Raw genomic sequence first — 113,591 nt, forward strand, 5'->3', positions numbered from 1 at the left:
GTCCTGCTGTCGGCGCCCGGGGTGAAGCCGCCCCCGCCGCCGCCCCCGCCACCCGAGCCGCCCCGGCCCTTCCTGGCCGCCCTCCTCGCCCTGCTGGGCACCTGGGCCAGCACCGTCGGCGCCCGGCTGCGCCGCTCCCGCCTCCCCGGTCTGCTGCGCGCGGTCGGCCCCACCCGCCTCACCGCCCTGCTCGCCGTCGCCGCGATCGGTCTCGGCTCCTACGGCATCGTCGCCCTGACCTCCGACAGCGACCCCTGCGCCCCGCCCCTGGAACTGCGCGTCCTGACCGACCCCGATCTCGCGCCGACGGTCACCGCGGCGGCCGACGCGTATCTGACATCGGACGCCAACACCACCGGCGACGGCTGCCGGCGCAGCGGGATCACCGTCTACAGCGCGGGATCCGCCGACACGGTCGCCGCGCTCGGCCAGGACTCGGTGGCCTGGCAGGAGCCGCGTGACGAGGAGTCCAACCCGCAGCGGGACGTCGGCCCGCAGCCGGACGTGTGGATCCCGGCCTCCCCCGCCGACGCCGCCCGGGTCGCCGCCCTCCAGGACACCGACGCCGTGGCCGAACTGAAGCCGGACGACGAGCCCTTCGCGTACTCACCGGTCGTGCTCGCGGTGCCGGACCGGATCGCCGCGAAGTCCCTGGGGGACCAGGTCGGGCTCCCCCTGTCCCGGATGATCGACCATCTGCGGGTGCGCGACGAGAAGGCCGCGGTACGCCGTCCCGACCCGGAGTTCGCCGACGCGGCGCTGCTCGCCACGATCGGCCTGTACGACACCGCGGACACCGACGCGGCCGGTGCCGAGCAGAAGGTCGCCCAGCCGGGGCCGCCCGCCCCGACCGGCGCCGACCTGCTGTGCGCGCTGCCCGAGGACGACGATGTGGACGACCACACGGCGGCCCTCGTACCGGAGTTCCTGCTGCGCAGCGGCGTCGCCTGCGAACGGACGACGCGCACCCCGCGCACGGCCCAGTACCCGAACGACGTGCCCGGCGTGCAGCCCACCTTCGTCCGGGTGCGCTGGGAGGGCGCCGACCGCGACGAGTCCGCGCGCGACCGGGCCGCCGGGGACTTCCGGGCGTGGCTGACCGGAGAGGAGGGGAGGGACGTGTTCGCGACGGACGGCTTCCGCTCCACGGACGGGGAACTGGGATCGCCGCGCGCCCCCGGGGTGCTGCCCGATCCGGAACCGCTCGACGAGTCCGCGGGCGCGGGGGAGATGACGGAGGTCCTCGAGCGGTACCGCGCCGCGCACGGTCCCGGCCGGGTCCTGTACCTCCTCGACAGCTCCGGTTCGATGGCCGGCCTCTGGAAGGGCCCGAGCGGTGGTCCCGGCCTGCTGAAGCAGTCCCTGGGCGGGCTCGGCGGGAAGGACGAGTACGCCGTATGGGGTGTCTCGGGAACCTCCGGCGACCGCCGCTACGAGACCGTGCTCCCCTTCGGCCCGCACACCCGCAAGGAGGCCGAGCGCGCCGTCGACACCCGCGCGGAGGTCCGCGACGCCCAGGCCGACCCGCACGCCGCGCTGCTCGCCGCGCTCGACGAGATGGCGGAACTCGGCACCGCCGACGACCGTCCCCAGCTCATCGTCCACATCACCGACGGCGAGGACGACAACGCGCTGACCGCCGGGAACCTCGACGACGTCCTGACCCGCGCCCGCTCGGCGAAGATCCCGGTGGCCACGGTCTCCCTGGACTCCGCCGGCTGCGATCCCACCGCACCGGCGGCGCGTATCGCCATCGCGAGCGGCGGCCGCTGCCTGGACGCCGGCGACGACCTCGGCGCGGCCCTGACGGACGAGGTGGCCCGCACCGGAATGGGAGAGGACTGATGGGCCGAGGACGCCGACTGCTCGCCGCTGCCCTGTTGCTGACCGTCACCGCCTGCACCTCGGGAACCGCGACCCCCGCCGCCTCCCCTCCCGACGTGGCGGGGGACATCGTGGTCGCCGGAGGGCGCGATGTGACCGGGCAGAACGGGATCCGGCAGCAACTCATCGACGACTGGAACGAGCGGGAGAAGAAGGCGAACTCCGGGTACCGTGCCCGCCTCGTCGAGCTGCCGGGCAGCGCCGACGAACAGCGCAGCCAGCTGCTCGGCGCCCTGCAGTCCGGCAGCGCGGCCTACGACGTCGTCAACCTCGATGTGACATGGGTACCGGAGTTCGCCGCGGCCGGGCTGATCCGCCCGCTGCCCCAGGGCGTGCTCGAAGGCGATCACATCGAGTCCGTGGCGGAAACGGCCCGTTGGGGCGAGAAGGTGTACGCGGTGCCGTTCAACAGTGACGTCGGGCTGCTCTACTACCGCCGCGATCTGCTCAAGGCGGCCGGTGTCCAGCGGACCGACCTGAGCGCGGGGCTCGACTGGGGGCAGCTGGAGGACCTGATCGAGGAGATCGACGAGCATCCCGCCGTGGGCGCCTACCAGAAGGGCTGGACCACACAGCTCGCCCCCTACGAGGGCCGTACGGTCAACGGGGTCGAGGCGTTCGCGTCGGCGACGAAGGACTTCCACTTCACCGACGCCGACGGCCACTACGACGCCGACGTCGACCAATTGACCGACGGGGTCGCCGAACTGCGCCGCCGTACCGAGTCCCCGTACACCCTTCAGGACGCCGTCCACTCCGACGAGGCCGACTCCCTGAGCGACTTCGCCGACGGCCGCACCGCGTTCCTGCGCCACTGGCCGTACGCCTACCGCACCCTCCACCAGTCCTTCACCGAGCAGCAGTTGGGCGTCGCCCCGCTGCCCGGCCGGGCGGTGCTCGGCGGCCAGAACCTCGCGGTGACCGAGGGCTCGCAGCGGGCGCTGAAGGCGATCGAGCTGATCAGGTACCTCACCGGCCCTCAGAGCGAACGCTGTCTGCTGGACGCGGGGTTCGCGGCGACCCGCACCTCGGCCTACACCGAGGACGTCCACTGCCCCCTGGACCCCGCGGCCCCCTCCCCCTCCGCCTCGCCCACCGGTGAGCGGGCCGACCGCATGCCCCGCGACGGCGAGGGCCGCCCCCGCTACGCCCGCACCATCCTGCTCCCCGCCCTCCAGGACGCGGTCCAGCGCCCGCGCACCCCGCTCTACGGAGCCTTCACCCAGACCTTCACGGCACAGCTGGGCCCGCTCCTGGGCGATCGCCCGCCGGGTGACGCGGAGCTGGCGGCGGCGCTGGACGCGGCACTGAAGAAGGCGTTGCCGGACTAGAGCGCCCTACCGGACCAGATGGCTGAGCGCGCCCGCCACCAGCGTCCGCACCCCCGGCCCCACCACCGACAGGTCGGGCGCGAAGTGCGGGCTGTGGTTGCTCGGCAGCGCGTCCAGGCGGGCCGGCAGGTCGTCGCCGCCCGGCGCCGCGTCCCAGACCTCGGCCGGGGTGGTGGTCACGAACCAGTAGGAGTAGGGCTGTCCGTCCGCCGCCAGCAGGGAGAAGTCCTCGCTGCCCATCGCCGGGCCGGGATCGAACACCGTGCCCTCGCCGAACACCTCGCGGTGCACGTCCGCGACCCGGCGGTCGGTCTCCGCGTCGTTCACGGTCAGCGGATAGGACCCGCCCAGGATCACCTCCGGCTCGCGCGGGCACCCCGCGGCCCGGCACTCCCCCTCGGCGATCCGGCGGATCGCGGCGAGCATCCGGTCGCGTACCGCCTCCGACTGGGTGCGCAGGTTGAGGGAGATCCGGGCGGTGGACGGGATGATGTTGGCCGCCGTGCCCGCCTCGATCCGTCCGACCGTCAGCACCGCGGACTCACGGGGCGGCACCTCCCGGCTCACCACCGTCTGGAGGCGGGTGACGATGTACGCCGCCGTCACCACCGGATCCACGGTCGTCTCCGGCCGCGAGCCGTGCCCGCCCCGCCCGTGCACCACGATGTCGACGTCGGTGGTGGCCGACATGATCAGCCCGGGAACGTGCGGATACAGCCCCGCGGGCCCCGGCACCGCATGCTGCCCGAGCAGTACGACGGGGCGCGGCACGCGCGCGTACAGCCCGTCCGCGACCATCGCCGCCGCCCCGCCGCCGCTCTCCTCGGCGGGCTGTCCGATCACCACCAGGGTCCCGGACCAGGTGTCCCGTCCCGCCGCCAACACCTGGGCCGCGCCGGTCAGCCAGGTCATGTGCAGGTCGTGCCCGCAGGCGTGCATCACCCCGGGGGCCTCGGAGGCGTACGGCAGTCCGGTCTCCTCCTGGACCGGCAGCGCGTCCATGTCGGCGCGCAGCAGGACCACGGGTCCGTCCCCGCCCCGCAGCACCCCGGCGACTCCGGTGCCGCCGATGCCCTCGGCGGTGTCGTACCCCGCCTTCCTCAGCCGCTCGGCGAACCGCGCGGCGGTGCGGTGCTCCCGGCCGGAGAGCTCGGGGTGGCGGTGCAGGTCCCGGTAGAGGTCCTCCAGTTCCGGGACCGGGAGGTCGGCGGTGAGGTCCAGCGCGGTACGGGCGGCTGTGGAGGTCATGGGGGGCAATCTATGCCGGGGTCCCGCCGTGGAACCTTTTCCGGGGCGGGGCCGTTTCCGGGGTGAGATCGATCAGACGAGTACCGAGGTGACGGCAATGGCACTGTTCGACCGGCTCAAGGACCAGGCCAAGAGCTTGCAGCAGCAGGCGCAGGGCGGGCGCGGCACGACCGGGGGACACGGCTCGCAGACCGGATCGCGCGCGGGCTCGCACGGTGGATCGGGCGGTGGCTCCCGCGCCCAGCTGGTGGGCCTGCTGAAGAACCAGCTCGGCTCGATCAAGACCGAGCTGAAGAGCGGTGCGTACCGGGACGCGAGCATGGCGATGTGCGCGCTGGTCGCGGCGGCCGACGGTCATGTGGACGCGTCCGAGATGCAGCAGATGGAGCAGATGATCCTCAGCAACGAGGTGCTGCAGAACTTCCCGCCGGAGCAGCTGCGCACGCGCTTCCACAAGCACGTGGAGCAGCTCACCCGCAACTTCCCGCAGGGGAAGGCCGAGGCGATGCAGGACATCGCCAAGGCCGCCAAGAAGCCGACCGAGGCGCGGGCCGTGATCCAGACCGGCATCGTCATCGCCGGTGCCGACGGGCACTTCTCCCAGGCGGAGCAGATGGTCCTCCGGGAGGCCTGCGCGGCACTGGGGCTGAACCCCGCGGAGTTCCAGCTCTGAACTAGGCCTTGTCGGGCCTAGCCCCGCCGGGCGTGCCCGGCCTGCTCCACCTGCTCCACATGGTCGGCCCGGTGGTCCTCCGCGGCCTTCGCGGGTCCCGCGTTGGCCGCCAGGACCAGGGCCGCCACCGCGACCACGGCGGCGATGACGCTCCTCACGAAACGCTCGGTGGTGCTGGTGCGTTCGAGCACGACGACCTCGCAGCGACGACAGATGCAACAGCAACAACAGCAGCAACGTATTAAGCAGGCTTAATACGCCGTTTAACCTAGAGCCCGGCGTTGCCCAACGGCAAGAGGCGCAGGGGGAGTTGGGTCATGGTTGAACGTGACGATCCGGAGACCATCGGGCGAAGAGTCCAGCAGCTGCGCGTCGAACGGGGCCTCACCCAGCGGCAGGTCGCCGAGCCCGCCTACAGCGCCGCCTATGTCTCCACCCTGGAGGCGGGCCGCGTCAGGCCCTCCGACCAGGCCCTGCGGCATCTCGCCGAACGGCTCGGCGTCGAGGTCGACGAGCTCGCCACCGGCCGGCCCGCCCGTCTCGTCACCGATCTGCGGCTGCGGATCGTCGAGGCCCAGCGCACCCTCGCCACCGGCGAGGCCGAGGAGGCGGCCCGGCAGTACGCCGCACTGCTGGCGGAGGCGGACGCCCTGCGGCTCGTCGAGGTGCGGGCCGCCGCCCTGCTCGGGCTCGGGGAGTGCGCCGTCGAGACCGGTGAGCTCGTCGAAGGACGGCAGTACTTCGAACGGGCCGAGCAGACGCTGGCCGACGCCCCCCTGCCCGCCCGCGTCCCCGCCCTCCGAGGCCGCGCCCTGGCCCACTACCTCGCCGGTGAACTCCGCTACGCCGTCTACCTCCTGGAGTCCACCCTCGACGAACTCAACCGCGGCGGACTGCACGATCCCGACGCGCTGCTCCTCCTCTACGCCAGCATCATCGGGCCCTACATGGACATGGGCGCCCACGCCCGAGCCGCCCAGGCCGCCGAGTTCGCGCTCGCCCTCGCCCCGCAGGCCGGCGACCCCGCCCTCGTGGCCCGGATGCACCGGTCCGTCGCCCGCACCCTCATCGCCGAGGGCCGGGTCGCCGAGGCCGACGCCTCGCTCGCGAAGGCGGCCGAGCTGTACCGCCGGCTCCAGCTGCGCACCGAGCTGGCCAACTGCCACTGGATGCGCGGGTACGTGTACGCGCAGAACAACGAACTGGAGCGCGCCGAGGGCGAGTTGAGGCAGGCCCTCACCATGCTCTCCGCCTCCCGGGCCGCCCTCTACAGCAGCCAGGCCGCCGTCGAGCTGGCCGACGTACTGCACCGGCGCGGCAAGTCCGACGAGGCCGCCGCCCTGCTCCAGGACGTGCTCGGAGACCTGTCCTCGGAGCGCGGCGCCGTCCACTCCGCCGCCGCGCACCGGCTGCTCGGCATCATCGCCGAGGACGCCCGCGACCCGGAGGCGGCCGAGGAGCACTACGTGCGGGCGCTGAGCCTGCTGGAACGGGCGGGGGCCGCCGGCGACCTGGCCGACCTGTGCCGGCTGCTGGGGGACCTGCTGCGCCGGGAGGGGCGGGTGGAGGCGGCCCTGGACGCCTACCGGACGGGCCTCGGGCACCGTACGGCCCCCGGCACCACCACCCTCGGGCCGGCGCCCGCACAGCCTCCTCTATGACCCTTGCGATCCTGCGCACAGGGCTCACCGGTTAGCCTGCGCGGGGACGAGAGGGCCGGTGTGGAGAACCAGCGGAGTGTGGTCGACGGGCTGCGGTTCGTCGTGCGCGCGTTCGTCTACGCCGTCCTCGGCGGGGCCGCGCTGCTCGCCATCGCGACCGTCGCCTCCGTGCTCGGGCCCACCCTCGCCCTCGACCTCTACACCCCGCCCGTCGCCGCCTGGTGGACCGTCTTCACGGCGATCACCGTCCAGGGGGTGCCGTTCCTGCTGCTGGGGACGGTCGTCTCGGCGGCCATCGGCGCGTTCGTGCCGGAGCGGGTCTTCACCCGACTGCTGCCCCGCAACCAGGCCCTCGCCGTGCCGCTCGCCGGGGCCGCCGGGGTCGTCCTGCCCGGTTGCGAGTGCGCCTCCGTGCCCGTGGCCGGGAGCCTGATGCGGCGCGGGGTCGCGCCCGCCGCCGCCCTCGCCTTCCTGCTCTCCGCGCCCGCGATCAACCCCGTCGTGCTCGTCGCCACGTCGATCGCCTTCCCGGCCCGGCCGGAGATGGTGCTGGGGCGGCTCGTCGCCTCGCTGGCGACGGCCGTGGTGATGGGGTGGCTGTGGGCGCGGTTCGGGAAGGAGGAGTGGCTGCGGCTTCCCCAGAGGCACGCTCCCGAGGCCCGGGGGATCAAGGCCTTCGGCGTTGGGCTCCAGCACGACTTCCTGCACGCGGGCGGGTTCCTCGTGCTCGGCGCGGCGGCCGCCGCCACCTTCAACATCGTCGTACCCCGCTCCGTGCTGGACGTCTTCACCGGTTCCGCCTGGCTGTCGGTGCTGCTGCTGGCCGTCCTCGCGGTCGTGCTGTGCGTGTGCAGCGAGGCCGACGCGTTCGTCGCGGCCTCGCTGAGCGGGTTCTCGCCCACCGCGCGGCTCGCGTTCATGGTGGTGGGGCCGATGGTCGACCTGAAGCTGATCGCCCTCCAGGCGGGCACCTTCGGGCGGGCCTTCGCGGTGCGGTTCTCCGCCGTGACGTGGGTGGTGGCCGTGATGAGCAGTGTGCTCGTGGGGTGGTGGCTGCTGTGAGGCGGTACGGGCCGGCCCTGCTGCTGGTGCTCGTCGGGGCGGCGATCCTGCGGATCTCGGCGTTCAGCGCGCTCTACCTGCGGTATGTGCAGGCCGGGCTGAGGCCGTATCTGATCGTCTCGGGCGCGGCGCTCGTGCTGCTGGGGATCGCCATGGCGGTCGTACGGCACGCGGCGGACGACGCCCATGACGACGACGGCGATCCCCACGAGCACGGCCACGCCCACCACGGCCCCCGGGTCGCCTGGCTCCTCACCCTCCCCGCCCTCGCCCTGCTGCTCTTCCCGCCCCCCGCCCTCGGCTCCTACAGCGCCGAGCGCGAGGCGGCCCAGCGGGCGGCGCAGGGCGTCGGGGTCTTTCCGGCGCTGCCCGCCGGGGACCCGGTGGAGCTCGGCGTCGGCGAGTTCTCCTCCCGGGCGATCTACGACAGCGGGCGGTCGCTGAAGGGCCGTACCGTGCGGATGACCGGGTTCGTGACCCACGGCGACGACGGGACCTGGTACGTCACCCGGCTCCTCGTCTCCTGCTGTGCCGCCGACGCCAGCACCAGCAAGGCCGAGATCCGCGGCGCCGACGCGCTGCCCGCCGACACCTGGGTCACCGTCACCGGCACCTGGCACCCCGAGGGAAAGCTCGGCACGGACGCGGCGTGGCCGCCGGTGCTGGACGCGACGTCGGTCGAGCGGGTCGCGCAGCCGGCGGATCCGTACGAGAAGAGGTGAGGGTGAGGGAACGGCCACCGTCCTGGTGGCCGCTCCCTCCGCGAGGACGCACGGCTCCCCTGCGTGGTCCTCGCCGGTGATCCCCGTTCCCGCGCGGAGCGGCGGGAGACGCTCCGCATCGGCGTCGCGGGCACGGGGACGCGGACCGGGGCCTCATGGTCCGGACGGCGTCCGCCGGCAGGCGGCACGCGTGGTCGCGGTCACGGGGGGGCCAGGGACATGAGCGGCTCCAGCACGGACGCACCACGTGGGCGGCCGCTTCCTGACTCGCCACCACCGAAGGTAGCGACTCGCCCGCGGATTGTGAAGACCGCTCCTCAGCCCTCGTATCGCAGGGAATCCGCCATGCTCCGCCGCGGTGGGGTACCCGCGTCGAGAACGTACGCCGGCGACGGGTGAGCGACGGGCCGGCCGACGCGTTTCGTCCGACGGGCCAGGGGTAACCGGGGGGCGCGTGGAACGGGCGGACCACCGGTCACGGCTGCTGCTCCGGGTGAATCCGCGCCGCGCCCATGGACGACGACAGGCCACGCCGAGCGAAGGAGGCGGGGGCCGTGGGCCCCAGCAACGACCGCAGCGGAGCATCCGGCGACGGCCGCGGTCCGTACGGGGCGTCGGGCAGGGACCCCGGAACACCCGCACGGGACGCGGACCGCGACCAGGTGCGTGCCGTCGATGTGATCGCCGACCGGGTCCGGGGGGCGGGACCCGGCGAGATGCCCGACCGGCTGTGCGCGGTGGCGGTCGAGCTGCTGCCGGTGACCGGCGCGAGCGTGTCGCTGTCCGCCAACGGGATGCCCGTCCGGCTGAGCGCGAGCAACGAGCAGGCGGCCCGTGTCGGGGAGATCCAGGCCACCCTGGGCGACGGCCCCTGCCGGCACGCGGCCCGGCTCGGCGCCCCCGTGCTCGCCGCCGACCTCACCGACGGCCGGGACCCCGACCGCTGGCCGGTCTTCGCCCAGCAGGCGACGGCCGCCGGGGTGCAGGCGGTGTACTCGATCCCGCTGGGCAACGACGCCGTGTGCGTGGGCACCCTCGACCTCTACCGCGACACCCCCCGCGAGCTCAGCACCCGCGAGCTGCGCACCGCGCAACTGGTGGCCGGCGTGATCACCGTCGCGCTGATGGCACTGCCCCACGCGGAGGACGGGGGCTCCGGAGGAGAGGAACAGTGGCTGGGCGGTCTGGCCACCGACCATGACAAGGTCTACCAGGCCATCGGCATGATCATGGCGCAGCTCGGGGTCGACGAGGACGAGGCGCTGGCCCGGCTGCGGGCCCACGCCTTCGCACACAGCCGCACCGCCCTGGAGGTCGCGCACGCTGTGGTGTCGCACAGGCAGAGGTTCGACCGCGACTGAGCGCTCCGCTGGAAGTGCCGCGATGAGGCCGTCGGCCGGCTGCGGCACCGTCGTGGCGGGTCGCGCGGTTCCCCGCGCCTCTTCGCGGCGGACTTCGTCCGCCCCGCTCAGACCTCCACGCGGGCCTGCTTGCGTACGTCCGTCAGGCGCTTGGCGCCCAGTTCCGCGACCCCCTGGGTGATCTCGGCGTACACGTCGCCCAGGCCGCCGTTGGTGAGGACGATCGTGTCGTCGCCGATGCGGACGGCGGCGACGTCCAGGGTGAGCGTGGTCTCCTCGCCGTCCGCGCCCTCGCCGTTCAGCGTGAGCCGCAGGGACTGCCGGGAGTCCCCGATCTCCGGCAGCGGCGCCTCGGTGACCTCGGCCTTCTGGACGGCTCCGGTGGCGGTGGCGGCCGTGAACCGCCCGCACTTCTTGGGCATGGTCTTCAGCCAGGCCAGCGTCCGGTCCACGTCCGCGGGGCGGTCGGCGACGACCTGGTGGTGCAGCTGGGCGTCGTTCCAGGTGTCGTCCAGGCCCGTCCTCGCCCGTACCTGGGCGTCCGCGCCGAAGAACTCCTCGGTGTAGAGGGTGTCCAGCAGCCGCTGGCAGTCGGGTGCGTTCGCGGTGGCCTTGAGGAGCCCGTCCCGCCAGGTCGCGGCGCCCTCGGTCATGGTCCAGGGCTCGCCGAGGTCGGCGTCGGTGATCAGGGCGGCCTGGGCCTGGGCCGGGGTGAGGGCGGGGACCGTGGCGGGGGACGGGGGCGCGGTGGTGGGGGCGGCCGAGGCCGTGGTGGGGGAGGCGGAGCGCTGCTTGGCGGGGAGCGCCTTGTCCGTGGCGATGGCGGAGCAGGCGGTCGTGGCGAGGAGGGCGGCCAGCGGGAGGGCGAGGAGAGGGCGGCTCATAGGTCCACGGGAGCACCGCGAGGCAGGAGGCACCACCGCTCCGGGCTGTATGGGTTACGGGCGTTGGTGCCGAGGGGGTTGTTTCCGGAACCTCGCGCTGTGCGGGGGCGATGACGGTTCGTCACGGGAGGCGGTGCGCCTGTGCCGATCCGGCCGGATCACTGGCCGGTAATCACCCTTTCGGTTCGTGATCATGCGGTGACAGAATACTTGTTCGATAAACGTCCCGTGTCATGGGACTGGATCACAGGGGGTGGGAGAGTGGCTGGACGCCGTCCAGGACTCGTAGGCAGAACCGGCTTGGCGTTCGCGTTGGCCGTATCGCTCGGTGTCGCCGGGGGTGGCGCGCAGGCCGGCGCGAGCCCGATACCGATATGTCCGACCGCGGACGAGCTGTCGGTGTACGAATTGCCGGCCGGTCTGAACGTGCGCACCTGCGATGTGGAAGGTGTCGTCGTCACCTATGACGGCACCGGAATAGAGATGCCGGAGACCGACACCGCGGTGAGTATCGACGCGCTGTCCGAAGACGGTACGGAGCACGGATTCACGCTGATCGTCGCTGCGGACGGCAAGGTCTCCTACGACCTGTCCACGGCCAACACGGAGTCGCCCACCGCGGGCGCGGACCGTGCCGATGTCGTGAGCCCGCGGCTGACGCCGGGGGATCTGACAGCGGAATCGGACTCACCGGTGTCCGAGCCGCCCGCGCCCGACGGCCTCGAAGTGGCCGAGGTGGACGCGGCGAGCTCCCCCGGCGAGTGCCAGGACGGCGCCTACTCGACGCTGGACCGGAAGGAGTACGGCATCTACAACTGGTACCTCGGGGACGGGGCCTATCCCGCGGGCATGACCCACCTCCAGGCGCTGGAGTACTTCGAAAGCTCCATCGGACGGATCACGGCCAGCACCAACAACTGTGGCCTGACCGACCAAGTACCCGCCAAGTATCACTACGCGGGCACGACCACGTACGAAGCGGACATAAGCAACCACGGGACGTGTACCGCCCGGGATGGCAAGAGCACGTGGGACGCCGGTGACCTGGCCGCCGGGACCGTCGCCTCGACCTGCGCGCACACATGGCCCAACCCGGCCGGCAAGAACGACCTCCGGGAAGCGGACGTGAGGTTCAACATCGCGGACTTCGACTTCACGAAGAATCCGACGAACACCTGCTACGGCCTGTACCACGATGTTCTCAACACGGGCACGCACGAGGCCGGTCATGTCTTCGGTCTGGGCCACGTGGGTTCCGGGCATTCCAATCTCACGATGTACACCAAGGCGGACCGCTGCGAAGTGAAGAAGAGGACACTCGGTAAGGGCGACGTCATGGGGCTTCGCAGCCTCTACTAGGGAGACTCCATGAGCTGGGTCGGACGGCATGCGATTGCGGCGGGACTGGCAGCCGTGGCGTTCACCGCGGTCGGGTGCGGATCAGAAGGTTCAGAAGGTGCCGCCGCGAAGGGCGAGAGTCTGTGCGCGAGCGACGTCCTCTACGAAGGCCGCACGTACATAAAGCTCCCGGATGTCGAGGTCAAGGTCGGACAGAAGGTCGGCACCGCCACGAGTCCGCCGTGCCGTGACACCAATGACCAGGCCGCCGAAGTGCCGGAGTCCTCGGAGAACGCCTATGCGGTGAGCGGCGTTTCTCCGGACGTGGTCATCGCGATCGGGTCCTCTCCTGAACAGGCGGAGGCCTTCAGGGTCCTCCGCTCCGACAAGAAGATTCCGCCCGAGGTGCGGAAGTTGATCGACGGATCGTGAGCCGGGGCGTGGAAAAGGGCTTCGCCCGGCCCGCGCCTCCCTGCTACGGTCCCGCCATGAAGCGCGCCAACCCGTCTGCCACGACGACGCCGGACCACGTCCCGGCGCGCTGACCCATGAGCTGACGCGAACCCCGGGGCGAGTGCCCCGGGGTTCTGTGCTGTCCGGTGGCCTCGCCCTCTCACCGAGAGGAAACCGCCATGTCCGACCACCGCCGCCTGGGCCGAGAGCTCGACCTGTTCGACACCGACCCCCTGATGGGCGCGGGGCTGCCGTACTGGCTCCCGGACGGGGCCGTCGTACGGCACACCCTGGAGGAGTACGTCCGTGAGGCCGAGCGGGCCGGCGGCTACCGGCACGTGTACTCGCCCGTGCTGGGCAAACGGGAGCTGTACGAGATCTCCGGGCACTGGGACCACTACAGCGAGGACATGTTCCCGCCCATGGACCTGGGCAGCGAGCAGGTCGTGCTGCGCCCCAGCCTCTGTCCCCACCACGCCCTCATCTACCGCTCCCGCTCGCACAGTTACCGCGAACTCCCCCTCCGAATGGCGGAGTTGGGAGGTATGTACCGCTCCGAGCTGTCCGGCGTGCTCGGCGGACTGACCCGGGTCCGGGCCATCCAGCTCAACGACGCCCATATCTTCTGCACCCTGGAGCAGGCCGTCGACGAGGCCCGCGCCGCCCTCGGCCTGATCCGCCGCGCCTACGCCGACCTCGGCATCCGGGCCGCCCGGTACCGGCTGTCGCTGCCCGGGGAGGGCAACAAGTACGTGGCGGACCCGGACCTGTGGAAGCGGGCCACCGCCCTGCTGGAGCAGGTCCTCGACGGGGTCGAGTACGAGGCGGTGGAGGGCGAGGCGGCCTTCTACGGGCCGAAGATCGACGTGCAGATCACCGACCGGGCCGGCCGCGAGTCCACCCTGTCCACCGTGCAGATCGACTTCCACCAGCCCGAACGCTTCGACCTGCACTACATCGGCGCCGACGGGGCCAAGCACCGGCCGGTCATGGTGCACCGCAGCGTCATCGGCAGCGTGGAGCGGGCGGTCGCGCATCTCATCGAGGAGCACGGCGGGGCGTTCCCGGCCTGGCTGGCACCGGTGCAGCTGGTCGTGCTGCCCGTGTCGGAGGAGCAGCACGACCAGGCGGACCAGGTCGTCCGCCGGGCCCTCGGCCGCGGACTGCGGGCCGAACTCGCCGGTCCCGACCACGGCACCCTCGGCGCCCGCATCCGCGCGGCTCGGCTCGCGCCGTACGTCGCGGTGATCGGTGCGCGGGAGGCCGACGGCGACCTGGCCGCCGTACGGCTGCGTGACGGGCGCCGGCCGGGGGCCGTGCCGGTGGCGGAACTGCTGCGGCGCGTGGGGGCGGTGGTCGAAGGCCGCGGGGCTGAACTGTGGGCGGCTGCGTAAGGTCGGTCCCGACGGAAGGAGTCCATCGTGACCGCCCACCCCATTCCCGTGATCATCGACTGCGACACCGGTGTCGACGACGCCCTGGCCCTGCTGTTCGCCGTACGTCACCCGGGCCTCGACGTGCGGGCGATCACCTGCGTGGCCGGGAACACCGATGTCGACGGTGTCGTACGCAACACCCTGACCGTCCTGGAGCAGGCCGGGGCCGGTGACATCCCCGTCGCGCGGGGTGCCGAACGGCCGTTGGTCGAGCCCGCCCGGTCGGCGAAGCATGTGCACGGGCAGGACGGGATGGGCGACCTCGGGCTGCCCGCGCCGACCCGGCGGCCAGTCGACGTGGACGCGGTGACGCTGCTGCGCCGCGAGATCCTGGCGTCGCCGCGGCCGGTGACGCTCATTCCGACGGCGCCGCTGACGAACATCGCGCTGCTGCTGCGGACCCATCCCGAGGTGGTGCGGAACATCGAGCGCATCGTGTTCATGGGTGGGGCGGTGGCGACGGGGAACGCGACGCCGGTCGCCGAGTTCAACGTGTGGCACGACCCCGAGGCGGCGGCGGTGCTGCTGACCGCGGGGGTGCCGATCACCATGTACGGGCTCGATGTGTTCAAGCGCGTGCTGGTGCCCGTGGCGGATGTGCAGCGGCTGCGGGCGAGTGCGGAGCCGCGGCTGCGGATGGCGGGCGAGTTGCTGGCCCACCGCGATCCGGCGACGTCCGGCGATCCCACGCCCACGGGAGGTCTGGGGGACGCTGGGGCGGTGTGCGCGGTGGTGGACCCGGGCGGGCTCGGTACGGAGCTGCTTCCCGTCGAGGTGAGCCTGGCGCCGGGGGCGACCCGGGGGCAGACCGTCGTCGACCGCCGGCCACGGCCCGGGGAGGCCGAGATCCACGAGGGCGAGCGCGAACTGACCCTGGTGGATGTGGGGTTGGACGTGGATGTGGAGCGGTACGTGAAGCTGTGGCTGTCGGTGGTGGAGGGCGAGTAGGTGGTGACGTGGCTGCCGGCCCGTGCGGGCCTGTCGCGCGGTGCCCCGCGCCCCTGAAGGGCGCGGGGCACCGCGTTTCGTCACTACGCGCGCGTCGCCTTGCGACGGCGGGTCGCCAGGACGATGCCCGCGCCGCCGGCCAGCAGGACGGCCGCGCCGATGGCGATCGGGCCGGTCGCGCTGGAGCCGCCGGTCTCGGCGAGGTCGTCACCGCCGCCGCCGTTCGGGGTGGCTGCGGGGGCCGTGGTGGACGCCGAGGGGGACGGGCTGTCCGTCGAGGGGGTCTCGGAGGCCGGAGGCGTGGACTCGGAGGCCGGGGGAGTCGACTCGGAGGCCGGCGGGGTCGACTCGGACGCCGGGGGAGTCGTCTCGGCGGGCGGGGTCGCCGGAGGCGTGGTCTGCGTCGTCGAGCAGTCCTTCGTGCCGCCGTTCCAGGCCGCGATCAGCTTGTCCTTGATGACCGGGCGGTCCGGGCCCTTGGGCAGCTCACCGTGGGTGAAGCCGTCCTTGGCGTCGAGGTTGCCGTCGAACTTCGTGGCGCCCCGGTAGAGGTCGATCTGCGCGTAGCAGCCGGCGTCGGGCACCGCGATGTCGAGGGAGTCGCTCTGGCCCTGCTTGACGGTCACCGTGTCGAAGTCGACGAAGATCTGCTCGCCGGAGGTCGCGAAGGTCGGACCGTGGGCGATGTAGGACGCCAGCGAGGCCGTGCAGGTGGCCGCGTCCTGGGCCGCGCGGACCTTGATGTGGACCTTGCCGTCCTCGGTCGGCTTGAGGTTCTGGTCGTCCACCTTGACCGAGTCGAAGAAGTTGACCCCGTCCAGGGAGAACTGGCAGCGGTCGGTCCCGGTCTCCGTACCCGCGCCCGTCCCGGGCTTGTAGGTACCGCCGTGGTTCCAGCCGTCGCCGCCGGGCCCGGTGGCCCAGGCGGCGGATGCGCCCGAGGCGCAGAGGGCGAGCGTCGCGGCGCCCGTCCCCAGCAGGCGGCGCACAGTGACACGTCTCGCTATGGACATGCGTATCCCATCAGGATGGAGTGATCCGAAAACGCCGAGGGCACAGAAAAGCACCCGGCAACACTGGGCTCATTGGTCACATGCGCCACAGCTGCGGACATCGTGGATCTCGCTGCCAAGGGGTGTCAACCTGCGGGAATGCAAGGTCTGTTCATCGGCCATCACAATTTCACCACACAAGGAACAGACCGCTCCGCACGGAGGGGAGGTTCGTCACTCCACAGGTGTGGACAGATTCCCCTTTGTTCGTCTTTGCCGTACGCACAGAGCACTCAGGAGATCGTGTGACCCCCGACCTCTCGTCCAGGGACCCGAACTGGTGGCGGCAGGCTGTCGTCTACCAGGTCTACCCCCGAAGCTTCGGCGACGCCGACGGCGACGGGCTCGGTGACATCAGAGGCGTCACCGAGCGGCTCACACATCTGAGCGGCCTCGGCGTCGACGCCCTGTGGCTGAGCCCGTTCTATCCGTCCGAGCTGGCAGACGGCGGCTACGACGTCGCCGACTACCGGGACGTCGACCCCCGCCTGGGCACCCTCGACGACTTCGACGCCATGGTCGCCGAGGCCCACCGTCTCGGCCTGAAGGTCATCGTCGACCTCGTCCCCAACCACAGCTCCCACCAGCACGTATGGTTCCAGGAGGCGCTCGCCGCCGGGCCCGGCTCGGCCGCCCGCGAGCGGTACGTCTTCCGGGACGGACGCGGTGCGCACGGGGAACTTCCGCCCACCGACTGGCAGTCCGTGTTCGGCGGCAGCGCCTGGAAGCGGGTACCGGACGGACAGTGGTATCTGCACCTGTTCACGCCCGAGCAGCCCGACTTCAACTGGGGCCACGAAGAGGTCCGCGCCGACTTCCGCACCACCCTGCGCTTCTGGTCCGACCGGGGTGTCGACGGCTTCCGCGTCGACGTGGCCCACGCCCTGGCCAAGGACCTCGCCGAGCCGCTGCGCGACCTCGGGGCGCCCGAACTGAGCGGCGAGCAGGCGCTGACCGAGTTCCCGCCCGGCACCCACCCCTTCTTCGACCGCGACGAGGTCCACGAGATCTACCGCGACTGGCGGGGGGTCTTCGACTCCTACCGCCCGCCCCGCATGGCGGTCGCCGAGGCCTGGGTCCCGGGCGCGGACCGGCGCGCGCAGTACGCCCGCCCCGAGGAGCTCGGCCAGGCCTTCAACTTCGCCTACCTGCTCGCGGGCTGGAACGCGGCGGAACTCCGCCAGGTCATCGTCGACTCCCTCGCCGGCGCCCGCGCGGCCGGGGCCTCGGCCACCTGGGTGCTCTCCAACCACGACGTCGTACGCCACACCTCCCGCCTGATGCTCCCGCCGGGCACGGACGAGAACGCCTGGCTGCTCTCCGGCGGCCACGCACCGCACGTCGACACCGCCGAGGGGCTGCGCCGCGCTCGCGCCGCCACGCTCCTCATGCTGGCGCTGCCCGGATCCTCGTACGTCTACCAGGGCGAGGAACTCGGTCTGCCCGAGGTCGCCGACCTGCCCGTCGAGGTGCTCCAGGACCCGATCTGGGAGCAGACGGGACGCGTCCGCAAGGGCCGCGACGGCTGCCGGGTGCCGCTGCCGTGGACCCGGACCGGGCCGTCGTACGGCTTCGGCGCGGGCGGGGCCTGGCTGCCGCAGCCGGAGAGCTTCGCGCAGTACGCCGTCGAGGCGCAGGACGGCACCGAGGGCTCCACCCTGGAGCTGTACCGCGCCGCCCTGAAGCTGCGCCGCAAACTGCTGCAGGGCGAGGCGCTGACCTGGTCGGACGGGGCCGCCGACGGGGTGCTGGACTTCGTACGGCACGACGGATGGCGCTGTGTGGCCAATCTGTCCCCGGCGGCGGTGGAGCTGCCGCCGGGCGAAGTGCTGCTGGCCAGCGGCCCGTTGGAGGACGGGCTGCTGGCACCGGACACGACGGTCTGGCTGGCTTAGTCAGCCGATGGTGGGACTCGGGCTGGCGCCCGAGCTCGGGGTGCCGCCCGACTGTTCGCCCGGGATCGCGATCGGCGTGGACGTCGGGTTCGCCGGCGGGCTGAGCACGACCATCGGTTCGCCGGGCTGCGGCGCCGGCGGGGTCAGATCGGTGGTGGGCAGCTTGGGCGGGGTGGTCTGCTGGAAGAGGGCCTGGTCGAAGTTGACGAAGCCGGTCTTCTCCATGACCGTGATGTGGTCCAGGACCGTGTTGTTGGCCATGTCGGCCAACGAGCGCACCAGCGAGTTCTTCGTGGTGGAGCGGATCTTGGCGATCGTGTTGAAGATCGAACCGTGGGTCGTGCGCAGGATGTTCGCGAAGGTCGAATCGAACTCCCGGCCGTTGGCGGTCTGGATCTGGTTCACGAAGGACACCTGCTGCGGGCTCGCCACGTTGGGCAGGGTCACGTTGAGCATCGGGGCGATCTTGCGGCAGGCGGCGTCCAGGGCCGCGTGGCCGTCCAGGAGGTGCCGTCCCGCTTCCTTGACCTCCGGGGTCGTCCCCTTCTGCAGGGCGATGTTCCCCAGCGGGTACTCCCACAGGCCCGCCGCCCGCACCTTGACCACGAAGTCCCGGTCCTGCTCGGTGAGCGGACCCCACTGGGTCTGGGCGATGACCCGGTCCTGGGCGGTGGAGACCTTGTCGAAGCCGAGCATCGCGGGATAGGCGAGCGCGACCAGGGTCAGGCTGAGCGCACCGCCCACGAAGAGCGTGCCCGTGGCATTCCGCGAAAAGCGCACCGTGGCTCCTGTCCGATCGGGGTTGTCCGGACCTTCAGTACGGACGCGGAGCCACAGGTGTTCATGATGCGTGCGTCACTTCGCAGGTCGGCAACCCGTACGGACGCACAGCGCGAGCCCTGACCCCCGACGCCCCGTCAGAATCGGGGAATGAGCCGGAAGACAGCCGCCCTGGGTATCACCGCACTCACCCTCATCGCCTCGGCCTGGACGCCCGCCTCCGCGCACGGCGGCCGTGACCTCTGGGCCACCGTCACCATCGTGCCCGGACGTGAGGGCATCGTGGAGGCCGCCGGATACACCGGTCCCGCCCTCGGCGCCGGGTCACGGCTGACGTTCACCGCCCCCGCGGGCACCGAGGTCACCGGCACCCCCCTCGACGCCCACGGCTACCGCGGCGCGGTCGACACCGACGGCGACAGCGCCACGTACACCTACACGGGCACCACCAATGCCGGCGCCTGGCAGGAGCACACCTTCCCCTTCGTCCTCGCCGTTCCGGCCGACGCGGTGCCCGGCACCCGGCTGACCGGCTGCGCGATGCGGCTCACGGACGCGCGCGGCACCCGCAAGGACCACGGAACCTGCGCGGTGACCGTCGGCCTGCCCGAACCGACGCTGACCCGGCCCGAGTCCGGGGTGCCGCTCGGCGCGCGGCCGGAGATGGCCGGGACCGCGTATCCGGGGGCGCAGGTGACCGTGCGGCACGAGGACGCGCAGGACGAGGGGGTGACGGGCCAGGGGCCGGAGCCGGGGGCCGAGGTGTGCACCACGACGGCCGGCGCCGGCGGCCAGTGGTCCTGCCGGCCCGCCCTGCCGCTTCCCGCCGGTCCGGGACGGCTCCAGGTGACCGCCTCCCTCAACGGGGTCAGCGCGGTGAGCGAGCAGAAGAACGTCACGGTGGCGCCCGCCGCGCGGTGACGGGTCACGACGGGTTCGCGTGGGACACCCTGCGCAGCACCGTCGGATAGGGCAGGGCCGTGGCGAGCTCGCGCACCCGGGCCGCACACCGCCCGGCCTCGTCCGCGCGGCCCAGTACCGCCAGCGCCGTCGCCTGCGCGGTACGGGCCTCGCACTCGGTGACCGCCTCGCCCGCTCCGGCGGCCCGTACGGCCTCCTCCCCGGCGAGCCGGGCGGCGCGCGCGGCATCGCCGGCCGTGAGGTGGGCCCAGGCGGCGATGACGGGGACGCCGGTGCCGGACACGGTGGCCAGCAGGGCGAGGGCGCGGTCGGGGCGGACGTCGCGGAGCGCCAACTCGGCCTGGGCGGTGCGTACTTCGTATTCGGCCTGGTGGTCGGGGCGGCGGGCCACACAGTGGGCCGCGCGGGTCAGCAGTTCCCGGGGGTCGGGGAGCGCGAGGCGGGGGCCGCCGCGCAGCTGGACGCGGGCGAGGGCGGTGAGGGCGTACGGCAGGCACCAGCCGGAGTGGGCCTGGGCCTCGGCGACGGCGTCGGCGGCAAGTTCCGCGGCCTCGTCGCACTCGCCGAGCAGGAGGTGTATTTCGGCGAGGTTGGCACGTTCGAAGGCGGCGGCCTCCGGGTCTCCGCAGCGGTCGGCCAGGTCGAGGGCGCGGGTTCCGATGGCCAGTGCCTCGTGGAGCCGACCGGAACGGCGGGCGTGTTCCCGCAGGATCGAGAGCACCGTCATGACGAGTCGGGGGTCGCCGTGTGCCTCGGCGTGCGGGAGAGCTGCGTCGGCTGCGGTGCGGGCCTGCGGCAGGCGGTTGGTGAGGGCGAGGGCGGTGGATTGTTGGGCGAGGGCGCGGGCGAGGAGCGCGTGCGGGGTGGCCTCGCCGTTGTCGGGTGCGGGTGCATGGTGGCTGGTCGCGCAGTTCCCCGCGCCCCTAGGGGCGTCAGATTCACCGGCGCTTTGCTGTGCCGCACGTGCTGCCCTCAACGAACCCTCGTAGTCGCCTGTCACGAAGCACAGGACACCTCGCGCCATCCAGTGCGCCGCCACGGTCTCCGCAGATGTGCCATCGCCAGGTAGGTACGTGTCCAGCAGGGCGAACCCCTCCTCCGCCTCCCCCGTCCTGGCCAGCGTCTCCGCCAACTGGGCGGCGACCCGGACCTGTTCCTCCGCGCTGCCGTGTCTCCGCAGATCCGTCAGTGCCTCCCGCAGGACCCGTGCCGCGTCCTCGTGGCGGGCCATGCGGCGCAGGACGGCGGCGTGGTCGAGGCGGATGCGGGCGGCCTCGACGGCGACCGCGTCGAGGCGGGCGGTCAGTTCGCCGTAGTAGTGGTCGGCGGTGTCGTCGGCGCCCACGGCCGCGGCCCGGCGTGCCGCGAGGTGCAGATGGCCGGCGGCGCGCGGATCGTCGGCGCCCGTGAGGTGCGCGGCCACGGCGTCCACCGCGCCGGGACGGCGGCGCAGCAGCAGCTCGGCGTACGCGGTGTGCAGTCGGCGGCGCCGGGCGACCGAGAGGCGCTCCCGGCACACCAGCCGGATGAGCGGATGCCGGAAGCCCAGGCCGGGCACGGTCCGCCCGTCCGTCGGTACGGGCCGTTCCTCCAGTACGGCGGCGGCGAGCGCGGCGTCGATGCCGTCGGCCACCTCCGCCGTGGCGCCCGCGACCTCCTGCACCTCCGTCAGCGCCGCGACCCCGCCGCACGCCATGGCCACCGTCTCGATGACCTGGCAGGCGGCGGGGCTGAGGCGGGACAGGCGGTCGGCGACGAGGAGGCGGACGCCCTCCGGCGGGGTCAGGTCCTCGTACCCGGAGGTCCCGGGTGTCGCCTTGGCCAGTTCCACGGCGAACAGGGGGTGGCCGAGGGAGAGCTCCCAGACGCGTTCCAGGGTCGTGGAGTCGCCGTCGCCGCCCCTCGCGTCCGCCGCCAGCGTCAGGCAGTCGGTGCGGTCCAGGCGGGGCAGGTGGAGGCGGCGGGCCGTTCCCTGGCGGACGAGGGTGTCGAGGAGGGCGCGGCGCGGGTCCGGCTCGGGGAGGTCCTCGGGGCGGTACGTTGCCAGGAAGCGCACCTTCGCGGACCCCTGGGGGCGGCGGGCGAGGCGGCTCAGCAGGTGCAGCGACGCGGTGTCGGCCGTATGGACGTCGTCCAGCACCACCAGCACACCGCCCGGTGCCGCCGCCGAGGCCAGCAGGCCGCAGACGGCGGCGAAGATCCGTTCGCGTTCGTACTCGGGGCCGCCGCCGCGCCCGGGCGCCGGGCCGATCTGGCCCAGCGACGGCAGCAGCGCCGCCAGCTCGGGGTACTCCGCGCCCGCCCGGGCCCGTTCGGCCGCCGGACGGCCGGTCAGCCAGCCCTCCAAGGCCTCCACGAACAGGCCGTACGGCGCCTGTTCCGCCGTGTCGTGGCTCGCGCCCCACAGCACGGCCGCCCCGTCCGCCGCGGCCCGCCGTGCCGCCTCCGCGGCCAGCCGGGTCTTGCCGATGCCCGCCTCGCCGCCGACCACGGTCAGGGCGGGGCGGGTGGGGTCCAGGAGTCGTTCCAGTTCGGCGCGGCGGCCGACGAAGGGCGAGGCCGTGAGGGTGTCGAGGACGGCGGGCGGCGGTTTCGGAGCGGCGGGAGCGGGACGTCGTACGTCCGTCGTGGGGGTGCCCAGCGCCGCGCGGTGCAGCGCCTCGGTCTCGGGTCCCGGCCGGATGCCCCACTCGGTGTCCAGCGCGCGCCGGCACTGGTGGTACTGGGCGAGGGCGCGGCGCCGCATGCCCTGGTGGAGGTAGGCGCCGATCAGGACCCGGTGGGCGCGTTCCTCGGCGGCGCTGTCGGCGAGGATCCGGCGGGCGGTGGCCGCGGCCCGTTCCGTCTCGCCGTCCGCCAGGTACGCCTCGGCGAGGGTGAGCCGTACGGAGTCGCGCAGCGCGTCGAGCCGTTCACGCCGTGCCTCCACCCACGGGGTGTAGCGGTGCTCGGGGAGCAGCTCGCCGGTGAAGGCTTCGAGGGCGGCGGCCAGGTGGGCGGTGGTTCCGGTGCGCAGGGCCCGCTCGGCGAGGGTCTCGGCCTCGTCGGCGTCGATCCACACCGTGTCGGGCGCCAGCCGGAGCAGGGCGCCCTCGCCGATCAGGTACGAGGAGGGGGTGCGGGCGGTCAGCTCCGGCTCCAGGGCGCGGCGGGCGGCGTGCAGGGCGACGCGGAGGCTGCCGAGGGCGGCGGGGGTGCCGGCCGTGTCGGGCCAGCACATCTCGATGATCTCCTCGCGGTGTCTGACCCGGCCGGGGGAGACGGCCAGCAGTTCGACGAGGCGACGGGAGCTGGGGCGCGGCCAGCGATCGGCGACGGGAGCCCCGTCCGTGCGTTCGGTGCGGAAGCCGCCGAGCAGATACAGCCGCAGGACGGGCGGCGCCGGTCGGCGCACGGCACCGTCCGCCGTTTCCGCGTTTCTGCTGCTCATGTGGGGCGCACTCTAGCCCGGTTTCCTGTTTTGACCGGAATATGACCGGACAAACAAAATGTCCGGACATGTGAAATGCCCGGACGGATCACCGGAGGCCCCGCGGTGGGTGACCTCATCGGTCTCGCGGGGCTCCCGGCGTGTATCCCTACCCCCCACAGGAGGGATACGGCGGCTCCCGTCCCGAGGGGCATGACTCGGCCCTGCTCGTGGCCAATGTGTCGGAACAGGGCCGATGCGAGGGACTTTAGGCAGCGGGCGTTACTGGCGGATTACTGACCCATGGGGTTCGGAATGCGGACAATTACGTGCGTGATATCCCGTATTCCGTGGGCTCGTTGACGAAGCGTTGACCACTTCGCGGGAGATTCCAGACCCCTTTGCGGGAGAGTCGAAAGAAGGCCCGGCCCTAGATTCGGCGCATGCCCCCACACCCCCCTGCCACCCTTCCCGTGCTCCCCTACCGCAAGCCCACCAAGGGGCGCGACTACTGGGTCCTGGACGACGTCCTGCCCGACGCGGACGCCGTGCGGGAACGGTGTCTGGCCAAGGACGACTGGGTCGAGGGCTACCCGCACAAGCCGGAGGCATGGCCGGGGCTGCGGGCCATGCCGGGCCTCGAACCGGACGAACTGGCCCGCGTCGAGCGGCTGGTGCGGCAGGCCACCGGCGCCAAGGAGCTGTGGGTCCAGCGCACACCCGGCGGCGGCACCCTCAACCACAACTGCGTCCAGGTGGTCGGCGAGGGCGAGAGCACACCCCGCCCGCACACCGACTCGCGCAACCTGTGCCGGTACGCGGCGGTCCTCTACCTCAACCCCGGCGTCCCCAAGGACTGCGGGACCAGCTTCTACCGCCAGTCCCTGCCCGGCGGCCGACTCGGCGGCAACGTCGTACAGGCCCCGCACAACAACCTCGTCGACGCGCTCGGCACCCGGTTCGTGGCGCCCGACGCCTTCGAGGAGGACGTACGCGTGCCGCACCGGTACAACCGGCTGCTGCTCTACAGCGCCAACCTGGTGCACAGCGCGACCGGTTACTGCGGCGCCACCCTGGAGGAGAAGCGGATGACGGCGGTCTTCTTCTGGATGGCGTGAGCCATGGCGTGAGCCTTCGACGCGGGAGCCGGCGGCGGCCTCAGTAGCGGACCGCCCTGTCCACCTCCGCCTTCACCGCACCGGACAGATCGCGGTGGCTGCGGGCCGTCGCCTTCCCGGACCCGCCCGCCGGCACGTCGGAGACGGTCACCGCGACCGCGTCCAGGAGGGTGCCGTCGCCGTCGGTGAAGTTCACCTGCACCAGGAAGGACTTCTGCGAGCCCCCGGTGTTGGTCGCCGTGACCTCGGTCTCGGCGCGCCCGCCGGAAGTGGTGACCGTGCCGAGCTTCACGTCGCCCTTGACGTCGACGCCGTTCTTGACGTCGTCGAACCTCTCGCCGGCCTCCGCCGTCGCCGACGCGAACACGTCCGCGCCCTGCGACGCGGCGGACGCGGCCTTGCTCGCCACCGACGCGGGGGTGTCGTCGTCGGAGCAGCCGGTGAGGGCGGTGAGCGCGGTGAGTGCGGCGGCCGCCACCACCGCAACCGGTGCCGTGCGGTAGCCCGTCATATCGCCTCCAGGGTGCTGCGGATGCCTCCAGTGAAGATCGGCCCGCCCGCGCCCGCACCCCGGCTCTCACCCGTTCGGCCCTGCCCCCGTGGTGCCCGCCGGGGCCCGGGCAGATCGTCGGACCATGACTCAGCAACCGCATGCGACACCGTCCTCCTCGACACCGTCCTCCTCGACACCGCCCGTATGGGACAAGGACCACCAGCAGGCCGCGCCCACCCCCGCCGACATGCCGGCGGGCAGCGGGTTCGCGACCGGCGGGCTCGTCTTCGCCGGTGTCCTGATGCTGGTGAACGGAGTGATCGCGGTCCTTCAGGGCATCTCCGCGATCGCCACGGACGACGTCTACAACCGGATCGGCGACTACGTCTACAAGATCAGCCTCACCGGCTGGGGCGTCATCATGCTCGTCCTCGGCGTCGTCCTCCTGGCCGTCGGCTACGGCGTCCTCAAGGGCGCCTGGTGGGCCCGGATGACCGGCATCTTCCTGGCGTCGATGAGCATGGTCCTGCAGTTCCTGTTCCTGCCGTACGCCCCCGTCTGGTCCGGGATCATGGTCGGCGTCGGCTTCTTCGTGATCTGGGCCCTGGCGACGGCGCCCCACGTGCCTGGCCGCGGTAACGCCCCGGCGGGGCGCTGACCCGGTCCGGATCCCTGACGGCACAGGTGTGGAGGGGCTGCCCCGCGGGACAGCCCCTCCACGTCAGACCGTCACAGGTGTCCCAGGCCGCCGCTGCCGAAGGATCCGCTGGACCCTGGCAGCCAGCGCTTTCGCTGCTGGTCCTTGTTCCGTTTACCGCCGTGCTGGAGCTGATACGGCATGAGGCGCTCCCGCTCCGCGAGCGGGACCACGTTCGGCTCCCGCATCTCCCTGATCTCGCGGATCGCGCCGGTGCTGGGAAGTCTGGGCTGCTCGTCCGGGCGGGGCCTGACAAGTTCCCGGTCCTGCACCCGCATGCCGAACTGCACGGCCCAGATCAGTGCCCCGGCGATGAACGCACCACCGACGAAAGCGGCGATCACGTTGAGCACATCGCTCCCCGTGGCCGCTACTACAAACGTTGCGGTACTCATATGGCAAGTATCACCGAAATGACTCAAAAGGGCAGTCCTGAATTCGGGGAACCTGTCCACCTGCTGTCCTCGGGATTTCCGGGAACTCGGCTTTCCGTCGTGCCGTTGCCAACTAAAGGAACGGTAAACGGAGTTGGATTCCACGGAGGTCCCCACGATGATCCAGAACCCGAGCCGCAGAGCCGTCCTCGGCGGCGCCGCGGCTTTGGCCGCACTGGCGGTGACGGCCACCCCCGCCGCCGCGCGGGCCGCCGCCTGGCCCACCGGGTTCCCGCTGCCGAACGGCTGGCTGCCCGAGGGCATCGCGATCGGCTCGAAGCCGTACGCCTACTTCGGCTCCCGCGGCAACGGCGGCATCTACCGCGTCGACCTGCGCACCGGTGAGGGCACGGTCCTCTACGCCGGAGCCCCCGGCCAGATCGCCGTCGGCCTGAAGATCGACCGCGACGGCCTGCTGTACGTCGCGGGCAACACCGGTGTCGCCCGCGTCCATGACGCGCGCACCGGCGACGTCGTCCGCACCTTCCAACTGAGCGAGGCCACCGGCCACTTCGTCAACGACGTCACCCTGCTCGGCGACCGCGCCTGGTTCACCGACTCCCGCGCCGCCCAGCTCTACAGCGTCCCCCGCGGCCGCGACGGCGCCGTCCGCACCCTCCCGCTCACCGGCGACTGGGTGCAGCTCCCCGACGTCAACAACGCCAACGGTGTCGTCGGCACCCCCGACGGCCGCGCCCTGATCGTCGTCAAGTCCACCCCGGGCGAGCTCCACCGCGTCGACCCGAGGACCGGCCACGCCACGAAGATCACGCTGGTCGGCCAGGACACCGTCGTCAACGGCGACGGTCTGTGGCGTATCGGTCGCACGCTGTACGTCGTCCAGAACCGTCTCAACCTGGTGAGCGTCTGGGACCTGGACGCCAGGGCCACCACCGCGACCCTGCGCACCACGATCACCGACCCGCGCTTCGACGTGCCGACCACGGCCGCCCGCTTCGGGGACCGGCTGTACCTGGTCAACGCCCGTTTCACGACCCCGCCGACACCGGAGACGACGTACGACGCGGTCGCCGTGTCCCTGTGACACCCCTGGCATGAGTCCGCCCTCTCCGGCCGCGCCGGTACGCCACCCAGCCGGCGCCCGTCAGGGCGGCCGCGAGGGCGGCGACGGACAGCACGGTCACGCCGGTGGAGGCGAGGCTGCCGCCGGTGGAGCCGGTGGCCGAGGTCCCTCCGGCCGAGCCGCCGGTCGTGGCGGTGCCCGCACCGCCGGTGGTGCCGCCCGAGCCGGAGCCGCCGGAGTCCGGGGTGCCCGTGCCAGGGCCCGTGTCGACCGGGTCCTGGCCGACGAAGCTGACCGGGACCTTCACGTCCTGGGAGCGGTCGCCGGAGAGGGTGTGGTCGGCACGGGTGGCCAGCACGCACTTCGCCTCGAAGCAGTCGGTGAACTCGTCCTTGGCGTCCACGGTGAGCTCGACCTCGAAGGAGCCGCCGTCCCCGTACGGGGTCGCCAGGTCCTCGACTGATCGCCGCCGGGCCCGACGTGATCCTGATGACGGACAAGGGTCTCGCATCGGTCGGCGGCATCGACGGCCTGGTCAGGATCCCGGGCATCGCCGAGACCCCGGCCGGCGCCGACCGTCGCGTCGTGACCCTGGAGGACGGCGTGCTGCTGAGCTTCGGGCCGCGGACGCCGTGGGTCATCGACATCCTTGTGGACGCCATCCACAGGGTGTGAACAACGCGTCGGCAACCTGCCCGTCGGCCGGCGGCGACCTGGTGGTGAAGTCCCACCCCACGAAGGGAGTTCACCCCCATGCGCACCCGCATCGCGCGTTTCGTCACCGTCCTCACCGCCCTGCTGGCGGCGGCCTTCACGACGGCCGCCCCGGCGCGGTCAGCCGACAACTGGAACCCGCCGTCCACCCTCGTACAGCCACTGAACGAGGTCTGGAACCACGTCGAGTCGACGTACCCGAACCTCTACGGCTTCCGCAATTACGGCTGGGACCAGGTCATGGCCAACAAGGGGAGCATCAACTACTGCGTCCGCTGGGAGTCCGACGCCCCCGTCAGCACCGCACTGCGCGACCAGATCCACGCCCAGCTGAAGAAGCAGTTCGGCAAGTGGATGACCGCCATGGTCGACAACGGCACGGGCACCAACGCCTGGCCGTACACCAATGTGCCCGTCAACGTCGTCGGCTGGGCCGTGAAGAACCGCTCCACGCTCCAGTGGACCGACAACTCCGTCGACATCTACGTCAACAACCTGGACGGCGGCGGCGCCCCGCAGTGCGCGCCCGACTGCGGCCGCTTCTTCCACCAGGACGGCAACTACACGAAGTGCCCCGGCGGCGTCACCCGCCACTACGACCAGTCGCTGTGGCTCACCAAGGGCTTCCAGGGCGGCGCGGGCGGGGACTGGGGCCAGCGGGTCGGCCAGGAGTACTTCACCGGGGCCCTCGGCCAGGAGAACATCCACATCTATCTCCACGAAGTCGGCCACACCTTCGGGCTCGACGACTTCTACGACTGGACGCCGACCGGCCAGTGCTGTTTCCTCATGAAGGCCGGATCGGCCACGCAGATCACCGAGTTCGACAAGTGGATGGCGCGTGACTTCTGGCGTCATCTGAAGAGCCGCTACGGGCTCTGACCTGTTCTGTTCGAGGAGCGCGGGTGGACGACGCGGAGAGGACCCCGGTCCTGGTGACCGGCGGCAGCGGCTTTGTGGGCAGCCACTTGGTGAAACGGCTCCTGGAGCGCGGCCATCGGGTCCGTACGACGGTCCGCAGCACCGCCGACTCGCCGAAGACCCGGCCCCTGCGCGCGATGCAGGCCGAATTCCCGGACCGGCTCGACCTGTTCGAGGCGGACCTGCTCGCCGAGGGCTCCTTCGACGAGGCGGCCCGGGGCTGCGGGACCGTCTTCCACGTCGCCTCCCCGTTCCTCGTACCGGAGAGGATCAAGGACGGCCGCAAGGACGTGGTGGAGCCCGCGCTCCTCGGCACCCGCAATGTGCTCGGCACCATCGACCGCACCCCGGCCGTCCGCCGACTCGTCCTCACGTCCACCGTCGGCGCGATCTTCGGCGACTACGCCGACGTACGGGAGATGAAGGACGGGATCCTCACGGAGGAGTACGTCAACACCACCAGCACGGTGGAGAACAACCCCTACCACTACGCCAAGACGGTCGCCGAGCAGGCGGCCTGGGACGCGGCGAAGGCACAGGACCGCTGGAGCATGGTGGCGGTCAACCCGGGCCTGATCCTGGGCCCTTCGCTCACCCCCGCCTCGGAGTCCGGCAGCCTCTTCCTCCTGGAGGAGCTCTTCAAGGGCTACTTCTTCTACGGCGCCCCGGACTTCAGCTTCACCACCGTCGACGTGCGGGACGTCGCGGACGCGCACATCGCCGCGGCCGAGAACCCGCGGGCGCACGGCCGCTACATCCTCGCGGCGCCGACCATGACGTCCTTCCACGACATGTCCCGCATCCTGCGCGCCGAGTACCCGAGGAACCTCCGCCTGCCCCGGACCCGGCTGCCCCACTGGCCGGTTCGCATCCTGGGTCCGGCGTTCGGCCTCACCCAGGACTACATCCGCAAGCACCTCGGCATCCGCTTCGAGGTCGACAACAGCCGCAGCATCGACGAACTGGGCCTCACCTACCGCCCGATCGAGGAAACGGTCCTGGACCACTACCGGGCCTGGCGGGCATCGGCGGGATGACGGGACCGCCTACGCCGGTATGTCGCGGGGTACGACCGTCACCCTCCGGAAGTTGCAGGTGGCCGCGGACTCGCCGGCCTGTCCCTGGTACGCCTTGAGGGCCATGCTGACCAGGCTCAGCAGCAGGTCGACGTCGGTGTCGCAGTCCAGGTGGACGGTGACCCAGCGGGAACCGGGGACCAGGTGGATGGCGGTGGAGCCCTGGAGGTCCCGCGCGAAGCGCTCGATCGTGCGGCCGGTCAGATGCAGGTCCACGTCCCGGTCGGAGTGGAAGTGCACGATCTCGCCGTGCGGGGAGCGCAGGGCCCGCCCGGTCCCGCAACTGGGGTGACCCGCGCGGAGGTCGGGCCAGACGTGGAGGCGCTCGAAGGCGCGCTCGGCGAGAGTCATGAGCCCATCGTCGCCTGCTCACCCCCGCGCAACCAGGGGTTGAGGCAAAAGTAACCGGGGCGTGAGGTGTCCGGGCGGGCGCCGCCCGATCGATGGATTTCCTTCCCAACAGGCAACCTGAACACCCTCTTTACCGGTCTCACAGATCGCTCACAGGTTGCCGGAGTGCATGTGGGGCCGCATGGGGGTGCGTCCACACCGTCGGCCGCCCGTGGGTTGTCCAGTCCGATGCCCCTGACCAGGGCACTCGCAGACGAGGAACCGATGACCAGTCAGCAACACCGCAACCGCAGCCGCTGGAAGCGCCCCGCGCTCGCCGCCGGCGCCGCGCTCACCGTCGTCGTCACCGCAGCCGGAGCGGCGCCCGGCGCCGGGGCCGCGCAGGCCGCCACACCCGGCAAGCCGAAGCTCAAGCTGATCGCCGCCTCGAACTCCGTGACGCTCGACCGGTGGCAGGGGGAGCCCGGGGTCTACCTGGACCTCGGCACGTATGTCACCGTCGACAACGCGCCCCTGGAGTTCAAGGTGACGCGCAAGTCGTACAAGGACCCCGTCGTCGCCAAGCAGGTCTTCCGCCACGGCGGCACGACGACGACCAAGGCGCTGCCCACCGGGCTCGTGAAGGACTTCTCCGGGCTCCCCGGGTTCCTGGAGGTGTCCGTCAAGGACGCGAACGGGACGGAGGTCGCCAAGAGCAAGGGGAACTTCTGCCCCAACAACGCCTCCGGCCGGCTCCGGCCGGACGCGCCCGCCACCTCGCACTATCCGGAGAGCTGCCCCACCAACCCGTTCACCCTCGGGTCGGTGTGGGGTGTCGAGAAGGGCTGGGCGTCCAACTCCAGCACCGTCGACTACGACAAGCCCGTGGACCTGCCGGTGGGTGAGTACACCGCGAAGGTGTCCGTGGCGAAGAAGTACCGGGACCTCTTCGGGATCCCGAACGACTCGCCGACCATCAAGGTCACCGTCCGCCAGCCCAGCGAGAACGGCGGTGTCGGCCGCGGCATGACCGCCCACCAGGGCGGCGCGCACGGCTCGGCCCATGGCTCGGCTCACGGCTCGGCCCAGGGGATGGCCCACCACTACGGCCCGCGCGGCGCCGACGAGCCCACCCCGGGGGCCCTCTCCCACGCCCTGGAGGACCGTGGCCTCGCCCACCACCTCGGCGACGGCCCCGGCCACACCGACGGCTCGCGCATCGCGGCCGCGCTGCGTCCCAACAGCACCCGCCCCACCGGACGGGCCGGGGTCCCGGCCGACGTGCCCAAGCCGGACCTGCGTTCCCTCCCGGCGTGGGACATCGCCATCACCGACGGCGAGGACGGCGACGTACCCGGCAAGGACTACCTGGCCTTCAGCGCCAACGTCTGGAACGCCGGCCCCGCGCCCCTCGTCGTGGACGGCTTCCGCAAGCCGGGCGGCGATCTGATGGACGCCTACCAGTACTTCTACGACGCGAAGGGCAAGCAGGTCGGCTACACGCCCACCGGCACCATGGAGTGGGACCCGCGCATCGGCCACGAGCACTGGCACTTCACCGACTTCGCCAGCTACCGGCTGCTGAGCGAGGACAAGACCAGGGAGGTGCGCAGCGGCAAGGAGGCGTTCTGTCTCGCCAACACCGACGCCGTGGACTACACGGTGAAGAACGCCAACTGGAAGCCGTACAACACGGACCTGTCGACCGCGTGCGGTGAGCAGAACTCCATCTCGGTCCGCGAGGTCCTGGACGTCGGCTCCGGCGACACCTACACCCAGTACCGCCCCGGCCAGTCCTTCGACATCACGGACCTGCCGAACGGCACGTACTACATCCAGGTCATCGCCAACCCGGAGAAGCGCCTCCAGGAGACGAACCTGAAGAACAACGTCGCCCTGCGCAAGGTGATCCTGAGCGGCGAGCCGGGCAAGCGCACGGTCAAGGTACCGCCGCACGACCTGATCAACGCGCCGTAACCGAACGGCTTGACACCAGCGCCCCGCTCTCGGTCATTCGGCCGAGAGCGGGAACGCGGCCCTGGTCTCCCACCCGTGCCCCGCACGCGGCCCGGCCGTCAGCTCACCGCCGAGCGCCGTCACCCGTTCCTTCAGCCCGACGAGCCCGAAGCCGCCGCCGTGCGCCGCGTCCGGGAGCGGGGAGCCGCCCCGGCCGTCGTCGGCCACGGACACGGTCAGACGGCCGCCGTCGAGGCCCAGCCGGACGGTGACCTCGCTCGCGTCGGCCGCGTGCCGGCGTACGTTCGTCAGCGCCTCCTGCACGACCCGGAAGGCCGCCGCCTGCACCTCGTGCGGCAGGTCGTCCGGGACGCCTGCGCGGTCCAGGGCGACCTTCTGGACCGGACCGCCGAAGCGTTCCACCAGGTCCCCGATGCCCGCGAGGTCGCCCACCGGGCGCCGGTCGGCCTCGTCCGCGTCCCGCAGCACACCGACCGTGCGCCGCATGGACGCCAGCGCCTCGGTCGCGGCGCCCTCGATGCCCGCGAGGACCGGGTCGAGGTCCTCCGGCTGGGTGGTCGCCATCATGCGGGCCACCTGGGTCTGGACGAGGATGCCGGTCACATGGTGGGCCACGAAGTCGTGCAGGTCGGCGGCGATGGCGAGGCGTTCCTCGCGGCGGGTCTCGGCGACGGCGACGGTACGGCGGTAGTCGAGGGAGCGCAGATAGGCCGCCAGGGAGGCGACGAGACCGGCCAGGACCAGACCGACCAGGACATAGCCCGGGGCCTGGCCCGCGGTCAGCTGCCGGGAGTAGCGGGCGGGCTGGGCGAGCACGGCCGCCAGGTCCAGCAGACCGCACACCACGGCCCAGCGCGGCGGGCAGTGCCGTACCGCGACGAACAGCAGACACAGCAGGACGGCGACCTCGCCCGGGCCGAAGGCGGCGGTCCGGTGGGGGGAGAGCGCCGACGCCGTGTACAGAAGCGAGGCCAGGGCGGGCACGGCGGTGCGCAGCTGCGGGGTGAGCCAGTCGGGGCGCCGTGCGGCCGGCCACAGCAGCGCGGTCAGGCCGACGGTGAGGACGGCCGCCGGGCGCCCGAGGCCGTAGCCCGCCTCCAGCGTGCCCAGCACGTCGACGAAGCACAGGGCGAGCAGCGCGCCCACGACGGCACCGCGGGCGCAGCCCCGGGGGGAAGCGGACTTCATGGGGATCACGGTATGCGCGCCGGTCCGGTCGCGGGATCGGCCGAACGGCCGAGGAGCGGGACCGGGGGGAGGGGCGATGCTGGAGGTCCCTCTCACCTCAGGAGCACGCGCGCCATGCCGGACAGCAGATTCCTCCTCGGTGTCGTCGGCGGTGCCGCCGCGGTACTGGCCCTCGGCGGGATCGGCACCCATCTGCTCTCGTCCACCGAGTCGACGACCGCGCTGGACGCGTACGACACCGTCACGGTCGACGGCCACAAGGCCCTCGCCCCGAACATCGTCGCCGGCCGCACCGAGAGCCTCTACCACCCGCTGCCCTGGGTCGGCGTGAAGGTCCACGTCTCCTGCCCCGAGGGCCTGAAGGCACAGGCCGGGGCGACCCTCACCTGCAAGGGCCGGCGCACCGACGGCACGACGCTCGACATCCCCGTGCGGGTGGTGAGGGTGACGGACACCCACCTCACCTGGAAGTTCGACCGCTGATCAGCCGACCCGCAGCGGCAGTTCGGCCAGCCCCCGCAGCAACGTGCTGCTGCGCCAGGTGAGTTCCGCCGGGTCGGTCGCGAAGGCGAGCGCGGGACGGTGCCGCAGGAGCAGCCGTACGGCGACGGAGGCCTCCATCCGGGCCAGCGGGGCGCCGAGACAGTGGTGCAGGCCGTGCCCGAAGCCGAGGTGGCCCGTCGTGCGCCGGGTGATGTCGAAGCGGTCGGGGTCGGGGAAGCGGAGCGGGTCACGGGAGGCCGCGGCGAGCGAGACGAGCACCGCGTCACCGGCGGCTATGCGGACACCCGCGAGCTCCAGGGGCTCGGCGGCGAACCGGAACGCGGTGGTGTGCACGGGTGAGTAGAGGCGCAGTGCCTCCTCGACGGCGGACTCGGTCAGAGCGGGGTCGTCGCGGAGGAGGGCGAACTGGTCCGGGTGGGACAGCAGCCCGTGGAGGGTGGCCGAGATCAGGTTGACGGTCGTCTCGTGCCCGGCGACGAGCAGCAGGAAGGCCATGCCGAGCAGTTCCTCGCCGTCGAGCTCTCCCGCCAGGTCGCCGAGAAGCGTCCCCTTGCGCCCGGTCAGCTCGGTCAGACATGCGGTCAGCGCCGCCCCCGCCGCGGCGGCCGCCTCCGGCGAGGTGGGCATGACCAGCTCGTTCGACCAGGCGTGGAAGCCGTCCCGCTCCTCGGCCGGAACCCCCAGCAGCTCGCAGATCACGGTGACGGGCAACGGCAGCGCGTACTGCCCGACGATGTCCACGGTCCCCTCCCGTGGCAGTACGGCGATCAGCTCCCCGGCGATCTCCTCGACCCGCGGCCCCAGCGCACCGATCCGCCCGGCACTGAAGTGCCCCGCGACCAGCCGCCGCAACCGCGTGTGCAGCGGCGGATCACTCTGCAACATGTTCCGCCCGACCGCATGCCCACCGTCGCTCTCCCAGGACGCGGAGTGCCGAATGTCGTTACCCAACCGGGGATCGGTGAGCGCCGCCCGCGCGAGCTCCCACCCGACAACCATCCAGGCCTCGCCACTGCCGGGGACATGAACCCGGTGGACGGGACCTTGGGTGCGGAGGGTGAGGGGTTCCATGGGAGATTCCTTCCGTTTCGCGCGCTTTTCAGCCCGTCCGGCGTTTGAGGACGAGGCCGCACCGTCCCGAACCCCCACCCACCCGCTGGGGGCTTCGCCTCTTATCGTCGGTCCAGGCATCTCAGCCCGTCCGGCGTTTGAGGACGAGGCCCTTTCGGGGCCGAAGCGGGGGGCTGGGGGCGCAGCCCCCAGGGATGGGACGGGTAGGGGCGGCGGGGGCGAAAAAAGGCCCGGCGCGCACCCCCGTCAGCCACGCGCACCCGACCCGCCCCCGCCGCCACCAGAAACGGGGAGTACTCCCCACTTCGTGCTCCGACGATAGCATCACGCCCGGGGAGTGCTCCCCACTTGGGTACGGAGGGCAAGACATGTGCGCACTGCGACGCGACGCGCGGCGCAACCGGGAACTGCTGACGGAAGCGGCACACGCCGTCTTCACCGAGCACGGCCTCGACGCCCCGCTCGACGTGATCGCCCGCCGCGCAGGCGTGGGCAACGCGACCCTCTACCGCCACTTCCCGACCCGCGCCGCCCTCATCGACGCCGTCTTCCGCGACCAGCTGACCGGCACGATGACGGCAGGCGAGGAGGCGAGAAGGGCCCCGGACGCCTGGACGGGCCTGACCGCCTACCTGGACGCCGTGTTCACCACGCTGGCCGCCGACCGCGGCACCAACGACCTCATGACCACCCGCGTGGACGGCGTCGACTCCCTGGCAGCCGTGCACGCCCACAACCGCGAGACGCTCGAACTCCTGCTGCGCCGCGGCCACGAGGAGGGGACCGTCCGCCCCGACGCCACCGTCGAGGACGTCCTGTTCACCCTCGCCGCCCTGGGCCGCGCGGTCCCCGCCCTGACCGCCGCGACGACCCCCGACACCTGGCGCCGCCCGCTGGCCCTGCTCCTGGCGGGTCTGCGCACCGACGCGCCTCGGGCCCCCCTGCCGGGCGCGGCCCTGACCCCCGCCGAACTGGGTGACGTACTCCAGGAGTTGGGCCCGCACCGCACGGCGTGAGAACGGAGCCGCCCACCTGCCGCCCCCTCACTGGTCAAATGTGAAACAAGGCGTGGTGGGTCGGGGAGATTCGGTACGGGTCTCCTGTGAGCGGTTTTGGCGCGAGACGCTCGAAGCGCTCCGCCGCTCCACTGCTCGGAAGGCACGTCAGTGAACGTTCGTACCGCCCCCCACAGAACCGCCCTCCTCACCGTCGCCTCGGCGCTGCTGCTCACCTCCTGCGGTGTCGTCGACGCCGTCAGCGGAAGTGAGAGCTCCGCGAGTCCGAAGAAGGGCGACGACATCACGGTGGGCCTGCTCCTGCCCGACAAGGAGACCAAGCGCTTCGAGAAGTTCGACTACCCCCTCATCAAGACGCGGGTCGCCGACCTCACCCACGGCAAGGGCACGGTCCGTTACGCCAACGCCCTGGCGAGCGCGGACAAGCAGAGCCAGCAGTTCGAGCAGATGATCGCGGCCAAGGTGGACGTTGTCCTCGTGGACGCCGTCGACGCCAAGGCCATCGCGCCGGACGTCCAGAAGGCGAAGGACGCGGGCATCCCCGTCATCGCGTACGACCGCCTCGCCCAGGGCCCCATCGACGCGTACATATCGCACGACAACGAACTCGTCGGCGAGGTGCAGGCCCGCTCCATCCTGGAGGCGCTCGGTGACAAGGCCGAGTCCAGCAAGATCGTCATGATGAACGGCTCACCCGCCGACCCCAACACGGCCCGCTTCAAGGCCGGCGCGCTCAGCGTGCTCGCCAATCACGTGGTCATCGCCAAGTCGTACGACACCGAGGAGTGGAAGCCGGAGATCGCCAAGGCCAACATGACCAAGGCCGTCCAGGCGGTCGGACTGAGCAACATCTCCGCGGTCTACTCGGCCAACGACGGCATGGCGGGCGCCGTCATCGACGCGATGAAAGCCGCCGGCGCCACCAGGATCCCACCCGTCACCGGCCAGGACGCCGACCTCGCGGCGGTGCAGCGGATCCTCTCGGGCGAGCAGTACATGACCGTCTACAAGTCCTTCCTCGAAGAGGCCAACAACGCCGCCGAGATGGCCGTCGCCAAGGTCAAGGGCCGCTCCATCGAGTTCGACTCCCTCGCCCAGGACTCCGTCGACAGTCCGACGCAGAAGGACATCCCGTCGATGCTGGTGCCGGTCGTCGCGCTCACGAAGTTCAACATCAAGGACACGGTGATCCGGGACGGGGTCTACACGGTGAAGGAGATCTGTACGCCGGAGTACGCGGCGGACTGCGCGGCGGTCGGGCTGAAGTAGGGCGGGGCGCCTTACGCGAGGTTCGGCTGCTGCACGGATCGGGCGCTGTGGGTGCGGCTGTTGACGATGTCCATGGTGTGCAGGATGTCGGGGTGGGTCTCGCCGAGCAGGCCGAGCTGTCGGGTGAGGGTGTCCAGGACGAGGTCCTCGGCCCGTTCCGTCTCACCCCGGGCGGCGAGGTGGAGGGCGAGATTGCCGGCGGTCACCAGGGTGTGCGGGTGGTTCTCGCCGAGCACGTGGCGCTGGCGGGCCAGGGTGTCCTCGGTCAGGGTGAGAGCCCCTTCGAACTGACCCAGTTCGGACAGGAGGACGGCGAGGTTGCCCGCGGTGACCAGGGTGTCGGGATGGTCCTCGCCCAGTAACCGGCGCTGCGCTTCGAGGGTCTGCACGGCCACAGCGCGGGCATCCGTCGTGTTGCCCAGGGCAGCCAGCCGCAGGGAGAAGTTGCCGCCGGCGCGCAGGGTGCCGGGGTGATCCGGGCCCAGCTGTGTCTGTTGCCGGTGCAGGGTGCTGGATTCCAGACGGTGGGCCTCGGAGAGCTCCCCCGTATCGGCGTAGGCACGGGCCAGGTAGGCGGCTGCCCACATGGTGTCCTCGGCGTCGGCACCCCATCGCTGCTCCCAGTCCCGGTGCAGGTCCTGGAGCCGGGCCAGGGCGGTGCGGGTGTCCCCGCGGTCCAGCAGGTACCAGCAGGCCTCACAGGCCGCGAACCGGGCGAGCGGTGTGGTGAGGTCGGCGGGGCCGATGGCGAGGAGGTGCGGCAGCAGGGCGGGCCAGTGCGGCCAGGTCTCCGGGTCGGCGGCCTGGCCGGGGTAGGCGGTGGCCAGCAGGGCGCTGGCGTGGCGGGCGGCCGGCGCACGGCTCTCGGGGGTGAGCTGATCACGTAGGACGGCCTGGGTGAGACGGTCCACCTGGATGCTGCCGCCGGACCCCCGGGCCAGCCCGAGGCGTTCCACCGCCGTCAGGGCCTGCCGGAAGGCGCGGGGGTGGGACAGCGCCCGCACCAGCTCCGCACCGCCGCCGTCGTCCGGTGTCCGCGCTCTGTGGGGGTCACTGGCGTGCAGCGGGAACGGCTCCGGTGCCAGCAGCGAGCACGCTCGCAACAGCTCGGCCGCCAGGGGTTCCGAGACGGCCAGCCGGGTCATGGTCCCGTCCAGCTGCGTGGACAGGGAGCCCGGATAGTCGAACGGCGTGCCGTCGCTGACCGCCGCGTCGGCGTGGAGTTCCAGCTGTTGCAGGTACTGGTCCGGGGTGAAGAGATAGAGGGACTCCCCGGCCTGAGCCAACGCGAGGGGCAGATCGTCCAGGGCGGTGGCCAGGCGACTCGCGTCCTCGTCACTCAGTTGCGGACTGCGCAGGCGGAGAAGATCCACCGCCTCGGTGCGGTCCAGGACGCCGACCTCGACCGACGTGGCGACCTGGTGCCAGAGCGGGTTCCGGGAAGTGATCAGTACATGCCCCTCGCCGGTCGGCAGATGCCGGGTGAGGTCGGCCGGGTCTACGGCGTTGTCGAAGACGATCAGCCAGCGCGGCCGGGTGCGCAGGTGGTTGAGGAGCGCCTGTACCGCCTCCTGCTCGGAGGCCTTGGGGGCGGCACAGTCGATGAGCCGTGCGAGCGCGGCCAGCTGAGGAGGGATCTGCCGGTCGGCCTCCACCCACCACACCAGCTCGTACTCCCCGCTGAACCGGTGCGCGTACTCGATGGCCAGCTGGGTCTTGCCCACCCCGATCCGTCCGCTGAGGGCCAGCACGGGTGCCGTGCGTGATTCCGTCAGCCGAGTGCGGACCTGCATCAACAGGTCTTCCCGGCCTACGAAGTTGGACCTGCGCGGCTGCACGTTCCACACCTGCGGCAGACTCCCCGGCAGCCGGGGCCCCGACGCGCCAGACCTCCGGGATTCGCCGCCCGGTGTACCGAGAGGACCGGCCACCGCGCGCAGCAGTACGGCCCGTGCCTCCCCCTCGTCCAGCCCGACCAGGCTCGGTGCCACGAGCGCGCGCAGAGCGGACGGCGCTACGGCGTGATCGATGCGCACGGGGATGAGCTTGCCCCACGCGGCCAGCACCTCGGACACCTCCGCCATCCTGTACCGGTCAGGGTGGAAGTACGCCTCCGAGAACAGGGCGATGGTCCGTCCTCGCCTGACCGACTGGTCCACACGCTCGACGAACTTGTCCCCCGCCCCCCAGTGCCACACATCCAGCTCGACCGCGTACCCGGCGTCCTGCAATTGCCAGGCCACCCACTCCGCCCACGCCCGGTCCGGACCGGCGTGGGAGATGCACAAGTTCTCGTCCGGCGAGGCATAGCTGTTCTCGGGGGCCGCGCTCGGCGGAGCGTCCCCCCGCACCCGGGCACCGATCGCCCTCGCGACGCTCGGCAGCGCATCCTCGGACAGCGCGTAGGGCCGGATCGACTGAGCGATGGACGGCAGGTCGCGCAGAATGTGCCGGGGCGTGATGACGGGGAACAGGGCGCGGTCCGTCTGTTCGTCCAGGGTCTGCCGCAAGAAGTAGTTCACATTCGGTGCCACGAGCGCGCGCAGAGCGGACGGCGCTACGGCGTGATCGATGCGCACGGGGATGAGCTTGCCCCACGCGGCCAGCACCTCGGACACCTCCGCCATCCTGTACCGGTCAGGGTGGAAGTACGCCTCCGAGAACAGGGCGATGGTCCGTCCTCGCCTGACCGACTGGTCCACACGCTCGACGAACTTGTCCCCCGCCCCCCAGTGCCACACATCCAGCTCGACCGCGTACCCGGCGTCCTGCAATTGCCAGGCCACCCACTCCGCCCACGCCCGGTCCGGACCGGCGTGGGAGATGCACAAGTTCTCGTCCGGCGAGGCATAGCTGTTCTCGGGGGCCGCGCTCGGCGGAGCGTCCCCCCGCACCCGGGCACCGATCGCCCTCGCGACGCTCGGCAGCGCATCCTCGGACAGCGCGTAGGGCCGGATCGACTGAGCGATGGACGGCAGGTCGCGCAGAATGTGCCGGGGCGTGATGACGGGGAACAGGGCGCGGTCCGTCTGTTCGTCCAGGGTCTGCCGCAAGAAGTAGTTCACATCGACGCGCTGGTGCGTGTTCACCGTGTCACGGGCGAGCAGGACGAAATGCCGGCAGGTGTCGATAACCGGGTGCGGGTCGTCCCGCGGGTCGTACACGTAGCTGGTGAATCCCTCGACCGCGAGCAGTTCGGCCAGCTTCCTGGCGTCGTCGTCCGTGTTCGACGCAGTGCTGATGAAGAAGTCGTACTGATACTGACCCCCACGCCGCCCCGTCCTGATCGCGGCATCCACATAAGCGTCCCGACTCTCGGTGAAGAGCCGAACATCCTCCAGATGCCGCGCGATCAACCCGGCGATCGACGCGATGCTGTAGCTGATGAGCTGGGGGTTCCTGAAGTCCTCGGTCAGGACCGGGAGTTCCTCCCCGAACGACCAGTAGGCCGAGTACGGCACCGTGCAGTGGTCCAGCACCCGCTCGACCGCCGCCCCCTCCGGAACCCAGGCGTTGTAGCTGGACCTGAGCGCGGGCTGGAGCTTCCGTCGCCAGTCCGCCGCCCGCTCGTACTCCTCGCTCATGTCGAACCGGCAGAGCAAGGGAAGTGTCAGCAGCCGGGAGCGGTCGTACGGCAGCCCGTTGCGCGCCTTGGCCGCCCTCCCCACCACCTCCAGTACGCCGTCCACGTTCTGCTGGTTCGCGGTGAAGGCGTACGCCAGGATGTGCGGCAGCTGAGCCGTACAGATACCGCCGGAGTCCGAGATCCCGGTCCTGCTGTCCACGAAGATGACGTCGTACGACTCGATCCAGCGCCGCCGCCAGTCCTCCAGCACGTTGCCGAAGTCCCGCTCCTCGTACAGGGCGTCCCAGTCGATGCCCTGCACGTTCGGGATGTAGTCGCCCCCGACCCCGCCCGCGGCGATGAGATCGAGCCGCGAACCGTCCGGGAAGGTGACCGGCGTGATGTGCCCCAGCGCGTCCACCTGTTGCCCGTCGCGAGCGCCCAGCACCATTTCCACCAGCCCGGTCTCCGGGCTCTCCATATGGGGGCGGAAGTAGTAGTGAAGGCCGGGGGCCTCCAGATCCCAGTCGATGCAGAGGACCCGGTATCCCCACTGGGCGAGCAGCGTGGCGGTGTTGGAGAGCAGAAAGCTGCGGCCCACCCCGCCCTTGTAGGAGTAGAACGTCACGACTTTGCCGTCGAGTTTGCCCATCACAACCTCGGCAGACGGCTCTGGGGAATCTTCCGATAGGCCTCTGGACGGTCGACCGGCCAGTCGGCCTGCCACTCCGGCGCGCAGTCGATGAGCGACGCGACCTCCTCGGCCACGGTCCGCATTTCCCGCTGGAACGCCACGTAGTCGGGAGTGTTCCGGAACTGCTCACCGTCGTGCCCGTACTTGCTCAGGTCCCTGCAGTGCTGGGTCGCCTGTGCGTCGGGGTGGAAGTGGTCGCCGTCCGCGAACCTGATCGGGTAGATCAGGGTCGGCGCCTCACCGTTCGTCTCCCCCAGAACCTGCTGACGCCTCCGCATGCTCGTCCACTCCGCCATGCACCACTCGGAACGGAAGTAGGGCGGCGACCATATCGCCACGAGACAGCGGCTTTTCAGGAGGGCGTCTTCGAGTTTCTCCGGCCAGTGCGTTCCCACCGGGATCTCGTAATCCACGAAGATCCGGGGGTCGTTGGGTAACACGTCCCACAGGGACTTCGTCAACTCTTCCTGGAAATGGTTCTTCACCCAGTCTTTTACATGCCCTCTGTGGCTGTAACTGATGAAGACGTCGTACTCGTAATCCACCCCGCGCTACCTCTGGGCGACAAAGGCGGCCCAGGCGTCCGGAGCGACGGTGAGCTGCGGACCGGCCGGGTTCTTGGAGTCACGGACGTGCACTGCGGTGGCCTGGGTGGCGACCTCCACGCAGTTGCCGCCTTCGCTGCCGCTGTAGCTCGACTTGAACCACTGAAGTGCGGTGCCGCTCATTGCTCTCCTAGCAGACGGTCCAGCAGATCCCTCGTGTCCTCCGGGGTGAGGGCCTGTGACCGCAGCATGGCATATTTCTGGTTCAGGATCGCCACCTCGCCCTGGTCTGCGATGAGTTGACTTCCGCGTTGCGTCTCGACGTAGACGAGCCGCTGGTGTTCGGGGGTCTCCAGGAGGACGAACGGGCCGTCCAATCCGGCGTGGGCGGCGCGCTCCAGCGGCAGGATCTGGAGCATGAGCCCGGGGAGTTCGGAGCACGTGCGCAGATGTCGCAACTGCTCCGCCTGGACCGCCTTCCCGCCCAGCGGCGACCGCACCACCGGCTCCCAGACCACGAAGCTCGTGATCGGCGACTCCTTTACGCGCAGAATCGCCTGACGCTCGACCCGGCTTGCCACCAGCCGCGCGATTTCATCCTCGTCGTAGACCGGCACACGGCTCCGGAACACGGCTCCCGCGTACCCGTCCGTCTGGAGCAACCCGGGCACCACCTGGTTCTCGTACGACGAGATCGCGATCGCTTCCCGCTCCCGCGCCAGAAACTCCTCCGCCCACAGCGGGACGAGATCCACTTCCGGCATCTTGCTCAGCGCGACCGACAACGCCCCTTTGGTGTCGAGGAGTTCATCGAGCCGCGCGGCGACATCCGGCATCAACCGCCGTCTGCCCTGCTCGATCGAGGCGACGGTCTGCTCCCCGAGGCCGAGCAGGTCGCCCAGCTGCTGCTGCGTGTACCCGGCCGCCGTCCGGAAGACGGCGAGCAGCGCGCCCACCATCCTCATCGCGGAGGCGTTCCTGCGTGCGGTCCGTGACCGTGGACCTGTCGTCGTTCCCATGGCGTTGAACTCCCCCGCCGCGCCCGTACGTTCACCGCGACGCACCCGTACAAACGCGTTGTACGGGTGCGCACAGGGTTCCATGATGGACACGGAGAGTGACCTGCGTCAGGGAAACGCCGGGATCAGCCCTCCTGGGGCCCCGCGGACTGCACCACTTCGAAGGACCACAGCGTCGCCCCGGACGCCGCGGGCTTCTGCTGCTCCCCGCCCTGGGCGCCACCGCCACCACCGTGGGAGGCTCCCATCTGGGACCGCCACTTCTCGAAGTCCTCCTCGGAGCGCCACCGTGTGTACACGAGGTAGGTGTCGGTGCCCTCCACGGGCCGCAGCAGCTCGAACCACTCGAAGCCGTCCGACCCCTCCACCGCCCCGGCCCGGGCGGCGAACCGCTTCTCCAGGACTTCGCGCTGCTCTTCAGGAACCGTGAGTACGTTGATCTTGACGATGCTCATGGCCCCATTGTGCGCCGCGTGCCCGGTGTCAGCCCCGGGGACCCACGGGCTCGTCGCCGCGCAGGGTGATGCGGTGCATGACCCGGTGCCGGTCGCCGTAGTCGCGGTTGGCGTAGTGGGCGGTGCTGCGGTTGTCCCACAGCGCCACGTCGCCGCGCCGCCAGCGGTGGCGTACGAGGTGTTCGGGCTTGGTGAGGTGGGCGTAGAGGATGTCGAGGAGGCCCCGGCTCTCGTATTCGGAGACGCCCGCGATGTGCGAGGTGAAGCCGGGGTTCACGAACAGGCCCTTGCGGCCGCTCTCGGGGTGGACGCGGACCACGGGGTGCTCGACCGGTGTCAGCGCTGTGACGACCTCGCCGTCCCAGACGTTGCCGCGGCCCTGGCGGCGCTGGGCGAGGTAGTAGCCGAACTCGCGGTTGCCGTCGTGCACGGCGGTGAGCGTGTCGACGTACGCCCGCAGACCCGGGGAGAGCGACTCGTAGGCGAGCTGGCTGTCGGCCCAGGTGGTGTCGCCGCCGTTCGGGGGGAGGACGACGGCCCGGAGGACCGAGATCGCGGGCGGGCGGCGGACGAAGGTGACGTCCGTGTGCCAGACGTCGGAGAAGCCGCCGTCCTGGCTGTCCAGCGCGTACACCTCGGGCGCCACGTCGCCGGAGTCGTGCACCGGGTGCCCGGCGGTGACCTCGCCGAGGCGGCGGCCGAACTCGATCTGCGCGTCGTCGTCGAGACCGTCCTGGCCGCGGACGAAGAGGACCTTGTACGCCACGAGCGTTTCCCTGAGCGACTGGACCTCCTCGTCGGTGAGGCGGGCGAGGTCGATGCCGTCGATCTCGGCGCCGAAGTCCGGGCCGAGGGGCGTGAGCCGAAGCTGGGGCGGGGTGCTGACCGTCATTTCACGTTCCTTTCTTCGATACGGCGTTCAGGCCGCCGCGGCCGACTTGACCGCGTGCGACACCTGGGCGCGCAGCTCGGTGAACTCGCGGGACTCGCGCAGCGCGTCGGCGTCGACCTCGCCGCGCGGGAGGTCGATCGGCAGGTCGAGGGCGACGGTTCCGGGGGACTTGGTGAGGACGACGATGCGGGAGCCGAGGAAGACGGCCTCCTCGGCGGAGTGGGTCACGAAGACCGTCGTACGGCCCGTGACCCGGCGTACGTCCTCCTGGAGCCGCTCCCGGGTCAGCGCGTCCAGCGCGGCGAACGGCTCGTCGAGCAGGAAGAGGGGGTTCTCGGCGGCCAGGGCGCGGGCGATGGCGACGCGCTGCTGCTGTCCGCCGGAGATCTCCCACACGCGCCGTTTCTCGGTGCCCTCCAGTCCGACGCGGGCCAGCAACTCGGCCCGGCGGTGCGGCCATTGGGCGCGTTCGACGCCCGCGTACCGCAGGGCCAGGTCGATGTTGCCCTGCACGGTCCGCCACGGGAACAGTCGCGGCGACTGGAACACGACCCCGGCCGCCTCTCCGGGCTTCGGCGCGTTGCCGGAGACCCGTACCGCGCCCTGCGTGGGCTGCTCGAACCCGGCGATCAGCCGCAGCAGGGTGCTCTTCCCGCAGCCGGAGGCGCCCACCAGGACGAGGAACTCGCCCTCGGGGACGGTGAGATCGACCGGGCCGACGGCGGTGACGGGGCCGTACCGGTGGGTGACGTTCTCGATCCGGACGGAACCGTCGACGGGGGTCTCGACGGGCGCTTCCCTGGTCTCACTTGAGGACATCGGGCAGGCCCTTCAGATAGAACGCCTTGCGGACCGCGGCCTCGTCCGGCGCCGCGTCGATCTGCTTCTGGCCGGCGAGGAAGGTCGCGGTGTCGGTGACGTAGGTGAGCAGCTTGCCGGGGCTGCCGTCGGTGCCCAGCCAGTCGGGGGAGGCGACCTCCTCGGGGGTGAGGAACACGCCCTGGGCGAGCTGGGCCTTGGCGTCGGCGGTGCTGATGCCGAGTTCGGCGGCGACGTCCTTGACCGTGCCGTCCGGGTCGGACTTCAGCAGCCGCAGGGCCTCCGCCTCGACCGAGCGCCAGATGTCGATGGCCTGGGGGTCGCGGGAGATCAGCTCGTCGGAGACGACGGCCAGGTCGAGGGTCGGCTTGCCCGCCGCGCCGATCTCCTTGCTGCTGGTCAACTGGGTGCCGGTCTTGCGGAGTTCGTCGAGGGTGGGCAGCCAGACGTAGGCGGCGTCGATGTCGCCGCGCTGCCAGGCGGCGAGGATCGGCTGCGGCTGGAGGTCGACGAGCTTGACGTCGGAGGTCTTGAGCCCGGCGGCGGTGAGCGCGGCGAGCAGGCTGTAGTGGGAGGTGGAGGCGAAGGGCGTGGCGATGGTCTTGCCCTTGAGTCCGGCGACGTCGGTGATGCCGGTGGACTTGCGGGCGATCAGGGCCTCGTTCTCGCCGGCCACGTCGAGGATGAAGGCGACCTTGTACGGGATCGGCGAGCTGCCCGACACCCCGCGGGCGAACGGGCTGGAGCCGAGGGCCGCGATGTCGAGGGACTTGCCGAGGAAGGCCTGGTTGACGCTGGCGCCGGAGTCGAACTTGATCCAGGAGATCTTGTGATCCGGCAGGGCCTTCTCCAGGAGCTTTCTCTGCTTGACGATCAGGTCGCCGCTGGGGAAGGCGAAGTAGCCGATCCGCAGCCGCTTGGCGCCGCCGGAGGAGGCGGCCTCGCTGTCGGAGGAGCAGCCGGTGAGCGCGGCGGAGACGGTGGCGAGGGCGCCGGCGAGGAGGAGGCGACGGGAGGGGCCGGGGGAGGCAGGGGACATGGCGGTGCCGTTTCTGTGCGGGGGAGTCGAGGGGGACGGGGTGGGTCTATGCGCGGCCGCGCCAGGGCACGACGGCCCGCTCCAGCCGGAGCAGCAGCCCGTCGATGACCAGCCCGGAGACGCCGATCGCGATGATGCCGACCAGCACGACCGGGGTGTTGTTGTAGTTGGCGGCGTCCTTGACCATGCCGCCGATGCCGGGCAGGCCGTTGACCAGTTCGGCGGCGACCAGGGAGGAGTAGGCCACGCCGACGGCTAGGCGTACGCCGGTGAGGGTCTCGGGGAGCGCGGAGGGCAGGACGACGTCCTTGACGACGTCCCAGCGGGATCCGCCGAGCGCCCGGGCCGCCTCGACCAGGCTTCGCGGTACGGCGGCTACGGCGGCCGTCGTGGACACCGCCACCGGCGGGAACGCGGCCACGGCCAGCAGCGTGACCTTCGGCTCCTCGTTGATGCCGAGCCAGATGATGAGCAGCGAGAAGTACGCCAGCGGCGGGAGCGTCCGCAGGAAGGTGATCCAGGGCTCGAACAGCGCGCGGAACCAGCCGACGGTGCCCATGAGCACGCCGAACAGCACTCCGATGACGATGCCGATACCGGCGCCGAGCGCGATGCGGCGCAGGCTGATGCCGAGGTGCTCGATGAGCGTGGTGCCGTTGTAGCCCCGTACGCCGTCATGCGTGCCGGACACGTCGACGAACGCGTCCCACACCTTGGCCGGCGCCGGCACCAACGTCTCACTCCACGTCCCGGCGGCCGCGAGCAACTGCCACAGGGCGAGAAAGAGAAGAAGCGACCCGAAGGGCAGGGCAAGGTTACGCGCCCGAGCCCAACGCCGGTTTGTGGCAAGGGAGTTGCCGTCGACTACGGGAACGGGATCGGCCTTCGACAGCCGAGGTGTCGTGGACACGGGCAGCCTCCAACGGGCGCCGAGGAGCAAGCGGTCGCGGCCGTCGCAGCAACGGGGACGACGGCCCGAAAAGAGAGGCACCGGAGGTGCGAGCAGGGAAACGGCCCGTGGCGGAACCGGAATCAGACGCGCATCAGACGCACGTCACCAAGGGATCACCACGGGGTCAGCGCGGGATCAACGACAACACGAAGCCGGGCGTCGGCACAGGTCGATGACCAGGCGTCGCACAAGCGGCTTGTGAATCATGGACAAAGTTGTACAGCAGCCACAGCCCCCCACCAAGAGGCGTCTTACTTCCTGGACGAGGTCCGGTGGGCGCATGGGCGCATGGGCGAGGCGCCGGCCCCGACAGCGGGCCGGCGCCTCGGAAGAGTCAGCGCAGGGTGCCGATGCGTTCCACCCGGTCGCTCACTCCGTTCCGGAGTTCACTCAGGGTCGTACCGGAAGGAGCCACCGTGGGTGTCGACGACGGCGGCTGGGTCTCGTCGGCGCACCGCGTGCCGCGCTTCGGGACCTTCAGGTCGGCCAGGTAGGACGTCACCGCGTCCGTCGCGCACGCGCTGCGCCCGAACGCCGTGTGTCCCTCGGCCTCGAAGGTGAGCAGCCGTCCGTTGTCGAGCTCCCGCGACAGCGCCACCGCGTCCCGGTAGGGGGTGTCCGGGTCACCGGTCGTGCCGAGGACCAGGATCGGCGCGGAGCCCTCCGCCTCGAAGGGGCCGCCGTAGCGGCTGACCTGCTCGCCGGGCCACTGGACGCAGGCCGTGGCGTGCTGGTGGTCGTAGGTCGGCGGGCCGAAGGCCATGGCGGGGCCCAGGAGGGGGGCCAGCCGGGCGTTGGTGGTGACCTCGCGCTTCATACGGGCCGGGCTGTCCGGGTAGTCCTTGTCGACGCACTCGACGACCACGTTCGGGCCGAGGAAGTCGAAGCTGGCCGGGGACGGCGGCCGCAGCAGGAAGGACGTGTTGTCGCGCAGCTGCGCCTTGCGCATCGCCTCGCCGAGGGCGGGCCAGATGACCTTGCCCTCGTTGATGTTGAACATCAGGCGGTACACGAGGGTGTAGCCGTTCGCCCGGCCGCCGCTCGCGGTCACGACCGGGTTCGCGTCCAGGTCCGCCTTCAGCTTCTCGAAGGCCGCGCGCGGGTCGCCGTCGCCGAACCCGCAGGTCGCCTGGTCCGCGGCGCACCAGTCGAGGAAGCGGCTCATCGCGCCGTCCAGGGCGAGGTACTGGGTGCGGTCGTAGGCGTAGGGCCGGTTCGCGTAGCGCTCGGGGTCGTACGCGCCGTCGAGCACGAGGGCCCGTACCCGCTCCGGGAACAGGGACGCGTAGACCGTGCCGATGTAGCTGCCGAACGACCGGCCGTAGTAGGTGAGTTGCTCCTCGCCGAGCGCCTGGCGCAGCAGGTCGATGTCCCGGGCGACGTACTCCGTGCCGACATACGGCAGCAGGGCCCCCGCGTTGTCCTGGCACGCCTGGTCGAAGGCGGCGGCCTGCTGTACGGCGGGTTCGTAGGCGTCGGGGCCGGGGACGCCCTTGGCCGCGGTGACGGCGGCCGTGTACGTGGGGTCGTCCCAGCACTGGAGGGCTGAGCTGCGGCCGACGCCGCGCACGTCGTAGCCGAAGACGTCGAAGGAGTCGCGCAGGTCGGCCGGCAGGTCGGCGTAGTTGTTGCGGACGAAGTCCACGCCGGAGTTGCCCGGGCCGCCGGGCTGCATGAAGAGGGTGCCCTTGTGTTCGGCCTGGGCAGTGGCCTTCTTGCGGATGACGGCCAGGGTGATGGTGGCGCCGTCCGGGTCGTCGTAGTCGAGCGGCACGGCGGCGTTCGCACACTCGAAGCCGCCCTGGCAGGCCGCCCAGGCGAGGGTCGGTACCGGGGCCGGAGCGGTCCGGGCGGGTGCCGCCTGGACTGCCCCGGCCCCGGCTATGACGAGCGCGATCGCCGCCGCACCGACGGTTTTGAGTGGTCTGAGCACGGTGTGTCCCCCTGTAGCTGATGTGGCACCAAGAACCCGTGGATGAAGAGGAGTTCGAGGGGCCTCCCGTTCCACAGGGAACGCACAGGTGTTTCCGGGATGTCTCCACGGTGTTCGTCCATGTGAACAGAAATCAGCTACCGGACTATTGACGTGCTCAGGCCAGCACTCCTACCTTCCGGGGGAAAGCGCTTTCCAAGTCTTGTCTCAGACTCACCCGCTCCACCCCTCTGGCACGACCCGCACCGTCCTGGAGATGGAGATCCACGATGCACCTGAGAACCGCAATAGCCTGCGCCGCCCTCCTCGGCGGCACCTTCGTCGCCCTGTCCGGCCCCACCGCGCAGGCCGCCACCGCCCGCTACGAGGCCGAGACGTCCCCGGCCGTCTGCACCGGCGCCATCGAATCCGACTGGACCGGCTACTCCGGCAGCGGCTTCTGCAACGCCACGAACGCCACCAGCGGCTATGCCCAGTTCACCGTCACCTCGTCCGCGGCCGGCACGGCGACCGTGGCCGTCCGCTTCGCCAACGGCACCACCACCGCCCGACCGGCGAACATCATCGTGAACGGCACGACGGTCAGCACGGCCTCCTTCGAGGGCACGGGCACCTGGACGGGCTGGACCACCAAGACCCTGACCGTGCCGGTCAATTCGGGCAGCAACACCATCCGGCTCTCCCCGACCACCGCCACCGGCCTGCCCAACGTCGACTACCTCGAGGCCACGACGCCCGACGGCGGCACCACGCCTCCCGCGAGCGGCGCGCTCTACGTCTCGCCCAGCGGCACCGCCGGCGCGGCCGGCACGATCGACGCCCCGACCACCCTCGCCTCGGCGATCGGCAAGGTGTCCTCGGGCGGCACGATCTACCTGCGCGGAGGGACGTACAACCACTCCACGACGGTCACCATCCCGGCCGGCAGCAACGGCACCTCGTCCGCCCGGACCACCCTCGCCGCCTACGCGGGTGAGACCCCCGTCCTCAACTTCTCGGCGCAGACCGAGGCCTCGTCCAACCGCGGGCTCCAGCTGAACGCCAGCTACTGGCACATCAAGGGCCTCGTCGTCGAGCGCGCCGGTGACAACGGGATCTACGTCGGCGGCAGCAACAACGTCATCGAGCGCACGGTGACCCGCTACAACCGTGACACCGGGCTCCAGCTCGGACGGATGGCCTCCACCACCCCCAACAGCGAGTGGCCGGCCAACAACCTGATCCTCAGCGCCGAGTCGCACGACAACGCCGACTCCGACGGCGAGGACGCCGACGGCTTCGCCGCGAAGCTGACGACCGGCAGCGGCAACGTCTTCCGGTACGCCGTCTCCCACAACAACATCGACGACGGCTGGGACCTCTACACCAAGACCGACACCGGTGCCATCGGCCCGGTGACCATCGAGGACTCCCTCGCCTACGACAACGGCACCCTCAGCGACGGCACCACGGCCGGCAACGGCGACCGCAACGGCTACAAGCTCGGCGGCGACGGCATCGCGGTCAACCACGTCGTGAAGCGCAGCATCGCCTTCGAGAACGGCAAGCACGGGTTCACCTTCAACAGCAACCCGGGCACGATGACGATCTCGAACAACCTGAGCATCGCCAACACCGAGCGCAACTTCAACTTCGACGGCGGCACCTCGGTGTTCCGCAACAACACCTCCTGCAACAGCGGATCGTCCGACCGGTACGTCGGTGACGCCGACAGCTCCAACCAGTTCTGGTCCGGCACCAACGGCTCCCGCTGCTCCGCCTACAACGGCGCCCTGGGCTGGTCCTTCGCCTCGAACGGCACGCTCGTCGTGACGATCGGCGGCACGAAGGTCACGCTGTAACGCCACGTTCCGCGTGTAAGGCCCGGGTCCCCGACCCGGGCCTTCCGCGCGCCATACGGCAGTCTGGGACCCGTGAGCGAGAACTCCAGGGAAACCCTGTTCATCAAGATCTGCGGACTGCAGACCGAGCGGGACGTCGACACGGCCGTCGAGGCCGGCGCCGACGCCATCGGCTTCGTCTTCTCCCGGAGCCCGCGCCGCGTCGACGCCGCCACGGCCGCCCGGCTCGGCCGCCGGGTGCCCGAGCACGTCCTGACGGTCGGCGTCTTCCGGGAGGAGCCCCTGGACTTCGTACGCGCCATGGCCGACGAGTCCGGCCTCGGGGCCGTCCAGCTGCACGGCCCCGAGGACCACGCGTACTACGCCGCCCTCGCCACCGGCGACTGGACCCTGATCCGCGCCGCGGCCTTCGGCGACTCCGTGCCCCGCGTCGGTGAGTACGGCGAGGACATGCTCCTGCTCGACGCCCCCGTCCCCGGCTCCGGCATCGCCTGGGACTGGTCCAGCAAGCCCCTCGCCGCCCCCGGCGAGAAGTGGCTCCTCGCCGGCGGACTCACCCCCGACAACGTCCGGGTGGCCGTCGAGGCGACCAGCCCCTGGGGCGTCGACGTCTCCAGCGGAGTGGAACACGCCCGCGGCGTAAAGGACCCCGCCCTGATCACAGCCTTCATCAAGTCAGCCCGCCCCCCGGCCTGACGGCAGGCCCCGGCGACGTCGACGGCCCCGACCGCTGGTCCCGGGGACCGAGAGGCCTCGCGCGGACGCGCCTCCCGGCCAACCCGCCGGGCTGAGGCGGCGGGGGCCGGATTCCGGGCGGCCTCGGTGACGTCGGCGGCTCCGACCGCTGCCTCGGGGACCGAGAGGCCTCGTGTGGCCGCGCCTCCCGGCCCGCCCGCCGGGCTGACGCGGCAGGAGCCGGATTCCGGGCGCCCTCGGTGACGTCGGTGGCTCTGACCGCTGCCCCGGGGACTGACGTGTCAGGTATTTCTTGTCGGGTGTGGCAGCTGCCGCACCCGCGACCCGCAGCGGTTCGGGTGGCGTTGGTGTCAGGGCAGGCGGGGGAGGGTGTCCCGGGCCGCGTGGCTCAGGATGCGCAGGTCCTCCGCGAAGCGGTCGCGGTCCTCGGCCGGGAGAGGGGCCACGAAATAGCGGCGGATGTTCTCCACGTGCACCCGCGCGGCGGCGACCGTGGTCTCCTCGCCCCGGGGCGTCAGCCGCACCAGACGCCCGCGCCGGTCACCGGGATCCTCGGCCCGCTCGACCAGACCCGCCGCCTCCATACGGTCCACCAGCCGCGTGGCGCCGCCGGTCGTCAGCACCTGCTCCTGCGCGATGGCCCGCATCGAGAGCCCCGGCTCGCCCGCCCGGCCCAGGATGAGCAGCACCTCGAACATGAGGTGGCTGATACCGCACTCCACCTCCAGGGCCCGCCCCAGGATGTACTCCAGCCGGTTCGCCGCGCCCTGAAGCCGCCCGAAGGCGAGCACCAGCTCATCGCCCGCGGCCTCCTTCGCCGTCGAGATCTCCACCCGCTCGTCCACGGCTCAGCCGCCCCTCTCCTCGTCCCTGCCGGTGCACCCCTGATCATGCCGTGCCGGTCAGCCCGAACAACCCCGCCGCGTTGTCGTGGCACACCCGCCGCAGCCACGCCTCCCCGAGCCCCAGCCGCTCCAGGGCGTGCAGCTGGTGCAGATACGGATAGGGGATGTTGGGGAAGTCGGTGCCGAGCAGGATGCGGTCGCCGAGGTCGGTCAGGCGGGGCAGGGCCCGGCGGGGGAACGGGATGAAGTCCTCCGTGAAGTCGGTGAACGCCATCGTCGTGTCCAGCCGCACCTCCCCGTACCGCTCCGCGAGCCCGAGGAAGTCCTCGTACTCGGGCATCCCCATGTGCGCGACGATCAGCCGCAGCCGAGGGTGGCGCCCCAACACCCGGGCGACCGGCTCGGGCCCGGTGTGCTTGCCGGGCGCCGGACCGGAGCCGCAGTGGATGACGACGGGGACCCCGGCCTCCGCCAGCAACCCCCAGGCTCCGTCGAGGAGTTCGTCGGCCGGGTCGTACGCCCCCACCTGCACATGGGCCTTGAAGACCCGCGCGCCCGCCTCGACGGCCTCGCGGACGTAGGCCTCGGTGTCCGGCTCGGGAAAGAGCGTGGCGGTGTGCAGACAGTCGGGCGTGCGGCGGGCGAAGTCGGCGGCCCAGTCGTTCAGCCACCGGGCCATGCCCGGCTTGTGCGGGTAGAGCATCGAGGTGAAGGCCCGTACGCCGAACTCCCGCAGCAGCTCCGCCCGTTCCGCCTCCTCCTGCCGGTAGGTGATCGGCCACTCCAGGCCGCCGGTCAGCGGTCCGAGCGCGTCGAAGTACTCCCAGACCTTGCGCAGGACCCGCTCGGGCATGAAGTGCGTATGCACGTCGATCAGCCCGGGAAGCCCCAACCGCCCCCAGAAGCGGCGCACCTCGCCGGCTTCCTCGCCCGAAGACACCTCGCTCATGTCCGCCTGATCGCTCATGCCCCCACGATCGCCTCTGACGACGCCGCACGTCCAACAGCGCGGCGCCCCTTCCCGCGGCCGGGCTCCGGCACGGCGGCGGGCGTAGGCTCGAAGGCACCGAGGGCTCTTCGCGCGCCGGCTCCGCTCCGGTGCCGTTCTCGGCGAACGACGATGCCGGGCCGGCCACCGTCGGACCCGGGGCAGGGTTCGCCTCATGACCTCGAACAGCCCCGACCGCCCGGCGACCGCCCACCCCGGGACCCCGGTCCGGGGCCGACCGCATCCACCGCGGCACCGCCAGGGACCCTCCCCCGAGGAGGGCGAACTCCTCCGCCCGCTGAGCCGCCGCCAGATCGCCGACCGCATGACCGAACTCGGCGAGCTGTACACACAGACCACACCGACCGGACGACGCAAACCGCACACCACGAACCGCTCGGACCCCTGGGACACATCGCCCCGCCGCTCGGCCTCTCCGGACGGCTCGGCCCCGGACCACTCGGCCCCTTCGGGCGTCTCGGCCTCGGCGCGCTCGGCCGCCGGCCGCTCGGCCCCTCCGGACGGTTCGGCCCCGGGCGTCTCGGCCTCGGCGCGCTCGGCCGCCGGTCGCTCGGCTCCTTCGGGCGGTTCGGCCCCGGGCGTCTCGGCCTCGCATCGCTCGGCCCCCGGTCGCTCGGCCCCTCCGGACGGCTCGGCCTCGGCGCGCTCGGCCGCCGGTCGCTCGGCTCCTTCGGGCGGTTCGGCCCCGGACCGCTCTGCCCCCGGTCGCTCGGCTCCTCCGGGCGGTCCAGCCCCGGACCGGGGCGGTTCGGCCCCGGCCCGCTCGGCCCCCGGTCGCTCGGCTCCTTCGGGCGTCTCGGCCTCGGCGCGCTCGGTCCTCGGTCGCTCGGCTCCTTCGGGCGGTCCAGCCCCGGATCGCTCGGCAGCCTCGGACGGCTCGATTCGCTCAGACGGTTCGATCCGCTCGGCGGCGCCCACGGCCTCGTCGCCCCCTTCTGCCGGCGAGGCCCTCCCGTCGTCCTCGGGCCGATCTTCCTTCCCGGACCCGGCAGCCGTCCTCGCCCCCTCCGCCCAGGCCAGGTCCGCCGACTTTCTCCGGCGGCTCGCGGAGCACATGCGGCGGCCCGGGTTCGAGCTGCTGGTGGCGGAGACCACCCGCCCCTCGGGCGCCACCGTCCTCACGGCCTGCGCCTACGGCTTCCCCGTACTCGGCGACGACACCTGGTGGCAGGAGCTCGACGGACACCTCCCCGCGGACCTGCCGGACCTCGCCGCCCCCGGAGGCCTGTTCGTGATCGGCGACATCCTGGTCGAGCGGCGCGTGCGCACCCAGGACCAGAGCCGCGAGTGGAACCTCGCCCGGCGCCTGCAGAGACGGCTGCTGAGCGATCACACCGCGGCGGTCGGCGTCACGCTCGTCGACCGCGGCGACACGGACACGGTCGAGGCACTGCTGTCCTGGGGCTGGCGCTGTCTGCCCACGGCCGGGATCCCAGGGGCGCCCCGACCGGCCGACCGCCGGCTCCTGGTGCTCCGCTGACACGAATTCTGCGCTCGTCACAGCAGGATTTCGACGAAGCTGACTAGAATTCCGCTACGGGAACCAGTTCCCCCGAGCGGGCCGTGACAGGCGGTCCGCGGGAAGGCACACATGCTCTCGGAAGACCGGTCGCACGCCGTCGACCGGCTCGACGACGACCACCACCCCGCGTACACCATGGGCCGCGCCGCGGAGGTCATCGGCGCCGGCCCCGGGTTCCTCAGGGCGCTCGGCGAGGCCGGACTCATCGCGCCGATACGGTCGGAGGGGGGCCATCGCCGCTACTCGCGCCACCAGCTGCGCCTCGCCGCACGCGCCCGCGACCTGGTCGACCAGGGCACCCCGGTCGAGGCGGTCTGCCGGATCATCGGCCTCGAGGACCAGCTGGCCGACGCGCTGCGCACCAATGAGAAACTGCGCCGCGGCGAGTGAATATCTCACTGCGCCGGAGTAGAAATCCGACCGGTCAGGAAAAAGTACTTTCGGGGGCGCCGACAGTTTTTCCGCCGACGGCCCGCTTATTCTTGTCGTCGATTTCGTCCGTGCTAGGCTGAATATCAGTTGCAGTTGTGGTTGCCATTCTTGCCATTCATGCCGGTTTTCCCGGGGCAGGTGATCATCGACAGCGATGAGGGAGCTCGCGAGGTGCGGGTTCCAGCACTGCCTAAGTAGGAGAAAACACATGGCCACCGGCACTGTGAAGTGGTTCAACGCGGAAAAGGGCTTCGGCTTCATCGAGCAGGAGGGTGGAGGCCCCGACGTCTTCGCTCACTACTCGAACATCGCCACCCAGGGCTTCCGCGAGCTTCAGGAAGGCCAGAAGGTGACTTTCGACGTCACGCAGGGCCAGAAGGGCCCGCAGGCGGAGAACATCGTCCCCGCCTGACACACGGCTGAGCAGGGGCCCGCACCTTGGGTGCGGGCCCCTGTCCGTTTCTCCGGCCCCGTTCGCACGCCGGATCCGCCCTGACCTGGTGAGGCACCATGCGCTGTGTGATCGCCCGTTACCCCTTCGACCTGTCCAAGGCCGAAGTGGAGAAGTCGATGGAGAAGGTCCGGCCCGAGCCGGTCACCGACGCCTCCGTCGCCTCGGTCACCATCGGTGGCCGGCCGTACCCCGTCAAGCAGGTGGGAGCGGTGATCACGGGTCAGGATCCCCGTGACTTCACTGCCGCGGAAGTGGTCCGCGCCCTGGTCCGTCTCGGCTTCACCTGCGAGAACGCGCCCCCCAAGGCGGCCCCGGCCCCCGACCTGTCCTACGGCTCGGTCGACCGCCTTCTCGGCTGACCCGCCCCGCCCCTCCTGCCGACGGCCGTGACCGACGGTCGCCAAGGTGTGCGGTCGGTTAATTTTGGTGAAACCTGTGAGCGGCTCCGCTAACATGTTCGAGCTCGCGACGAACACCCCCATCGGGCGCGATACGTAGCCACTTCACCTCACACGTAAAAAATCGGTCAAAGTTGATAAACATATCACCACGGGTGCTTTCGCGAGTGAAGGGTCAGTCGCGAGCGGTGCTGTGGGTCGCCGCGGGCGCGGTGACCCTCGCGTTCCTCCTCATGCTGGAGATCGCCGCACGTCACTACGGTCTGCAGGGACCGCTCACCTGTCAGCTGCGCGAGCTGATATCCGCCCCCAAGTCGGGCGGACTGCTCTACGCCGGTCTGGCGTTGACGCTGGTCGTGTTCCCCTGGCGGCAGCGGTTCCTCGCGCTCGGCACCGCGCTCGGCATCGACGCGGTCATCGCACTGGTCCGCTGGGCGGCCGGCATCAAGGTGACGGAGGGCCATCCCTTCGGTATCGGCGCACTGTGGGTGATCCTGGGCTGCGCCGTCTTCGCGCTCACCCGACGCACCGGCGCGGAACGTGTTCTGCTGCTGAAGGGCGCTGGCCTCGGACTGCTGCTGGGGGCCGGCCGCAAGGCCGGGGACACCTGGCTGCTTCTCACCTCCAAGACCCGCCCGACGGTGCTCGACCCTTACGTCGCGACCGCCGACCACGCGCTGGGCGACCCGTCATGGGTGGTGGGCCGGATCGTCGAGGCCACCGGCAAGTTCGGCTTCAACCTCCTCGACTTCGTGTACGGCAACCTCGCGGTCGCCGCGGTCCTCGTCGCCCTGTACCAACTGCGCAACGTGGCCGCCGACCGCCGCTTCCCGCGCCACCATCTGGTGCGCACCTTCCTGGTGATCGGCCTCCTCGGGCCGGGCATCTACATGATCTACCCGGTGGTCGGACCGATCTTCGCCTACGGCAACGGCACCGAGCACTGGGCCGACGTCGCCATCTGGGCGGAGACCCACTCCACCGGACAGTGGGCGGTGGCCCAGATCTGGCCGGACACGGTCGCGCCGATCACCACCCCGCACTCCATACCGTTCGACGGCATCACCCCTCGCAACTGCATGCCGAGCCTGCACACGGCATGGGCCGTCGCGATCTTCATCCACTCCCGCAAGGGCCCGCGAGCGCTGCGCTGGGCAGGCACGTTCTGGCTGGTGGCCACGCTCGCCGCGACGCTGGGCTTCGGCTATCACTACGGCGTCGACCTCGTCGCCGGCGTGGTGTTCGTGCTCACCATCGAGGCGGCCCTGCGCACCTACGACCGCGCCTGGGACCGGTCGGGCCTCCAGCTGGTCGCCTACGGCGCCACGGTCTTCGCCGGACTCCTGCTGGCGTACCGATTCCTGCCGGTGCAGATGGCCGAGCAGCCATGGCTCTACGGCCCACTGCTCCTGCTGGCGATGGCCTCGGTGATCTACGGCTACGTACGGACCACCGGCCAGTGGGAGAAGGCACCCGCTCCGGTGGAACAGCCGCAACGCCAGTCCGAACCCGTCTGACCCCCGAGCGGATGGTCGTAGGCGGACCGTCCGGCGTCCCGTCGACGTACCGGTGAAGGCCCCCGCGTCCCGGACCACCGTTCCAGGGGGAGGTCATTCCCCCAGGTCAGACGCGTTTCAGGGGTTCCGGCGTCCCGAATACCCCGGCAATCGTGGCGGTCGGGACGGATCACCGCGCAGGCTGTTGTCATCGAAGCGCGCCGCTCCCGGTATCCGGTCGAGCGGCCCATGCCAACACCCGTACCGCACAGGGGGATTCACATGTTCACTCGCACCCACCGCACCCGAATGCTCGCCGCCGCCGCACTCGCGGCCGCCACGCTCACGCTGACGGCGTGCAACAACGGAGACGGCGTCGACGAGGGTGCGTCGACGGAGTCCGCCACCACGGCGACGGCCTCCACCACGGCCTCGCCCGAGGCGAGCGGGTCTTCCAAGGGCTCCACGGGCGGCTCGGCCGGTTCGAGCGGTGGGACGGGTTCCTCGGGTTCCAGCGGTTCCACCGGCTCCTCGGGTACGTCGGGTTCCTCGGGCGTCACGGGTGGCTCGGCGGACTCGGCGTCGGACTCGTCGGCCACCACCGTCGCCTGCGCCAAGACCTCCACCCGGACGACCGCCAAGGAGGTCTCCCGGCCGCTGAACCATCTTCTCCTCACCGTCACCAACACCGGCTCCAAGAACTGCACCCTCATCGACTACCCGGCCGTCCGCTTCGGCGAGGCCCAGTCCGTCCCGCCGGTCTTCGAGGACTCCAAGCCGCAGGCGGTGGTCACGCTGGCCCCCGGCGAGTCGGGTTACGCGAGCGTCCTGCTCTCGGCGGCGGACGGCAGCGGCTCCAACGGCTACACGGCCAAGTCCCTGGAGGTCTACTTCAACGCGGCCGCGAACACCGCCGCCACCCCCTCGCTGCCCGCGAAGGGCGTGTACGTCGACGACTCGATCCGTGTCTCGTACTGGCAGTCGACGATGGCCGACGCACTCACCTGGTGACCCGGCGGCCCCTTGTGACGAACCTGTTGAACTAACAACGTGCTGAACCCTTGGCCATCGCCTTAGGCTCCCTCTGATCACCAAAACTTCATGGGGGGACATCCATGCGCGCAACCACGCGCCTCGCCCTGATCGGCACCAGCCTCGCGCTGGTCGCCGGTGTCACCGGTGCCACCGCCGCCCAGGCGGAGGACGGCAGCGCGGGCGACATCACGCTCGACAAGGTCGTCATCAACGGCGGCAAGCCGGTCGTCGTCGGCACCACCAACGCGGTGTCCGCCAAGGTCTCCGTGACCGCGACGGACAACTCGGGGATCGCCAAGGCCACGTACATCAGCGGGTGGGGTCCGAGTCCGAACTTCGTGGACATCTGGTTCGACGACGGCGACATCACCTGCACCGAGGTCAGCGACACCACGTCGACCTGCACGGGCACGCTGACGTTCGACCCGCAGTGGGGCAACGGTGTCGTCAACAACGCCGCGGCGGCCACCTGGGACCTCGCCGTCTCGGTCAAGGCCAACGACCTCGACTACATCCACCGGGACGCGGCCACCACGTTCAAGGTGCAGCGCGCCTCGAAGCTGACGGTCAACGCCTCGCCGGAACCGGTGGCGAAGGGCAAGACCGTCACGGTCACCGGCAAGCTGAGCCGCGCGAACTGGGAGACCGACAAGTACGCGGGGTACGCGACCCAGCCGGTGAAGCTGCAGTTCCGCAAGAAGGGCAGCACCACCTACACCACGGTCAAGACCATCAAGACCAACTCGACGGGCAACCTGAGCACCACCGTCAAGGCCTCGGTCGACGGCTACTACCGCTACAGCTTCGCGGGCACCGCCACGACCCCGGCGGTCAGCGCGGCCGGCGACTACGTGGACGTCAAGTAGCCACGTAAACAAAGCGGTTCAGCAGACATCCGACACGGGCGCCGTCCACACCGGGACGGCGCCCTCGTCGTACAGGCATCGCATACGAAGCCGACGGGGGGTTCTCACCAGGGTGAACCGGACCTAGGCTGGCTGTGTTCGGTCGCCCGCGGAAATCCGCTGGAACGCACCTGTTCGGCAGCTGTCAGCTGCCCGTGCCCCATGACCCCGGGCAATCACCGATTCTCGTCCCACCACTCCTGCCTGCCCCTCGTCGCGAGGCTTGCGCGGTGCCTCCCGCGCTCCGTCGCACGGCCCGACGCGGGGTACCCGGCTCCCGGACGCGCGCCCGACTTGGGGGAACGGCCGCGTGCGGGAGCCCCGACGGCCGCCGCCCGGGCCCGGACGCACGGACGGCGGCCGTCAGCCGAGCTGTTCCCCGGGACGCTCCGGCACCGGGGCCGGGATGGACGCGGTGTTGAAGCCGCCCGAGATGATCTGGGTGGCGAGGTCCGAAAGACGCAGGTGGTGGGCGCGGGCGTACGACCGGAAGGTGGCGAAGGCGTCGTCGACGGAGGTCTCCCAGCGTTCCGCCAGCACGCCCTTGACCTGCTCGATCAGGATGCGGCTGGTGAGCGCGTTCTGGAGCTGGCTGTTCTCGACGTGCGACCGCTCCAGGGTGCGCTGCTGCAGGATCGCGATGGTGGCCACGTCGGCGAGTGCCTGGGCGAGGGCGATGTCGTCGTCGCCCAGGTGGTGCGGGGTGGTCTGGAAGAGGTTCAGGGCGCCGACGACCCGGTGGCGCAGGCGCAGCGGGATGGCGTGGGTGGCCACGTACCCGGTCTCGCGGGCCCGTGCGGTGAAGCTCGGCCAGCCTGTGGTGTTCTCCGGCCGGGTCAGGTCGATGTTGGTGCGGGAGGTGCCGGTGCGGTAGCACTCGATGCAGGGGCCTTGGTCGTGCTGGAGCGCGAAGAGTTCCAGCAGGCGGGTGTGTTCGTCGGAGGCGGCGATGATCTGCAGTTCACCGTGCGCGTCCGCGAGCAGGATCCCGGCGGCCGAAACGTCGAGGAGCTCGACGCAGCGGGTGGACAGTCGCTGCAGCAGGTCGATGACATCGAAATCCTCGACGAGGGAGTCAGCGACTTCCACGAAGATCTCGGCCAGACGTCGTTCGCGGGCCATGCCGATCATCCCTTTCCACCGTCGGGCGAATGCGGCCCGCTCTTGTCGTCGTTGAATCGGAGCCGCCGGGCCACCACGTCCTGCGCCACTTCGCCGAGGGGGCGGTCGCCGGCGTAGGCGTGGGCCCGCAGCCGCAGGAGGGCGATCTCCATGGACACGCCCAGCTGGACGCTGATCATGCCGGTGGCCTGGTGTACGGCCGCGCGGTGCAGGAAGGACGTCTGCAGCTCGTTGAGGCCAGAGGTCCTGTGGTTCCGCCGGTCCGGGTGTTCCCCGTCCAGACAGGCCATGGTGAGTGCGGCGGCCAGGGCGGTCGCGTCGGCGTACTGCTGATCGTCCGGCGGCCGGGCCGGGTCGCACAGCATGGTCAGGACGCCGACGCGGATGGCCCCGATGCCCAGCGGGAAGCAGCACACCCCGTGCACGCCCATCTTCCGCGCGGCCGGCAGCAGCGCGGGCCACCGCTCGGGGCGGACCCGGGCCAGGTCCGGTTCCAGCACGGGTGCGCCGATGCGCATCGCGTCGGGTGCCGGGCCCTCGCCCAGCGTGAACTGCAGCTCCTCGAACCGCGCGCTCAGCTCCGGGTGGCACCACAGCGGTTCCGCCTGCCGGTCCGGTCCCACCAGCACCGACAGCGCGACGCCCTCGGCGCCCAGGGCCCGCGCGGACGCCTGGGCGGCACCATTCACCCCGCTCAGTCGTAGTGAGCGCAGGACCTCGGCCATGCCCTCGCTGATCACCGTGCTCCGTTCCGCAGCGGGCGGGGCTCCCAGGGGCGGGGCGCCGCCCGGCCAGCGCAGTACATCACGTATCCCGGGCCATCGCCGTACAGTCGGCGGGTACATCCAGCCAGGCATCGCCGACGTCGGCGTACCGGGGAAAACGGGCCAGCAGACCGACGGCGCGGAACACGAGTCCAGGCCCTCGGCCGGTGTGGACGACCCGTATCCAGCCGTCCCGTCCGCGGCAGTCGTGCCACGCCGCGCACAGCGGGTCCAGGACGCTTCCGTCCATGAAGGTCACGCCGCGCAGATCGACTATCAGGAACAGCCGGTCGTCGCCGCGGCGGGCTTTCTCCAGGTCGTGCGCGAAGGCCGGCGTGGTCGTCAGGTCCAGCTCACCGCTGGGCCGGACCAGTCGGCAGTCGTCGAACAGTTCCGGATGCGGGCTCATAGGGCCCCATCTCTTCCGTCATGGAATGGCTTGCGCCTGCGCAGGGCCTCTGTTGCGCGGGACGGACCTTCACGGAGAGGGCCGGGGTCACGGGCTGCCGTACGGCCAGCCTACTGCCGTACGGCATATCGACGGGGCACAGTTGCCAATTCGGCTCCCGGCCTATACAAGAGCCAGGCCCGGGCCTACGACCTGGGCCTTTGCTCCGTCAGCGGCCGGTTCCCCTGGTGGGAGTGGAACGGCGGCGGGCCTGGCCCGGACGGCCTCCGCGGCGGCTGCGCCGGGCGGCCGCCGACGGCTCGGGGCGCGTCTCGGTGACCGGCGGGGCGATGACGACGGGTACGCCCGAAGGGGCCTGGGCGCCGGTGATGCGGCTGAGCTCGTCGCCGCCCGAGCGGACCCGGGTGGTCGTCGGGGTGATGCCGGCGTCGGTCATCAGACGGGTCATGTCGCGGCGCTGGTGCGGCAGGACCAGGGTGACGACGGTGCCGGACTCGCCGGCGCGGGCGGTACGGCCGCCGCGGTGCAGGTAGTCCTTGTGGTCGACGGGCGGGTCGACGTTGACGACGAGGTCGAGGTCGTCGACGTGGATGCCGCGGGCGGCGACGTTGGTGGCGACCAGGGCGGTGATGTGACCGTCCTTGAACTGGGCCAGGGCCCGGTTGCGCTGGGACTGCGACTTGCCGCCGTGCAGGGCGGCGGCGCGCACGCCGACGGCCAGGAGCTTCTTGGCCAGTCGGTCGGCGCCGTGCTTGCTGTCGATGAACATGATCACCCGTCCGTCACGGGCGGCGATCTCGGTCGTGGTGGCGTGCTTGTCGTCGTCCTCCACGTGCAGCACGTGGTGGTCCATCGTCACCACGGCACCCGCGGACGGGTCGACCGAGTGGACGACCGGGTCGTTCAGGTAGTTGCGCACCAGCTTGTCGATGTTGCGGTCCAGGGTCGCCGAGAACAGCAGCCGCTGGCCGCCGGGACGCACCTGGTCGAGCAGCGCGGTCACCTGCGGCATGAAGCCCATGTCGGCCATCTGGTCGGCCTCGTCCAGGACGGTGATCTCGACCCGGTCCAGGCGGCAGTCGTCCCGCTCGATGAGGTCCTTGAGGCGGCCGGGCGTCGCCACGACGACCTCGGCCCCGCCGCGCAGCGCACTCGCCTGCTTGCCGATCGACAGCCCGCCGACCACGGTGGCGAGCCGCAGCCGCAGCGCGCGGGCGTAGGGGGTGAGGGCGTCGGTGACCTGCTGGGCGAGTTCCCGGGTGGGGACGAGGACGAGGGCCAGCGGCTGCCGGGGCTCGGCGCGCTGTCCCGCCGTACGGGCCAGCAGGGCGAGACCGAAGGCGAGCGTCTTGCCCGATCCGGTGCGGCCACGGCCCAGGACGTCACGGCCGGCCAGCGAGTTGGGGAGCGTCGCGCCCTGGATGGGGAACGGGGTGGTCACCCCTTCCGCGGCGAGGGTGGCCAGCATCTGCTTCGGCAGGTCGAGGTCGGTGAACGCCTCGACCGCCGGCAGCGCGGGGGTGACGGTGACCGGCAGTGCGAACTCCCCGCCGGGTGCCGGGGCACGGCCTCCGCGTCCGCCGCGGCCGGCCTTGGACGTGCCGTTCTTGGCCGCCGTGTTCTTGGCGGTGCGGGAGGGGGCGGCGCTCTGGCGGCCCGTCCCCTGCGCGCGGGTGCGGGAGGAGGAGCTGGGGTTCCTACGGGCGGGGCGGTTCAATGGGGGACCTTCCTCTATACGGCGGTGCACGCGTACGCGACCAGCGTCAGGCGGGGGCGATGTTCTCGGCCTGCGGCCCTTCTGGCCCGGCGTGACCCCCACGGGAAGATCTGAAAAGCCCCGGAAGGTCTTGAAACGAAAAGAGTGCCCGTCGACGAAGGTCGAAGAGCACTCAAAGCCTCTGATAACCAAAACTGCCACTTTACATCAAGGTAGCACAGGTCCACGTTCCTCGGCGCGGCCCGCCCGGACGCCCCGGGACGGGCGGTCCCCCGTGGAGGTGCCGCCGCCGCTTCTCGCCTCGAACCGGTGGAAGAGGCGGGTCGCGGCGACGATCAGGATCAGCAGGGCACTGACGGTCAGGGCGGTGACCACGGCGGTCACATCCCCACGGCGTTGTGGTGGCTCAGGACGTGGGGCGGGAGGACGCCGTCGCCGAGGTCCGTGTCCGTGTCGGCCTGCGGGTGTTCCTGGCGGGCCCGTTCCGCCGTCATGAGCGCCGTCGCGGTGACCCGCGGGCCGGTGTCCGCGCTCGCGGCGGCCATCAGGCGGGCGGCCGAGGGGGCGCCGGTCTCCGGGGGCACGACCAGGAGGTTCCAGCGGCCCGCGGTGAAGGACAGCAGCACGATCGCGTGCGGATCCAGCTCCGAGGTGAACCAACCGACCTTCACCACATGGCCGTTGACGTAGATCCTGGGCGGGAGGATCGGCCAGTTGCGGGGGTTGACCGCGATACGGGTGATCCGGCCCCACAGCGGATCCAGCATGTCCGCCAGGTCGGGGAGTTCGCTCGTCAGGTCACGGGAGCGAGGCCACCAGGCGCCGTCCAACTCGGTGGGCCCGCCGGAGCGGCTCGCGGACTTCAGCGCGAGGCGCGCGGTCGGGGGCCTGAAGGGAACGGCTCGGAGCGGGGTGGGCGAGCTGGTCGCGGACATCGCGCAAACCTGTCTCCGGACCCCTGCGGGAGGGCAGCCGCCCGGTGTTGTCGCTCACCGGGAACGACACCGGCGCCGGGGCCGGTGCGCGAAGTGCTCCCGATACGTTCACGCTACTCCCCGAAGGGGCCGGGCGGGGCGTTCCGGCTGCCGCTTCAGGTCCGCCGACCGGCTTCCTCAGGGGGTCCGCTGGTCTCCAGCCACGACCGTGCGGGTTCGGCGGCACGGGTGGTGTCCACGGTGAGCTGGAGACGGGTGCCGCCGTCGGCGGAGGCGGGGTAGCTGCGCTGCTCGCTGGCGGCGAAGCAGTGGCGGAGAACCTCCGCGACCCGGCGGGCGACCTCGGGCGAGGCGGCGACGATGCGGACTTCGGCATGCCCGTCCGAGGGCGTTGTCGTGGGCTGCATGGCGACCTCGGAGTTCGATGTCCCGGTGTGACACGGGCCGGACCCCTCACTCTACTCCGGCGGGTCCCACGCCCCCCGCGAGCGACCGGCCGCCCGCCGAGCACCACGACCGTCCAGAAGTGCCGCACACATCTCAGCGCAGCGCGCTCTTCTCCTGCCACTCGGCCCAGGAGAGGTTCCACGCGCCGAAGCCGTTGCCGGGCGCGACCACGCCCTTGGTGTCCTTGCCGGTGATCTCGAACGGGTCGCCCGGCCGCACCTGGTCGTAGAACCAGGCCGCGTCCGCGTCGCTCATCCCTATGCAGCCGGAACTGTGGTTGGCCCTGCCGAAGAAGGCGGCGTTCCACGGGGCGGCGTGCGCGTACATGCCCGACCAGGTCAGCCGCATCGAGTGCTTGACCATCTTGTCGTAGGCGTTGCCGAGGCCCACCGTCTCGGAGTTCATGTTGACGGTGCCCTCCTTGGCCATGAGCACGGCGGTTCCGCGCCAGGACCGCTTGTCCCCGCCGGGGGTGCCGCCGGAGACCGGTATACGGCGGACCGTCCTGCCGTCGCGGACCAGGGTGAGCTGGTGGCTGTCGAGGTCGACCTCGGCGATCTGCCGGGCGCCGATGGTGAAGGTGGTCGTGTAGTCGCGTACGAACCAGCCGCCGTTCGTGCCCGAGTCGGTGCCGTTCAGCTCGGCGTTCAGCGTGACCTTGGTGCCGGGCTTCCAGTACGACTTGGGCCGCCAGTCCACCCGGTCCCTGCCCGACCAGTCGGTCAGCCAGCCCCAGGAGCCCTCGGTGTCGTTCGAGGTGGTGATCCTGAGCTGCTTCTCGACCGCGGCCCGGTTCTTGACCGGGTTGTCGAAGACCAGGGAGATCGGCTGGGCGACACCGACGGTGGTGTTCGTGCCCGGCCGCCAGTCGACCTTGTTGACCTTGTCCGCCGGAGCCGTGGTGAAGGAGGACTTGGTCGTCCGGACGGTTCCGGCCCCGGTCCGGGTCACCGCCGTCACCTTGTACGACGTACCGGGCACGGCCTTGCGGCCGGAGACCCACGAGCGGCCGTCGGCGGCGACCTCGCCGGCGAGCCTGCGGCCCTCGGCGTCGGTGACGGACACCGCGGTGAGCCTGCCGCCCGAGGCCGTGATCCGCACGGAGTCGCCCGCCCGGACCTGGTCCCCCTCGGGTGTGACGGTGACCTTGACCGGGCGGTCGTCGGCCCGGGGCGCCACCCGGGCGTCCGGGGCGCCGGAGGAGGCGGTCGACGAGCAGGCGGCGAGCGGTGCCAGCAGGGCGGCCACGACGGCGGCTCGGACGCGGGAATGGGCGAGTGCACGAGTGCGCGACAACAGAACCTCCGGAAGGGAAGGAAAGGGCGACAAGGGGGTGGACGAGTCGGCGATATCGTGACTGTAGAGCCGGAAAACCCGAGGTCAGCCGCTATAGGGCAATGTGACGGCGACTGGTGAGGAACGGTCATGGTCCGGTCACATTCGCCGCGCGGAGCGGTCATGGACCGCTGTGAGCATCCTTTGCGTCCCCGCGACAGGTCCGGGGAGAAGGAGAGGCTCAGACTGTGTCAGCGCTGCTCGTTCCGCCCAGCCGCGTGTCCCCCGCACGGAACCGGGGCACGGCCCTGCGGACCATCACCGCGGAGACCTACCGCGCCTTCCTCGCCTCCCCCGACGGGGCCGCTCTCGGCGCCGGTTTCCTGCAATGCCCGTCCTGGGCCGACGTCAAGGAGGGCTGGCGGGCCCAACTGCTCGGCTGGGGACCGGATCCGGAGGCCGGGGCGCTGACGGGTGTGGCCGTGGTGCTGCTGCGGCAGTTCCCCGGCACCCGCAAGTACTTCGCCTACCTTCCCGAAGGGCCGGTCGCCGACTGGAACGACCCCGACGTGGACGGCTGGCTCGGCCCGCTCCTCCAACACCTGCGCGGAGCGGGCGCCTTCGCCGTGCGCATCGGCCCCTCACCCGCCTACCGGCGCTGGGACGCCGCCCGGCTCAAGGCGCTCACCGGCCCGGGCCGGCGCCTCGGCGACGTCCTCGCCAGCGAGGTCGACCCGCTCGGCACCGCCGTCGCCGAGCGGCTGCGCGCCCGCGGCTGGCGGCGCTGCGGCGGTGACGGGACGGGAGGAGAGGGGACCGGCGGGGACGGGGGCGCCCAGCCCCGGCACGTCTTCCACGTACCGCTCGCCGGACGCAGCACCGAGGACCTGTGGTCCGGGCTCAACCAGGAGTGGCGCCGCAATGTGCGCCGGGCCCGGAAGGAGGGCGTGGAGGTGGTGGTGGGCAGTACGGCCGAACTCCCCGAGTTCTACCGGCTCCTCGGCATCACCGAGCGCCGCGACGGCTTCCGGCTCGGCCGCTCGCTCGCCTACTACGAGCGCCAGTACGCGGCGCTCAACGCCGAGGAACCCGGCCGGATGAAGCTGTACCTCGCCCGCCACCGAGGCGAGATCCTGGCCGCCCACACGATGATCACGGTGGGCCGCCGGGCCTGGTACCAGACCGGCGCCTCGGCCGACCACCGTCGCGAGGTCCGCCCCTCCAACGCCCTGCAGTGGCGGATGATGCAGGACGCCCAGGCCCTCGGCGCCGACGTCTACGACATGCGCGGGGTACCCTCCACTCTCGATCCTGAGGAACGTGCGTACGGATTGTTGCGGTGGAAGCTCGGCACCGGGGGGCAGGTCGTCGAGACGCTGGGGGAATGGGAGAAACCATTGGGCGGCAGCGCCAACCACGCGCTCTACCGCGCCTTCCAGGCGTATCTGAACCGCCGATGACACAGACGACACCGACGCCGCCGACGACGCCGACCAGCACCGCGCCGAGGGACACGGCGGCACGCAGCAGTGCCGTCATGGCCGCCGGATCCATCGTGTCCCGGGCCACCGGCTTCGCCCGCTCCGCCGTGGTCGCGGCAGCGCTCGGCACCATCGGGCCGACCGCCGACGGCTACGCGGTCGGCAACGCCCTGCCCACCATCGTCTACATCCTGCTCCTCGGCGGCGCGCTGAACGCCGTCTTCGTCCCCGAACTGGTCAAGGCCGCCAAGGAGCACGCCGACGGGGGCACCGCGTACACCGACCGGCTCGTCACCGTGTGCGTCGTCGCGCTGCTGGCGATCACCGCGGCCGCCGTATGGGCGGCCCCCGCGATCGTCGACGCGTACACCGACTACACCGGCCCGCAGGCGGCCATGACCACCGCGCTGGCCCGCTACTGCCTGCCCCAGATCTTCTTCCTCGGACTGTTCACGCTGCTCGGACAAGTCCTCAACGCACGGGGCAGGTTCGGCGCGATGATGTGGGCGCCGGTCCTCAACAACCTCGTCGTCATGACCGTGTTCGGCCTTTACCTGGCGCTGGCCCTGGGCGGTGGCGACACGCTCACCGCGACCGGGACCGCCGTCCTCGGCTGGGGCACGACCGCCGGTATCGCCGTCCAGGCACTCGCCCTCGTCCCCGCCCTGCGCGCCGCCCGCTTCCGCTGGCGGCCCCGCTTCGACTGGCGCGGCAGCGGACTGACCCGCCCGCTGCGCGCGGCCGGCTGGCTGGTGCTGCTGGTCCTCGCCAACCAGGCCGCCTACTGGGTCACCACCCGCCTGGCCACCACCGCGGGCCTCGACGGCGGCCCCGGCTACGGCGCGTACAACAACGCCTATGCCCTGTGGGTCGTACCGCACGGCATCATCACGGTCTCCCTGGTGACCGCGCTGATGCCCCGGATGAGCGCGGCCGCCGCCGACGGGGACACCGCCGCCGTGCGACGCGACGTCTCCCACGCCCTGCGCGTCAGCGCCTCGGCCGTCGTCCCCGCCGCCTGCGCCCTGTTCGCCCTCGCCCAGCCGGTGATGGCCCTCGTCTTCGGCTACGGCAGGACCGGCGCCGACGACACGGCCGCCATGGCCGGGATCCTGATGGCCTTCGCGCCGGGCCTGATCGCCCTGTCCGGCCAGTACGTCCTGTCCCGCACCTTCTACGCGCTCTCCGACACCCGTACGCCGTTCCTGCTCAACCTGCTGATCGTCGCCCTCAACGCGGGCCTGTCGCTGACCGCCGCCCACCTGCTGCCGGCCCGCTGGGCCGTGACCGGCATGGCGGGCGCGTACTCCCTGGCGCTGTGCGCGGGCTGGGTGGTGACCGGCCTGGTGCTGAGCCGCCGACTCGGTGTCGCCCGTCCTCTGCGCTCCTCCGCCGCCGGCGCCCACGTGCGGCTGCTGCTCGCCGCCGTCCCCGCCACCGTCCTCGGCCACCTCGCGGTCCTGGCCACGGCACGGGCGGGAGCCCTGGTCGCCGCAACTGCCGGGGCGCTCGCCGTCGTCCTCACCTTCGCCCTGCTCACCCGTCCGCTGCGACTCGTCGAACTCGACGCACTGCTCTCGCGCGTACGCCGCAGACGGACCCGGACCTGACCATCACCGAGGGAGAACTGCCGATGCCCCGCGTGCTCCTCATCGAGGACGACCCCTCCGTACGCGAAGGGGTCGAACTCGGTCTGCGCCGCCGCGGCCACGAGGTACGGGTGGCGGCGACCGGCGAGTCCGGCCTCGCCGCGCTGGCCGAGTTCCGCCCCGACCTGCTGCTGCTCGACCTGATGCTGCCCGGGATGAACGGCGTACAGGTCTGCCGGCAGGTCCGCGAGGAGAGCCAGCTGCCGATCATCATGCTCACCGCGCGCGGCGACGACTTCGACGTGGTCATCGGCCTGGAGGCGGGCGCCGACGACTACATCGTCAAGCCCGCCCGCCCCGAGGTGATCGAGGCCCGGATCCGTGCCGTGCTGCGCCGCCTGGACGACAGCGGCCCGGGCCGCCCGGCCATCGAGGTCTACGGCGGCCTCACCGTCGACCGCGTCGGGCTGACCGTCACCAAGGCCGGCCGCCCGCTGGCGCTCGCCCCCTCGGAGCTCAAGCTGCTGCTGCACCTCTGCGCCGCCCCCGAGCAGGTGTTCAGCAGGCAGCAACTGCTGGAGCACGTCTGGGACCACAGCTACCACGCCGACGCCCGCCTGGTCGACGCGTGCGTCCGCCGGCTGCGCGGCAAGATCGAGGACGAGGCCGGCAGCCCCCGCTACGTGCAGACACTGCGGGGCTTCGGCTACCGCTTCGGGCCGCTGTGAGCGGCGGCGAGCAGCGTTCGCGGGTCAGGGCGTTCGGGCTGCGCGCGCGGTTGTTGCTCGCCTTCCTGCTGGTCGCCGCCGTCAGCGCCGGCACGACGGCCGCGCTGACCTACCGTGAGGCCCGCAACTCGCTGCTGGTGACCGCCCAGGACACGGCGGTCACCTCCTTCCGCGAACAGGTCCAGCAGACGGCGTTCGCCCTGCCCGTACAGAACGAGGGCATGGAGGAGGTCCTGCGGGACATCGCCCGCAAGGGCAAGCCGCACCCCTGGGTGGTCTTCGCCGAGTACGGCTCGCTCCGCGCCTCCTCCGGCGAGAACCCGGTCTCCACCGTCATCACCCCCGAACTGCGCCGCGCCGCACGGGCCAACCCCCACGGCAGCTTCGAACGGGTCGTCAAGGACGGCGTCCCCTATCTGACCATCGCCATGCCCACCGTCTTCAAGACCAGCCCGGACAGCGTGCTGCCCACCGGGCTCGTCCTGTACGCCGTCATGCGGATGACGGACGAGCAGATCAACGTCGACGCGCTCCTCATCGCCGCCCGCGACGGCGCCCTGCCCGGCCTCGCCATCGCGCTGATACCCGCCCTGATCGCCGCGCGCAGCGTGCTGCGTCCGGTGCGGGAGCTGCGCCAGGCGGCCCGGAACATGGGCAGCGGCAGGCTCGACACCCGGATCCGGGTGCGCGGCAGCGACGAACTGGCCGACCTGGCACGCACGTTCAACGAGTCGACGGGCCAACTGGAGCGGTCCGTGCGGGAACTGCGCGAGGCCGAGGAGCGCGCCCGCCGCTTCGCCTCCGACGTCTCGCACGAACTGCGCACCCCGCTCGCCGGAATGCTCGCCGTCACCGAGGTCCTCGACGAGGACGCGGACGGCCTGGACCCGGACACCGCCCGGGCGGTCCGGCTGGTCAGCGCGGAGACCGGAAAGCTGGCCGTCCTCGTCGAGGACCTGATGGAGATCTCCCGCTTCGACGCCCGCGCGGCCGAGCTGAACGCCGACGAGGTCGACGTGGCCGTGGCCATCCGCAAGACCCTGCAGAACCGGCACTGGACCGACGACCGGGTCCGCACCGAACTCCCCGAGGGCATCCGGGCGCGGCTGGACCCGCGCCGCTTCGACGTCGTGATCGCCAACCTCGTGGGCAACGCCCTGCGGCACGGGGGTACGCCCGTCACGGTACGGCTGCGCACCGAGGAACGCCTTCCGGGCCGGCCCGTGCTGATCACCGACGTGGTGGACAGCGGGCCCGGCATCCGCCCGGAATCGCTCCCGCACATCTTCGACCGCTTCTACAAGGCCGACGCGGCCCGTACCCGTTCGGCGGGCAGCGGCCTGGGACTGGCGATCACGCTGGAGAACGTGAAGCTGCACGGCGGCACGATCCACGCCGGGAACCGGCCCGGGGGCGGTGCCGTCTTCGCCGTCGAGATACCGCTTCACTCGGAGGGGGCCGGCGGATGAGGCGACGTGTGTCGGCCGTGGTGTTCGCCGTCGCGGCCGGCGTACCGCTGCTCGGTGGCTGCGGTATCCAGGAGACCGACGTCATCGGGGCGGGTGGTCCCGCCAGCGTTCAGGCCTTCCTCAACCGCGAGGACGACATGCTGCTCTTCTTCCGTTCCCCCGACGGAGGGCTGAGCCCGGTGATCAGGTCGCCCGGGCCCTCCACCGTGTCCGACGGCGGAGTCTTCCACACGGCGACCGCCGGGGACCAGGAGTCGAACGGGCCCGTGCCGACGGAGAAGGTCGTCGCGGCGCTCCTCGCCGGACCGGGGGACGTGGACCGTGCCGCGGGCCTGACCACGGCCCTCCCCGCCGCCGACCGCGGCAGCGTCGTCAAGGTCGACACCTCCGTGAACGGCAGGGTCACGGCCCGCCTTCCCCTCGCCCTGGAGGGGCTGGATGCCATCGCCCTGCGCCAGCTCACCTGCACGATCGCCTACAGCCAGGACGCCGAGGGCCGGATCGTCGTGGAGCTGCGAGGCCAGGACGGGGCGTCGAGGTCGGGCACCTGCGGACTCGCTCCCGGCAGTGCGGGGAACGTACCCACGGTGACCGGGACCCGGGGAGCGGGCCCGTCGTCCGGCGCGAGCGGCTGAGGCGGCGTCGCAGGGGGCGGCCAGGTGTCGGGGGGAGCGAGGACGAGATCATCGGGCAGGCGATTCACCTCGCGGCGGCCTTCCGGGTACTCGACCTTCCGTCCACATGATCAACTCGTACCGGGTACGGACCCGCCGTGCGCCTCGGTTCCGGCACGGCGGCGGTACTCGGCGTTGATGCGCTGAGCCTCCTCGAGCTGGTCCTCGAGGATGACGATGCGGCACGCGGCCTCGATCGGGGTGCCCTTGTCGACGAGCTCGCGGGCGCGCGCCGCGATCCGCAGCTGGTAGCGCGAGTACCGGCGGTGACCGCCCTCCGAGCGCAGCGGAGTGATCAGCCGAGCCTCGCCGAGGGCTCGCAGGAAGGCCGGGGTGGTGCCGAGCATCTCGGCGGCCCGCCCCATCGTGTATGCGGGGTAGTCGTCGTCGTCGAGACGATTACCGAGGGGGGTATCTGCTGTCATGTCACCTCGTAGGACAACGCGTCGAGGGGCCCTGGTGCCGTACGGCACCAGGGCCCCGAAGGAAATTCAACACCATCTGTCGGCTCTTGTGCTGTGCCGACCTGCTGTTTCCGCTACCGGCCCTGCTGGAGGGGGTGCGGGGATCGCGGCTGCGTGACCGGGGACCACCTTCCAATCCGGGGTCTTGCGGTACCCGGCCGAGTACTGCTCCGACCGGGCGATCCTGATGGCGTCCGTCCTCCGTCCTTGCTCTGTATCCACCACTTGGCCTGCGAACTTCAGGTACTGCAATCCCGCCAGTTCGTGTCTGCCGGGTGTCACTGATCCGTCTTCGATGAGAAAAGCCTAACCGTGTCGGAGCCCAATGTCTACTCCGGCAAGGACAGATTTCAGCTTCTTGGAGGGGCAGGTAGTTTCGTTCCGTCACTAAGGGTGACGTGCCTCTCCCCTCCGCCTCCCCGTGGCGGCGAAAACGGGCGTCCAGACAGCAGTGCGGGCCCTGCCGACGTGTGTCGGCAGGGCCCGCACCGGGATCCTGAAGGTGGTTCTTCTCAGCCGAGGCGAACCAGGGCCCGCCCGTGCTCCGCGACGACGGTGCGCCGAGAGACGGGCGAGGTGATCGCCGCGTCGAGGACGTCCCGCAGCCGGACCCGGTCCGTGTACGCGGAACTCTCGCGGTGAGCGGCGAGTTCGGCGCGCGTGACCGAGCCGGTGCATTGGTCGTCCCCGTCGACCAGGAGGAGGAACTCGACACGGGCACCGGCCATGACGGACAGCGCGACCTCGACGGTCATGTCGTCCCGGACCCGGGGCCCGGACGTGTCCATGACGTCGACCACGGCCAGGTGAGCCGGGTTCGCGTGCTGTCGTTGTGTCCGTACCGGTGTCAAAGGTGCCTCCTCGGAGATGGGGAGCTGCTGGACGATGCTGCGAGCCGCAGGGGTCAGGCCGCGGTGTCGAGGGCGGGCCGCTGCGCACGGCGCCGTCCCGCTCCTCCGGCGGCGCGTCCACGACCGGAGCGGTCCTGACGGCCTCGGGACGAGGGGGCCCCGGAGGACCCGGTGCGGCGGGGACGGTCCACGACCGGTGCCTTGATGACGACCGGGACACCGGAAGGGGCCTGGGCGCCGGTGATCCGCGTCAGTTCCGCCTCACCGGACCGCACGGAGGCGATCTGCGGGGTGATGCCGGCCGAGACCATCAACCGGGTCATGCCACGGCGCTGGCCGGGCGTCACGAGGGTGACGACGCTGCCGGACTCGCCGGCACGGGCGGTACGGCCGCCGCGGTGCAGGTAGTCCTTGGGGTCGGTCGGCGGATCCACGTTGACGACCAGGTCGAGGTTGTCGACGTGGATGCCGCGGGCCGCGACGTTGGTCGCCACCAGCACCGTCACATGCCCGGTCTTGAACTGGGCGAGGGTCCGGGTGCGCTGCGGCTGGGACTTGCCACCGTGCAGAGCCGCGGCGCGGACGCCGCTGTTCAGCAGGTGCTGGGTCAGCCGGTCCACGGCGTGCTTGGTGTCCAGGAACATCAGGACCCGGCCCTCGCGTGCCGCGATCTCGGTGGTCGTGCGGTGCTTGTCCGACTCGGGCACGTGGAGCACGTGGTGCTCCATCGTGGTGACCGCACCCGCCGACGGGTCGACGGAGTGGACGACCGGGTCGGACAGGTACTGGCGGACCAGCCGGTCGACGTTGCGGTCCAGGGTGGCCGAGAAGAGCATCCGCTGCCCCCCGGGACGTACCTGGTCGAGCAGGGCGGTGACCTGGGGCATGAAGCCCATGTCGGCCATCTGGTCGGCCTCGTCGAGGACGGTGATGTCGACGTCGTCCAGGCGGCAGTCGCCACGGTCGATGAGGTCCTTGAGCCGTCCCGGTGTCGCGACGACGATCTCCACACCGGCCCGCAGGGCGCGCGTCTGCTTGCTCATCGGCATGCCGCCGACCACGGTGGTCAGCCGGAGCTTCACGGAGCGGGCGTACGGGGTGAGCGCGTCGGTCACCTGCTGGGCGAGCTCGCGGGTGGGGACGAGGACCAGGGCGAGCGGCTGCCCCGGCTCCGCGCGGCGGCCCGTCGTACGGGCCAGCACCGCGAGGCCGAAGGCGAGGGTCTTGCCGGACCCGGTACGGCCGCGGCCGAGCACGTCACGTCCGGCGAGGGAGTTCGGCAGCGTCGCGCCCTGGATGGGGAACGGCACCGTCATGCCCTCGCGTCCGAGCGCGGCCAGCAGGGGCGTCGGCATGGCGAGGTCGGAGAACGACTCGACCGCGGGCAGTGCGGGAGTGATCGTCACCGGGAGGGCGAACTCGCCCTGGAGCGGGGCCGGCCGGCGCCCGCTGTTGCCGCTGGAACGCCGCGGAGCACCGGAGCGCTGGGCGGAAGAGCTCCAGGAGGTCCGGGTCGGGCGGGAGGTGGTGCGGGCAGTGCGGGCGGTGCGTGCGCGGTTCAAGCGGAACCTTTCCTCGATGTGAGCACGTAGGCACGTAGCAAGGAGTTTCCGCAGCAAAAGGAACGGCGCAGATAATCACGAGAACGGCCCGGTGATGATGAGCGCCGAATCGGATCGACGGGGGAATGCATCACCGTCAGGTGATGCGATGGAGCCTTCCCGTCACGCGCTCTGAAAAGCAGCGAGCCGGGGCCCGCACCCCAAGGTGCGGGCCCCAGCTGCGAAGAATGTGTTGCTGCCGGTGGTCAGGCCGGAACGATGTTCTCGGCCGTCGGGCCCTTCTGGCCCTGCGCGATGTCGAACGACACCTTCTGACCTTCCAGGAGCTCGCGGAAGCCCTGGGCGGCGATGTTGGAGTAGTGGGCGAAGACGTCGGCGCCGCCGCCGTCCTGCTCGATGAAGCCGAAGCCCTTTTCCGCGTTGAACCACTTCACGGTGCCAGTAGCCATGTCAATTCTCCTTCGGAGACGATTTCCGGAATTCACCCTGTGTGGATTCCGCGTCGCCCGTGCTGATTAACCCGTCGGAAAATGAACCCTCTGGCAACCACACCTGCAACTGACAACGACATTAGCATGCCGCGATCGACCCTGTGCGGTCTGTAATTCCACTGGGGTTGACGGGCGAGGAATACTCGCAGTGCACCGCAGCCATTTCTCACTTCACGGATACAGATATTGACCCGCGCGGGCGGGCTGTTTTCTGGCGAACGTTTCCGCCCGCAGCGCCATGACCTCCGGCGATGGGCCGCACGCCGCTCCCGGCGCCCTCGCCGGACGGGACACCGGCGAACGCGCCCGGGCCCCGCTGACGCAACGAATGTCACATCCGCCGCACGAGGCGACACCGACGTGCGGCATCTACCCGGCGTGCGCCGCGGTCCAGGTGATCAGCGGGGGCTCGACCCGCGCGCACAGCGGCCCGCCCCGCGCGTCGGTCAGCCCGAGCCGCCCGACCAGCAGTCCGTCGCGCGCGGCGGCGGCGAGCGTGTCGGCGGGGATGACGTCGAGCAGGAGCTTGGCGCGCCGGAACATCGTGAACATGCCCGACTCGTCGACCGTGCCCCACGACAGATAGATGAACCGCCGCCCCAGACGGTTCTGCACATAGGGGCCCGTGACCTCGGTACCGGCCGGCGAGGAGCTGGTGCTGCACTCCAGGGTCCACGTCGCGGACGGCGCGTCCCCGGGCTGCGGCTCGAGAAGCTCGGCCGGACGGTCGCGGCGTTGCACGGCGACATGGACGTTGTCGTAGGCGGGGTGGGTGCGGCCGGGCAGGTCGATGGCGTCGATGCGGATGCGCATGGCCGCCATCATCCGGCATCGCCCCAAGCTCCCTCGGCTGCAAGCGGGTTGTGCCCTTCGAGTGCGCCCAGGTTCTGCGCACGAAAAAGCCCCAGGTCGTCGACCTGGGGCTTCGATATGGAGCGGGTGACGAGAATCGAACTCGCACTCTCAGCTTGGGAAGCTGATGTTCTACCACTAAACTACACCCGCGTAAGACGCCGATTTGAGACCGGTGTCGGAACGCTCTGTCACTCTACCTCATGCCAGACCCCCGGCGCCGGAGCCGTGGGGTCTGAGTGCGTTTCAGGGGAGCGATGGGGCTGCGGGGCGCCGGAGTTGGGGCGTACGGTGGAGAGGTGGGAGAGGGTCCGGGAGAGGTCGGAGTGCCGCCTGGAGACTCGTTCCTTCCATCCCGTAATGTGGCTTTTGTCGTCCGGCGAGCAGCAGCCGGACGCGGCTCTTGGGGAAGGGACTCCAGAACTTGATGGAGCGCACTGTCGTCCGTTGTGCCGATGGGCACGTGTTCAGCACCGCTTCGTTCCCGATGCAGCAGGCCGAGCGGCTCGGTCCCGGGCGACTCGTCCGATGCCCTCGGTGTGCCCGGCTTCGCAACGTCGTTCCGGTGACCTTGGAGAAGCAGTAAAGGAGTAGTACCCAGGCGCGCGGACCGTCCGATGGTGGCCGGTCCGCGCGCCTTGCGTATCCTCGGGGCGTGCTTCTCTCAGACAAGGACATCCGGGCCGAGATCGATTCCGGGCGAGTGCGGATCGATCCCTACGACGAATCCATGGTGCAGCCGTCCAGCGTCGACGTGCGCCTCGATCGCTTCTTCCGGGTGTTCGAGAACCACCGCTACCCCCACATCGACCCCTCCGTCGAGCAGGCGGACCTCACGCGCCTCGTGGAGCCGGAGGGCGACGAGCCCTTCATCCTCCACCCCGGCGAGTTCGTCCTCGCCTCGACGTACGAGGTCATCACCCTCCCCGACGACCTCGCCTCGCGCCTGGAGGGCAAGTCCTCCCTCGGCCGCCTGGGCCTCGTCACCCACTCCACCGCCGGCTTCATCGACCCCGGCTTCTCCGGGCACGTGACGTTGGAGCTCTCCAACCTCGCCACCCTCCCCATCAAGCTCTGGCCCGGCATGAAGATCGGCCAGCTCTGCCTGTTCCGGCTCTCCTCGCCGGCGGAGTTCCCCTACGGCAGTGAGCGCTACGGCTCCCGCTACCAGGGCCAGCGCGGCCCGACGGCCTCCCGTTCCTTCCTCAACTTCCACAGGACGCAGGTATGAGCGACGTACGGGAGAACCTGACGTACGAGCGGTTCGGCGTCGCCGTCCGTGAACTCGCGCAGACCATCGCCGACGACGGCTACGAGCCCGACATCGTCCTCTCCATCGCCCGCGGCGGCGTGTTTGTCGCGGGCGGCCTGGCGTACGCGCTGGACTGCAAGAACATCCACCTGGTCAACGTGGAGTTCTACACCGGCGTGGGCACCACCCTCGACATGCCCGTCATGCTCGCGCCCGTCCCCAACGTCATCGACTTCTCCTCCAAAAAGGTCCTCATCACGGACGACGTCGCCGACACCGGCAAGACCCTCAAGCTGGTCCGCGACTTCTGCCTCGACACCGTCGCCGAGGTCCGCAGCGCCGTCATCTACGAGAAGACGCAGTCGCTGGTGAAGTGCGAGTACGTGTGGAAGCGGACGGACGACTGGATCAACTTCCCGTGGTCCGTCGAACCTCCCGTGATCAAGCGGTCCGGGCAGGTGCTCGACGCCTGAGCAGGTTGGCGTGACGAAGAAGGGGCTCCCCGTCGTGGGGAGCCCCTTTTCGGTGTGTGCGGAGGGGTGGCTTCTAGAAGGTGCCCAGTTTCACGATCGACAGGAGGGCGATCAGTTGGATCGATGCCGCGCCGAGGGCCTTGGGCCAGGGGAGGTCGTGGGACTTGGAGGCCATCAGGGTGAGGAGGGCGCCCGCGGCCACCCAGGTCGCCCAGCCGACGGCCTGGACGAAGGTGGCGTCGCCGCCGAAGAACATGGCGAGGACGAGGCGGGGCGCGTCCGTCAGGGACATGATCAGCATGGAGAGGCCGACCGTGGGCTGCCAGGCGCCGTCGCCGCCGAGCTGGCGGGCCAGGGTGTGGGTGACCACGCCCAGCACGAAGGAGGACAGGACCATCGCGACCGCCGTCGTCAGGACGATCGGGACCGCGTTGGAGAGGGTGGCGTTGATCGCGTCCTCGCGGGCGCCGTCGAAGCCGAAGACGGCGAGCAGGCCGTAGAGGAACGTCACGATCAGGGCAGGGCCCCACATCGTGTAGTCGCGCATCTGGAGGAAGGTCCGGTTGGGGGCCGTGACGATGCCCCTCAGGAGGTCCTTCCAGTGGAGGCGGGGGCCCACCGGGCCGGCCGGCGGGGTCGAGCCCGCGCGGTACGTGCCGCCCTGGTTGTAGGGGTCCTCGTTGACGGAGAACGCCTGGGTGTGACCCGGGTTGTTCGCCGCGTACGGGTCGTGGCCGCCGTCGCCGAAGTACTCCGGCTCGTCGTAGCCGCCGCCCTGGGGGCCGCCGTACTGCTGCTGCCCCGGGTGCGGGGGCGCGGGCGGCGCGGGGTAGCCGCCGTACGACGGTCCCTGCGGGGCCTGCTGCCCGTACGGAGGTTGTTGCGGTCGCGTGTGAGGAGCGCCGTTGTCCCGGCCGCGTCCGATCCTGAATCCAGCCACGCCTTCGAACGTACCTGGTCCCGGCGAGCCGCGTGCCGGGCCCGGGGGTTCGGGCCCGGCTTTGCTGCCGAGCTGTGACATCCCCTAAGGGGTTGTCATGACTGTCCCTGACACGTCGTGAGGGTCAGCCCGTGATCGGTGTACCGAGCTCCGGCTGGGGGTGTGCGCCCAGGCCGATCGAGCCCGCGCCGAAGCTCACCACGCCCTTCGTCCTCAGCCGGGTCGAGGTGCCCTTCAGGAACCACCCGGCGCCGTCCCCCGCGTTCTCACCGGGGGCGCCGGCGGTGTCCTGCTGGTAGCCGTACGACGTGCCGGGCGACAGGCCCTTCTTACCGGCCGGGACGATCGTGAGCGAGCCGGCGTTCTCCTTGCCGCCGATCGTCTCGAGCAGGGCCGCGAGCGTCGTACGGATGCGCACGGGTCAGCCCACCAGGACGTCGCCGAAGTTCGCGTCGCCGGTGGGGCCGCCCAGGGTCGGGCCGCTGAAGGACTTCGAACCGGTGGCGGTGATGCCGGAGGTGGTGGACTTCAGGAACCAGACGGCGCCGTCGCTGCTGTTCTCGCCGGAGGCGGAGGTCACCAGTTCCGTACGGCCGTTGTTGTCGATGTCCGTGAGGTGGACCGCGTAGCCGAAGTGGTCGTAGGACTCGGCCGTGCCGGGGACGTTCGCCGTGTTCTGGGAGTAGGACTTCGAGCCGGTGCCGGTCAGGCCGGAGGCCGCGCCGCGCAGGATCGTGACCGTGCCCGCGTGCTTCGCCGAGCCGATGGTCTCCTGCTCGGAGCCGACCGCGATGTCGGTGTAACCGTCGCCGTTGACGTCGCCGGCCGACAGGCTCCAGCCGAAGAAGTCGAACTTCTCGGCCGTGCCGGGGACGCTCGCCGAGTCCTGGGTGAACTTCACCGGCGTACGGGTCGACAGGCCCGTGGACGCGCCGTACGTCACCGTCACCGCGCCGCCGAGGCCGCCGTTGGGCTCGGACGCCGACTTCTCCATGAAGTTGCCGGTGACGATGTCGCCGTAGCCGTCCTTGTTCACGTCGGCGATGACGCCGGCGTAGCCGCCCGCGAGCTTCTTGCCGACCTTGAGGGTGGTGGTGGCGTCGCCCGTGTAGAGGACGCTGCGGGTGCGGTAGTCGCCCGTGCTGGTCTCCTCCTGGCCCATGACCAGCAGGTCGGTGCGGCCGTCGGCGTTGACCTCGCCCGCGACGAGGCCCTCGGGGTAGATCGTGGTCTGGTCGACCGTGTCGACGCCGACGAGCGAAGCGGCCTTGCCGGTACGGGAGACCGGGCCGCGGAAGATGTTCAGGGACGGTGAGGCGTTGTTGCCGGCGGCCAGGTCGGTGTGGCCGTCGCCGTCGAAGTCGCCGGCCGCGAGGGACCAGCCCAGCTCGTTGCGGTACTCCGGCAGCGGGGAGGAGATGTCGGTGCCGGACTTGATGCCGGTCGCGCCGCCCCACAGCACGGTCAGCGCGCCGTAGGAGTCGGTGGAGCCGATCCTCTCGCCGTGCACGCCGACCACGAGGTCCGTGTAGCCGTCGCCGTCCATGTCGCCCGTGGTGAGTCGGTCGCCGAAGTACTCGCTGGTCTCCGGGGTGCCGGGGATACCGTCCGTGGCCTGGCTGATGATCTGGCGCTTGGTGGTGTCCAGGCCGCTCTTGGTGCCGTAGACGACGGCGACATAGCCCGCGCCGGTCTTGCCGGAGACCTTGGCGATCGGGGCGGCGATCGCGACATCGCGGTAGCCGTCGCCGTTGAAGTCGCCGTCCAGGCCGGAGGGGGCGGCGGTCGCGGTCGTCGCGGCCGAGAGGGTGAGCAGACCGCCGGTGAGGGTGGCCGCGACGGCGGTCGCGAGGGTGGTTCTGAGGTGACGCATCGGGTTCTCCTGGAAGAAAGCGCAGAAAACAAAGAAGCGAAGAAGGCGAAGGAAGCGCAGGGGAAAGCGTCAGTCGAGGAAGCCGCCGCCGTACTCCGGCAGGTGGATGGAGCCCGTCGCGGTCGGTGTGGTGCTCGTGCCGCGCATGAGCAGCGCGTCGCCGTTCGCGCCCACCGTCAGGTCGGCCTTGCCGTCGCGGTCGAGGTCGTGCAGCCGGACCGGGGAGCCGAAGGAGACGTAGGAGTCGGCCGGGCCGATCACCGTCTGCGGGATCCACGTGGAGCGGGTGCCGGTCAGACCGCCGGAGCCGCCGCGGAAGACGGTGACGCCGCCCTGGTCCTCCTTGCCGGCCACGTCCTCCTGCGGCACGCCGACCGCGAGGTCCGCGTAGCCGTCGCCGTTGGTGTCGCCGGCCGAGACGCAGTAGCCGAAGTTGTCGCCCGCCTCGAGGCTGCCGGGGACACCGGAGGAGGCCTGGTTGTACGTCATCGAGCCGCTCGGCCCGGAGGACGTCCCGTGCCAGACGCTGACGATGCCCCTGCCGTCGTTGTTGTCGGGCAGGCCGACCGCGATGTCTCCGTACCCGTTCTTGTCGAAGTCGCCGATCGCGGCACTCCACGGCTCACTGGCGTACGTCTTGGAGGCGCCCGAAGTCAGGCCCGACGAGGCGCCCTTGAGGTACCAGATGCGGTTGGCGGGCTGGTCGCCGACGAACTGCGTGCCGAGGACGACCAGGTCCGTCTTCCCGTCGCCGTTGACCTTGCCGGCGGCGAGGCCGTGCGAGTACCAGCCCTGGTCCACCTTGTCGATCTTGCTGACGCCGCCCGTCGTACCGAACTTGGTGAACGGGCCGCGGTACAGCCATGTCTCGCTGCCGCCGATGACGGCGAGGTCGGGCGAGCCGTCGCCGTTGAAGTCGCCGGTGGCGAGCTCGCTGCCGAAGTGGGACTGGGAGCCGCTCGCGCCGGACTTCGGGGCGAGGGTGGTGCCGCCGGACAGGCCCGTCCTGGAACCCCAGACGATGGTGACCGTCCCGCGGTACCGCGCGCTGCCCACGTGCTCCGTGTCGTTGCCGACGACCAGGTCCGCGTAGCCGTCCTTGTTGAGGTCGGCGCTGGTGATCGACTCGCCGAAGTAGTCGTCCTCCTCGCCGGTCCCGGGGATGCCGGGGCTGTCCTGGTGGACGACCTGGGTGCGCGTCGTGTCGAGGCCGCTCGCGCCGCCGTAGACGATGTTGACGGCGCCGCCGGTCCAGCCGTCGTCGCCGGAGATGCCCGAGTAGTAGTGGCTGTACGCCAGGTCCCGGTAGCCGTCGCCGTTGAAGTCGTCGTAGTGCTTGGCGACCGCCGCCGAGGCGGGGGCGGCGAGGAACAGCGGGGTGAGGCCTGTCGCCACGAGGGTGACGGTCAGGGCGGCCGCGGTGCTGCTGCGCATGGGTATCGCTCCTGTGGGTCAGCCGATGAGGCCGGCGCCGAACGCGCCGTAGCCGCTGGACATGCCGAGGGAACCGGGTCCGAAGGAACGGATGCCGGCGGTGGTGATGCCGCTCGTCGTGCCGCGCAGCGACCAGACGGCGCCGGTGCCCTCGTTCTCGAAGCCGGCGGTCACCGTGTAGTCGGCGCGGCCGTCGCCGTTGACGTCGGAGAGGAGGACGTCCGAGCCGAAGTAGTCGGTGGACTCCGAGGTGCCGGGGACGTCGTAGGTGTCCTGCGAGATCGCGCGGCCGCCTTCGAGACGCGGGCCGACCAGCACCACGGAGGCGCCGGCGTCCTCGGCCTGGGTGGTGTCCTCGAAGGGAACGCCGATCGCGAGGTCGCCGTGGCCGTCGGCGTTGAAGTCGCCGATGGAGACCGCGCCGCCGAACCCGTCGCCGGCCTCGTCCGTGCCCGCGACCCCCTCGGAGCTCTGGGTGAGTTCGGCCATCGGCGCGTCCCCGTTGACGGGTCCGCCCGCCGAACCGCGGATGACGACGACCCGGCCGCCGAGGCTGCCGGACTGGTCGTCCTCCTCGGTGAGGACGTTGCCGAGGGCGATCTCGTCGTAGCCGTCGCCGTCGATGTCGCCGAGCGCGATCGACGTGCCGCCGTTCAGGGGGCGCGGCGAGCTGGTGTCGGGGCCGGCGGCGGATCCGAGGTAGGCGACGCCCCTGGACCAACTGCCCGAGGCGTGCAAGGTGTTGTGGGTGCGGTAGGTGAGGACCAGGTCGGACTTCTTGTCACCGTCGGTGTCGCCCGCCTTCATGGCGTCGACGGAGTACGCCGTCTCCGGCAGCCCGATCCTCTTCACCGAGCCGGTCGCGCCGGACCTGGTGAAACCGCCCCGGATCACATACGACTTGGTGCCGCCCGTGCCGACGGCGAGGTCCGCCCTGGCGTCGCCGTCGAAGTCGCCGGTGGTGAGGAGGCTGCCCCAGTTGTCGTGGGCGGAGACCGCAGGGTCCTTGACGGTGGTGCCGCCCTTGACGCCGCTCGCGGATCCCCACAGCACGGTGACGGAACCGCCGTCGACGTCAGTGGCGACGTCCTCGCCGGGGGCGCCGACTGCGAGGTCGGTGTAGCCGTCCTTGTCGAGGTCGGCGATCGCGAGAGCCTCGCCGAAGGTGTCCTCGGCCTCGGCGGTGCCGGGCACGCCCGTGGTGTTCTGGCTGAGGACGGTGCGCTTGGCGGGGTCGAGGCCGTTCTTGGTGCCGTAGAGGACGGCGACGTAGCCGGCCATGCCCTTGCCGCCGACCTTCGCGTACGGCGCGGCGAACGCGATGTCGCCGTAGCCGTCGCCGTTGAAGTCCGCGGTGTACTGCTTCGTCGGGGCCGCCGTCGCGGCCGGGGCCGCGAGGGTGAGCAGGCCTGCGGTGAGCGCCACCGCGGTGGCGATGCGCAGAAGTCGCATGGGGTTCTTTCGTTTCGGGGTACGTCGAGGTCGTACGGCACCGGGGCACCGGGCCGCGGACCGGCCCGGTGGGTGAGTGGCCGAGCGGCCGAGCGGCGGAGTGGTTCAGCCGCTCAGCCACCCAGCCGCTCAGTCCGCGAAGTTGGCGCTGAAGGCCGGGCTGCCCGTCGTCGAGACGCCCGACGTGCTCGGGGAGATGGTGCGGGAGCCGGTCGTGGTGATCTTCGTGCCGTTGGAGGGCAGGTAGAGAACCGCGCCGTTGCCGTCGTTCTCGTAGGAGCCCGCGATCAGGTCGGCGCGGCCGTCGCCGGTGACGTCGTCGAGCTTGACGTCGGCGCCGAGCGCGTCGTTCTTCTCGTCCTCGCCGGGCACGCCCGCGGTGGACTGGGCGAAGGACTGGGCGCCGGTGGAGGTGTTCAGACCGGAGGCGGAGCCGTACAGGACGGTGACCATGCCGGTGTCGGTGGCGCTGCCGATGTTCTCGCCGGCGACGCCGACCACGAGGTCCTGGAAGCCGTCGCCGTTGATGTCGCCGAGGTCCAGCTCGTAGCCGAACCAGTCGTTCTTCTCGGAGGTACCGGGCACGTTGCCGGTGTTCTGCGTGATGCCGGTGACCGAGCCGGCGCCGCTCGCGGAGCCGTAGGTGATCCAGACCTTGCCGCCGTCGGCGCCGCCCGGGAAGGTGACGCTGCCGTCGTCGGTGGTCCTGTTCCAGTACATGCCGGAGACGATGTCGCCGAAGCCGTCGGCGTTGATGTCGCCGATCGCGGTGATGGCACCGGGCTTGAGGGTCTGCGCGGACGCGACGGACAGACCGCTCGCGGTGCCGGGGACCAGGTAGTTGGTGTTCCAGCCGTAGTCGGTCTCGGTCTCGAAGCCGTCGACCACCAGGTCGGTGCGGCCGTCGCCGTTGACGTCGCCCGCGGTGAGGTTGAGCGGGCCGCGGGCGCTGCCGCCGGACTGGATCGGCGGCTTGATGCTGGAGCGGCCGCCCACCGCGGTGCCGGAGGCGCTGATGCCGCCCTTGTAGACGTAGATCGTGCTGGAGGTGTTGCCCACCGCGAGGTCGTCCGTGCCGTCGCCGTCGTAGTCGCCGGCGGCGAGGTTCTTGCCCCAGGTGTCGTGCGAGGAGGGGGCCGGGTCGGCGATGGTCACGCCGGTGCCGGTGATGCCCTTCACGGAGCCCCACAGCACGGCCAGAGTGCCGCCGTCGGTGTCGCTGCCGACGTCCTCCCAGGGGGCGGAGACGGCGATGTCGTCGTAGCCGTCGTTGTTGAAGTCGCCGTAGGCGCTCTCCGCGCCGAAGAAGTCGCTCGTCTCGGCGGTGCCGGGCACGCCCGTGGTGTTCTGGCTGATGACGGAGCGCTTCGCGGACGACACCCCGGTGCCGGTGCCGTACAGGACGACGAGCTGGCCGGCGCCCTTCTTGCCGTTGACGTACGCGCCGGCGGCCGAGAAGGCCACGTCGCCGATGCCGTCACCGTTGAAGTCGGCCTTCGCTACGACCGTCGAGTCCGCGGCCGTCGCCGTCGCGGCCGAGAAGGTGAGCAGACCGCCCGTCAGCGCGGCAGCGGTGGCCGTCGCGAGGGCGAGTCGCAGATGGTGCTGGTGCATGCGGGTTCTCCTGCGGCATGCGGGGACGCCCGGCGGGGCGTCCACAGTCGATGGGGGCGGACCGGCCGTGTTCGCCGGGAGTACTCCTCGGCCACACAGGTCGGTCGGCGCTCAGGAGACCTCTGTCGGGACGTAAGGGTTGTACGTGTGTTCGGTAAATTTTTGTGACCCTTGTGTCCCCTGTGACGGCCGGGGACGACCCGGGGTTCTCAGTCGGCTTCCAGGAACTCCGAGGTGGAGAAGGTGACCGTCGGCTCGCTGCTCAGGAGCCCCTTCTTGGCCCCGGAGAAGACCGCGACGCTGTCCTTGGTCTCGCCCTGGTACGTCCGCACCGCGAGGTCCGCCCGGCCGTCCCCGTCGAAGTCGCCGACCGAGAGGACCCGGGTGGTGCCCACGGCGTCCGGCTCGACGGTGACCATGCCCGAGGCCGACAGTCCGGCCGTACGGCCTCGGAACACCTTGAGCCGCGACCCGCTGGAGACGAGCTCGCTCAGCCCGTCGCCGTCGAAGTCGGCCGCGTCGAGCACGGAGCCGGGGGAGGAGAGGGTGGCGCGGGCGGCGCTCGGCAGGTCGTAGCGCAGGGCGGTGCCGCCCATCGCGCCGATCGCCGCGTCCAGGGCCCTGCCCTTGCCGAAGCGGCCGAGTGCGACGTCGATGCCGGCCGGCAGGAGGGTGCCGGTGCGGGTCGGGCCGGCGGGGCCGCCGAGGACGAGGGCGGAGGTGGCGGTGCCGTCCGCGGTACGGACGACCAGGTCGTCGTATCCGTCGCGGTTCACGTCGGTGGCCGGGCCCGTGGGGAGCTCGCCGGGGGCGGGGACGGGCGCGTTGGCCGCCTTCGGGGCGCCCTTCTGGGTGAAAGGGCCGCGCAGATAGGTGAGTCGGGAGCCCGAGGCGTGCAGGACGAGGTCCTGGGCGTCGTCCCCGTCGAAGTCCCCGCACACCGGCTGGTCCGGCCAGTCGTTGCCGGCCCGGGCGCGTGCCGGGACGACGAGCTTGACGGCCTTGCCGGTGAGGCCGGACGGGGAGCCGAAGAGGACCTGGAGGGGGACCGGCGGCTGTCCCTGGCCGTCGTAGGGCGGGTCGGTCGACACGACGAGGTCCGTGAAGCCGTCCCCGTCGAGGTCGCAGGTGGCCTCCGCCTCGAACACGGCGGGCAGTTGCCCCTTGGTGGCGACGGCCTGCTTCGCCGGACTCAGCAACTGCCGCGCGCCCGGCGTCAGTCCGCGCGCGCTCCCGTAGACGATCCCGATGCCCGCGTCGTCCGCGTGCGCCTGCGCCTTGACCAGGTCGTCGAGTACGAGGTCCCGGTGGCCGTCGCCGTTGAAGTCGTCGGCGACATCACTGCCCTTGCCGCGCGGGACGGGCAGCTTCGCGGGGGCGTTCGCGGCGCGCACGGGCGGCGTGCCGCGGGCGGCGCTCCCGGTGTGCTGGGTGGGTCCGCAGGAGACGAGCAGGAGGGCGCCGCAGAGCACCGCCGTACCCGCCCCGGCTATTCGCACGCGCACCGCACACCTCGTCAGCATCATCGACAACGAACCTCGGTAATGATGCACGCGTTCGAGCCCGGGGTTAAGGGGGAGTTCAGCCGGGGTTCGCGAGCAAGGGCCCGGGCGCCGTGACGGCGTCGTCGCGGCGCTGGTCCGGGCAGGCCCGCCGGGGCGTGGGTGTCACGGTGTGTTCCGCACCTCGCGGTGGACCGCCCAGGGGTCCGCCACGGGGCCCAGGTGCCGGAGCTTGTCGGGGTTGATGACGTTGCGGATCGTCCGGATCCGCCCGTCGCGGACGTCGAGGACCATGGTGTGGAGCACCTTGCCGTCCCGGTCCCGGAAGACCGCCCCCGGCTCGCCGTTGACCTCGTGCGGCTCGAAGGTCACCGCGGCCCGGGCCATCCGCGGGAAGACGTCGGCCAGCAGCCGGGCCACGTTCCGCGCGCCGGCGACGGCCCTGGCCAGCTGCGGGGCCTTGCCGCCGCCGTCGCCGACCAGCGTCACCTCGGCGGCGAGCAGTTCCTGGAGGCTGTCCACATCGCCCTCGCGCAGCGCCTGGAAGAACCGCGACGCCAGTTCCGTGCGCTCCTTGCGGCTCGCCTCGAACCGGGGCCGGCCCTCGGCCATGTGGCGCCGCGCCCGCACCACCAGCTGGCGGCACGCCGCCTCGGAGCGCCCCACCGCCGACGCGACCTCGGGGAAGCCGAAGTCGAACACCTCCCGCAGCACGAACACCGCCCGCTCCAGCGGGGACAGCCGCTCCAGCAGCAACAGGGCCGCCGTCGACACCGAGTCCGCCAGCTCCGCCGACCGCTCCGGGTCCTGGTAGGGGTCGGCGAGCAGCGGCTCGGGGAACCACGGACCGACGTAGGCCTCGCGCCGGACGCGGGCGGAGCGGAGCACGTTGATCGAGACCCGGGTCACCGCGGCCGAGAGATAGGCCTTGGCCGAGCGGGGCTCGGTCGGTGCCGCCTCGTAGCGCAGCCAGGTCTCCTGGACGGCGTCCTCGGCCTCGCTGACGCTGCCGAGGATCCGGTAGGCGATCGAGAAGAGCAGCGGCCGCAGTTCCTGGAACTCCTCGGTCCTGGTCCTGCTCATGCCGCTCCCCTCGGCCGACGGTGTGCCCCATTCTCGCGCCCTGTCAGCCGGTGAACGACTCGGGGCCGAAGCGGCCCCAGGCGATGAACACCGCGAGCACGAGGTAGACCGTGTTCAGCGCCACGAACTTCGCCTCGCCGAGCCGGCCGTGGGTGATCATCGCACCGGCCATCAGCAGGATCCAGCAGACGGCGGTCACCGGCACCAGGGCCGGGGCGATGTCGACCACGGCGGGCAGGACCAGGCCGACGGCGGCCAGCAGTTCGAGGACACCGAGGCTCTTGAGGAAGCCGACGCTCACCTGTGCCGTCCAGGCCCCGCCGGGGGCCGCGGCCAGCTTCTCCCGCGGTACGAAGGTCTTGGTGACGCCACCGGTCAGGGCTACCGCGGCGAGCAGTGCGGCACCGATCCACAGCGCGAGGTTCATCGTCCACTCCTTGAGTCCTTGAGCGAGGTTGCCGTCGCCCCTAGGACAAGGCGGCGGCCTCGCCAGTGACATCGCCGAGCACCTGGGCCGCACCGAACAGCGACGCCCCCCAGGCCCGGGTGGGCGTGGGGGGCGTCGGAGTGCCGTACGGGCTGCTACTTCACCGGTTCCGATTCCGGGGCGGGTTCCGTCTCCGTCGCGTCCTGCGGGTCCACCGGGGTCTTCACGGACTCCAGCAGGAGCTGGGCCACGTCGACGACCGTGACGGACTCCTTGGCCTTGCCCTCGTTCTTCTTGCCGTTGACCGAGTCGGTCAGCATGACGAGGCAGAACGGGCAGGCCGTGGAGACGATGTCGGGGTTGAGGGAGAGGGCTTCGTCGACGCGCTCGTTGTTGATGCGCTTGCCGATCCGCTCCTCCATCCACATCCGCGCACCACCGGCGCCGCAGCAGAAGCCGCGCTCCTTGTGGCGGTGCATCTCCTGCTGGCGCAGGCCCGGGACGGCCGACATGATCTCGCGCGGGGGCGTGTAGATCTTGTTGTGACGGCCCAGGTAGCAGGGGTCGTGGTAGGTGATGAGGCCGTCCACCGGGGTCACCGGGAGCAGCTTGCCCTCGTCGATGAGGTGCTGGAGCAGCTGGGTGTGGTGGATGGTCTCGTAGTCGCCGCCGAGCTGCGGGTACTCGTTGCCGATCGTGTTCAGGCAGTGCGGGCAGGTCGCGACGATCTTCTTCGCCGACCGCGGCTTCTTCGTCGCCGGGTCCTCGTCGTCCTCGCCGAAGGCCATGTTCAGCGCGGCGACGTTCTCCATGCCCAGTTCCTGGAACAGGGGCTCGTTGCCGAGGCGGCGGGCCGAGTCACCGGTGCACTTCTCGTCGCCGCCCATGATCGCGAACTTGACGCCCGCGATGTGGAGCAGTTCCGCGAAGGCCTTGGTGGTCTTCTTGGCGCGGTCCTCCAGGGAGCCCGCGCAGCCGACCCAGTACAGGTACTCGACCTCGGACAGGTCCTCGATGTCCTTGCCGACGACCGGGACCTCGAAGTCGAGTTCCTTGAGCCACTCCAGGCGCTGCTTCTTGGCCAGGCCCCAGGGGTTGCCCTTCTTCTCCAGGTTCTTGAGCATCGTGCCCGCCTCGGACGGGAACGCGGACTCGATCATCACCTGGTAGCGGCGCATGTCGACGATGTGGTCGACGTGCTCGATGTCGACGGGGCACTGCTCGACACAGGCGCCGCAGGTGGTGCAGGACCACAGGACGTCCGGGTCGATGACGCCGTTCTCCTCGGCGGTGCCGATCAGCGGGCGCTCGGCCTCCGCCAGAGCCGCGGCGGGCACATTGGCCAGCTGCTCCTCGGACGCCTTCTCCTCGCCCTCCATCGTCTTGCCGCCGCCCGCCAGCAGGTAGGGCGCCTTGGCGTGCGAGTGGTCCCGCAGCGACATGATCAGCAGCTTCGGGGAGAGCGGCTTGCCGGTGTTCCAGGCCGGGCACTGCGACTGGCAGCGACCGCACTCGGTGCAGGTCGAGAAGTCGAGGAGGCCCTTCCAGGAGAACTGCTCGACCTGGGAGACGCCGAAGACGTCGTCCTCGCCCGGGTCGGTGAAGTCGATCGGCTTGCCGGCGGAGGTCATGGGCTGGAGGCCGCCGAGTGCGGTGGAGCCGTCCGCGTTGCGCTTGAACCAGATGTTCGGGAACGCGAGGAAGCGGTGCCAGGCGACGCTCATGTTGGCGTTCAGCGAGACGACGATCATCCAGATGAACGAGACGCTGACCTTGATGCCGGCGAAGAGGTAGACCAGCGTCTGGAGCGTGGAGACGTCGAGCGTCCGGAAGGCGGCGACCAGCGGGTACGAGGCGAAGAACGCGGCCTCGTAGTGGTCCACGTGGTGCATCGCGCCCTCGAGGCCGCGCAGTACGTAGATCACGATGCCGATGGTGAGGATGACGTACTCGACGAAGTACGCCTGCCAGGCCTTGGAGCCCGCGAAGCGGGACTTGCGGCCGGGGCGCGAGGGCAGGTTCAGCAGGCGGATCGCGATGAGCACGGCGATGCCGAGGCCGGTCATCACGGTGATGAACTCGACGTACATCTCCCAGGGCAGCCAGCCGCCGATGACCGGGAGGACGAAGTCGGCCTGGAAGAGCTGGCCCAGGGCCTGGCCCAGGATCGGGATCAGCGTCAGGAAGCCCATCGCCACGAACCAGTGGGCGAAGCCCACGATCCCCCAGCGGTTCATCCGCGTGTGGCCGAGGAACTCCTTCACCAGCGTCACACTGCGCTGGTAGGGGTTGTCGATCCGGGTCCCGGCGGGCAGGGGCTGGCCGAGCATGAAAAACCGGACGAACTGCGCGATGACGCGTGCGAACAATGCCGCGCCGACCACGGTCAGGACCAGCGACACGATGATCGCGGCGAGTTGCATGTCGGGGCTCCTCGGGCCTGCGATGGGGTTCTTTCGAGCGGGGTCGAGCGAGATTACTAAGCGGTAACTTATGCAGTTCTACGAGAGTACCCGCATCGTCTCTCGCACTGTAGCCAGGCGTGCGGTGATCTATGTCGCTGAGGGTTGCCTTAAGAACTGACCGTGTTATTCGTACCAAATTGATACATTCGCCCCTAATTTAGACCTGTGCTCTACGGGATCGCAGCCGCCACGACCGCCCTCCTCCTCTCCGCCGTCCTCACCGCACTGCTCCGCACGGCCGCCCTGCGGCTCGGGGTCGTCGACCGGCGGTGGCAGCACCGCAAGGTGCCGCTGTTCGGGGGTGTGGCGGTGGTGCTCGCGACCTGCCTGGTGGCGGTCGCGGGGGACCGGACCGGTGTCGCGCCCCTCGGCTCCGGCGTCGGCGGGCTGCTCGTCGCCGGGGCCGTGCTCGCCGCGCTGGGGCTCTTCGCGGACGTACGGCGGGTCAAGGCGCGGGCGCTGGTCGCCGGTACGGCGGTGGCGGCGGCCTGTGTCGTGCCGTACGCGGAGACCGGTGTCGCCGGAGGACTCCTCGCCGTCTGCTGGATCGTCCTCGTCACCGTCGGCTTCCGGGCCCTGGACCATGCCGACGGTCTCGCGGGGGCCGTCGGGGTCGTCACCGCCTTCGGGGCCGGCGCCTGTGCCGCGGCGGAGGTGATGGACGGGCTCGCGGTGCTGCTGAGCGTGCTGGCCGCCGCGCTGACCGGGTTCCTCATGCACAACTGGCCGCCCGCGCGCGTGGGGCTCGGTTCGTGCGGCTCGCTCTTCGCCGGGTTCGTGCTCGCCTCGGCCGCGGTGGAGACCCGGGCCGGCTACGGGCTCGGCTCCAGCGCGGCGGTGCTGTTCGCGCTGACGGCGCTGATCGCCGCCGAGGTCCTCCTGGTCGCCCTGACCCGCCGCGGCACCGGCCCCGGCCACCTCGCCCACCGGCTCAGGCGGCTCGGGCTCACCCCGCAGGGAGTGATCGTCGTCCTCGGTGCGGGAGCCTTCTGCGGGGTACTCGTCGGGGTCCTCGTGCACCTCGGGTGGCTCGCGGAGTCCGGGGCCCTCTGGGTGGCCGCGGGTGCCCTGATCGTGGTCCTCGCGCTCCTCCGTGCGAAGCCGTCCGCGCAGGTCAGAGCTCGGTTGCGTGTAAGGAACGGATAAGAGTTGAGCCTCCACGACTCAGGTCTGTTGACCGAGCGGCCGACGTCATGCACACTTGAGTCCGTTCCACTCAAGTCAGCTGGAGGAAATCACCATGGCACGTGCGGTCGGCATCGACCTGGGCACGACGAACTCGGTCGTCAGCGTTCTGGAGGGCGGCGAGCCCACCGTCATCACCAACGCCGAGGGTGCCAGGACCACGCCGTCCGTCGTCGCCTTCGCGAAGAACGGCGAGGTGCTGGTCGGCGAGGTCGCCAAGCGCCAGGCGGTCACGAACGTGGACCGGACCATCCGCTCCGTCAAGCGCCACATGGGCACGGACTGGAAGGTCGAGCTCGACGGGAAGCCCTTCAACCCGCAGCAGATGTCCGCGTTCATCCTGCAGAAGCTGAAGCGCGACGCCGAGTCGTACCTGGGCGAGAAGGTGACCGACGCGGTCATCACCGTCCCGGCGTACTTCAACGACTCCGAGCGTCAGGCGACGAAGGAAGCCGGCGAGATCGCCGGTCTCAACGTCCTTCGTATCGTCAACGAGCCCACCGCGGCCGCGCTCGCGTACGGCCTCGACAAGGACGACCAGACGATCCTCGTCTTCGACCTCGGTGGCGGCACCTTCGACGTGTCCCTCCTGGAGATCGGCGACGGCGTCGTCGAGGTGAAGGCCACCAACGGCGACAACCACCTCGGTGGTGACGACTGGGACCAGCGCGTCGTCGACTACCTGGTGCAGCAGTTCAAGGCCGGCCACGGCGTGGACCTCGCCAAGGACAAGATGGCCCTCCAGCGCCTCCGCGAGGCCGCCGAGAAGGCCAAGATCGAGCTGTCGAGCTCCACCGAGACCTCGATCAACCTGCCCTACATCACCGCCTCCGCCGAGGGCCCGCTGCACCTGGACGAGAAGCTCACCCGGGCTCAGTTCCAGCAGCTGACCGCGGACCTCCTGGAGCGCTGCAAGACCCCGTTCTTCAACGTCATGAAGGACGCCGGCGTCTCCATCAACGAGATCGACCACGTCGTCCTCGTCGGTGGCTCCACCCGTATGCCCGCCGTGGCCGAGCTCGTGCGCGAGCTCACCGGCGGCAAGGACGCCAACAAGGGCGTCAACCCGGACGAGGTCGTCGCCATCGGCGCCGCCCTCCAGGCCGGTGTCCTCAAGGGTGAGGTCAAGGACGTCCTGCTCCTCGACGTCACGCCGCTGTCGCTTGGTATCGAGACCAAGGGCGGCATCATGACCAAGCTCATCGAGCGGAACACGACGATCCCGACCAAGCGGTCCGAGATCTTCACCACCGCCGAGGACAACCAGCCCTCCGTGCAGATCCAGGTCTACCAGGGCGAGCGCGAGATCGCGGCGTACAACAAGAAGCTCGGGATGTTCGAGCTGACCGGTCTGCCGCCGGCCCCGCGCGGTGTCCCGCAGATCGAGGTCGCCTTCGACATCGACGCCAACGGCATCATGCACGTGACCGCGAAGGACCTCGGCACGGGCAAGGAGCAGAAGATGACCGTCACCGGTGGCTCCTCGCTGCCGAAGGACGAGGTCAACCGGATGCGCGAAGAGGCCGAGAAGTACGCGGAGGAGGACCACGCCCGCCGGGAGGCCGCCGAGTCCCGCAACCAGGGCGAGCAGCTCGTCTACCAGACGGAGAAGTTCCTCAAGGACAACGAGGACAAGGTCCCCGCCGAGGTCAAGACCGAGGTCGAGGCCGCCGTCGAGGAGCTGAAGACCGCGCTCAAGGGCGAGGACACCGCCGAGATCCGCACCGCCACCGAGAAGGTCGCGGCAGTCTCGCAGAAGGTCGGCCAGGCCATGTACGCCGACGCCCAGGCCGCGGGCGGCGCCGACGCCGGTGCCGAGGCCCCCAAGGCCGACGACGACGTCGTGGACGCCGAGATCGTGGACGACGAGCGCAAGGACGGTGCCGCGTGACCGAGGAGACCCCGGGCTTCGAGGAGAAGCCCGACGTCCCCTCCGGCGCGACCCCCGACGACGCCGAGCCGAAGGCCGCCCCCCAGGAGGGGGCGGCCCCGGCCGGGGACGCAACAGCACAGATCGCCGGTCTGACGGCCCAGCTGGACCAGGCCCGCAAGGCGCTCGAGGAGCGCACCGCGGACCTCCAGCGGCTCCAGGCCGAGTTCCAGAACTACCGCCGCCGCGTGGAGCGGGACCGGATCACGGTCAAGGAGATCGCCGTCGCGAACCTCCTGACCGAACTCCTGCCCGTGCTCGACGACATCGGCCGCGCGCGGGACCACGGCGAGTTCGTCGGCGGATTCAAGTCCGTCGGTGAGTCGCTGGAGACCGTCGCGGCGAAGATGGGTCTGCAGCAGTTCGGCAAGGAGGGCGAGCCCTTCGACCCGACCATCCACGAGGCCCTGATGCACAGTTACGCGCCGGACGTCACCGAGACGACGTGCGTGGCGATCCTGCAGCCCGGGTATCGCATCGGCGAGCGCACCATCCGCCCCGCGCGGGTGGCCGTCGCCGAACCGCAGCCGGGCGCGCAGACGGTCAAGGCCGAGGAGGACTCCCCGGCCGAGGACGACAAGGACAACGGCCCTGAGGAGGGCTGAGGTCACCACTGAGCGGGACACCAGGAAGGGGGCGCGTCGAGGATGAGCACCAAGGACTTCATCGAGAAGGACTTCTACAAGGTCCTCGGCGTCCCCAAGGACGCCACCGAGGCCGAGATCAAGAAGGCGTACCGGAAGCTCGCCCGCGAGTTCCACCCGGACGCCAACAAGGGCAACGTCAAGGCCGAGGAGCGCTTCAAGGAGATCTCCGAGGCGAACGACGTCCTCGGTGACCCCAAGAAGCGCAAGGAGTACGACGAGGCCCGCGCCCTCTTCGGCAACGGCGGCTTCCGCCCGGGGCCGGGCGCGGGCGGCGGCTCCTTCAACTTCGACCTGGGCGATCTCTTCGGCGGCGGCGCGCAGGGCGGTGGCGCCGGGGGTTCCGGCGGCTTCGGCGGCGGGATCGGCGACGTGTTCGGGGGCCTGTTCAACCGGGGCGGTACGGGCACGACCCGGACCCAGCCCCGGCGCGGCCAGGACATCGACACCGAGGTCACGCTGAGCTTCACCGAGGCCATCGAGGGCGCCACGGTGCCGCTGCGGATGTCCTCGCAGTCCCCGTGCAAGGCCTGCTCCGGCACCGGCGACAAGAACGGCACACCGCGCGTGTGCCCGACCTGTGTCGGCACCGGCCAGGTGGCGCGGGGCTCCGGCGGCGGCTTCTCCCTCACCGACCCCTGCCCGGACTGCAAGGGCCGCGGACTGATGGCCGAGCACCCCTGCCTGGAGTGCAACGGCAGCGGCCGCGCCAAGTCCTCCCGGACCATGCAGGTCCGCATCCCCGCCGGGGTGACGGACGGTCAGCGGATCCGGCTGCGCGGCAAGGGCGCACCGGGCGAGCGCGGCGGCCCGGCCGGCGACCTGTATGTCACCGTGCACGTCGACACGCACCCGGTCTTCGGCCGCAAGGACGACAACCTCACGGTCACCGTCCCCGTCACGTTCACCGAGGCGGCCCTCGGCGGCGAGGTGAGGGTCCCCACCCTCGGCGGCCCCGCCGTCACGCTGAAGCTGCCGCCGGGTACGCCCAACGGCCGCACCATGCGCGCCCGGGGCAAGGGCGCGGTCCGCAAGGACGGCACCCGCGGCGACCTCCTGGTCACCGTCGAGGTGAGTGTCCCGACGGACCTGACGGGGAAGGCTCGTGACGCCCTCGAGGCGTATCGCGAGGCGACCGCGGGTGAGGACCCGCGGGCGGAGCTGTTCCAGGCGGCGAAGGGAGCTTGATCGAGATGGACGGCCGTCGACGCAATCCGTATGAACTGACCGAGGAGACCCCGGTCTACGTCATCTCGGTGGCGGCCCAGCTCTCGGGCCTGCATCCGCAGACCCTGCGCCAGTACGACCGCCTGGGTCTGGTCTCCCCGGACCGCACCCCCGGCCGGGGCCGCCGCTACTCGGCCCGCGACATCGAACTGCTCCGCGCGGTGCAGGCGTTGTCGCAGGACGAGGGCATCAACCTCGCCGGTATCAAGCGCATCATCGAGCTGGAGAACCAGGTCGCCGCGCTGCAGTCCCGCGTCGCCGAGATGGAGGCCGCCCTCGACGGCGCCGCCGCGGCGATGCAGCAGCGGGAGGCGGCGGTGCACGCGTCGTACCGCCGTGACCTGGTGCCGTATCAGGAAGTGCAGCAGACCAGCGCGTTGGTGGTGTGGCGTCCCAAGGGGCGGCAGGACTGACGACGCGGGTATGTGAGAGGGGCCCGGAGGGATGAACCTCCGGGCCCCTTCACATGCGCGGGCTCAGAGCCAGGAGTCCCAGATGCCGTACGCCATCGGCGTGGACGCGGCCTCCGCGCCGGCGGCGTCCAGGCGGACGACGCGGTAGTAGTACAGGCCCAGCGTGTCCTCGTGGACCGTCTCGTCCTTGTGGAACACGGCGTCGTACATCGTGCCCTCGGTGAGGGTGACATAGGCGGCCGAGGCCGGGTCCCAGCGCTCCACGCGGTAGCTCGCGAACCGGCCGCAGTCGCCGAGGCCGGAGCTCTCGGAGCAGCCGACGTACAGCTCCGGGTACTGGTCCTCACGGATCTCGGTCCCCGTCCAGCCCGGCGGCCGGGTGTCGGGCAGGGTGACGGAGAGCTCGGCGGCGTGGAAGGCCTCGGGCCCCGCCCACCCGTCGATCAGGGGGGAGCCGTCCGTGGCGGCCACCTTGTAGGTGTGCGCGGCACCGTCGGGGACCGTCGGGCAGAGGATCTCGGTGTCGGCCAGGGAGTCGCCGGTCCAGCAGTTCTGGTCCCAGACCGTCTCGCCGGTCTCCGGGTCCGTGACGCCCTGCCACACCTTGTAGCCCGTGACGTCGTCGTCGGCCGGTGGCGTCCAGGTCAGGCGTACCCCGAGCGGGATCCGCTCGGCGGCCAGGTTCTGCACCGGGGCCGGGCGCTCGGTGTCCGGGGTGGTCGCGGTGGCGGCGGGGCCGGGCTGCGACTCGTGGCCGTACGGGTCGACCGTCACGACCGTGTAGTCGTACGTCGTCTCGGAGGCACCGGAGACGTCCCAGCAGACGCCGTTGATCTGCCGGGCGCCGGCGTAGTCGGGGGCGTCGCCGGTGTTCCAGGTCCAGTACGTCCTGGGGTCCGTCAGCGGCAGGTCCTGCGAGTCGTTGGGCTTGCAGGCGGTCACCGTGCTGCTCTCGCCGGTCGCCTTGTCGGTGCGGACGATCCGGTAGGTGAGCAGCGGCTTGTCCTCGCCGAAGGTCCACGGGTCGGCGCTGCTCCACTCGATCATCACCCCCTCGTCGAACCTGTCCGCGGTGGTGCTGAACGGGGCGATCGCCCCCGGCCGGTCCGCCATCGTCAGCGTGACCTCCACCGGGGCGGCCGCGTTGCCCTTCGCGTCCACCGAGCGCACGGCGTACCGGTAGCTGTCGGCGACCGCGACCAGCTGGCGCGGCACCACGTCGGTCCCGGTGGTGGTGGTCGGGGTGTCGCCGGTGGCGCCGGGCAGCGCGTCGAGCCAGCCGCCGGTCTCCGCGTCGTACTGCAGGACCTGGTAGGAGGCGGCCCCCTCGACGGGTGACCACAGCACGTGCGGAACGCCCGACCGGTACGCGACGCGCGCGTCGGCCGCGGTCGCGGGCGGTGTCCGGTCCGAGGTGGTGAAGGTGGCGGCGGGCGAGTACGCCGACCAGTTCCCGACGGCGTCCCGGGCCCGGCCCCGATAGGTGACCTTGCTGCCGTCGGCGGCGTAGCCGGTGTCGCAGATCGCGCCCTTGGTGCCGGTGTAGACGGTGGCCCAGGTGTTGGTGGCGGGGTTGAGGCGCTGCATCTCGTACAAGGCGATGTCGGCCTTGTTCGCCGCGGTCGTGACGAGCTCGGGGGCCGCGTAGGGCTGGTCCACCGGGCAGGCGTCCATCTCGACGAACGGCGCGGCGGGCGGGGTGGTGTCCACGCTGGTGACCGCCTGGTCGGCGGTGCCGGCCGAGACGTTGCCCGCCTTGTCGTGGGCGCGGACCTCGTAGTAGTAGCTCGCGCCGGTGGGCGGAGGGGTGTCCGTGTACGAGGTGGAGGTGGTCGTGGCGAGCGCCGTGCCGCCGAAGGAGGCGCCCTTGAGCCGCCGGTAGACCTTGTACCCGGCGAGGTCCATCTCCTTGTTCCTCGCCCAGGTGAGCTTGGCCTTGTTGCCGCTCTTGTCGTACGAGACGGAGATCCCGGCCGGGGTGAGGGGCTTGGTCTTGTCGACGGTGGCCGAGGTGCGGGGCGTGTAGCCGAACTTGACCTTGGCGGAGCCGGTCCAGTTGACGTAGTCGACGCGCAGGGTGTGCTTGCCGGAGGGGATGGTCACGTTGACGGTCTTGGAGACGGTCGACGAGACGTTCTTCCAGAGGTCGATTCTGCGGACGCCGTCGACGTAGACCCGGATGCCGTCCAGCCCGGAGGCGGCGAGGGCGAAGGGGCCGCCGGAGCCGAAGTCGCGGGTCACGGACCAGCGGACGCCGAAGTTGTTCGAGGGCAGGCCGGAGGCGGGGGCTCCGCTCCAGCTCTGGTCGATCGCGCTGTCGCAGTCCGTCTTCTTCGGGGTGCCGGAGAAGCTCGTGTTCGCGAAGAGCTGCCGCTTGAAGACCGGCGAGGCGCAGGTGGTCGCGGCGGAGGCGGGCGTGAGCGTGAGCAGGGTGCCCGCGGTGGCGAGGACGACGGCGGTCGCGGCAGCCGCGGTCGTACGTCTGGCTGGGTTCATGCGGTCCTTCGGTCCTGATTCGACGACGGGAGAGATCACCGTCGTCGAATCAGGACCGGCAAGGGCACCGATTGGTTGTACGAAGTTCCTCAGGGAAACACGTCGAAGACCAGGTCGGCGGCCGTCGCCCACATCGACTCCGCGCCCGTGCCGAACGCGGCGGCCAGCGCGTAGCCGACGGCCGCGTCCATGGCGTCCGGCTTGGCGTCCGACCGCCACTCGGCCGCCTTCACCTCGCCGCCGCCCCTCGAGTGGAAGTCGCCCAGCCGCCGCCCGTCGCGCAGGAGGCGGCTGTCCGGCATGGAGTGGGGCACCAGCCGCCAGTGCCGGCCCGCGTGCCGGACGTCGACCCGGTACGAACGCCGGATCAGCCGTCCCCGGCCGGGTGCCAGCGCGGCCGCCTCACCGCCGACGCTGAGGACGAGCAGACCGGCGTTCCGGGTACCGATGGGGGTCTCCCCGTCGTCCTTGGTGCCGGTCGCCCGGCTCAGCACGACCCGCGGTATCGCCTCACCCTCGACGACGACTTCACCCCGCCAGGAGTTCAGGCGGACGGTGAGCGGGCCGAAGAGGGTGTCCGTGACAGAGCTTTCGCTGATGGTCATACGGTCCTCGTGGGGTCGTCAGAAGTTCGGTGCTCTGACTGTCCAGTCGCCCGGGGGAGCGGGTTCGGTTCCATCGGAGGCCACGGCGGAGACGGTTCATCCGGTGTTCTCCGGGTCCGCGAGGGGCTCGGTGACCGTGACGTAGGAGAAGTCCTCGCCGCTGGTGAGACGTGAGTTGCCGGCTTCGTCCACGGCGACGACGGCCCAGCGGACGGTCTCGCCCCGGGGGTCGTAGATCTCGTGGGAGTAGTACAGGGTCGGCTCGTCCAGCCAGGGCTGCCGGACCTCGCCCCACAGTTCGTACTGCCAGTCGCCGTCGACGAGAACGCCCCGGTGAACGGTGTAGTGGTCGACGTCCTCCTCGGTGCTGCGCTGCCAGGCGAGTTCGATGTCGGTGCCGTTGACCGCGCCGCGCAGACCGCCGACGGCGGCCGGGGTGAGACCGGTGGCGGGCGCGGTACCGGTGACCGGGGCCGACGGAGCGGATTCCTGGTCCTGGGTGTCCACGGCGGTCACCGTGTACGTGTAGGAGGCGCCCTGCCGGACGTCCGAGTCCGTGTACGAGGTCTTCGTGGCGCCGACCTCGTCGACGAGCAGGCCGTCGCAGTAGATCCGGAAGTGGCCGAGGTCGCGGGTGACCGGGCTGGTGGGTGCCTTCCAGGACAGCGTGACGCCCGTGCCCGCCTGTGTCGTGGCGGTGAGGCCGGTGGGCGCGGACGGCGCCCAGTCGCCCCGTTCCAGGCCGGTGGACGCGGACCTGGCGGACCTGTTCCCGGCGGCGTCGACCGCGGTGACCCAGTAGCTGTACATGAGGCGTTCCTCGACCTTGGTGTCGAGCCATGAGGTGCCGCTGACCCTGGCCACCTGCACCACCGGTTCGTCCTGGCCGTCGGTGTCCCAGCGCCGGTGCACGAGGTACTCCGCCGCCCCCGCGACCGCGTTCCAGGACACCGTGACGCCCGGCTGGCCGTCGGCGGCCCCGACTCCGGCGGGCTTCGTGGGCGCGGCTCTGTCGGCCGTGGTGACGGACCTGTCGGCGCTGCCCGCGGACTCGTTGCCGGTCTTGTCGTAGGCGCGGACCTCGTAAACGTAGGTCGCGCCGGTCGTGGGCGGAGCGTCCGTGTACGAGCCCGCCGTGGTCGTGGTCAGCTTCTTCCAGCTGTCGTCGCCCTTGAGCCGCCGGTAGACCTTGTACCCGGCGAGGTCCATCTCCTTGTTCTTCGCCCAGGTGAGCTTGGCCTTGCCGGTGGCCGTGTCGTACGAGGCGGCGATGCCGGTCGGGACGAGGGGCCTGACCGTGTCGACGGTGGCCGAGGTGCGGGGCGTGTAGCCGAACTTGACCTTGGCGGAGCCGGTCCAGTTGACGTAGTCGATCCGGAGGGTGTGCTTGCCCTGGGGAATCGTCACGTTGACGGTCTTGCTCACCGTGGTCGAGACGTTCTTCCAGAGGTCGATTCTGCGGACGCCGTCGACGTAGACCCGGATGCCGTCCAGCCCGGAGGCGGCGAGGGCGAAGGGGCCGCCGGAGCCGAAGTCGCGGGTGACGGTCCAGCGGACGCCGAAGTTGTTCGAGGGCAGGCCGGAGGCGGGGGCTCCGCTCCAGCTCTGGTCGATCGCGCTGTCGCAGTCCGTCTTCTTCGGGGTGCCGGAGAAGCTCGTGTTCGCGAAGAGCTGCCGCTTGAAGACCGGCGAGGTGCAGGTGGTCGCGGCGGAGGCGGGCGTGAGCGTGAGCAGGGTGCCCGCGGTGGCGAGGACGACGGTGGTGGCGGCCAGGGCCGTCGTACGTCTGGCTGGGTTCATTCGATCCTCTGAGCGGAGTGGGAACGGCGGGCGTGGACCGTCGTGATCACGACTCGTGAGGAACGGAGTTGGTTGTGTGGCGTTGCGCACTTTTCAAAGCCCCGCAGGCTGAGCCGACGGCTCAACCGCCCTGCATCTGCACAGAAGCTACACGCGTTAACGTTGCTATCTCATTTGACGGTTGCTTCTTGACTGATACGTGAAGGCCGCGTTGGCTTCCTTCACCTGGGTGCGCAATATGCGCCCGAGTCCGGAAGGCACCAGATAGTGAGCTCCCCAATGCGTCGTACCACCCTGTGCGTGGCCGTGTCATCGATGGCCCTCTCGCTCTCCGCCTGCGGGGCGCTGGGAGTCTCGGGGGACAGTGCCGACGCGACTCCCACCAAGGGCGACGACGTCACCGTGGGCGTGCTGATGCCGGAGCGGACCAACTCGCGCTACGAGGAGTTCGACTACCCGATCATCCAGAAGAAGGTCGCCGAGCTCACCGACAAGAAGGGCAACACGGTCTACGCCAACGGCGAGGCCGACGCGGACAAGCAGGCGACCCAGATGCAGAAGATGATCGACGACAGGGTCGACGTCATCCTGCTGGACGCCGTGGACTCCAAGAAGATCGCGTCGACGGTGAAGAAGGCGAAGGACGCGGGCATCCCCGTCATCGCCTACGACCGTCTCGCCGAGGGTCCCATCGACGCGTACGTCTCCTTCGACAACGAGCTCGTCGGTGAGGTGCAGGGCCGCACCCTCGTCGAGTCGCTGGGCTCGGACATCGACACCTCCGAGAAGATCGTGATGATCAACGGCTCGCCCTCCGACCCGAACGCGGGCCAGTTCAAGGCGGGCGCGCTCTCCGAGATCAACGGCAAGGTGACGATCGCCAAGAAGTACGACGTCGACGGCTGGAAGCCGGAGATCGCCAAGAAGGACATGACCGAGGCGATCGAGGCGATCGGCAAGGACAACATCGCCGCCGTCTACTCCGCCAACGACGCCATGGCCGGCGCCGCCATCGAGGCCATGGAGGAGGCGGGCATCACCAAGCTGCCGCCGATCACCGGTCAGGACGCGGAACTGCCCGCCGTGCAGCGGATCGTCGCCGGCGAGCAGTACATGAGCGTGTACAAGTCCTACCCGCTGGAGGCCGAGGCCGCCGCGGAGATGGCCGTCGCCAAGGTCCAGGGCAAGGACATCCTGTTCGACTCCCTCACCCAGGACTCCGTCGACAGCCCCACCGACAAGGGCATCCCGGCGCAGCTGGTGACCGTGTCCGCGCTGACGCGGGCGAACATCAAGAGCACGGTCGTCGCGGACGGCATCTACACGGTGGACCAGATCTGCACCGCCAAGTACGCGGCGGACTGCGCGGCGATCAAGCTCAAGTAGGCCGGCCGCTCAGTTGCCGGCCAGCGGCTTCATCGGCACCAGCACCCCGTTCGGCGCCCGTCCGATCGGCTTGGTGCTGGTGAAGCTGGACGGGTCGTTGTCCCCCGAGACGCGCAGACCGGTGGCCTTCGCGTCCTTGGGGACGTCGTACCAGAGCTCGACCTCCATGAGGGTGTGGCCGCCGAGCTTCACCGTGTCCGACTGACGCCGTACCGCCATCGCGAAGGAATCGGGCCGGGCCCGGTCGCCGCTGACGCCCGCGAGGTGCTGCCGTGCCGACTCGTAGACGTGGTAGTTCGGGTCCCGGTTCTCCACCCGCAGCCGGGCGGCACAGAACTGCCCCTGCGGCGGCGCGTCGGCGTGCGACCCGGTCACCCCGGTGATGCCGCAGCGCAACGACAGGACGGTGAAGGTGAGATGGCCGTCCTTGTACGCCCGTGAGGGGCTCTGGGAGGGGGACGCGGAGGACGGCGTCGACCCGCCGGAGTCCCCGCCCCCGCAGCCCGTGAGCAGCAGCAGGGCGAGCACGGGGGCGGCCGTACGGCGGATCAGGCGTGCGGTCGGCATAGGGGCGATTGTGCGCCCCGGGCGGGGAGAAGTGAACGTCCCCGTGTGCGAGACATGACGGTCGGCATCCTGGACCGGTTCTTGATCCTGGCTTCACCGCTGCGGCTCCCGCGGGCCGAAGCGCCCGGAAAGCCGGTGGCGAGCGGCCCGGCGTACCAGGGCGCCGCCCTGTCGGCGGCACGGACGACGGCTTCTTCGTCTTCGCACCGGCGTGACCGGGGGCGCAGGGCCGGATCCGCCGTCCGGCCCTGTCTCCCGTTCACGCCACCCGGGTGAACTCCACCGTCACCTCCGGCGGTCCGCCCGGCACGCCCCGGTAGATGCCCTTGTGGGGCGTCACGTCGTCGTAGTCCCGGCCGCGCCCCACGACCACGTGCGTCTCGTCGGCCCGCGTCCGGTTGGTGGGGTCGTAGCCGCACCAGTCGCCCGCCCAGTACTCGATCCAGGCGTGGCTCTCCCCGGCGACCGGCCGGTGGAGTTCCGCGTCCCGTTCGGGGTGGAGGTAGCCGGAGACGTACCGGGACGGCAGCCCCACGCCCCGCAGCAGGGCGACGGTGAGGTGGGTGATGTCCTGGCAGACGCCCGCGCCCTGCTCCCAGGCCTCGGCGGCGGAGGTGTTCACGCTGGTGGCGCCGGGGAGGTAGGAGACCCGGTCGGCGACCAGGGCGGAGACGGCGACGGCGGCCTCGTGCGGGTCGAGGCCCACCGCGGCCTTCCGCGCCTTCTTCAGCAGCTTGGGCGGGACCGTCGTACGGACCGTGGGGCCGGCGAACTCCAACAGGCGCGAGCTCCTGGCCCGTTCGGCCACCTCCGGCCAGCCGGGAGCGGCTGGCAGCGGTTCCGGCGGGGACGTCTCGACCAGGCTGGAGGCCGTGATGGTGAGGTCCGCGTGGGGGTCCATCAGGTCGAAGCCGGTGACCTGGGTGCCCCAGTAGTCCCAGTACGACCAGGTCGCGGTGGCCGGGGTGACGGTGACCCGGGAGTCCAGCGTGGTCTGCCCCGGCAGCGTCAGCGGCGTCATACGGACCTCGTTGTGCGAGGAGACGGCGGCCTGGGCGTACGCGACGCGGGTGATGTGCTTGATGCGGAGGCGACGGGTCATGTCAGGCTCCTTCCTGGGCCCACACCACGGGCCCCTGGTACGGGAAGAACCGCTCCGCGACCCCCTCTGCCGAGTGCAGACAGGCCTGCTGCAAGTCCTGGAGCAGGTCGGGGAGTTGATCCTGGAGGGCGTGCGAGTCGAGGTACTCCAGGCGGGTGCGCAGCCGGCCGATCGGGCGGCGCGCCGGGTCCTGGCGGGGGCGGCCCAGCGCGCTGAGGCACTCCTCCGCGGTGGTCAGCGCGTGCAGTGCCGAGCGCGGGAAGCCCCGGTCCAGGAGCAGGAACTCGGCGACCCGGGCGCTGTCGCCGAAGCCGCTGTGCACGCGCGCGTACGCCTCGTCGGCACCGGACGCGCTCAGCAGCGTCGTCCAGTCGGGCGCGTGCGCGGCGTCCAGCACCCGCACGGACAGCAGCCGTACGGTCATGTCCACCCGTTCGAGGCTGCGCCCCAGCACCACGAACCGCCAGCTGTCGTCCCGGCTCATCGTGGAGTCGGCGAGCCCGAAGAACAGCGCGGCACGCGCGCGTACCAGCTCCAGATAGCCGTACGGGCCCGTACGGCGGGCCGCGCGCCGCTGGTCGGCGAGCGCGTGCCAGGTGGAGTTGAGGCACTCCCACATCTCGGAGGAGACGGCCTCACGGGCGCTGCGGGCGTTCAGCCGCGCCGCGCCCAGCGCGCCCTCGATCGAGCAGGTCGAGCGGGCGTCGAAGGCGAGCTGGTCGAGGACCTGCTGCATGTCGACGCGCTCGTCGCCCGCGTCGACGCCGAGGATCGCGTACAGCGACCGGCAGGCCACGTCCTCGTCGCGCCAGGGGTCCTCCAGCATGCGGTGAAGATACGCGTCGAGGATGCGCCCGGTGGCGTCCGCCCGCTCGACATACCGCCCGGTCCAGGTCAGTGCCTCGGCTATCCGGGAGAGGATCACGTCGCTCATTGCTGCTGCGCTCCTTCCTGTACGGCGGCGGGGGCGCCGTCGGGACCCAGCTGACGTGGTGCGACGCCCGGCACGGCCGTCCCGGCGCTCGGTTCCTCGGGATGCTCGGCGGGCCCCTCGGCGAGGACCCAGGTGTCCTTGGAGCCGCCGCCCTGACTGGAGTTGACGATCAGGTTGCCCTCCTGGAGGGCGACCCGGGTGAGGCCGCCGGGCAGGACCCAGATGTCGTCGCCGTCGTTGACCGCGAAGGGTCTGAGGTCGATGTGGCGGGGTGCCATGCGTTCACCGGCGAGGGTGGGGGAGGTGGACAGGGCGACGGGCCGCTGGGCGATGTAGCCGCGCGGGTCGGCGATGACGGCCTTCCTGGTCCGCTCCAGGGTTGCCTGGTCCGCCTTGGGCCCGATGACGATGCCCTGGCCGCCGGCGCCGTCGACGGGCTTGATGACGAGCTCGCCGATCTGGTCGAGGACGGCGTCCAGTTGCCCCGGCTCGTCGGGCCGGAAGGACTCCACGTTGGGCAGCACGGGCTCCTCGCCGAGGTAGTACCGGATCAGGTCCGGCACGTACGTGTAGAGCAGCTTGTCGTCCGCGATGCCGTTGCCGACGGCGTTGGCGAGGGTGACGTTGCCCGCCATGGCCGCGTTCATGATCCCCGGGCAGCCGATCACCGAGTCGGGCCGGAAGTGCAGCGGATCGAGGAAGTCGTCGTCGAGGCGCCGGTATACGACATGGACCGGCATCTCGCCGCGGGTGGTCCGCATCCACACCCGGTTGTTCCGGCACGCCAGATCGTGCCCCTCGACGAGCTGCACCCCCATCAGCCGGGCCAGCAGGGCGTGTTCGAAGTAGGCCGCGTTGCTGGGCCCCGGGGTGAGCACGACGACCCGGGGGTCCGCCGTACCGCCGGGGGCGGCGGCGCGCAGGGCGGCGAGCAGCTTCTGCCCGTACCCGTCGACGGGCAGGACGTGCTGCTCGGCGAAGAGGGAGGGGAAGACCCGGGTCATGGCACGCCGGTTCTCGATGACGTATGACACCCCGCTGGGCACCCGCACGTTGTCCTCGAGCACCCGGAAGTCCCCGGCCTCGTCCCGGACGAGATCGATTCCGGCCACATGGATCCGTACCCCGCCGGGTGGTTCGACCCCGTGGGCCGCGCGGTGGAAGTGGGGTGAGTTGAGCAGCAGCCGCCAGGGCACGACGCCGTCCTCGAAGGCCCGGCAGTGTCCGTAGGCGTCGGCGAGATAGGCCTCCAGGGCCCGCACCCGCTGGCTCACCCCGCGTTGTACGAGGTCCCATTCGAGGGCCTCGAGGATCCTCGGCACCAGGTCCAGCGGCCAGGGCCGCTCCTCGCCCGCGAAGGCGTACGTCACGCCCCGGTCGGTGAACGCCCGGGCCATCTGGTCGGCCCGGAAGCGCAGTTCGCTCGGCTCGATCGGCTGCAGGGCCGCCAGCACCGGCTCGTAGGCGGTCCTGACCTCACCCGGCCGCACAAACATCTCGTCCCACGCGTCGGCCAACGCGTACGCGTCAAATATGTCCGCCATGAAACGACGTTAGAGGCGCCACGTGACGCGACGATCACCCGTGGATTTCGGGCAGCGTACGCGGAGAGCGGGATTCCCTTTGCGGAGGCCTTCTGTGGGTAGTGCCCACCAGCATCAGCTTGTTGCAACCCGACGGGCGGAGGCGCGGATAATCGGGGGCATACAGGTGGTTTCCCTCGGTCACAGGGGACGGAGCCGTGTTGCGGAGCAGGAGCGGTCCGCGCATAGTTGCGGACCCGTAGGGGTGTGTCGGTGCCACGAGCGCGCGCACGCCGGGCACGAGAGGCTGGATACGGGGGTGGGCTGGGCGATGGCCGGGCACGGGACGGACGAGCACCCACACGGTGCTGACCGACTGTGCGAGGCCGGGGATCGCGTGTATTCCCGGGCCGTACGGCGCGGCCGCGTGCCGCGCGAGGACGCCGGGCCGGTGCCCTGCCTGCTGGAGCTGGCGCTGCTGCACCCGGACCCCGACGACATGGACTGGCTCGTGCCGACCTCCCCGCAGGAGGTCATGACGCGGCTGCTGCGCGGGGTCCACGAGGAGGTGAGCGCGAGCCAGCGGCGGATGGGGTCGGCGGTGGCCGCCTTCGAGTGGTACGCGGGACTGGCGCCGCAGCAGCGCTCCTCGGCCGCGGAGGGCTCCTCGATCCGGGTCCTGGACGGCCTCTCCCGGATCCAGGCCGCGATGGACGCGGCGACGGAGGCGTGCACGACGGAGGTCCTGACCGTGCAGCCGGGCGGTATCCGCCCCGAACACGAGCTGACGGAGGGCCTGCACCGGGCGCTGGCGCTGCGCGGCCGGGGTGTGCGGATGCGGGACCTCTACACGCATGTGGCGCGGCACGGGCAGGGCCTGCTGAACTATCTGGAGCTGATGGGCGACGCGGTGGAGGCCAGGACCCTCGACGAGGTCATCGACCGGCTGATCCTCTTCGACCGCACGGTCGCCTTCATCCCGGCGAGCCCGGACCGCACGCTGGCCCTGGAGCTGCGCCACCCGGCGCTGGTGAACTACCTGTTCACGACCTTCGAGCGGCTGTGGCGGCTCGCGATCCCGCTGACCGCTCCGCTCCCCGACACGGGCATCGAGGGCATCTCCCACCGCGAGCAGTCCATCGCGGCACTCCTGGCGGAGGGCCACCAGGACGCGGTGATCGCGGAACGGCTCGGCATCAGCGTCCGCACCTGCCGGGCGCACATCGCGCGGCTGTCGGAGACGCTGGGCGCGGCGAGCCGGACGCAGCTGGGCGTACGCATCGCGCAGGTGGGCCTGGACGGCCCCCGGGACGCGGGCCCGTACCTCAGTGTTCCCGGTCAGGGGTCTCCGACGGTCCGCTGAGGCAGCCCGGGCCGGGCCCGGCTGTCACGAGGGGCGCTCTCCCCCTGTCGTCGGCTGGTCCGACTTGAGGATTCCGGACTCGGCTATGAGGAAGCCGAGCTGGGCGCGGCTGCCACTGCCCAGGGCCGCGGCCAGCTTGGCGATGTGCGCACGGCAGGTGCGCACGTTCATGCCCAGCCGGCGCGCGATGGCCTCGTCGACATGGCCTTCCACCAGGAGTTTGGCGATGGAGTGCTGGATGTCGGTGATGCCGTCCGCGGCGGTCTCGTAGGGGGCCCCGGCGCTCAGCGGGACCGAGCGGCCCCACATGAACTCGAAGACCTTGATCAGGTAGCGGACCAGGCCCGGGTGGCGCAGTTCCAGGGCGACTTCCTGGTCGTCGCGGGTGGGGATGAAGGCGACGGTCTCGTCGCAGATGATGAGGCGCTCGACCAGCTCGTCGATGGTGCGGTACTCCACCTTGCCCTTGGAGAGCTGTTCCACGTAGGCCAGCTTCTCGGGGCTGTACCTGGCGGTGTGCTGGTAGAGGGTCCGGATGCGCACACCACGTTCGATCAGCGTCGTGTCTCGTTCCAGCCCCTGGACGAGGCTGCGTTCGGTTCTGCGGTTGCTGGGCTGGACGGTGAGCATCTCCACCTGGCACTGGCCCGCGGCCAGGTTGAGCGCGGCGTTGATCCGGTCGCGGCCCTCCAGCACCGTGATGGAGTGCGTGGGTGTCGTCGCCTGGGCGCTGAGCGCCATGAACGGCTTGAAAACATCTGCCAGTTCGATCGACAGCTGCCTGCGCTCGGTGATCTCGTGCTCTATGGGGTTGAGCCGCTGCGCCAGGGCGATCGCCGGAGGCACCGGGCGCAGCCAGCTCGGATCGTCGGGATCCGGGTGCAGCAGGTCGAACTCGATCAAGCAGGGTGCGGCCTCCACGTCCGAGCGCGCGACGCGTCCTGTGCGCAGAGCGTTCGCATAAAGCAGGCCACCTTCCTCACACAGCGTGGTCACCGCGTGTGGATGTGTCGCGCTTGTCCCCTTTGTTGTCAAATCTCCACCCCCCAGGGTCCTGAACGTGCAGGAACATGATGCATCGATTGTGTGGCCATGACGTGCCCGAATGAGCCATCGTCTTATCTCACGGGGTGAAGAGGGGACCTTCAAGTGAGGACGAAGCCGACTATGCAGAAGAAATTGCTTCGCTCGGTGCTTGCCGCTGCTTTTTCCGCCGTTTTGGCCTTCGGAGCGTTGAGCGGCTTGTCCGAAGCGAAGGGCGACATTCAGGCGGACAGCGCCTGGCGCGTCGCAGCCGCCTCCACGCCGCTGCCTGACGACAGCGCCTGGAAGGTCGACGACAGTGCCTGGGCGGTCGAGAGCTGACATGACCACTCCGCCCGACGATCGCTCATTCCGTCGCGAGATGGCCACGGCCTACCGCTCCGGCTGGCACTTCATCGACCTGGTCACCGCGATCCCCCACGCCGGTGACTCGTTGATGGTGACCGTGTTCGGTGAGCCGGTGGTCGTCACGCGGGACGAGGACGAGGACCTGCGGGCGTACCGGTGTCTGCGGCGGCCTCGGGGGGCGCCGCAGCCAGTGCGGTGTGCCATTCGGTACGGAATGATCTTTGTGAATCTCGACCAACGAGACCATCGGCTGGTGGAACCCGAATCCCCCACCTCACGGGCCATCCCAGCCACCCCCCGCAGTGCCTGACGCGATTCCCCCGTCGTAACAGATCGCGCAGGTGCTTCCCCCCGCAGCGGCGTCACCGTGACCTGAACACGGTGACGCCGCTGTGTTTCCGGGGACATTTCCGGGTATCCACCCAATCGATCACTGGCCGGAAAAGATCGCTCGCACGTCCTCACCCGTGACCGAGCGCCCGCGTCACCTCGATCTCGATCACCACCCGCGCGGAATTGGGCCGCGGCTCCCGCTCGTAGCGCTGCGCGTACCGGCGCACCGCCTCCGCGACCCGGTCCGGCTCCGTGCGGACCCGGGCCCGCCCCTCCAGCGTCGCCCACCGCCGGCCCGCCGTCTGGCACACCGCCACCCGCGCTCCCTCCGGCCCGGCCGCCAGCACGTTGCGCGCCTTCTTGCTCGACCCGCTCGTGATCACCCGGGCGAGTCCGGTCTCCCGGTCGTACGTCACCCCGACCGGCACGACATGCGGGCTGCCGTCCGGGCGCAGGGTCGTCAGCGTGCACAGGTGCCGCTCCCGCCAGAAGCTGAGATACGTCTCGTCGTCGAGGGCAGTCAGATCCTGGGGGCGTGCTGTCGTGGGAGGAGTCGTCATGGCCTGGAAGTTAACCCCTCCAAGGCTCCCGCACCCCGCCTTGAGTGGAATAGACTCAACTTTGTGTACGTTGACTGAGTCAGTCCAGGGAGAGCCCATACCGAGGAGGAGTACGCGAACGTGGACGCCGAGCTGACCAACCGGAGCCGGGACGCGATCAACGCGGCCGAGAAGCGGGCCGCCACCGAGGGACACCCCGATCTCACCCCCGCTCACCTGCTCCTCGCTCTGCTCCAGGGGCAGGACAACGAGAACATCGTCGATCTGCTGGCCGCGGCCGAGGCCGACCAGGCCGCCGTGCGGGCCGGCGCGGAGAAGATCCTCGCCGGGCTCCCCAGCGTGACCGGGTCCACCGTCGCGCCCCCGCAGCCCAGCCGTGACCTGCTCGCCGTGGTCGCCGACGCCGGCGCCCGCGCCAAGGACCTCGGTGACGAGTACCTCTCCACCGAGCATCTCCTCATGGGCATCGCCGCGAAGGGCGGCCAGGCCGCGGACGTACTCTCCTCGCAGGGCGCGAACGCCAGGAAGTTGCAGGAGGCGTTCCAGAAGGCCAGGGGAGGACGCCGGGTGACCACACCCGATCCGGAGGGGCAGTACAAGGCCCTGGAGAAGTTCGGCACCGATTTCACCGCCGCGGCCCGCGAGGGCAAGCTCGACCCCGTCATCGGGCGGGACCAGGAGATCCGGCGGGTCGTCCAGGTCCTGTCCCGGCGCACCAAGAACAACCCGGTCCTCATCGGTGAGCCCGGCGTCGGCAAGACCGCCGTCGTCGAGGGGCTCGCCCAGCGGATCGTGAAGGGGGACGTGCCCGAGTCCCTCAAGAACAAGCGGCTCGTCGCCCTCGACCTGGGCGCGATGGTCGCCGGGGCCAAGTACCGCGGTGAGTTCGAGGAGCGGCTCAAGACCGTCCTCGCCGAGATCAAGGCCTCCGACGGGCAGATCGTCACCTTCATCGACGAGCTGCACACCGTCGTGGGCGCCGGGGCCGGCGGCGACTCCGCCATGGACGCCGGCAACATGCTCAAGCCCATGCTCGCCCGCGGTGAGCTGCGCATGGTCGGCGCGACGACGCTGGACGAGTACCGGGAGCGGATCGAGAAGGACCCGGCCCTGGAGCGCCGCTTCCAGCAGGTGCTGGTCGCCGAGCCGACGGTCGAGGACACCATCGCGATCCTGCGCGGACTCAAGGGCCGCTACGAGGCCCACCACAAGGTCCAGATCGCCGACGCCGCCCTCGTCGCCGCCGCCACCCTCTCCGACCGGTACATCACCTCCCGCTTCCTGCCCGACAAGGCCATCGACCTCGTCGACGAATCCGCCTCCCGCCTCCGTATGGAGATCGACTCCTCACCTCTGGAGATCGACGAACTCCAGCGCGCCGTCGACCGGTTGAAGATGGAGGAGCTCGCCCTGGACAAGGAGACCGACCCGGCCTCCCGCGAGCGCCTGGAGCGGCTGCGCCGCGATCTCGCCGACAAGGAGGAGGAGCTGCGGGGCCTGACCGCCCGCTGGGAGAAGGAGAAGCAGTCCCTCAACCGCGTCGGTGAGCTGAAGGAACGCCTCGACGACCTGCGCGGCCAGGCCGAACGCGCCCAGCGCGACGGCGACTTCGACACCGCCAGCAAGCTGCTCTACGGCGAGATCCCCACCCTGGAAAGGGACTTGGCGGAAGCCTCCCAGGCCGAGGAGGAGGTCTCCAAGGACACCATGGTCAAGGAGGAGGTCGGCCCGGACGACATCGCCGACGTCGTCGCCGCCTGGACCGGCATCCCCGCCGGCCGCCTCATGGAGGGCGAGACGCAGAAACTCCTGCGCATGGAGGAGGAGTTGGGGCGCCGGCTGATCGGCCAGGCGCAGGCCGTGCAGGCGGTCTCCGACGCCGTGCGCCGCACCCGGGCCGGCATCGCCGACCCGGACCGCCCCACCGGCTCCTTCCTCTTCCTCGGCCCGACGGGCGTCGGCAAGACCGAACTCGCCAAGGCGCTCGCCGACTTCCTCTTCGACGACGAGCGGGCCATGATCCGCATCGACATGAGCGAGTACGGCGAGAAGCACAGCGTCGCCCGGCTCGTCGGCGCGCCTCCCGGCTACATCGGCTACGAGGAGGGCGGCCAGCTGACGGAGGCCGTCCGCAGGCGGCCGTACAGCGTGGTGCTGCTGGACGAGGTGGAGAAGGCGCACCCGGAGGTCTTCGACATCCTGCTCCAGGTGCTGGACGACGGGCGTCTGACGGACGGCCAGGGCCGCACCGTCGACTTCCGCAACACCATCCTGGTGCTGACGTCGAACCTCGGCAGCCAGTTCCTGGTCGACCCGATCACCAGTGAGACGGAGAAGAAGGAACAGGTGCTGGAGGTGGTGCGGTCCAGCTTCAAGCCGGAGTTCCTGAACCGCCTCGACGACCTGGTCGTCTTCTCGGCCCTGAACAAGGACGAGCTGGGCCGGATCGCCCGCCTGCAGATCGACCGGCTCGCGAGGCGCCTCGCGGAACGCCGGCTCACCCTGGTGGTCACCGACGAGGCCCTGACCTGGCTCGCCGACGAGGGCAACGATCCGGCGTACGGTGCCCGGCCGCTGCGTCGCCTCGTCCAGACCGCGATCGGCGACCGCCTCGCCAAGGAGATCCTCTCCGGCGAGGTCAAGGACGGCGACACGGTCCGGGTGGACGCCTTCGGGGACGGGCTGATCGTCGGACCGGCGACCGGCAAGACGCTCTGATCCATGATCGAGGGGGTCCGTCCGGGGCCCCCTCGGTCACCCGACCAGCACCCAGGCCGCCATCATCGCGAGGAGGCCGAACAAAAGCAGCGCGGGCAGTCCCAGGATGGCGGCCACCACCCCCCACCTGGTACGTCCCGTCGTTTCGCCGTTCTGTGCCATCGCCATGAGTCCCGCCCCTTCGCGCCCCGCCGACCGGTTCCTGTCAGCTGTCGGCTGACAGTACCCGTCGGGGTTGCCACGCCCCTCCCCGTATGGGGGAGGATGAAGGAATCCGTACGAAGGGAAATTCACGGTGACCATCGATCCGTCCTCGATTCCGAACTTCGGGGGCCAGCAGCCCGAGCCGCAGCCCCAAGGACCGGCGGGTCCCGTCGTCCCGGATCAGGACCTCGTGAAGCAGCTCCTCGAACAGATGGAGCTGAAGTACGTCGTCGACGAAGAGGGTGACCTCGCAGCGCCGTGGGAGCAGTTCCGTACGTACTTCATGTTCCGTGGCGAGGGTGACCAGCAGGTCTTCTCGGTGCGGACGTTCTACGACCGGCCCCACCAGATCGACGAGAAGCCGCACCTGCTGGAGTCCATCGACGACTGGAACCGCCGCACCCTGTGGCCCAAGGTCTACACGCACA

At 71.0% G+C, this 113,591-nt stretch carries 106 protein-coding genes, 1 tRNA gene and 1 pseudogene (2 of these 108 running past the window's edge); 50 read left to right on the forward strand and 58 right to left on the reverse strand.

Annotated elements, in window-relative coordinates:
* Together OG381_RS24795 and OG381_RS24800 are read left to right on the forward strand one after the other, a co-directional pair.
* Positions 1-1,845, forward strand: partial view of a vWA domain-containing protein gene (locus tag OG381_RS24795; protein ID WP_327718255.1) — the 3' portion only. Its footprint begins 717 nt before the window's first position; the window shows 1,845 of its 2,562 coding nt (coding positions 718-2,562); the start codon falls outside the window, past its left edge; the stop codon is at positions 1,843-1,845.
* A complete protein-coding gene (locus OG381_RS24800; RefSeq protein WP_327718256.1) occupies positions 1,845-3,215 on the forward strand; it encodes an extracellular solute-binding protein in 1,371 nt (456 codons plus the stop codon). Before OG381_RS24795 ends, OG381_RS24800 begins: the two co-directional genes overlap by 1 nt.
* Positions 3,216-3,221: 6 nt before the next feature.
* On the opposite strand, the gene OG381_RS24805 is transcribed toward OG381_RS24800, so the two are convergent.
* Positions 3,222-4,463, reverse strand: coding sequence for an amidohydrolase (locus OG381_RS24805; RefSeq protein ID WP_327718257.1), 1,242 nt, complete (start codon positions 4,461-4,463; stop codon positions 3,222-3,224).
* Between the two features lie 97 nt (positions 4,464-4,560).
* Here OG381_RS24805 and OG381_RS24810 point away from each other — a divergent pair, with 97 nt between their 5' ends.
* Positions 4,561-5,136 carry a tellurite resistance TerB family protein gene (locus tag OG381_RS24810; protein ID WP_327718258.1) on the forward strand — a complete coding sequence of 192 codons (576 nt, stop codon included), beginning with the start codon at positions 4,561-4,563 and terminating at the stop codon, positions 5,134-5,136.
* 17 nt (positions 5,137-5,153) lie between these two features.
* On the opposite strand, the gene OG381_RS24815 is transcribed toward OG381_RS24810, so the two are convergent.
* Entirely contained in the window at positions 5,154-5,327 is a 174-nt protein-coding gene (locus OG381_RS24815) for a hypothetical protein (RefSeq protein ID WP_327718259.1), read from the reverse strand.
* Between the two features lie 126 nt (positions 5,328-5,453).
* On the opposite strand from OG381_RS24815, the gene OG381_RS24820 reads away from it, so the two are divergent.
* From OG381_RS24820 to OG381_RS24835, 4 genes are all read left to right on the forward strand, one after another.
* Positions 5,454-6,797, forward strand: a complete 1,344-nt coding sequence (locus OG381_RS24820; protein WP_327718260.1) for a helix-turn-helix domain-containing protein — start codon at positions 5,454-5,456, stop codon at positions 6,795-6,797.
* A gap of 60 nt (positions 6,798-6,857) precedes the next feature.
* Positions 6,858-7,859, forward strand: a complete 1,002-nt coding sequence (locus tag OG381_RS24825; protein WP_327718261.1) for a permease — start codon at positions 6,858-6,860, stop codon at positions 7,857-7,859.
* Complete coding sequence (locus OG381_RS24830; protein WP_327718262.1) at positions 7,856-8,581, forward strand: TIGR03943 family putative permease subunit; 726 nt, start codon at positions 7,856-7,858, stop codon at positions 8,579-8,581. The genes OG381_RS24825 and OG381_RS24830 overlap by 4 nt, the downstream gene beginning before the upstream one ends.
* Positions 8,582-9,135: 554 nt before the next feature.
* Positions 9,136-9,942, forward strand: a complete 807-nt coding sequence (locus tag OG381_RS24835) for a GAF and ANTAR domain-containing protein (protein WP_443061933.1) — start codon at positions 9,136-9,138, stop codon at positions 9,940-9,942.
* A gap of 107 nt (positions 9,943-10,049) precedes the next feature.
* Here OG381_RS24835 and OG381_RS24840 read toward each other — a convergent pair whose 3' ends face one another.
* Positions 10,050-10,826: a hypothetical protein gene (locus tag OG381_RS24840; RefSeq protein WP_327718263.1), complete on the reverse strand. Its 777-nt coding sequence runs from the start codon at positions 10,824-10,826 to the stop codon at positions 10,050-10,052.
* Positions 10,827-11,126: 300 nt separating this feature from the next.
* Here OG381_RS24840 and OG381_RS24845 point away from each other — a divergent pair, with 300 nt between their 5' ends.
* The 4 genes from OG381_RS24845 to OG381_RS24860 all read left to right on the forward strand — a co-directional run bounded on the left by OG381_RS24845 (position 11,127) and on the right by OG381_RS24860 (position 15,001).
* Entirely contained in the window at positions 11,127-12,185 is a 1,059-nt protein-coding gene (locus OG381_RS24845; protein WP_327718264.1) for a peptidase M10, read from the forward strand.
* Between the two features lie 9 nt (positions 12,186-12,194).
* Positions 12,195-12,596 (forward strand): DUF6281 family protein, encoded by a 402-nt coding sequence (locus OG381_RS24850; RefSeq protein ID WP_327718265.1) that lies wholly within the window; start codon positions 12,195-12,197, stop codon positions 12,594-12,596.
* 167 nt (positions 12,597-12,763) lie between these two features.
* Positions 12,764-14,011 carry a threonine--tRNA ligase gene (gene thrS / locus OG381_RS24855; protein WP_327718266.1) on the forward strand — a complete coding sequence of 416 codons (1,248 nt, stop codon included), beginning with the start codon at positions 12,764-12,766 and terminating at the stop codon, positions 14,009-14,011.
* Between the two features lie 27 nt (positions 14,012-14,038).
* Entirely contained in the window at positions 14,039-15,001 is a 963-nt protein-coding gene (locus OG381_RS24860; protein ID WP_327718267.1) for a nucleoside hydrolase, read from the forward strand.
* Between the two features lie 83 nt (positions 15,002-15,084).
* Here the strand turns inward: OG381_RS24860 and OG381_RS24865 are convergent, their stop codons facing one another.
* Positions 15,085-16,014 (reverse strand): LAETG motif-containing sortase-dependent surface protein, encoded by a 930-nt coding sequence (locus OG381_RS24865; protein WP_327718268.1) that lies wholly within the window; start codon positions 16,012-16,014, stop codon positions 15,085-15,087.
* A gap of 284 nt (positions 16,015-16,298) precedes the next feature.
* On the opposite strand from OG381_RS24865, the gene OG381_RS24870 reads away from it, so the two are divergent.
* Positions 16,299-17,948 (forward strand): glycoside hydrolase family 13 protein, encoded by a 1,650-nt coding sequence (locus OG381_RS24870; RefSeq protein ID WP_327718269.1) that lies wholly within the window; start codon positions 16,299-16,301, stop codon positions 17,946-17,948.
* Here the strand turns inward: OG381_RS24870 and OG381_RS24875 are convergent, their stop codons facing one another.
* Complete coding sequence (locus OG381_RS24875) at positions 17,949-18,692, reverse strand: DUF4142 domain-containing protein (RefSeq protein WP_327722550.1); 744 nt, start codon at positions 18,690-18,692, stop codon at positions 17,949-17,951.
* Positions 18,693-18,878: 186 nt separating this feature from the next.
* Between OG381_RS24875 and OG381_RS24880 the strand changes: the two genes are divergently transcribed.
* Positions 18,879-19,649 (forward strand): carboxypeptidase regulatory-like domain-containing protein, encoded by a 771-nt coding sequence (locus OG381_RS24880; protein WP_327718270.1) that lies wholly within the window; start codon positions 18,879-18,881, stop codon positions 19,647-19,649.
* A 4-nt stretch (positions 19,650-19,653) separates the two neighbouring features.
* Here OG381_RS24880 and OG381_RS24885 read toward each other — a convergent pair whose 3' ends face one another.
* The gene (locus OG381_RS24885) at positions 19,654-23,079 is read right to left on the reverse strand and encodes an ATP-binding protein (RefSeq protein WP_327718272.1); all 3,426 of its coding nucleotides are present in this window, start codon (positions 23,077-23,079) and stop codon (positions 19,654-19,656) included.
* 422 nt (positions 23,080-23,501) lie between these two features.
* Here OG381_RS24885 and OG381_RS24890 point away from each other — a divergent pair, with 422 nt between their 5' ends.
* Positions 23,502-24,176, forward strand: coding sequence for a DUF6445 family protein (locus OG381_RS24890; protein WP_046262261.1), 675 nt, complete (start codon positions 23,502-23,504; stop codon positions 24,174-24,176).
* Positions 24,177-24,216: 40 nt separating this feature from the next.
* On the opposite strand, the gene OG381_RS24895 is transcribed toward OG381_RS24890, so the two are convergent.
* Complete coding sequence (locus OG381_RS24895; protein WP_327718273.1) at positions 24,217-24,687, reverse strand: hypothetical protein; 471 nt, start codon at positions 24,685-24,687, stop codon at positions 24,217-24,219.
* Positions 24,688-24,811: 124 nt separating this feature from the next.
* On the opposite strand from OG381_RS24895, the gene OG381_RS24900 reads away from it, so the two are divergent.
* Positions 24,812-25,327, forward strand: a complete 516-nt coding sequence (locus tag OG381_RS24900) for a DUF7144 family membrane protein (protein WP_327718274.1) — start codon at positions 24,812-24,814, stop codon at positions 25,325-25,327.
* A 71-nt stretch (positions 25,328-25,398) separates the two neighbouring features.
* Here the strand turns inward: OG381_RS24900 and OG381_RS24905 are convergent, their stop codons facing one another.
* The gene (locus tag OG381_RS24905) at positions 25,399-25,761 is read right to left on the reverse strand and encodes a DUF6479 family protein (protein ID WP_327718275.1); all 363 of its coding nucleotides are present in this window, start codon (positions 25,759-25,761) and stop codon (positions 25,399-25,401) included.
* A 157-nt stretch (positions 25,762-25,918) separates the two neighbouring features.
* On the opposite strand from OG381_RS24905, the gene OG381_RS24910 reads away from it, so the two are divergent.
* A complete protein-coding gene (locus OG381_RS24910) occupies positions 25,919-26,845 on the forward strand; it encodes an SMP-30/gluconolactonase/LRE family protein (RefSeq protein WP_327718276.1) in 927 nt (308 codons plus the stop codon).
* On the opposite strand, the gene OG381_RS24915 is transcribed toward OG381_RS24910, so the two are convergent.
* Positions 26,790-27,227: a hypothetical protein gene (locus OG381_RS24915; protein WP_327718277.1), complete on the reverse strand. Its 438-nt coding sequence runs from the start codon at positions 27,225-27,227 to the stop codon at positions 26,790-26,792. The two genes, OG381_RS24910 and OG381_RS24915, sit on opposite strands and share 56 nt — an antisense overlap.
* Before the next feature lie 62 nt (positions 27,228-27,289).
* On the opposite strand from OG381_RS24915, the pseudogene OG381_RS24920 reads away from it, so the two are divergent.
* The 3 genes and pseudogenes from OG381_RS24920 to OG381_RS24930 form a co-directional block, all read left to right on the forward strand.
* A pseudogene (locus OG381_RS24920) lies at positions 27,290-27,499 on the forward strand (ABC transporter substrate-binding protein); the annotation flags it as partial.
* A 78-nt stretch (positions 27,500-27,577) separates the two neighbouring features.
* A complete protein-coding gene (locus OG381_RS24925; protein WP_327718278.1) occupies positions 27,578-28,420 on the forward strand; it encodes a hypothetical protein in 843 nt (280 codons plus the stop codon).
* Between the two features lie 23 nt (positions 28,421-28,443).
* Entirely contained in the window at positions 28,444-29,496 is a 1,053-nt protein-coding gene (locus OG381_RS24930; RefSeq protein ID WP_327718280.1) for an NAD-dependent epimerase/dehydratase family protein, read from the forward strand.
* 9 nt (positions 29,497-29,505) lie between these two features.
* Here OG381_RS24930 and OG381_RS24935 read toward each other — a convergent pair whose 3' ends face one another.
* Positions 29,506-29,886 (reverse strand): luciferase domain-containing protein, encoded by a 381-nt coding sequence (locus OG381_RS24935; RefSeq protein ID WP_327718281.1) that lies wholly within the window; start codon positions 29,884-29,886, stop codon positions 29,506-29,508.
* A gap of 264 nt (positions 29,887-30,150) precedes the next feature.
* Between OG381_RS24935 and OG381_RS24940 the strand changes: the two genes are divergently transcribed.
* On the forward strand, positions 30,151-31,842 hold the full coding sequence (locus tag OG381_RS24940; RefSeq protein WP_327718282.1) for a lysyl oxidase family protein: 1,692 nt from the start codon (positions 30,151-30,153) through the stop codon (positions 31,840-31,842).
* Positions 31,843-31,875: 33 nt separating this feature from the next.
* Here the strand turns inward: OG381_RS24940 and OG381_RS24945 are convergent, their stop codons facing one another.
* Positions 31,876-33,030 carry a sensor histidine kinase gene (locus OG381_RS24945; protein WP_327718283.1) on the reverse strand — a complete coding sequence of 385 codons (1,155 nt, stop codon included), beginning with the start codon at positions 33,028-33,030 and terminating at the stop codon, positions 31,876-31,878.
* 114 nt (positions 33,031-33,144) lie between these two features.
* Between OG381_RS24945 and OG381_RS24950 the strand changes: the two genes are divergently transcribed.
* Positions 33,145-33,513, forward strand: a complete 369-nt coding sequence (locus OG381_RS24950) for a DUF4333 domain-containing protein (RefSeq protein ID WP_327718284.1) — start codon at positions 33,145-33,147, stop codon at positions 33,511-33,513.
* Here OG381_RS24950 and OG381_RS24955 read toward each other — a convergent pair whose 3' ends face one another.
* Entirely contained in the window at positions 33,514-34,605 is a 1,092-nt protein-coding gene (locus OG381_RS24955) for a cytochrome P450 family protein (RefSeq protein ID WP_327718285.1), read from the reverse strand. It abuts the gene before it with no gap.
* Positions 34,606-34,973: 368 nt separating this feature from the next.
* Between OG381_RS24955 and OG381_RS24960 the strand changes: the two genes are divergently transcribed.
* Together OG381_RS24960 and OG381_RS24965 are read left to right on the forward strand one after the other, a co-directional pair.
* The gene (locus OG381_RS24960; RefSeq protein ID WP_327718286.1) at positions 34,974-35,621 is read left to right on the forward strand and encodes a TetR/AcrR family transcriptional regulator; all 648 of its coding nucleotides are present in this window, start codon (positions 34,974-34,976) and stop codon (positions 35,619-35,621) included.
* 150 nt (positions 35,622-35,771) lie between these two features.
* Positions 35,772-36,890 (forward strand): sugar ABC transporter substrate-binding protein, encoded by a 1,119-nt coding sequence (locus OG381_RS24965; RefSeq protein ID WP_327718287.1) that lies wholly within the window; start codon positions 35,772-35,774, stop codon positions 36,888-36,890.
* Between the two features lie 11 nt (positions 36,891-36,901).
* Here the strand turns inward: OG381_RS24965 and fxsT are convergent, their stop codons facing one another.
* The 10 genes from fxsT to OG381_RS25015 all read right to left on the reverse strand — a co-directional run bounded on the left by fxsT (position 36,902) and on the right by OG381_RS25015 (position 48,803).
* Positions 36,902-41,107 carry an FxSxx-COOH system tetratricopeptide repeat protein gene (gene fxsT, locus OG381_RS24970; protein ID WP_327718288.1) on the reverse strand — a complete coding sequence of 1,402 codons (4,206 nt, stop codon included), beginning with the start codon at positions 41,105-41,107 and terminating at the stop codon, positions 36,902-36,904.
* Positions 41,107-41,694 carry a toll/interleukin-1 receptor domain-containing protein gene (locus tag OG381_RS24975; RefSeq protein ID WP_327718289.1) on the reverse strand — a complete coding sequence of 196 codons (588 nt, stop codon included), beginning with the start codon at positions 41,692-41,694 and terminating at the stop codon, positions 41,107-41,109. Before OG381_RS24975 ends, fxsT begins: the two co-directional genes overlap by 1 nt.
* A 6-nt stretch (positions 41,695-41,700) precedes the next feature.
* Positions 41,701-41,877: a DUF397 domain-containing protein gene (locus tag OG381_RS24980; protein ID WP_327718290.1), complete on the reverse strand. Its 177-nt coding sequence runs from the start codon at positions 41,875-41,877 to the stop codon at positions 41,701-41,703.
* Positions 41,874-42,713 (reverse strand): helix-turn-helix domain-containing protein, encoded by an 840-nt coding sequence (locus OG381_RS24985; RefSeq protein WP_327718292.1) that lies wholly within the window; start codon positions 42,711-42,713, stop codon positions 41,874-41,876. The genes OG381_RS24980 and OG381_RS24985 overlap by 4 nt, the downstream gene beginning before the upstream one ends.
* A 125-nt stretch (positions 42,714-42,838) precedes the next feature.
* Positions 42,839-43,168 (reverse strand): antibiotic biosynthesis monooxygenase family protein, encoded by a 330-nt coding sequence (locus tag OG381_RS24990; protein WP_327718293.1) that lies wholly within the window; start codon positions 43,166-43,168, stop codon positions 42,839-42,841.
* Between the two features lie 28 nt (positions 43,169-43,196).
* Positions 43,197-44,060 (reverse strand): TauD/TfdA dioxygenase family protein, encoded by an 864-nt coding sequence (locus OG381_RS24995; protein WP_327718294.1) that lies wholly within the window; start codon positions 44,058-44,060, stop codon positions 43,197-43,199.
* Between the two features lie 27 nt (positions 44,061-44,087).
* The gene (locus OG381_RS25000; RefSeq protein WP_327718295.1) at positions 44,088-44,879 is read right to left on the reverse strand and encodes an ABC transporter ATP-binding protein; all 792 of its coding nucleotides are present in this window, start codon (positions 44,877-44,879) and stop codon (positions 44,088-44,090) included.
* Positions 44,866-45,918 carry a taurine ABC transporter substrate-binding protein gene (locus OG381_RS25005; protein WP_327718296.1) on the reverse strand — a complete coding sequence of 351 codons (1,053 nt, stop codon included), beginning with the start codon at positions 45,916-45,918 and terminating at the stop codon, positions 44,866-44,868. The genes OG381_RS25000 and OG381_RS25005 overlap by 14 nt, the downstream gene beginning before the upstream one ends.
* A gap of 46 nt (positions 45,919-45,964) precedes the next feature.
* Positions 45,965-46,726, reverse strand: coding sequence for an ABC transporter permease (locus tag OG381_RS25010; RefSeq protein WP_327722551.1), 762 nt, complete (start codon positions 46,724-46,726; stop codon positions 45,965-45,967).
* A gap of 478 nt (positions 46,727-47,204) precedes the next feature.
* Positions 47,205-48,803: an alpha/beta hydrolase gene (locus OG381_RS25015; protein WP_327718298.1), complete on the reverse strand. Its 1,599-nt coding sequence runs from the start codon at positions 48,801-48,803 to the stop codon at positions 47,205-47,207.
* Between the two features lie 269 nt (positions 48,804-49,072).
* Here OG381_RS25015 and OG381_RS25020 point away from each other — a divergent pair, with 269 nt between their 5' ends.
* Positions 49,073-50,644, forward strand: a complete 1,572-nt coding sequence (locus tag OG381_RS25020) for a carbohydrate-binding protein (protein ID WP_327718299.1) — start codon at positions 49,073-49,075, stop codon at positions 50,642-50,644.
* Positions 50,645-50,716: 72 nt separating this feature from the next.
* On the forward strand, positions 50,717-51,340 hold the full coding sequence (locus OG381_RS25025) for a phosphoribosylanthranilate isomerase (protein ID WP_327718300.1): 624 nt from the start codon (positions 50,717-50,719) through the stop codon (positions 51,338-51,340).
* Positions 51,341-51,690: 350 nt separating this feature from the next.
* On the opposite strand, the gene OG381_RS25030 is transcribed toward OG381_RS25025, so the two are convergent.
* Both OG381_RS25030 and OG381_RS25035 read right to left on the reverse strand, forming a co-directional pair.
* Positions 51,691-52,185, reverse strand: coding sequence for a MarR family winged helix-turn-helix transcriptional regulator (locus tag OG381_RS25030; RefSeq protein ID WP_327718301.1), 495 nt, complete (start codon positions 52,183-52,185; stop codon positions 51,691-51,693).
* A 43-nt stretch (positions 52,186-52,228) separates the two neighbouring features.
* On the reverse strand, positions 52,229-53,152 hold the full coding sequence (locus OG381_RS25035; protein WP_327718302.1) for an amidohydrolase family protein: 924 nt from the start codon (positions 53,150-53,152) through the stop codon (positions 52,229-52,231).
* A 1,096-nt stretch (positions 53,153-54,248) separates the two neighbouring features.
* Between OG381_RS25035 and OG381_RS25040 the strand changes: the two genes are divergently transcribed.
* From OG381_RS25040 to OG381_RS25070, 7 genes are all read left to right on the forward strand, one after another.
* A complete protein-coding gene (locus OG381_RS25040; protein ID WP_327718303.1) occupies positions 54,249-54,674 on the forward strand; it encodes a hypothetical protein in 426 nt (141 codons plus the stop codon).
* 111 nt (positions 54,675-54,785) lie between these two features.
* Positions 54,786-55,106 (forward strand): MerR family transcriptional regulator, encoded by a 321-nt coding sequence (locus OG381_RS25045; RefSeq protein ID WP_327718304.1) that lies wholly within the window; start codon positions 54,786-54,788, stop codon positions 55,104-55,106.
* 250 nt (positions 55,107-55,356) lie between these two features.
* The gene (locus OG381_RS25050; RefSeq protein WP_046247661.1) at positions 55,357-55,560 is read left to right on the forward strand and encodes a cold-shock protein; all 204 of its coding nucleotides are present in this window, start codon (positions 55,357-55,359) and stop codon (positions 55,558-55,560) included.
* A 98-nt stretch (positions 55,561-55,658) separates the two neighbouring features.
* Positions 55,659-55,961, forward strand: coding sequence for an SCO5918 family protein (locus OG381_RS25055; RefSeq protein WP_327718305.1), 303 nt, complete (start codon positions 55,659-55,661; stop codon positions 55,959-55,961).
* Positions 55,962-56,167: 206 nt separating this feature from the next.
* Entirely contained in the window at positions 56,168-57,517 is a 1,350-nt protein-coding gene (locus OG381_RS25060; RefSeq protein ID WP_327718306.1) for a phosphatase PAP2 family protein, read from the forward strand.
* 261 nt (positions 57,518-57,778) lie between these two features.
* Positions 57,779-58,507: a DUF4232 domain-containing protein gene (locus tag OG381_RS25065; protein WP_327718307.1), complete on the forward strand. Its 729-nt coding sequence runs from the start codon at positions 57,779-57,781 to the stop codon at positions 58,505-58,507.
* Between the two features lie 104 nt (positions 58,508-58,611).
* Entirely contained in the window at positions 58,612-59,397 is a 786-nt protein-coding gene (locus OG381_RS25070; protein ID WP_327718308.1) for a calcium-binding protein, read from the forward strand.
* A 402-nt stretch (positions 59,398-59,799) separates the two neighbouring features.
* On the opposite strand, the gene OG381_RS25075 is transcribed toward OG381_RS25070, so the two are convergent.
* From OG381_RS25075 to OG381_RS25110, 8 genes are all read right to left on the reverse strand, one after another.
* Complete coding sequence (locus tag OG381_RS25075) at positions 59,800-60,567, reverse strand: GAF and ANTAR domain-containing protein (protein ID WP_327718310.1); 768 nt, start codon at positions 60,565-60,567, stop codon at positions 59,800-59,802.
* Positions 60,564-61,298: an ANTAR domain-containing protein gene (locus tag OG381_RS25080; protein ID WP_327718311.1), complete on the reverse strand. Its 735-nt coding sequence runs from the start codon at positions 61,296-61,298 to the stop codon at positions 60,564-60,566. The genes OG381_RS25075 and OG381_RS25080 overlap by 4 nt, the downstream gene beginning before the upstream one ends.
* Before the next feature lie 64 nt (positions 61,299-61,362).
* The gene (locus tag OG381_RS25085) at positions 61,363-61,731 is read right to left on the reverse strand and encodes an STAS domain-containing protein (RefSeq protein ID WP_327718312.1); all 369 of its coding nucleotides are present in this window, start codon (positions 61,729-61,731) and stop codon (positions 61,363-61,365) included.
* A gap of 208 nt (positions 61,732-61,939) precedes the next feature.
* The gene (locus OG381_RS25090; RefSeq protein ID WP_327718313.1) at positions 61,940-63,448 is read right to left on the reverse strand and encodes a DEAD/DEAH box helicase; all 1,509 of its coding nucleotides are present in this window, start codon (positions 63,446-63,448) and stop codon (positions 61,940-61,942) included.
* A 207-nt stretch (positions 63,449-63,655) separates the two neighbouring features.
* Positions 63,656-63,832, reverse strand: coding sequence for a hypothetical protein (locus OG381_RS25095; protein WP_327718314.1), 177 nt, complete (start codon positions 63,830-63,832; stop codon positions 63,656-63,658).
* Positions 63,829-64,383 carry a DUF5994 family protein gene (locus tag OG381_RS25100; protein ID WP_327718315.1) on the reverse strand — a complete coding sequence of 185 codons (555 nt, stop codon included), beginning with the start codon at positions 64,381-64,383 and terminating at the stop codon, positions 63,829-63,831. The genes OG381_RS25095 and OG381_RS25100 overlap by 4 nt, the downstream gene beginning before the upstream one ends.
* Positions 64,384-64,538: 155 nt before the next feature.
* Complete coding sequence (locus tag OG381_RS25105; RefSeq protein WP_327718316.1) at positions 64,539-64,790, reverse strand: hypothetical protein; 252 nt, start codon at positions 64,788-64,790, stop codon at positions 64,539-64,541.
* Between the two features lie 133 nt (positions 64,791-64,923).
* Positions 64,924-66,126 (reverse strand): L,D-transpeptidase, encoded by a 1,203-nt coding sequence (locus tag OG381_RS25110; RefSeq protein WP_327718318.1) that lies wholly within the window; start codon positions 66,124-66,126, stop codon positions 64,924-64,926.
* Positions 66,127-66,353: 227 nt separating this feature from the next.
* Between OG381_RS25110 and OG381_RS25115 the strand changes: the two genes are divergently transcribed.
* The 5 genes from OG381_RS25115 to OG381_RS25135 are packed head-to-tail and all read left to right on the forward strand — an operon-like array spanning position 66,354 to position 72,007.
* Entirely contained in the window at positions 66,354-67,565 is a 1,212-nt protein-coding gene (locus OG381_RS25115; protein WP_327718319.1) for a lipid II:glycine glycyltransferase FemX, read from the forward strand.
* Complete coding sequence (murJ, locus tag OG381_RS25120; protein ID WP_327718320.1) at positions 67,562-69,196, forward strand: murein biosynthesis integral membrane protein MurJ; 1,635 nt, start codon at positions 67,562-67,564, stop codon at positions 69,194-69,196. The genes OG381_RS25115 and murJ overlap by 4 nt, the downstream gene beginning before the upstream one ends.
* 23 nt (positions 69,197-69,219) lie before the next feature.
* The gene (locus OG381_RS25125) at positions 69,220-69,903 is read left to right on the forward strand and encodes a response regulator transcription factor (protein WP_327718321.1); all 684 of its coding nucleotides are present in this window, start codon (positions 69,220-69,222) and stop codon (positions 69,901-69,903) included.
* Positions 69,900-71,372 carry a HAMP domain-containing sensor histidine kinase gene (locus OG381_RS25130; RefSeq protein ID WP_327718322.1) on the forward strand — a complete coding sequence of 491 codons (1,473 nt, stop codon included), beginning with the start codon at positions 69,900-69,902 and terminating at the stop codon, positions 71,370-71,372. Before OG381_RS25125 ends, OG381_RS25130 begins: the two co-directional genes overlap by 4 nt.
* Positions 71,369-72,007, forward strand: a complete 639-nt coding sequence (locus OG381_RS25135; RefSeq protein ID WP_327718323.1) for a hypothetical protein — start codon at positions 71,369-71,371, stop codon at positions 72,005-72,007. Before OG381_RS25130 ends, OG381_RS25135 begins: the two co-directional genes overlap by 4 nt.
* A gap of 110 nt (positions 72,008-72,117) precedes the next feature.
* Here the strand turns inward: OG381_RS25135 and OG381_RS25140 are convergent, their stop codons facing one another.
* The 6 genes from OG381_RS25140 to OG381_RS25165 all read right to left on the reverse strand — a co-directional run bounded on the left by OG381_RS25140 (position 72,118) and on the right by OG381_RS25165 (position 76,419).
* Positions 72,118-72,471 (reverse strand): helix-turn-helix domain-containing protein, encoded by a 354-nt coding sequence (locus tag OG381_RS25140; RefSeq protein WP_327718325.1) that lies wholly within the window; start codon positions 72,469-72,471, stop codon positions 72,118-72,120.
* Positions 72,472-73,022: 551 nt separating this feature from the next.
* A complete protein-coding gene (locus tag OG381_RS25145) occupies positions 73,023-73,361 on the reverse strand; it encodes a CBS domain-containing protein (protein WP_327718326.1) in 339 nt (112 codons plus the stop codon).
* A gap of 53 nt (positions 73,362-73,414) precedes the next feature.
* Complete coding sequence (locus OG381_RS25150) at positions 73,415-74,923, reverse strand: DEAD/DEAH box helicase (RefSeq protein ID WP_327718327.1); 1,509 nt, start codon at positions 74,921-74,923, stop codon at positions 73,415-73,417.
* Positions 74,924-75,168: 245 nt separating this feature from the next.
* Positions 75,169-75,372 carry a cold-shock protein gene (locus OG381_RS25155; RefSeq protein WP_004986771.1) on the reverse strand — a complete coding sequence of 68 codons (204 nt, stop codon included), beginning with the start codon at positions 75,370-75,372 and terminating at the stop codon, positions 75,169-75,171.
* Between the two features lie 411 nt (positions 75,373-75,783).
* Complete coding sequence (locus OG381_RS25160) at positions 75,784-76,227, reverse strand: DUF5990 family protein (protein WP_327718328.1); 444 nt, start codon at positions 76,225-76,227, stop codon at positions 75,784-75,786.
* Positions 76,228-76,345: 118 nt separating this feature from the next.
* Positions 76,346-76,419 (reverse strand) — tRNA-Gly (locus OG381_RS25165).
* A 502-nt stretch (positions 76,420-76,921) separates the two neighbouring features.
* On the opposite strand from OG381_RS25165, the gene dcd reads away from it, so the two are divergent.
* Both dcd and OG381_RS25175 read left to right on the forward strand, forming a co-directional pair.
* Positions 76,922-77,497 (forward strand): dCTP deaminase, encoded by a 576-nt coding sequence (gene dcd / locus OG381_RS25170; RefSeq protein ID WP_013001952.1) that lies wholly within the window; start codon positions 76,922-76,924, stop codon positions 77,495-77,497.
* Entirely contained in the window at positions 77,494-77,991 is a 498-nt protein-coding gene (locus OG381_RS25175) for a phosphoribosyltransferase (RefSeq protein WP_327718329.1), read from the forward strand. Before dcd ends, OG381_RS25175 begins: the two co-directional genes overlap by 4 nt.
* 73 nt (positions 77,992-78,064) lie before the next feature.
* On the opposite strand, the gene OG381_RS25180 is transcribed toward OG381_RS25175, so the two are convergent.
* The 10 genes from OG381_RS25180 to OG381_RS25225 all read right to left on the reverse strand — a co-directional run bounded on the left by OG381_RS25180 (position 78,065) and on the right by OG381_RS25225 (position 90,739).
* Positions 78,065-79,012, reverse strand: coding sequence for a Yip1 family protein (locus OG381_RS25180; protein ID WP_327718330.1), 948 nt, complete (start codon positions 79,010-79,012; stop codon positions 78,065-78,067).
* A 43-nt stretch (positions 79,013-79,055) separates the two neighbouring features.
* Entirely contained in the window at positions 79,056-79,349 is a 294-nt protein-coding gene (locus OG381_RS25185) for a hypothetical protein (protein ID WP_327718331.1), read from the reverse strand.
* Positions 79,350-79,352: 3 nt separating this feature from the next.
* Positions 79,353-80,804 carry an FG-GAP-like repeat-containing protein gene (locus tag OG381_RS25190; RefSeq protein ID WP_327718333.1) on the reverse strand — a complete coding sequence of 484 codons (1,452 nt, stop codon included), beginning with the start codon at positions 80,802-80,804 and terminating at the stop codon, positions 79,353-79,355.
* 69 nt (positions 80,805-80,873) lie between these two features.
* On the reverse strand, positions 80,874-82,238 hold the full coding sequence (locus tag OG381_RS25195) for a VCBS repeat-containing protein (protein WP_327718334.1): 1,365 nt from the start codon (positions 82,236-82,238) through the stop codon (positions 80,874-80,876).
* Between the two features lie 18 nt (positions 82,239-82,256).
* On the reverse strand, positions 82,257-83,690 hold the full coding sequence (locus tag OG381_RS25200) for a VCBS repeat-containing protein (protein ID WP_327718335.1): 1,434 nt from the start codon (positions 83,688-83,690) through the stop codon (positions 82,257-82,259).
* A 129-nt stretch (positions 83,691-83,819) separates the two neighbouring features.
* The gene (locus tag OG381_RS25205) at positions 83,820-85,304 is read right to left on the reverse strand and encodes an FG-GAP-like repeat-containing protein (RefSeq protein WP_327718336.1); all 1,485 of its coding nucleotides are present in this window, start codon (positions 85,302-85,304) and stop codon (positions 83,820-83,822) included.
* A 209-nt stretch (positions 85,305-85,513) separates the two neighbouring features.
* The gene (locus OG381_RS25210; protein WP_327718337.1) at positions 85,514-86,809 is read right to left on the reverse strand and encodes an FG-GAP repeat domain-containing protein; all 1,296 of its coding nucleotides are present in this window, start codon (positions 86,807-86,809) and stop codon (positions 85,514-85,516) included.
* Between the two features lie 162 nt (positions 86,810-86,971).
* Entirely contained in the window at positions 86,972-87,889 is a 918-nt protein-coding gene (locus OG381_RS25215; RefSeq protein ID WP_327718338.1) for an RNA polymerase sigma-70 factor, read from the reverse strand.
* Between the two features lie 43 nt (positions 87,890-87,932).
* Entirely contained in the window at positions 87,933-88,316 is a 384-nt protein-coding gene (locus tag OG381_RS25220) for a DoxX family protein (RefSeq protein WP_327718339.1), read from the reverse strand.
* Positions 88,317-88,471: 155 nt separating this feature from the next.
* A complete protein-coding gene (locus tag OG381_RS25225) occupies positions 88,472-90,739 on the reverse strand; it encodes a (Fe-S)-binding protein (RefSeq protein WP_327718340.1) in 2,268 nt (755 codons plus the stop codon).
* Between the two features lie 207 nt (positions 90,740-90,946).
* On the opposite strand from OG381_RS25225, the gene OG381_RS25230 reads away from it, so the two are divergent.
* From OG381_RS25230 to OG381_RS25250, 5 genes are all read left to right on the forward strand, one after another.
* Entirely contained in the window at positions 90,947-91,927 is a 981-nt protein-coding gene (locus OG381_RS25230) for an MraY family glycosyltransferase (RefSeq protein ID WP_327718341.1), read from the forward strand.
* 94 nt (positions 91,928-92,021) lie between these two features.
* Positions 92,022-93,857: a molecular chaperone DnaK gene (dnaK, locus tag OG381_RS25235; protein ID WP_327718342.1), complete on the forward strand. Its 1,836-nt coding sequence runs from the start codon at positions 92,022-92,024 to the stop codon at positions 93,855-93,857.
* Positions 93,854-94,501, forward strand: coding sequence for a nucleotide exchange factor GrpE (gene grpE, locus OG381_RS25240; protein WP_327718343.1), 648 nt, complete (start codon positions 93,854-93,856; stop codon positions 94,499-94,501). Before dnaK ends, grpE begins: the two co-directional genes overlap by 4 nt.
* A 42-nt stretch (positions 94,502-94,543) precedes the next feature.
* A complete protein-coding gene (gene dnaJ, locus OG381_RS25245) occupies positions 94,544-95,728 on the forward strand; it encodes a molecular chaperone DnaJ (RefSeq protein WP_327718344.1) in 1,185 nt (394 codons plus the stop codon).
* A 5-nt stretch (positions 95,729-95,733) separates the two neighbouring features.
* A complete protein-coding gene (locus tag OG381_RS25250; protein WP_327718345.1) occupies positions 95,734-96,180 on the forward strand; it encodes a heat shock protein transcriptional repressor HspR in 447 nt (148 codons plus the stop codon).
* 63 nt (positions 96,181-96,243) lie between these two features.
* Here OG381_RS25250 and OG381_RS25255 read toward each other — a convergent pair whose 3' ends face one another.
* From OG381_RS25255 to OG381_RS25265, 3 genes are all read right to left on the reverse strand, one after another.
* Positions 96,244-98,676, reverse strand: a complete 2,433-nt coding sequence (locus tag OG381_RS25255) for a PA14 domain-containing protein (protein ID WP_327718346.1) — start codon at positions 98,674-98,676, stop codon at positions 96,244-96,246.
* Between the two features lie 89 nt (positions 98,677-98,765).
* Positions 98,766-99,281 carry a hypothetical protein gene (locus tag OG381_RS25260; protein ID WP_327718347.1) on the reverse strand — a complete coding sequence of 172 codons (516 nt, stop codon included), beginning with the start codon at positions 99,279-99,281 and terminating at the stop codon, positions 98,766-98,768.
* A gap of 96 nt (positions 99,282-99,377) precedes the next feature.
* Positions 99,378-101,081 carry a fibronectin type III domain-containing protein gene (locus tag OG381_RS25265; protein WP_327718348.1) on the reverse strand — a complete coding sequence of 568 codons (1,704 nt, stop codon included), beginning with the start codon at positions 101,079-101,081 and terminating at the stop codon, positions 99,378-99,380.
* Between the two features lie 279 nt (positions 101,082-101,360).
* Here OG381_RS25265 and OG381_RS25270 point away from each other — a divergent pair, with 279 nt between their 5' ends.
* The gene (locus OG381_RS25270; RefSeq protein WP_327718349.1) at positions 101,361-102,467 is read left to right on the forward strand and encodes a sugar ABC transporter substrate-binding protein; all 1,107 of its coding nucleotides are present in this window, start codon (positions 101,361-101,363) and stop codon (positions 102,465-102,467) included.
* Between the two features lie 9 nt (positions 102,468-102,476).
* On the opposite strand, the gene OG381_RS25275 is transcribed toward OG381_RS25270, so the two are convergent.
* From OG381_RS25275 to OG381_RS25290, 4 genes are all read right to left on the reverse strand, one after another.
* The gene (locus OG381_RS25275) at positions 102,477-103,034 is read right to left on the reverse strand and encodes a DUF4352 domain-containing protein (RefSeq protein ID WP_327718350.1); all 558 of its coding nucleotides are present in this window, start codon (positions 103,032-103,034) and stop codon (positions 102,477-102,479) included.
* 259 nt (positions 103,035-103,293) lie between these two features.
* Complete coding sequence (locus OG381_RS25280) at positions 103,294-104,136, reverse strand: transglutaminase family protein (RefSeq protein ID WP_327718351.1); 843 nt, start codon at positions 104,134-104,136, stop codon at positions 103,294-103,296.
* Between the two features lies 1 nt (position 104,137).
* Positions 104,138-105,070 (reverse strand): alpha-E domain-containing protein, encoded by a 933-nt coding sequence (locus tag OG381_RS25285; protein WP_307028081.1) that lies wholly within the window; start codon positions 105,068-105,070, stop codon positions 104,138-104,140.
* A complete protein-coding gene (locus OG381_RS25290; protein WP_327718352.1) occupies positions 105,067-106,614 on the reverse strand; it encodes a circularly permuted type 2 ATP-grasp protein in 1,548 nt (515 codons plus the stop codon). Before OG381_RS25290 ends, OG381_RS25285 begins: the two co-directional genes overlap by 4 nt.
* 310 nt (positions 106,615-106,924) lie before the next feature.
* Between OG381_RS25290 and OG381_RS25295 the strand changes: the two genes are divergently transcribed.
* Complete coding sequence (locus OG381_RS25295; protein ID WP_307028077.1) at positions 106,925-107,956, forward strand: helix-turn-helix transcriptional regulator; 1,032 nt, start codon at positions 106,925-106,927, stop codon at positions 107,954-107,956.
* 24 nt (positions 107,957-107,980) lie between these two features.
* Here OG381_RS25295 and OG381_RS25300 read toward each other — a convergent pair whose 3' ends face one another.
* Positions 107,981-108,991 carry a helix-turn-helix transcriptional regulator gene (locus tag OG381_RS25300; protein WP_327718353.1) on the reverse strand — a complete coding sequence of 337 codons (1,011 nt, stop codon included), beginning with the start codon at positions 108,989-108,991 and terminating at the stop codon, positions 107,981-107,983.
* Between the two features lie 132 nt (positions 108,992-109,123).
* Between OG381_RS25300 and OG381_RS25305 the strand changes: the two genes are divergently transcribed.
* Positions 109,124-109,321: a hypothetical protein gene (locus tag OG381_RS25305; protein ID WP_327718354.1), complete on the forward strand. Its 198-nt coding sequence runs from the start codon at positions 109,124-109,126 to the stop codon at positions 109,319-109,321.
* 1 nt (position 109,322) lies between these two features.
* A complete protein-coding gene (locus OG381_RS25310) occupies positions 109,323-109,658 on the forward strand; it encodes a hypothetical protein (RefSeq protein WP_046247603.1) in 336 nt (111 codons plus the stop codon).
* Positions 109,659-109,809: 151 nt separating this feature from the next.
* On the opposite strand, the gene OG381_RS25315 is transcribed toward OG381_RS25310, so the two are convergent.
* Positions 109,810-110,241 carry a pyridoxamine 5'-phosphate oxidase family protein gene (locus tag OG381_RS25315; RefSeq protein WP_327718355.1) on the reverse strand — a complete coding sequence of 144 codons (432 nt, stop codon included), beginning with the start codon at positions 110,239-110,241 and terminating at the stop codon, positions 109,810-109,812.
* 120 nt (positions 110,242-110,361) lie between these two features.
* On the opposite strand from OG381_RS25315, the gene clpB reads away from it, so the two are divergent.
* Positions 110,362-112,959, forward strand: coding sequence for an ATP-dependent chaperone ClpB (gene clpB, locus OG381_RS25320; protein WP_327718356.1), 2,598 nt, complete (start codon positions 110,362-110,364; stop codon positions 112,957-112,959).
* Between the two features lie 36 nt (positions 112,960-112,995).
* On the opposite strand, the gene OG381_RS25325 is transcribed toward clpB, so the two are convergent.
* The gene (locus OG381_RS25325) at positions 112,996-113,127 is read right to left on the reverse strand and encodes a hypothetical protein (RefSeq protein WP_327718357.1); all 132 of its coding nucleotides are present in this window, start codon (positions 113,125-113,127) and stop codon (positions 112,996-112,998) included.
* A gap of 127 nt (positions 113,128-113,254) precedes the next feature.
* On the opposite strand from OG381_RS25325, the gene OG381_RS25330 reads away from it, so the two are divergent.
* Positions 113,255-113,591 carry the 5' portion of a YbjN domain-containing protein gene (locus OG381_RS25330; protein WP_327718358.1) on the forward strand. Its footprint extends 194 nt past the window's final position, so the window shows 337 of its 531 coding nt (coding positions 1-337); the start codon lies at positions 113,255-113,257; the stop codon falls past the right edge of the window.

Source organism: Streptomyces sp. NBC_00490, assembly GCF_036013645.1.
GTDB classification, from domain to species: Bacteria; Actinomycetota; Actinomycetes; order Streptomycetales; family Streptomycetaceae; genus Streptomyces; species Streptomyces canus_F.

Coding starts and splice junctions, on each gene's coding strand:
- OG381_RS25035 (WP_327718302.1), bottom strand. CDS start 53,152: ATGAGCGATCAGGCGGACATGAGCGAGGTGTCTTCGGGCGAGGAAGCC.
- OG381_RS25305 (WP_327718354.1), top strand. CDS start 109,124: ATGCAGAAGAAATTGCTTCGCTCGGTGCTTGCCGCTGCTTTTTCCGCC.
- OG381_RS25295 (WP_307028077.1), top strand. CDS start 106,925: ATGGCCGGGCACGGGACGGACGAGCACCCACACGGTGCTGACCGACTG.
- OG381_RS25180 (WP_327718330.1), bottom strand. CDS start 79,012: ATGTCACAGCTCGGCAGCAAAGCCGGGCCCGAACCCCCGGGCCCGGCA.
- OG381_RS25050 (WP_046247661.1), top strand. CDS start 55,357: ATGGCCACCGGCACTGTGAAGTGGTTCAACGCGGAAAAGGGCTTCGGC.
- OG381_RS25135 (WP_327718323.1), top strand. CDS start 71,369: ATGAGGCGACGTGTGTCGGCCGTGGTGTTCGCCGTCGCGGCCGGCGTA.
- OG381_RS24980 (WP_327718290.1), bottom strand. CDS start 41,877: ATGAGCGGCACCGCACTTCAGTGGTTCAAGTCGAGCTACAGCGGCAGC.
- OG381_RS25045 (WP_327718304.1), top strand. CDS start 54,786: ATGCTCTCGGAAGACCGGTCGCACGCCGTCGACCGGCTCGACGACGAC.
- OG381_RS24810 (WP_327718258.1), top strand. CDS start 4,561: ATGGCACTGTTCGACCGGCTCAAGGACCAGGCCAAGAGCTTGCAGCAG.
- OG381_RS24960 (WP_327718286.1), top strand. CDS start 34,974: ATGTGCGCACTGCGACGCGACGCGCGGCGCAACCGGGAACTGCTGACG.
- dnaK (WP_327718342.1), top strand. CDS start 92,022: ATGGCACGTGCGGTCGGCATCGACCTGGGCACGACGAACTCGGTCGTC.
- OG381_RS25100 (WP_327718315.1), bottom strand. CDS start 64,383: ATGTCCGCGACCAGCTCGCCCACCCCGCTCCGAGCCGTTCCCTTCAGG.
- OG381_RS24885 (WP_327718272.1), bottom strand. CDS start 23,079: ATGAGCAGCAGAAACGCGGAAACGGCGGACGGTGCCGTGCGCCGACCG.
- OG381_RS24805 (WP_327718257.1), bottom strand. CDS start 4,463: ATGACCTCCACAGCCGCCCGTACCGCGCTGGACCTCACCGCCGACCTC.
- OG381_RS24950 (WP_327718284.1), top strand. CDS start 33,145: ATGCCGGACAGCAGATTCCTCCTCGGTGTCGTCGGCGGTGCCGCCGCG.
- OG381_RS24800 (WP_327718256.1), top strand. CDS start 1,845: ATGGGCCGAGGACGCCGACTGCTCGCCGCTGCCCTGTTGCTGACCGTC.
- OG381_RS25205 (WP_327718336.1), bottom strand. CDS start 85,304: ATGCACCAGCACCATCTGCGACTCGCCCTCGCGACGGCCACCGCTGCC.
- OG381_RS25125 (WP_327718321.1), top strand. CDS start 69,220: ATGCCCCGCGTGCTCCTCATCGAGGACGACCCCTCCGTACGCGAAGGG.
- OG381_RS24890 (WP_046262261.1), top strand. CDS start 23,502: ATGCCCCCACACCCCCCTGCCACCCTTCCCGTGCTCCCCTACCGCAAG.
- OG381_RS25160 (WP_327718328.1), bottom strand. CDS start 76,227: ATGCGCATCCGCATCGACGCCATCGACCTGCCCGGCCGCACCCACCCC.
- OG381_RS25265 (WP_327718348.1), bottom strand. CDS start 101,081: ATGAACCCAGCCAGACGTACGACGGCCCTGGCCGCCACCACCGTCGTC.
- OG381_RS25175 (WP_327718329.1), top strand. CDS start 77,494: ATGAGCGACGTACGGGAGAACCTGACGTACGAGCGGTTCGGCGTCGCC.
- OG381_RS25260 (WP_327718347.1), bottom strand. CDS start 99,281: ATGACCATCAGCGAAAGCTCTGTCACGGACACCCTCTTCGGCCCGCTC.
- OG381_RS24910 (WP_327718276.1), top strand. CDS start 25,919: ATGATCCAGAACCCGAGCCGCAGAGCCGTCCTCGGCGGCGCCGCGGCT.
- OG381_RS25285 (WP_307028081.1), bottom strand. CDS start 105,070: ATGAGCGACGTGATCCTCTCCCGGATAGCCGAGGCACTGACCTGGACC.
- fxsT (WP_327718288.1), bottom strand. CDS start 41,107: ATGGGCAAACTCGACGGCAAAGTCGTGACGTTCTACTCCTACAAGGGC.
- OG381_RS24905 (WP_327718275.1), bottom strand. CDS start 25,761: ATGAGTACCGCAACGTTTGTAGTAGCGGCCACGGGGAGCGATGTGCTC.
- OG381_RS25250 (WP_327718345.1), top strand. CDS start 95,734: ATGGACGGCCGTCGACGCAATCCGTATGAACTGACCGAGGAGACCCCG.
- murJ (WP_327718320.1), top strand. CDS start 67,562: ATGACACAGACGACACCGACGCCGCCGACGACGCCGACCAGCACCGCG.
- OG381_RS24865 (WP_327718268.1), bottom strand. CDS start 16,014: ATGTCCATAGCGAGACGTGTCACTGTGCGCCGCCTGCTGGGGACGGGC.
- OG381_RS25255 (WP_327718346.1), bottom strand. CDS start 98,676: ATGAACCCAGCCAGACGTACGACCGCGGCTGCCGCGACCGCCGTCGTC.
- OG381_RS25195 (WP_327718334.1), bottom strand. CDS start 82,238: ATGCGCAGCAGCACCGCGGCCGCCCTGACCGTCACCCTCGTGGCGACA.
- OG381_RS24955 (WP_327718285.1), bottom strand. CDS start 34,605: ATGGAACCCCTCACCCTCCGCACCCAAGGTCCCGTCCACCGGGTTCAT.
- OG381_RS25055 (WP_327718305.1), top strand. CDS start 55,659: ATGCGCTGTGTGATCGCCCGTTACCCCTTCGACCTGTCCAAGGCCGAA.
- OG381_RS25325 (WP_327718357.1), bottom strand. CDS start 113,127: ATGGCGATGGCACAGAACGGCGAAACGACGGGACGTACCAGGTGGGGG.
- OG381_RS25155 (WP_004986771.1), bottom strand. CDS start 75,372: ATGGCTACTGGCACCGTGAAGTGGTTCAACGCGGAAAAGGGCTTCGGC.
- OG381_RS25140 (WP_327718325.1), bottom strand. CDS start 72,471: ATGACAGCAGATACCCCCCTCGGTAATCGTCTCGACGACGACGACTAC.
- OG381_RS25270 (WP_327718349.1), top strand. CDS start 101,361: ATGCGTCGTACCACCCTGTGCGTGGCCGTGTCATCGATGGCCCTCTCG.
- OG381_RS25075 (WP_327718310.1), bottom strand. CDS start 60,567: ATGATCGGCATGGCCCGCGAACGACGTCTGGCCGAGATCTTCGTGGAA.
- OG381_RS24850 (WP_327718265.1), top strand. CDS start 12,195: ATGAGCTGGGTCGGACGGCATGCGATTGCGGCGGGACTGGCAGCCGTG.
- OG381_RS25040 (WP_327718303.1), top strand. CDS start 54,249: ATGCGGCGGCCCGGGTTCGAGCTGCTGGTGGCGGAGACCACCCGCCCC.
- OG381_RS25225 (WP_327718340.1), bottom strand. CDS start 90,739: ATGCAACTCGCCGCGATCATCGTGTCGCTGGTCCTGACCGTGGTCGGC.
- OG381_RS25280 (WP_327718351.1), bottom strand. CDS start 104,136: ATGACCCGTCGCCTCCGCATCAAGCACATCACCCGCGTCGCGTACGCC.
- OG381_RS25085 (WP_327718312.1), bottom strand. CDS start 61,731: ATGAGCCCGCATCCGGAACTGTTCGACGACTGCCGACTGGTCCGGCCC.
- OG381_RS25215 (WP_327718338.1), bottom strand. CDS start 87,889: ATGAGCAGGACCAGGACCGAGGAGTTCCAGGAACTGCGGCCGCTGCTC.
- OG381_RS25310 (WP_046247603.1), top strand. CDS start 109,323: ATGACCACTCCGCCCGACGATCGCTCATTCCGTCGCGAGATGGCCACG.
- OG381_RS24925 (WP_327718278.1), top strand. CDS start 27,578: ATGCGCACCCGCATCGCGCGTTTCGTCACCGTCCTCACCGCCCTGCTG.
- OG381_RS24945 (WP_327718283.1), bottom strand. CDS start 33,030: ATGAAGTCCGCTTCCCCCCGGGGCTGCGCCCGCGGTGCCGTCGTGGGC.
- OG381_RS25315 (WP_327718355.1), bottom strand. CDS start 110,241: ATGACGACTCCTCCCACGACAGCACGCCCCCAGGATCTGACTGCCCTC.
- OG381_RS24880 (WP_327718270.1), top strand. CDS start 18,879: ATGAGCCGGAAGACAGCCGCCCTGGGTATCACCGCACTCACCCTCATC.
- OG381_RS24940 (WP_327718282.1), top strand. CDS start 30,151: ATGACCAGTCAGCAACACCGCAACCGCAGCCGCTGGAAGCGCCCCGCG.
- OG381_RS24935 (WP_327718281.1), bottom strand. CDS start 29,886: ATGACTCTCGCCGAGCGCGCCTTCGAGCGCCTCCACGTCTGGCCCGAC.
- OG381_RS25065 (WP_327718307.1), top strand. CDS start 57,779: ATGTTCACTCGCACCCACCGCACCCGAATGCTCGCCGCCGCCGCACTC.
- OG381_RS25005 (WP_327718296.1), bottom strand. CDS start 45,918: ATGTCCCCTGCCTCCCCCGGCCCCTCCCGTCGCCTCCTCCTCGCCGGC.
- OG381_RS24900 (WP_327718274.1), top strand. CDS start 24,812: ATGACTCAGCAACCGCATGCGACACCGTCCTCCTCGACACCGTCCTCC.
- OG381_RS25200 (WP_327718335.1), bottom strand. CDS start 83,690: ATGCGACTTCTGCGCATCGCCACCGCGGTGGCGCTCACCGCAGGCCTG.
- OG381_RS24990 (WP_327718293.1), bottom strand. CDS start 43,168: ATGAGCATCGTCAAGATCAACGTACTCACGGTTCCTGAAGAGCAGCGC.
- OG381_RS24820 (WP_327718260.1), top strand. CDS start 5,454: ATGGTTGAACGTGACGATCCGGAGACCATCGGGCGAAGAGTCCAGCAG.
- OG381_RS24985 (WP_327718292.1), bottom strand. CDS start 42,713: ATGGGAACGACGACAGGTCCACGGTCACGGACCGCACGCAGGAACGCC.
- OG381_RS25220 (WP_327718339.1), bottom strand. CDS start 88,316: ATGAACCTCGCGCTGTGGATCGGTGCCGCACTGCTCGCCGCGGTAGCC.
- OG381_RS25190 (WP_327718333.1), bottom strand. CDS start 80,804: ATGCGTCACCTCAGAACCACCCTCGCGACCGCCGTCGCGGCCACCCTC.
- OG381_RS24840 (WP_327718263.1), bottom strand. CDS start 10,826: ATGAGCCGCCCTCTCCTCGCCCTCCCGCTGGCCGCCCTCCTCGCCACG.
- OG381_RS24995 (WP_327718294.1), bottom strand. CDS start 44,060: ATGACGGTCAGCACCCCGCCCCAGCTTCGGCTCACGCCCCTCGGCCCG.
- OG381_RS25290 (WP_327718352.1), bottom strand. CDS start 106,614: ATGGCGGACATATTTGACGCGTACGCGTTGGCCGACGCGTGGGACGAG.
- OG381_RS24895 (WP_327718273.1), bottom strand. CDS start 24,687: ATGACGGGCTACCGCACGGCACCGGTTGCGGTGGTGGCGGCCGCCGCA.
- OG381_RS25000 (WP_327718295.1), bottom strand. CDS start 44,879: ATGTCCTCAAGTGAGACCAGGGAAGCGCCCGTCGAGACCCCCGTCGAC.
- OG381_RS25275 (WP_327718350.1), bottom strand. CDS start 103,034: ATGCCGACCGCACGCCTGATCCGCCGTACGGCCGCCCCCGTGCTCGCC.
- OG381_RS25070 (WP_327718308.1), top strand. CDS start 58,612: ATGCGCGCAACCACGCGCCTCGCCCTGATCGGCACCAGCCTCGCGCTG.
- OG381_RS25105 (WP_327718316.1), bottom strand. CDS start 64,790: ATGCAGCCCACGACAACGCCCTCGGACGGGCATGCCGAAGTCCGCATC.
- OG381_RS25020 (WP_327718299.1), top strand. CDS start 49,073: ATGCACCTGAGAACCGCAATAGCCTGCGCCGCCCTCCTCGGCGGCACC.
- dnaJ (WP_327718344.1), top strand. CDS start 94,544: ATGAGCACCAAGGACTTCATCGAGAAGGACTTCTACAAGGTCCTCGGC.